Raw genomic sequence first — 115,343 nt, forward strand, 5'->3', positions numbered from 1 at the left:
GCAAATGAATGGCTCAACGAATTTTCAACAGTTACCCAAATTAAATGATTGTAGCTAGAATAGGTTTGCAAATATTTTTTAGCGAATGAAGTTTTACCCATTCCACCATGAGAGAAAACTGATATTAATTTTGTTGTAGTTAGTTGTGAGTTTATCTCTGCTATAAATGGTTCCCAATCATAAATATTTATTGAGATATAATCTGGTATTAGATTTAAAAATTTTGGTATTTCATTATTTTTAGACTTTTTAAATGATTTTTTTAACAAATCAATTTGATTAGTATGATTTTCAATTTTTGATTGAATATCTTTAATATCAGTCCTTAATAAATCTAACTCTATATTTATTAATCTGAAAAATTTTATGTTCAAATATTTTTCAAGCTCGGTATCTGAACGACCTAAAAGATTAATAATTGTCTTTTTTGTTAAACTTCTGTTTTCTGGATCTTTTTCTTGAGAACGTTTATATATTTCAGAAATAAAAACACCAAACAGAAGCGAAACTGGTCTATTTTGAAATTTATTATTTTCTAATAGATTTTCAATTTCAATTTTCAATTTTACGATAGCAACATCAGGTGAAAGACTTTCAAATTTCCATTTAATTTTTCTAGTAAAAATTTCAACTTCATTATTGACAATTTCAATTAGATTAGTAGCTGATAACTTAATTAAATTTTGTTTTTCCTCAGATCTTTTTTGATTTAACTTTTTATTTTTTCTGTTTTTTATTTCCTTAATTAAGATTTCTTTTATTTTGTCAATACATAATTTTCTTAAATTTTCATCACTCAAATTTTCATCATTTATCCATTTTGATAATAATTTCTCTCTGGAAGAAATACTTGTATTTGTAGAAAAACAGAAAGTAGAATCACCACTAAAATCTTTGTTTTTTTGATATAATATAAAAAAATTGAATATTGTATTTTTTACTTCTTCAGAATTTAAACTAAAGTTTGAAGTATAGCATTTTACTTGTGTAAAAATTAAAGTTTCGCCTACTTCTTTGATATCTTGGTCAACCTCGGAATAAGCGTCAAAGTCATTATCTTCAATAAAATTAACTATCCATTTTTTTAGAATAGTTAAGTATTGGTAGTAAAATCCCCTGTTTGTAGCTATTGCATCTGTATTAACTTCAAATACATCAATTATTTGTTCAAGCATTCAATGAAAAATTTAAGCTTTAAAAGTAATGAATTTAACACAGTTTTTTTGCTTTCAAGAAATGCTTTTCTATTTTGTACAGTCAATTTGGTTTTCATTATCTCCTTCCAATTGTCCAATCTCAATAAATGCAATATCATTAGCAAATGCTTTTTCTCCCACTAGACGTTCAATGTGAACTTAAACTGCTTCCCGAAGTCTTGGGTTTTCTTTGTGGACAATATAGTTTTTGAGTAACACTTTTATTCCTAAATCGGTTGATTTTTTTGGGTTTTCTAATGGGATGAAATACATTTCGCTTATTCTTAGATTGATGCAATAATATTCTAGTGGTTTGTCAGTGCCGTTTTCGTATTTGATTAGGTTGGTTTCGGGATGTAGGAATGCGGTTATTTTCCAACGTTCTACAACTAGAGCATGATGAACTAGTAGTTATACTTCTTTGAACAGATATGGGTTTGCGGTGATGATTAATTCTGCACCGTTTGTTTTGTTTTTGATAATGAGGTCTAGGTATTTCATTAATTCGCTTAAACAAAGGCATTATCAAATTAATATGGCAGTCCTTATTTTATTTATTCAATAATTTCTCTAAGTAAATCACTTTGTCTTTCTCCGCTTGAACCAAACGTTCATAAAGCTCTACAACCTTATCTAAAGGATTGAAAGTACAATCACGATTATGACTAAAAGCTCCTTGACTGTTACTGAAATCAGTGCCGGTAAACGTATTAAAGTAATTTATAACAGCTTCCTCTGAAAAATTCTTAATAGCCTCAACACTAACTCCAAGTGCCTTCGCCACCTCAGCCAGTTTTTCCTCCTCAATGGTTTCACTGTTCTCCATAATGGAAACCGCCTGCTGGCTAGTGCCCATGGCCTGGGCCAAAGCTTCCTGTTTCATATCCTTCAATTCGCGGATGCGGCTGATCTTGCGTCCGATGTGGTTTTTGGTTGGTGTTGTCATAATTCAAAGGTAGTATTTGATTGTGTAATAAAGCAAATGTAAAAAACATAACGGAAAATGTACCATACAATGAAAAAGGATTCGGTACATCGGCTGCCTGTGCTTACTTGCAGTCCATAACAAAAATACAATTTTTCTGTCACGTTTCACCTTAAAATCAAAAATTATGTACCACAACATCGTATTGCAACACGACCACCCACAGCACGCACCACTTACAAGGGCCATTGAGCTGTTGCTATCCTTTTCAATGGCGAACACCATCTACTTCTCGCCCCATCTGGAGGAAGGAGTAAACGAGGGCATCATCATCGTGATGATCAGCGAGGACAGCCCTTACTGCTGGTATGAACTCACGGAGCAGTATTGGAAAGTATTTCAAGGTTTTCCAGAATTCACCTTCCGTATCTTTGATGGAAGCTGGATGGAGGAATCCCTGAAAGAAGGCAATCCCTTCTTTGCCATCCACTGCAATCACAATACCTTGGCTTACAGTACGGCGGATAGTACGGAAATAGGTCTGGTTTCCCAATTGAAACCGAAACGCTTCCTGAAAAAAGCCAAGGCGGCCTATAAGATGGAAGACCATGCCGCTTTTTCATCGGGCCTCAATGTCAAATATCACCGCAAGAATGGCGACTACCTGCACGCGATGTTTCAGGTACATCAGAATATAATGTGGCTCTTCAGGGCAGCGGAATGGTTCCTGAGTGGGGAGTGGATTGCAAATGACGACCTGGGCGTGCATCAATCACGGATTGCCCTTTTTTCAAATGTATTAGGCAGGGCCTTTGATATGGATAAGGAAGAGGAAAAAGTCTTGCTTGATGCCCTGAATGACTCGTGTGCTGCAGTGCGTAACGGGACTGGTACAACTACTTTTAGCCAAGAGCAGGTAGATGCCGCCGTAGCCAAAAAGGAATGGATCAGGATGGAGGTGGCAAGGCTTTTCAGCCAGTGCAGGAAACGATGCCACTATGAACTGGGCAGGGCAAAAGCACCACTGATTGCGATGGCTGATAACGACCCACTAGAAGCCATCACGAGGATCATTACCCAAGCCGTTGCCGTTTCAGCCCTCTACTGTTTTGGAAAAAAGCATTCCAGCAGATCCGCCACAGGCTGTGTCCTTGATGCCCATGAAGTCGAATTCCAAACGACCCACTACTACCTGTTCCTGATCGTAAAGGAATATCAGGCGGATATTCCCGGTAACCTGTCCTATAGAATTAAGGAACAGACCAATGGACGGTGCACGGCCACTGTGGTGATGCATTCCAAGAAGTCTTTACGCCAAAAGGAAGGCGACCAGCAGTATTTCTTCCACCAGATCATGGAACGTGCCCAATTGCTTTTCAAGGAAAGCGTAAATCCGCCCTATCTGCCGTTCGACAAGGTGCCCGCCCGGCATTATCCTTCGGCCAAGATCTATCTGCACCAACGGATAAGGACTGCCTCGTTCCTGCAGGAGGCCGAGGGCATGGATGGAGGCGGAGCCACAAAGATACACGTGTATCTGATGCGCCTTGTGGTGGAGCAAACCTGCCTTGGATTGATAAGGCTTTTCCTTGGCTATACGCCACATCAATATTCCCTGCCATTCCTCTTTGAACTGTGCGAGTATTTTACACCGCTTACCTCCGAAATCTTCCCGAGGCAAACGGATAAGGACAAGGAGTTTCTCAAGATACTGTCGGGTGCTACCACATCACTTCGACATGGCTATATCGATGATGTGGCTTCGCACGATTATGAAGTGCTAAGCAACCGCTACAATGAATTTGTAGACAGGTCGGACAAGCTTATCGCGAAGGAAATGGAAAGGATTGAACTATTGGACGAAAATAATAACCAAAATAACTGAGGGATGGAAAAGGATAAGATCGAATCGTTTGAAGAACTGAAGGAATTTGCAAAAGGCAAATTCCAACTGCTGCAACCCAATGAAAACCGGAGGGGAAAATTACAGCTGTCACTGGAGGTAAGCAGCTATATCGAGTTGCAATGGCTGATCATCGACATCGTCAAGGTATCCCTGGCGGCACTGGATGCCAGTAGTGAGGAGGTGACGGAGGTCAGGAACCCGCAAAGTGCCGTCAGGGGTGTCTTGGAACTGCTCTTGCAGCTGCTGCCTTTGGAAGAAATGCAACTGGTGGATGGGATTTATGAAATGCTAAGGGAAAAGCAATTGGAGAAATAGGTAAACCTCGGTTCAGCTGATGCGAAACAGGCATTCCATTAGGGCAAAAAGGTCATTGAGAAGCAACATCCACCACAGTTAATGCATTATAAGACTGATCATGCAAGGGATAAAGCGCACCGTTGACCTCCTGGAGGAACTCGACAAGGAGCATCCAGAAAGAGATACTGGAATCAGAGGGGGTATGATCCAGGCTTATCTTCAGGTCAATCGGACTGAGATCTAAAGGAAGCTGTTGGATACTGCTGCAACGCAGCACCGTGCTGCCCTGCTCGAAATCTACCTCAAGGAGCCCAGTTTGGAACGCAACATGGGTCGCAGCCTTCGGATACTGCAGCATGGTGGCGGGTACCAGCGAGGGCAAGCCAAGGACATAATCGCTTTCAAGGACATACTGGCAAAGCAGCACCGAGCCGAGCGTTGACCTCGAATTGAAATCAAATCCTGTCAGAAGTCGCCTTCCCTCAGCCGTAAGCAGTCCCTTTGCCACACTCCGCTTCCCGCGCTCCGAAGCAAGGTCCTGCGCTTTCACTTGCATCAGCACCTTCACCATCCGCTGGAGCAGCTTCGGGTCTTTGGCAAGCAACAGTAAGGCCCTGCAACCCTGCCGTATCAGCTTCCCTGCCCTGTTCAGGTCCGCAAACTCACGGCTGTTCTCCCGTGTTCGCTCAAATGCGGAATCGCTGGCGACACGCTCTTTGGTAAGCGAACTTTTTCCTCTGACGAAATGTTTTCCATTCCGGTGCCTGTAGAAGGTCAGTTCCCCAATCGTACCCTCAATACTGAAAATGCTGGTGACGCGTGCCATAATGCTATACGTTTAATGAAACAATACCACAAAGGTAGCAACCGACAATGGGCCTTCGACAAAGGCAGCTCCTCTGCTGTCCGGAAGGTCCTCAAAAAGACCTTTCTGTCCCCAAATAATGCCAAAAAAACAGAATACGATACTCAGGCAATTTGAATGTAAAGAGGCTTGGATGTCAATGGAAGCCTGAAAATGCCGATCCATAGCTTAAAGGGGACTTGACCCTGAGCATTTGGAGGGATCGGAAGCACGGTAAATACGTTGTAAAAGCGTTGCAGCTGCGTTACAACAGCGTTGTAAGGGCGACTAAACCGCCACCAGGCGGGCTAATGGGGGTATGCAAACAGTTGGCGGTTTCAAATAGGGACGGTATGATTCCCGCATAAGGATGGAAATCTTCATTTTTTCATGTAATGATTTTAAAATTTTCCAACGGCTAAGTAGCAGCGATAGCTTTCAAAAACTCAGGAAGACACTGCACTTAAGCAGGGAAACAGTATCAGGACGTATTAATTTGATATCACAATCCCCAATTCAACACAGATCTAAAAAAGGAATAGTTTGAATTGTGATGTAAACAAAAACCCTTTAAATAATATAATTTAAAGGGTTTTGAAGTAATTTAAATGAATTTTTGCAGAAGGGATGGGATTCGAACCCACGATGCAGTTACCCACATACAAACTTTCCAGGCTTGCTCCTTCAACCACTCGGACACCCTTCTAAATAGTTGCGGTTGCAAAGAACACAAAAAAATACCACTAAACGAAATTTAAAAGTAATTTTTATGATAATTCGCCTCTCAATGAAGTTTCAAAAATAGTTTTGAAAACATTAGGGGAAACTTTTTGACCAATAAGGTACATCAGCTTGGTTATTGCTGTTTCGGTTGTAATATCTTTCCCAGAGATTACTCCTATTTTTTTCATGGAAGTACTCGTTTCATAATGTCCCATACTGACACTTCCGGCCGAACATTGTGTTACATTCACGATATGCAATCCTGATTTTATTGCTTTTTTCAAGGCATTGATAAACCATTCATCTGTTGGAGCATTTCCGGCTCCATACGTTTCCAGCACAACCCCTTTTAAATTCGGGATATTGAAAATTGCCGTCAAAACATCTTCATTAATTCCTGGAAACATTTTCAAGATGACCACATTTGGATCCAGATCTTTATGAACCACTAGTTTTTTGGAATTGGTTTTAGACAAAAACAATTCCTTATTGAGCTTGATATGGACACCTGATTCCGCCAACGGAGGATAATTGGGAGACATAAAAGCATTGAAATGTTCAGCATTGATTTTGGTTGTTCGGTTACCTCTATATAGTTTGTATTCAAAATAAAGGCAAACTTCCCCAATAACTGGTTTGTTTTTATACTGCAAAGAAGCAATTTGAATAGCGGTAATCAAATTCTCTTTCGCATCTGTTCTCAAATCCCCAATTGGCAACTGAGAACCTGTAAACACTACTGGTTTTGCCAAGTTTTCGAGCATAAAGCTTAAGGCTGAAGCCGAATAGGACATCGTGTCTGATCCATGAAGTACCACAAAACCATCAAACAAAGCATATTTCTGCTCAATAATCGATGCTATTTTTTGCCATTTCTCTGGATTCATATTCGAGGAATCGATTGGATGCTCGAAAGAATGGGTTTCAATTTCACAATCGAGCTGCTTCAACTCGGGAATCCTTTGCAACAATTTACTGAAATTGAAAGCTTTCAAGGCTCCCGTTTCAAAATCCTTCATCATTCCAATGGTTCCTCCTGTATAAATCAGAAGAATATTGGGTCTTGAAAAAGTCCCTGATTTGGAGGCTAAGGGACTTTTAGATTGCATTTTCGTATTTTGATTTGTTCACCACCGGATTAGCATACATGGCTAAAAAACCTTGCATTTCAACCGGATTATCTTCATCGATTCTAATCTCTAACCTTCTTTCGAAAAGTGATTTTTCCTTTTCAGTATATAAATGAGCATACTTGTTGGTTTTGTTCAAAATATCATAAGCGATATAATTCGTAGGCCAAAGCTTGTAACTGTTTAGGATAGAATCATCTATGGCTTGTGCCAATGCCTGAATTTGCTTATTCGAATTATCAAAATTTGCTTTGATTTCGTCTATTTCTTGGTCTAAAACTTCTCCAACATGAATATGTATTCTTTTTTTCTGGCCCATGATACCACTTAATAGCGTCATGAAATCTTCATTTTTTTCCTTGATGTAAATTTCATTATTGGCTTCAGCCATCAATTGTGGCATTTTTAATGCATCCGTAGGATCATATTCATAGGAAATCGAAACCGGAACAATCTTTACCTTCTTGAAATAATCCATCAAATTGGCTTCATCAGATCCCATGGCAAGCATTTTCAAAACACCTTGATGTGTAGCGTCATTGCCATCTTTTGTTCTTCCTTCACGTTGGGCTATCCAAACCGAGCGGTTTTCGCGTAGCAAAAGTTGTCCAATATATTCCGACAACAATTTAGAACTTTGCAACAATTCCCTTGGCGGAAGACCTCTCAAAACCAAAAAGTTACGGTTCAATTTAGATAACGTATAAAGAAACGATTTCTTCACCAAATTGTCACCAATTGCCGAAGCTGTCATGATCAAACCATGATCAAAAAGACAAGCATTGAGCAAGGAAGTATCTAAAATGATATCCCTATGGTTTGAGATATAAAGATAGGAAGTGTTTTTATCTAACTTCTCAAAGCCAGATGTAGTAAGGCCTTCAGACGTTTTTTGGAGCACCTGAGTCAATGCCTGGTAAATAAAATTGCATTGAAAATCCCGAATAGAGTGCGTTTTTTTGAGTTGTTCTTTCCAAACCTCATCCTCCACATCTGGAAAAGCAAAATTCATCAGAGCCTTCATCATCGGGTGGTGCACCACCTTCTGGATTGCTTCATTTATTTCCGAATCATAAAACGGCCGAATTGCGTCAAATTGCTGCATTTTTTTAGTTTAAAATTGGTAGAACAAAAGAACAAAATTTTATTGACATGCTTGTTCTCTTTTGATTAAATCCCGAAAATTGCCTTTGAATTTTCGGTTGTAATTTCCGCAATTTTATTGGGAGTTACTTTATAGATTTCGGCTAATTTAGTTATAACATTCACGATATAGCTGCTTTCATTTCTTTTTCCGCGATAGGGAATTGGAGCCAAATAGGGCGAATCGGTTTCTAAAACAATGTGTTTCAAATCGATTTTATCCAAAAACTGATCTATTTTTCCGTTCTTGAAGGTTACGACTCCGCCAATTCCGAGTTTCATATTGCAGGAAATTGCCTGCAAAGCCTGTTCATAATTACCCGTAAAGCAATGAAAAATGCCCCATAATTCGGACGACTTTTCTTCTTCTAAAATTTCGAAGACTTCGTCAAAAGCATCCCTGCAATGAATATTGATGGGCAATTTATACTGTTTTGCCAATTGAATTTGTCGTCTAAAGGCAAATTGCTGTTCCTTCAAATGGGTCTTGTCCCAAAACAAATCGATCCCGATTTCGCCAACGGCATAAAACTTCTTCTTAGACAATTCCGTTTCGACAAATGCAAGCTCTTCAAGATAATTTTCCTTTACATAGGTAGGATGCAAACCCATCATCAGAAATACATTTTCGGGATAATCGGCTTCCATCTGATACATTTTATCGGTATAAGAAGAATCGATCGAAGGCACAAATATTCGGGTAACACCATTATCAAAAGCACGTTGCATCATGTCCTTTCGGTCGTGGGCAAATTCTTCACTGTAAATATGGCTATGGGTATCGGTAATGGTCATATTTAAATATAAAGTTGCAAAGATACAAAGTTGCCCAAAAAGAAAGGCTTTCCCTCACGAATATAAAGTTTTAGGGTAGTAATTCTAATTTCAACTATTTAAAAATTCAATCTATGCCTCAAACAGACAGTCTTATACCTCAAAGAAACTGTATTGTGCCTCAAACGAACAGAACTATGCCTAGAATGAACAAAACTATGCCTAGAATGAACAGAACTACGCCTCAAACGAACAGAACTATGCCCAAAACGAACAGAACTATGCCTCAAACAGACAAAATGTGTGCTCAAACAGACACTTTTATAAAAACAGTGCTTTCAAGATAGTATGACACTACTATCCTACAAGTTGATGCATAAATGCTACTTGAAAGATTTAGTATTTAATTTTGAAATATTTGAAACCAATTGCGTTATTTTTACTTTCTTTAAAAAAAACAACTGCTTTCATTTACGTTTATGAAGAAAATACAAGAACTCCTCAAGAAGGAAAACTATAAGAAGATAAAATTTAAGGTGACCAAAACGCAGCACCTGTTGATAAAAGCTGAGATTAATGGCATTAAGGGAAATTTCATTCTCGACACGGGAGCTTCAAACAGTTGTGTAGGGTTTGAATGTATCGAACTTTTTACATTAGTTGCCAAAAAGTCAAAAACAAAGGCAGCGGGAGCGGGAGCCGTAGGGATGCTGACACAGGTTTCGGAGAAAAACAGGTTGAAGCTGGGAATGTGGAAATGGCCGAGTTTCGACCTCATCATCTTTGATTTATCACATGTCAATCAGGCATTGGAGCAACATAAAACAAAGCCGGTACAAGGGATTATTGGAGCCGATGTTTTGTTAGAAGGGAAGGCAATTATTGACTACTCGAATAAATATTTGTATTTGAGAAAGCTCTAATTACAACACCATCAGGTTACAACCCCGAATATCAGAATGATCAAAACGTCCCAATACTTCGAAAGAATTGTTGGGATATTTTTTGCCCAAATCCTGTGTGGCGATAAAGGAACAGGAGTTTATATTGGCCAAATCGATAACGTTGATACCTCCTGTTTTTCCGTTTTCTACATACGTCAAGGCGTCTTCGGTATCGCGAATGAGAATGTTCATCCAGGACGGGCATTCGAAAATTCCGTTTCCGAGGGAATAGGCTTGCGACAATAGCTCGGTCATTCCATACTCCGAATGTATGGCTGTAACGCCAAATCCTTTGCAAAGTTGGTCGTGCAATTCCTCCCGAATCATTTCCTTTCGCCTGCCTTTCATGCCACCCGTTTCCATAATGATGGTATTATTGAAATTGAACTTTCGCTTTTCTATCAAATCCAACAAGGCATAAGTAACCCCAATCAGTATTACATTTTGTTCTTGACTTTCGAGTTCGATTAACTTCTCGATCAATTCATCATGGTTATGCAAATAAAAACCGCTGTTTTCGTTATTTGATAGCTTGATAAGATCCTCCACCATATAAATCAGTGATGAACCTTGACGCTCCAGATAGGACGGAAGCAACGCCAAAACGGCATAATCCTCGATGTTGCCATAGAATTCAGAAAAAGCTTTCCGATAGCTTTCTTCGTAAAGCGTAACATCAGTAACCAGATGACGGCTTGTAACCATTCCTGTAGTTCCACTGCTTGTGAATATCTCCTGAACTGGATTTTCATCCGAAAGTACCTCGTGACTCTTGAAAAACTGGATGGGCAGGAACGGTATTTCCTGTAATGCTTTCACACTTCCCTTCTCTACTTTCAATAATTCACAAAACTGACGGTAAACGGCATTGTTGTCATATTGAAAACGAAACACCTTGAGGGCGATCTTTTCAAATTGCTTTTGGCTGGAAATGTTGAAGATGTCAGGAGTTGGGATCAAGTTTTTTTTTTTGCAAAAGTAAGAAAATAAAAAAAGCTCCAACGGTGTTGGAGCTTTTAGAGATTTTAAATTTAATTTTAGCTTTTGATTAGCTTTTCTGAATGAATCTTTCCATCAGTAGTTTCAACTGATAAATATACATTCCTTTTGAAAAATTACTGTTATAAAATCTATAGATTTGACTGTTTTCAGCTTTTATAGTAGTAATCATTTTACCTTCGATTGAAAAAACTTTTAATTGATGCTTCAGAATCTAGCATATAGGTTTGTAAATATTTCTAGTTTCATCTTCAATACCCTTTTTTCTAAATTAATAATTACTTTTGATTAAAATAGAATTATAATTATTTGCATGAAAGTATACAAAGTCCTTAAATTAAATCATTTAATAAAAAGTCATCGCATAAAATTCTTGGGATTATGGTTTCTAAACATGGCTAATAAAAGAACCATAGCTGTTTTTTTAGACCCTGTTTTAGCATGTAATTTTCGTTGTAAAATGTGCAATTTTAGTAATGACAGCTATGTTAAAGAAAAGATGAAAGGGATTTTGAAAGAAGAAGATCTTGAACAAATTGCAATGGCAAGTTTTAAAAATGCTTTAAAACTTCAAATAGGCTGTGCCGCCGAACCAACACTTTTTAACCATAACAAAAAGTTGATTGAAATAGCCAAACGGTATAAAGTCCCACATATTAGCATGGTTACCAATGGTAATCTATTGACAAATGAAAGTATAGTTGATTATGTAAATGCTGGGCTAAATGAATTTATTATCTCCGTTCATGGGGTGACGAAAAAAACGTATGAAAATTTTATGGAAAGAGGAAGTTTCGATTTATTTCATCAAACATTAGCCTTAATATCGGAACAAAAAAAGTCAAATCCCAAGTTGTTATTGCGTATAAACTATACTTTTAATGAAGATAATTTTTATGAATTGACAGATTTATTTACCTCATATAAGGACTATGCTATTGATGTTATACAGCTTAGGCCAATAGATAAGGTGGGCGAAGGTACAGTTTACAATAATTATAGTCTAAAAAAAATAGAAATTGATTATAAAACCATTTCTAATAAATTAAAAATAGAAGCAGAAAAAAGTGCGATTACTTTAATATATCCTAGTTCTATTAGCCGAAACGAACAGCAAACATCAATTGTAGCAACAGCAAACAATAGTAATTATTTAATGCCTTTTGTGTTTTGTTATATATCCCCAAGATTTTATTGGAAAGAAGGCTTTGATTATAAAAATGAAACTTTTTTAGAATGGAAAAAACGGACAGGCTGGAACAAAGTATTGTTTAAAAACATCTTTACTTCTAAAAATAAATTAGGATCAATGAATAGAAATATACTTAATTACTCTATTGATGTAAATTAGTATAATCCTAATATAGCCAAACACCATGAATTGGAGAATAAAAGCATCTTTACAAAAAATTTTAGCAGTAACCATGATAGGTGATAAGCTTAATCATCTGCCGGCTACTTTTAATAAAAACTACCATCGCAATGTGTTTTTATATCAAAGTCATGAATGCTTGCGAAAATTTAGTTATTGTAATTCTGTTATTAAAGAAAGAACGACTGCTTTAGAAATAGGGACAGGATATTCTATCCTATCTGCCGTTATATTGTCATTATTGGGGTTTAAAAAAGTCATCACGGTAGATATCACCCAAGACATTAGATTTTCAACATTTAAAAAACAGATAGGCTACATCGAAACGATGGAATTTCTAAATGAAATTTATTTAAAAAGCAGCTATACTAAAAGTGAAATAAATGACCTGATTGCCATAATAAAGAAAGAGAAATCATTTGCATCGCTTTTCGAGTCCTTAAACATCATTTATATCGCTCCCTATAGGTTTGACGATATTGAAAACCATTCGGATAGTTTTGACTATATTTCTTCGCAAGTGGTTTTAGAACACATACCGCCTGATGTCTTGGACACCCTATTTGAAAAAACTAAAAAGTGGTTAACGCAGGATGGCTTTGGCGTACATACAATAAATTTTATAGACCATTTCGCCAATCCTGGTTTTTTTCAAGACAAGTCCATTTCAGAGTTTAATTTTTTGAAATATTCTGATAAATATTGGTCCTTTTGGGCAGGTAATTCAATTGCATACACTAATAGGCTTTCTTATTTATATTATTTAGAACTTTGCAGCAAACACAACCTAACAGTAATTAATTTCATAGGAGAAAATTATAGGGATAGGGTTGAACTAAATATAAATTTAGTTCACAATGATGTCATTAAAAAATATAGAAACATAGCCAATCCTGATGAATTGACAAGATTTCAAAGAGGCACATTAATAATAAAGGAGTAATTCATTACTTTATTATTAATGTGCCTCAATAAAACAAAAAAGCCTCAACGTTACTTGAGGCTTTTGAAATATAGTTAAATTGGAATTATTTGATCACCAATTTTCTTGTAGCTGTTTTTCCTTCTTCAGTAATTTTAACGATATAAACACCTCCGTTTAAGTTAGAAACGTTTACTGTATTGTTAGTTGTAGCTTTCAATACTTGTTTTCCTAGTACATCGTAGATCACAACTTCTTTAGAAGAGTTTGCATCTGTGTTGATGTACAATTTTCCATCAACAACTGGGTTTGGATATACTTTTAAACCCTGGATTGAGTTAAATTTTCCAGTTGATAATACTGCAGCAAATGTTGTTGCAATTTCCAGATTGTCAACTTCTACAGATGGTGTTTCAGTTGGACTATCCTGTCTTAAAAAGAAACTAACAATAGAGGTCAAGTCAGAACCTGTATGAGTATCAGTCAATAGAGGAGATGCTTCATCATTAGTTGAAGGGTTTATCCACAATTTAGTTGTATCATCACTTGTTCCTTCTCCAAATGTATAAGCAACAACTACATCATAACTTGTTCCTGTGGTGTATGTATCAGTAGTGTAAGTAGTATTTGCTGCAGTACCAGTTCTAGTTTCAATACCTAAATTAAAAGTATTATCATCAACTCTCTTAGACCATAATGTTCCCCCAAAAGTTGTATTATTCTGTGCAAAACCAGCAAGATAACCTCCATTTGCTTCAGTTACACCAGCCATCGACAAAACAGTTAACGTAAACTTAAAGTAGATAGTTCCGCTTGATTGAGGAGTTATAAAAACTTGACAATCTGTACCTCCTCCATCAAATGCAACTTTAGTTCCATCTAATATTATATGATCAGTTGCGTTTGCAGTTCCAACAACAGACCAAGGTGCTGTTTCGTGTAAATTTCCCGCCGGATAGCTGAAAGTATCAGAAAATGGTAAAGAAACCTGTGCAAATCCAGTTGCCGTTATTGCAACAGCTAATAAAGTGTAAAGTTTTTTCATTTGTGTTTTTTTTAAAATTTTATAGTGCAAAGATAGGGAGTATTTTGCAAGTTTTTCAACATCCAATGTGAAAAAATTATTAAATTATAACATTTTAAGAAATCAAATTACTTCACTATCAGCTTTCTAGTGGCTGTAGCCTCTCCTTCTTTGATTTTAATGATGTAAACGCCAGGCGAAAGTGAAGCCACGTTCAACTCTTTTGCATTTACATTCAAAGAAGCTTGAAGTACTTTTTTTCCCAGAACATCATATATCGCAATTTCCTTGCTTTGTGAAGTCTTGGAAGTAATGTAGATTTTACCGTTGCTAACCGGGTTTGGGTAGAAACTCAATTCTTCTATAGCAGCAGTAGGTTGCTGTTTGTTTTCCTGAGCCACGAGCGGCGAAGCGAAACAGCATAGAAGCAAGAGGATGCTATAAAAGTAATTTTTAGTCATGGGTAACATTTGGTTAGGTCAAAGGTATAAAATAATTGCGAATTAAAAATTATGATTTAACTATAAAAGTTATACTAAAACACATTTTTTCTTTTAGTGGAAAGTCAAATACTGTACCAAAAAAAAAAAACATCCGCCGGATTGGCGGATGCTTCTATTTAACTTAAACCTAAATTTTTAATTATGGTAGGGTTTGAATTGGATTACAAACCTACTGTCCAACCAGCTGTCCAAGTAGGGATTCCTGAACCATTTCCAGCTCCTGTTGCGGTGTTATCTTCTGTAAAAATAGCAGCTACATCAACAACTGAAGCATCTGTTTTTGTCCCTTTAGATTTAGTTGTAACATCTTCAAATTTCACTTTTGTAGCTTTCAAGCTAGCTCCAACATATCCAACTCCTTCATCGTGTTGCACATCAAAACCAGTTTTCCAACCTTTCAATACTACGTTATCAAACATACCTTTAGTACCAACTCTCAATTTCATACCTTGAGATTCTGAACTTGTATCATTTGAACCAGCACCAATCAATGTGATGTTTTTAAGATTTGGGCTAGAGATTGGAGCTGCTAAGTGATTATTTGAGTTGTTATCAGCTTCGATTCCTCTGTTACCAGCATTAGTTCTGATACCATACCAGTTTTCACCAGTTCCAATCCATCCTTCTGTCCAGTCAAACAAATCATCACCAACGTTTGCACCTTTGCTAGTTACTACTAAATATTTAGCATTAACTGTACCACCAAACCATTCGAAACCATCATCAGAACCTTCATAAACCTGAACGTATTCGATAACTGTTTGACTTCCTACAGCAAAAAGAGAAAGACCGTTAAATTCTTTATCAGAAGAGTAAGAATATCCAGAATATTCAATTCTCAAATATTTGATAGATCCAGAAGTATCATTATTTACAGATCCACCATAAGTTAATTCTGAAACTTCTGCAGAAGCAGTAGTCCCTTTATTGATAGCAGCTTTTCCACAAAGTACTAGACCTCCCCATGCACCTGGAGCTTGTACAGCAGCAGTCATCACAACTGGGCTAGAAGCTGTTCCTTGAACATCGATCAAACCACCTTGAGCAACTGCGATATATCTAACTGATTCAAATTGGTTTGGATCTAATTGAGTAGCCTCAATTTTTACACCCGCTTTGATAGTAAGCTTTGCCCCATTATTAACTATAAGTTTTCCTGTAAGCTTATAAGTTCCTGACTCAAGGATTACCTCTCCGTCATTAATGTCTCCTTTAAGATCTTCTCTATTCAATACGAAAGAACTTGATGGACCATCATCATTATTACTTCCTGAATCATCGCTAGAACAAGATGTTGTAATTAGTGTTAGCGATAAAACTGCTAAACCGAAAATTTTTGAAATTGATTTTTTCATTTTTAAAAATATAAATTAGTTATGTTTTCTGATGCAAAAGTGCGAACCACAAGTTTCTTGAATGTTATCAACTTGTAATCTATTCGTTATATATACTTTACTTTAATGTTAAGAGCTTCAAGGCTTTTTAGAATTGGTAGTTGATACCCAATCCAAAAACAACACCTCTTTTATAACTTACAGCTGGAAGCGTTTCAGTAGCGTTTTCTTGAACTCTCTTAAACTCTGGATTTAGGATATTTCTAGCAGCCAAATCAATTCCGAGGTTTTTAGTGATTTTAGTTTTGAAAATAAAATCTAAAGTTCCCATTCCTTTGTCTACCAAGTTTCCTTTTTGTTCAACTCCAAGAGCATACAAACGATCAGAATAATGAGAGTAAGCTACAGTTGCAATAAATCCAGCATCTGTTGACCAGTTTCTAGCATACGATAAATCTGCATTTAAAATTAAATCTGAAGCCCCAGTAAAGCTTGATTCTGTATCTGTAATGTTTACATTTAATGTTCCCTCAGTATCAAGACGAACTTTTTCACTATCAATATCTTGATGTGTTTTCATATAAGAAGCATTCAATCCTGCTGATAACTTGTTGGTTAACTCGCTATCGATTTTGAAAATATTTTTTCTAATTTCAAATTCAGCACCCAATACATATCCTTGATCTCCAATGTTTACCCAAGAAATATCATTTGTTGATGAAGCAAGTGTAATTTCATTGATTGGATCTACGATATATTTTCCGAAAACCGTAACCGAGATAAGTTCTTCGGCCTTAGGGAACATTTCCCATTTTAAATCCAAGTTATAATCTTGTGATGGATATAAGTATGGATTACCAAATTTTACTTCTGTAATATCTTCATAAAGAAAAGGAGCTCTTTCTTTGAACTGTGGCAAGGTATAGGTTTTACTAGCTGCAAAACGTAGATTTTGCTTTTCGTTTAATTCATATTTTAAGATAAGGCTAGGCAAAAATTCATTTCTGTCAAAAGTATTTGTACCTCCATCACCATCTAACTGTGTTCTCCATTCAACACTCTGTTCCACTTTTTCATATCGCACTCCAAATACTCCACTTAGTTTTTGAGAAAGTTTGTATTCCAAATTAGCAAAACCAGCATGAATGTTTTGTTCTCCACTATAAGTTTGAGGTGTCATTCCTGCAAATGAACTAGTAGTAAACAAATCACCATAATTTTGCTGATTAAAAATTACATCTAACCCATTTGGGTCAACCGCAATTTGTTGAGCCTCTTGCGTCAATCCAAAATTGAATTGAATCGCTTCAAAATCACGTTTTTTAAATCTACCGTTATATCCTGCAGTTATTTTCCCTTTGGAATCTCCATTTTCATTGTCACCCAATTTGTAGGTCAAAGATAAATTTGCTGCCAGTTCATCTTCTGTCAAGTTTTGAAAATACCTGTGGTTATCAGTAACTGTTCTTTGAACTAAAGTATAGGCCTGAGTATCTCTAGTATAAAACATCTTGTTTTGAGTTCTGTCTGGCATATCACCTTTTACAGTATTGAAAGATGCACCCCAATCAAGTCCCAGCTTATCTGTCAATTTATGATTTCCTAATAACTGATTGATCATAATTGTATTCTGGATGAAAGTTGCTCTTTGAACCAAAAGATCAGCCTCTGAGTTATCAAAATCCCTGTCTTCTCCAAAATAAGTATCCCTAGACTGATCAGAAGAATTTACAAACAAGAAGTTATAACCAATTTTATGATCACTGTTAATGCGGTAATTAGCATTGAACATTCCTGTTGTATTTGTTTTGTAACTAAATCTTTCTTGTTGGAATGATTTCAAAGTTGCACCTTGAGCATTCAAACTTTGATTCAATCCTTCTCTTTGTTCAAAACCGCTATCGAAACTTGCTGTAGCAAAAAGGTTCAATTTTCCTTCTTCCCCAATTTCGAAAGATTCTCCAGCCTTCAACGAAATATTTCCTCCAAATGGAGCTTCTTTGGTTGGTGTCAAGCTGTTTTCAAAACTAAAACTTGTCAAAGGATCCTTAGGAACTCCATACGATACAAATCCTGTAGTTCTTGGGCCTCTTTGCAAAAGAAAGTCATTTTGTTTGTCAATTGCATTGCTATTGATTTTTGACCCCAAAGAGATCTCGAACATTCCTTTTCCTTTATAATCTTTAGAAGTAATATCTACATTTCCACCTGCAAAATCTCCAAAATTTCTAACGTTATAAACCTTATCAATAGAAATGTACTCTACAATATCAGTAGAAAATAAATCCAAGGCGATATTTTTTTTCTCAGGATCATTCGAAGGAATTGGAAGCCCGTTGATAGAAGTTGAATTGTATCGATCCCCAAGACCTCTAACAAAAACATTATTACTTCCTTCTTGTTTAGAGATACCTGAAGTTTTTGCTACAGCTGATGCAACATCACCAACACCTTTTCTAGACAATTCTTGTGCTCCAATATTTTGCTTAATCTCTACAGCATTCTTTTGCTCAATTAACAAAGAGGCTTCTTTTTGTCTGTTTACATTATTTGTAATCACAATATCCTCCAGCTTCACACTTCCTGAACCAATTGATTGATTTACAGTTGTAGTCTCGTTTGCCTTAACCGTAAAAGGAACCTCAACACTTTCATAACCTACAAAGCTGATTTGCAAAATATGATTTCCAGCTGCAACGTTAAGAGAATATTTCCCGTCCATATCAGTAGACATACCGATAGTTGTTCCTTTTATCATAACGTTAGCAAAAGGTAAAACTTCGTCATTCAGATCCTTATCTGTAATTGTTCCAGAAACCGTACCTTTGTTTTGCGAAAATGATGCAACACAGATAAATAATGTGATCAATAGAAATTTAAATTTCATTTTATTTGATTGTTAAAATTTTATGCAAAGGAAAGGCTGAGTTGTAAAGTTGATGTTACCGACTTATTACTATTAAGTATCCTAAAGATTACGCAATTGTTAAGAGATTAAATTATAGTTAACAGGTTTAAATCGCTTTTTTTTATATTTACATTTACATCCGCAAATCATAACATTTTGCTATCATGAAGAAAAAAGACATCAAGATTTTACTAGTAGATGACGAACAGGATATCCTTGAAATTGTAGGGTATAACTTGGCACAGGAAGGCTACCAAATCGTAACAGCTAGTAACGGTAAAGAAGCTATTCTAAAAGCGAAAAAAGAATTACCACAACTGATTATCATGGATGTAATGATGCCCGAAATGGACGGAATGGAAGCCTGTGAAAACATCCGAAAGATTCCTGAATTAGGCAACGTGATCATTACATTCCTTACGGCAAGAAGCGAAGACTATTCTCAAGTTGCAGGATTTGATGCTGGAGCGGATGATTATATCAACAAACCAATCAAGCCAAAATTGTTGGTTAGCAAAGTGAAAGCTTTATTGAGAAGATTAAAAGACGATGAACAAAATTCTGAAACTTTAAACGTTGGTGGAATCGAAATCAACCGTGAGGAATATAAAATCGTGAAAGACGATATTGAAATCGTTTTGCCAAGGAAAGAATTCGAATTGTTCTATCTTTTAGCTTCAAAACCTGGAAAAGTATTCAAAAGAGAAGAAATTTTGGATAAGGTTTGGGGAAATGAAGTAATCGTTGGCGGAAGAACTATAGATGTCCACATCCGTAAATTAAGAGAAAAAATTGGAGAAGACTTATTCAAAACCATCAAAGGTGTTGGATATAAATTCGAAGTTTAATCTAGTATTCAGTTTACAGTAACAGTTCGCAGTCATGGAACTGCAAATTTTAAATATCAGACTTTGAGCAACTAAGCACCCCTTTACTGATTTTTATTGTTGCTTTTAACTTAGCAACTCAGTAACTTAGCCTCTTAGTAACAATAACAAAATGGCCATAAATTTTAAAAGAACCTACAAGTTTGCTGTAAAATCAGCACTATACATTACCGTTTTTGCAACAGGATTTGTGGGGATTCTCAGCCATTTGATCTTCCAGCCCAATCAGGAAAAGCTAACCTTATTCCTGCTCATTTTTGCCATTTCGTTATATATCTTTTCCTTTTTAGTCATCCAATACCGTGTAGAATTCTTTATCTACCGAAGGGTAAAAAAAATCTACGACGACGTTTCGTTCCTTGAAGCTAGTTCGTTTCCCAAGAAGCATATCACTACCGACATGGCAACACTTACACGAGAAGTGAAAAAATTTGCCACCGATAAAAAGCTCGAAATCGAAACCCTGAAAGTCCGTGAGGAATATAGAAGGGAATTTCTAGGCAATGTTTCGCACGAACTCAAAACCCCTTTGTTTACGGTTCAAGGTTATATTCTCACGTTGCTCGATGGAGCGATGAACGACAAGACACTTCGAAAAAAATACCTCCAACGTGCCGAAAAAGGTGTCGAACGATTGACCTATATCGTGAACGATTTGGATATGATTTCAAAGTTTGAAATGGGCGATTTGAATCTGGTAATGGAAGAATTCAATATTGTCGAACTTGTGCAAAATGTTTTCGATTTGCTCGAAATGGAATCCGAGAAAAAAAACATCATCCTTTCATTCGACAACAAATATTCAAAACCAATCATGGTTTTTGGCGACAGGGGAAAAATCCAGCAAGTGGTAACAAACCTAGTTGTAAATTCTATAAAATACGGAAAACAAGACGGTTATACCGAGGTTGGAATTGAAGATTTGGTCAACAACAAAGTCATAATCCGAGTGAAAGACAATGGCGAAGGCATCCAAAAACAATATATCCCGCGACTTTTCGAACGCTTTTTCCGTGTCGATAAAAGTGGTGCAAGAGCCGAAGGTGGTTCCGGTTTAGGCCTCTCGATTGTGAAACATATTATCGAAGCTCACGATGAGAAAATTTATGTAGAAAGTCAGTTTGGTATCGGATCGGAGTTCTCCTTTACCCTCGAAAAGAGTAAATAGCGAACTCCAGGTTATCTTGGTTTCAAAAGATTGCAACCCTTTATAAAGTGGCACTTCCAGCAAATGTGCAATCTTGAATTTGTCTTGTTTTCTATAAGGAACCAATCCTTCTTTCTTTAATTTTTTAGCCAAATATTCCTGTTCATATTGTCCCGGAGTTGGAATAAAAAATGCTTTCTTACCTAATTGAGCCAAATCCATCACGGTTGTATAACCTGAACGGCAAAGCACGATTTCACTTTCATTAAACGCTTGTTCAAGTTCTTCAGTTGTCATAAAATTATAGAATGTAATATTTGAAACCTGCTCTACAACCTGTTCCTTTTCGACCTTTCCTTTTATGAAAACAACTTCGCCTCTATATTCCAATAGATCTTTGGCCAATTTCTCTTCGAGCATTCCTCTTTGAGGTTCAGGTCCCGAAAGAATCACCATCAAATCATATTTTTTAGGAAGCACTTTTTTATGCAAACGGCTCAATGGTCCAATGTATTTTATCTTGAAATGCGGATTTTCAAGATGCCCTAATTTTCCCGTCAAATTGGGCGTTTCGGCAATATCAGGAACCCAGCACTCGTCATACTTCTTGATGATAAACTGGTGCAACTTGCTTGTAATCCAAGTGGTATTTCCCGTCAAAACATTCAGCTGATGCGTGATAAAAACCGACGTGATTTTCTTGCTATAAACTCCCAATCGATTATCGGATATGATCCCAGAAATATTATATTCCTTAATCCAACCTTTCACCATTTTTCGTTCCTTGAGGATGGCCTCAATCATTCTTGGTGTGTTCTTGATCATCTTCCATTTAAAATGATTGCCATTTTTGGCATATTCAATTTCGTAAGAAGGCAATTCTAAAATTTGCAGGTGCGAAAATTCTTTTTTTAGCATCTCGAGTGCAATTCCATCTGAGGCAATAATAGGATTATAGCCTTGGTTTTCCAAAGCTTTAATGATAGGAATACAACGTGTAGCGTGACCCAATCCCCAGTTTAATGGTGCAACAAGAATATTTTTTTTAGACATTTCTGGCTTCTATTAAAATCAATTCATTTTTATTTAGAGCAAAATTTTAGGCACTTTTTAATCCATGTTCCCGCTGCAGCAACTCGCTTTAAAACTGTTGGTCACAGTTTTAAGAGCTCAAATCCCGAAGCTTCGGGACAGCATCGGGGCTAAACTAAAATCTTTAGGCTTCTCCCGAAACTTCGGGATAAACTTTCCCTTCAACTCCGATTCCAACTAAACAATAGAGTTTCCATTTAGCCCCGGCTGGAGGGAAAATCCTTTTTTAAATTGCCTTGGGTTTTAACCCGAGGCAATTTAAAAAAGATTTGGAAGGAATGACGGGAACATGGTCTTGTGAAAATGCCCGAGCCATTCGCTCCAAAAAAATTTAACACACTGCAAGATAAAACTATTTGAGTTCGTTTATATTTCCTTAATTTTACCAAAATATTAAATAGCGTTGTGGGAAGTAAAAATAAATTAAAAAGATTCAAGGAAAACGAAACATTCGAAAATGTTTTTCAACCAACTAGAGAAGAAGTTGTGGGGAATTTATTTCCGCTCAAAGGCAAATGGAACACGGATTTTTTCCAGAACGATAACCCGTTGATTCTAGAATTGGGTTGCGGAAAAGGCGAATATTCTGTTGGTTTGGCCGAACGTTATCCTGATAAAAATTTTGTTGGAATTGACATCAAAGGAGCGCGTTTTTGGCGTGGTGCAAAGACAGCGGTTGACGACGGAATGCGAAATGTGGCCTTTGTGAGAACCCAAATCGAACTGATTGACCATATTTTTGCCGAAAATGAAGTCGACGAGATTTGGATTACTTTTCCGGATCCACAAATCAAATACAAGCGTACAAAGCACAGGATGACGAATTCGGAATTCTTGAAATTGTATAAAAAAATCTTGAAACCGGATGGCGTGATGAACCTGAAAACCGATAGCGAATTTATGCACGGTTACACACTCGGATTGCTTCATGGCGAAGGTCACGAGGTTTTGTATGCCAATCATAATGTCTATAAAAACGAGGGAAGTCCGAATGAAGTTACTAGTATTCAGACGTTTTATGAAAAACAATATTTGGAAATTAACAAAGCAATTACTTATATTAGATTCAAAATAAAATAAAAATGACAATAGCTTTACCGCTTGCTTTAGGATTTATCACTTCTGTAATTGGCATCACGCCTCCAGGACTGATAAACATGACGGCGGCCAAAGTGAGTGTTGAAGAAGGTAGAACTCGGGCTTTTGTTTTTGCTGGAGGAGCTACCTTTATTATTTTGATTCAGACCTTTCTGGCGGTTATTTTTGCAAAATTCATCAACCGAAATCCCGATGTGGTGATTGTGCTTCGCGAAATCGGACTTGCTATTTTTCTAGCCTTGACGTTTTATTTCTTTTGGACTTCTAAAAAGATGAAACCGAAGGAAAAGAAAGTAAAATTGCGGACCAAAAGAAGTCGGTTTTTTCTAGGAATGTTGCTTTCGGCTTTGAATCTTTTTCCGATTCCGTTTTATGTTTTAATAAGTGTTACGCTTTATTCGTATAATATTTTCTCGTTCGAAAAGCCTTTTGTTTATTTGTTCGTACTTGGTTCTGGAATTGGAGCTTATTTTGCGTTTTATTGCTACATCGCCTTCTTTAAAAAAATGGAAAGTAAGACGGCTTTTATCCTGAACAATATGAATTATATTATCGGTTCGATAACGGGATTGGTTTCGATTATCACGCTTATCAATGTGATTAAATATTATTGTGATTAATTTTTTTGAACCATTAAGATATTAAGAAAATTAAGGCTTAATGAAACTTAATATCTTAATGGTTTAAAATTCAAGTTGCTTTCTTTTAAAATAGTAATGTGTGGCTACAAAAAATCCAGATAACGACAATTTTTTCGAAAGAGTTTATACTATCGCGAGGCAAATTCCTTATGGAAGAGTGACATCTTATGGAGCCATTGCCAAATGTTTAGGAACCGCCCGTTCAGCCAGAATGGTAGGTTGGGCCATGAATGCTTCGCATAATCTTGATGATGTTCCTGCTCATCGAGTGGTAAATAGAAAAGGATTATTAACTGGAAAACATCATTTTGATGGAACAAATTTAATGCAACAGCTTCTGGAAAGTGAAGGTGTGAAAATTGTAGACAATCAGATTGTGAATTTGGAGAAATACTTTTGGGAACCCGAAATGCCTCAATAACTACCCCATCAAACAAATCATAAATTTAGTTCGCTCCTCCTCTATCTGATAATTTAGATAACCTCCGTGGGCTTCGATAATATTTTTTGATAAAGTCAAACCGATTCCTGCTCCATCTTTTCTGGTAGTAAAAAAGGGTAAGAAAATCTTGTCTTCTATTTCCTTTTCGATGCCGTTTCCTGAATCTGAAATGATGATAAAAATACGGTTACTTTTTATTTCAGTAGAAATTTCGATGTGTTTTTCCGCTTTTCCTTCCAAAGCATACATACTGTTGGTTAGCAGATTGATCAGAACTTGTTCCATTTGCAGTTTATCGACAGAAAGCCAGCGATTGAAATTTATCGTGTTATGAATCGCTATATTTTCCTTTTTCAAAAGCGGATTCATAATCTGCAGAACACCTTCAATCAATTGATTGAGTTCTGTTTTCTCCTTGTTTGGTGTTGGTAGCATTGCCAATTTTCTATAACTCTCCACGAAATTCTGCAAATGATCGCTTCGGTAAATCATCGTCGAAACACTTTGCTTGATGTCGTCTAAATCTTCTTTTGAGAGCGATTCCTGTTGCATCAAATCGTTCAGATTTTGCGTCAAGGAACGGATTGGCGTGATGGAATTCATCAACTCATGGGAGATGACTTTCATCAGATTAATCCAAGCTTCTTTTTCTTTTTTCTCAATTACTTTTTGGATAGAATCCAATAAGATGATATAATATTCTTGGTTGAATGTAGTGGTTGACGAAGCCTGAAGAATAAAAGTTTCACTTTCTTTCTTGTCAATCTTGATTTGTAAAGAGGTTTTTATTTCTTCGAAATTTCGTTCTTCTAAAATATTGCAAAGCGATGGAAGATGACTTTTCAGATACTGCCATTTCGAAACTTTTGGCACGAGAAAATGTTTGGAGAAATAATCGTTTATCAGGAAAATGTTCCAGTCGTTTTCGTCTTTTTGTAGAATCAGAACACCAGTTTCGATGTTGTTTAAAATCGAGCGATAGACCAAATCTTTTGAAACTTGATCGTTCTGATTGCTTTTTAAATGATCGTAAAGCTTGAAGAGGTTTTTGTAATTCTCAAAGGATTTATGTTTAGAAAAATCAGCTGAAAAATCATTGTTCAGAATCGCACTGATGGTTTTATCATAAAATAAAAAGGTGTTTTTTACGAATGAATACAATTCCATCAGCAACAAAAAAGAAATAAAGGCACAGAAAAATCCTGAGAAAACCAATCCCTTTTGGAATAAGAAAACGCCAAATGCGATCCCGATTAAAATCAGAATCATACGGATGAAAATGGCATTGTAGTGTTTCATAAACATTATTTTTTTAAACACAGTTAGTTTTTTCAACACAAATTTCACAGATTTATACAGATTGAATTTGTGTTAATTTGTGGAATTTGTGTTTGATTTTTAGCTCTTCAACTCAAACTTCTCCATTCGTCTGTACAAAGAAGCCCTGGAAAGCCCCAGTTCATCGGCGGATTTGCTGATGTTATAATTGTGTTTTTGCAAGACTTTCTCGATCGTTGCCTTTTCGATATCCATCAACTGCTTATCTTCATTAGTTTCTTCTACTATTGAAATGGTTTCCAAATCCAAATCAGAAATAGTAATCATATTGTTTTCGCACAAAATCACGGCACGCTCAATCCTGTTTTCCATTTCTCGGATGTTGCCGTTCCAAGAATGCTTTTGCATTTGCTCCAATGCTTTCTCATCGAAAACTATCTCGCTTCGTTCATATTTCTCTAGGATGTTTTCCAATAAAAACAAAGCCAACGAAACGATATCCGACTTCCGTTCTCGAAGTGGTGGCAAAAGAATCTCCATCGTATTGATGCGGTAAAACAAATCTTCCCTAAAATTTTTATGACTTACTTCATTTTTTAAATCAATGTTAGTTGCCGTAATAATCCTCACGTTCAGTTGACGGGATTTTGCTTCTCCCAATCGCGTTACCGATTTATTTTGAATGACTTGTAATAGTTTTGACTGCAAGTGCAAAGGTACATTCCCTATTTCATCCAAGAAAATCGTTCCGTTTTGAGCCAATTCGAATCTTCCCGGTGTGTCTGTTTTGGCATCCGTAAAAGCACCTTTGGCATAACCAAAAAGTTCACTTTCGAAAATGTTATCATTCAAGGAACCTAGATCGACGTGGATAAAAGGCTGCTCTTTTCTGTTGGAATTTTGATGAATATAATGTGCCAGAACAAATTTTCCGGTTCCGTTTTCGCCTAATATTAAAACATTTGCATCGGTTTTGGCTACTTTTTCGGCTAATGAATAGGCTTTTTGAATGCTTGGAGAATTACCAATGAAAACGGTGTTCTTTTTTTCTTCGGTTGATGCTTTTTTCTTGACTTTTCGGGATTCATCAACAGCAGATTTTACGATGGAAACCAATTTATCATTGTCCCACGGTTTTAAGATATAATCAAACGCTCCAAGTTTCAAACCTTCGACAGCTGTTTCTACCTTTCCGAAAGCGGTCATTAAAATCACTACAGTTTTGGGCGAAAAGGTTTTTATTTCTTTTAACAGATAAATGCCTTCTCGTCCTTCTTCGAAGCCAATACGGTAATTCATGTCCAAAAGCACAACGTCGATTTCGTTTTCTGAGAGAAGACGGATTACTTTTTTAGGGTCAGTCAACGTGAAAATCGTCTCGAAATGTTTCTTCAAGACCATTTTGGAAGCAAAAAGAATATCTTCCTGATCGTCGATGACTAAAATTTGAGCATTGGTCTTTTTCATGGTATGTTCGTTTTCGGACAAAAGTGTTCATTATCGGACACTTGAGGATTTTTATTAATTCTATAAATCGCTATTAATTAAGCTTTTATAAACTTTAAACTTTTGGCATAAAATTGCTATATCATCTTACAAATAATTGAAAATGGATACCATCGTTCCTCGTAAAAATAAAAAAAATAAATACCTTTTGATTGGTTTGCCGATTTTTTTATTGGCAAGTTATTTTGTCTATTCGGCTTTGACAAAAAAAAGAAGCCTTGATGTAAACCGAAATGAAATTACAATCAAAACGGTTGAGAATGCCTACTTCGAAGACTTTATTGTATTTCAGGCTAAGGTTGAACCTTTGAATTCTATGTTGCTGAATGTGATTGAAGGCGGTTCGATTCAAGAGATTTTTATTGAAAATGGTGATTTCGTTCAGAAAGGGCAACCGTTGGCAAGATTGTATAATCCGAATACGGAATTGGGTTATATGACACAGGAAACTTCGATGATTGAACAGATCAATAATTTGAACAAGGCGAAGCTGGATTTGAGAACTCAAGAGTTGAACTTGGCGAAAGACTTGGTGGCGATTGAGCACGACTATCTTGATGCCAAAAATTTATATGTTTTGAATGAGAAATTGTTCAAGGAAGAGATTTTATCCAAAAATGAATGGGAAACTACGAAGGAAGCTTATCGGTTTCAGACTGAAAGAAAAAATATTATTCAGCAGAGTGTTCAAAAAGAAAAACAGGCGAATGCCATCCTGATTTCGCAGATTAATCAATCGCAGGGGATTATGCAGAAAAGCTTGGAGATTTTGAGAAATAACAAAAAGAATTTCTTGGTAACGGCTCCACTTGCGGGAAGGATTTCTTCGTTTGAACCGGTTTTGGGTAAAAACTATGTAGCAGGCGAAAGCATCGGGAAAATTGATGTGATGAAAGGCTATAAATTGATGGCTGATGTGGATGAATTTTATCTGGAGAAAATTTCGGAAGGACAAAAAGGAACGGTCGATTATAAGGGAGAAACGATTCCTGTGGTGATTTCGAAAGTGATTCCGGAGGTAAAAAACGGTCGGTTTTTAGTAGAATTGCAATTTGAATCTGCAAAAGAATTAGACCTTCGTCAAGGATTGAGTTTTGGCGTGAGACTGATGCTTTCGGAAAAAACCAAAACAACTGTTCTTTCAAAAGGAAGTTTTTCTCAGGACACGGCAGGAAAATGGATCTTTGTAGTGAATGGTGACAAAGCCGAACGTAGGGAAATTAAATTAGGTCGTGAAAATCCGTTGTATTATGAGGTTCTTGGCGGATTAAAGGCTGGAGAAAAAGTCGTTACTTCGGGGTATAAGGATTATATGGAAATTCAGGTTTTAAATCTTAAATAAAAAATATAGTAAACTAATAAATGATCAGTCCTAATCAAGCTGGAGTATCAATCATCAAGTCAAAAAGCAAACAGTTCTAATCAAGCTGGCAAACAATTTAAAAAGGAAACATTATGATTAAAATTCAGAATCTATCGAAAATCTTCAGAACTGAGGAAGTGGAAACAAAGGCCTTGAATGAGATTGCCTTGGAAGTGAAACAAGGTGAATTTATCACAATTATGGGTGCGTCAGGTTGCGGAAAATCGACCTTGCTGAATATAGTAGGACTTTTAGACAGTGCTTCGAGCGGAAGTTATAAGTTACTCGACCAAGAAATGCTGGGCTTGAGCGAATCGGAAAAATCTAAAATCAGGAAACAAAACATTGGTTTTATCTTCCAGAACTTTAACCTCATCGATGAGCTTTCGGTGTATGACAATATTGAGTTGCCACTCATTTACAACAACGTTTCATCATCTGAAAGAAAGAAAAAAGTAGAGGCTATTGCAGAACGTTTGGCAATTTCGCACCGTTTGAAACATTTTCCGCAACAACTTTCGGGTGGACAACAGCAGAGGGTTGCCGTTGCGAGAGCATTAATCAACGATCCTAAAATTATCCTCGCGGATGAGCCAACTGGCAACTTGGACAGCAAGAATGGTAACGACGTGATGGAATTATTGACGGATTTGCATGCCAATGGAGCCACAATCCTGATGGTAACACACTCGGATTATGATGCTTCGTTTTCGCAAAAAACCATTTTCATGAAAGACGGAATGGTGCTTTCGGAAAAAACCAATGGCAGGAATGTGGATGTGTTTGTTCAGTAAACACAGATTTCACAGATTTACACAGATCTAATTTGCCAAAAATCAACACAAATTTCACTGATTCACACAAATTTGGTACGTCTATAAATGTTTTAAACCTAATTTTCATCAATCAAAATAAAAATGCTTAAAAACTGGTTCAACATATTCATCTATCAGATAAAAAACAACAAGCTCTTCACGGCTCTCAACGTTTTGGGGTTGAGTTTGGGAATGGCGGGGGTGGGTTTTGCGATTCTGTATTGGAATGACGAGCATTCGTATGACGCTTGGAATCCAGAGAAAGACAAGGTGTTTTTATCGATAACTTCTGTTGGCAATAACATCAAGTGGGCTTCGAATGTGGCAGGTTTTGAGCCTTACTTTAAAAAAGATTTTCCAGAACTTGAAGAATATTGCTATTTTGAAAACTGGTATGAAAAAGAAGTCCTCAAAACGTTGAACCGCAAAACCATTGCTAATGTGAGTGCGGTTCAAGACAACTTCTTTTCCTTTTTTCCATTTGATTTCATAGAAGGAAATGCAAAGAATGCTGTTGCAGATGAAAGCAGTATTGCCATTTCTGAAAGTACTGCAAAAGCTTTGTTTGGAGAGGGCGAGGCACTGAACCAAGAAGTCAGCTACAAGAAGAAAAAATATGTGGTTCGTGGTGTGTATCGCATTCCGGGAAAATCTTCAATGGCTCCCGATGTTGTGATGAACGATATGCAAAAACGATTGAAGACTGACCTGACCGAATGGGGAAATTTTAATTATGGCTTGCTTTTAAAGGTTAAAAAACCCTCTGATACGGCTTCGGTAATTAAAAAAATGGAACACATCCTTTTTGAAAACCGCGATTTGAAATGGGCAAAGGCCGAGGGGATCACATTAGCGGAATGGCATAAAAAAGGTGGAAGACCAACTAAAATTGAATTACAACCCTTAACTGATGCCCGATTAAATTCAGATGTTGAAGGATATCCAGGAGGCAAGGGAAACTTGCAGTTCCTAAGGATTATGATGGGAATTTCGATTCTGATATTGATTTTATCAACGGTTAATTATATCAATCTTGCGACTGCAAATGCCATCAAGAGGGCAAAAGAAGTAGGACTTCGAAAAATTCTTGGCGCTTCAAAAGCAAATATCGTTTGTCAGTTTTTATTAGAAACCGCTCTGACTGCGATAATCGCCTTGTTAATTGGACTTGTAATCGTTGAACTTTCATTGCCTTATTACAATGACTTTTTAGGGAAAACCTTAAAAATCCATACCCAGGAGTTCTATTTGCAATTGCTTATGATCTTGGCGGTTATCGTTGTCTTTGCAGGCATCTTTCCAGCACTTTATGTGGCTAATTTTGAAACCGTAAAAGTACTGAAAGGCAATTTTTCCAGAAGCAAAAACGGCATCTGGCTCAGAAACGGAATGCTTGTTTTTCAATTTGCCATTGCCTCGTTCTTTATGGTAGGCTCCTATATTGTTTATCAGCAGATTGACTATTTCAGCTCGAAAGACCTCGGCTTCAATGGCGACCAGATTGTGCAGGTGGAATACCGAAACACCTATGACTATGAGGAAAAAGACTTTATCCAGAAAACGACCAATCGCTACAGCTTTATCAAACAAGCCCTTTCAAAGATTGAAGGCGTGAAGAGTGTTTCGGCGGGCTCTTTCTCGTTTGGAAAGACCGTTTCGGCTTCCTCCAGCTTTGACTACAACAACAAAGTTACCGTTCAAAGCAAAAATATGCTCATTGATTTTGGCATGCTTGACATGATAAACATAAAAATCAAGGAAGGAAGAGACATTTCGGCTGCATTTTCTGCAGACACCGCTACTTCTATTTTGCTAAATGAAACAGCCATACGGATGATGAACGAGAAAAACCCAATTGGAAAAAAAGTCACTTGGAATAACAAGGAGCTTGAAATTATTGGTGTCGTAAAAGATTTTCACATCAATGGCCCACAAGAAGATATTCCGCCAATGACTTTTTTCCATTATAAAACCAGCGACTGGATGATCCTAAATGCAGAATCAATCTATTTGAAGATTGAACCCGAAAAAATGGAATCGGCCTTGGCAGAAATTGAAGCCTTTTGGGTTAAAAATGTAGAGGGAGATTTTCCGTTCACCTATGATTTTGTGGACAAGAATTTTTCCCGATCCTATCAGAATTATGTCTATCAACGTAATTTGTTTTCACTGTTGAATTTGGTTGTCATCATTATTTCCCTTTTCGGATTATTCGCACTTGCCTCCTATTCCATCCAACGAAGAATGAAGGAAATTGCCATCAGAAAAACATTGGGAGCCGAAACGAAAACATTATTAAAAGAATTGTCAAAACAATATATCATCTTCTGTATCATCGGATTTGTAATGGCTCTTTTTCCTGTGTATTTCCTGCTGGACAAATGGCTCGAAAATTTTGCTTACAGAATTGACATATCAGCAATTCCGTTCGTGATTGGGTTTGCAGCCTTGGTAATTCTGACCTTGATTGTGGTGCTTTCACGGGCTTATCAGGCGACAAGGATGGATGTTTTGAAGTATTTAAAATATGAATAGCCCCCTAACCCGCCACGGCGGGGAATTGTTGGAACGGAATCACTTTATAAATAGAAATAAAAAATAATTAATAAAAAAATAAAATTATGATACGAGTTATCTTCTTTACAACAGCAGTATTATTCAGTTTATTAACCAATGCACAGGTTTCAGAAAATCGAACGGTTGGCGAATTCTCGAAAATTAAAGTTTCAAACGGAATCGAGTTGATTTACACCCAATCATCCACTCAAGAAGTAAAAGTTGAAACTGATGATAATGAGAAATTACAATACATCAAAACCGAAATCGAAGGTTCGACTTTACGAGTTTATCTGAATACCGAAAATGCTCCAAAACCTGAAACCAAAAAGAAACGCAAAAGAAAAAATTACAGCAACAGCTACAACAACATCAATTTTGACGTCTTGAAAGTATATGTTAGTAATGCATTAGTTGAAGATTTTAGAGCGAGTTCTTCGGGTTCGATTTTCATCAAAAACAGCCTGAATGCAAAGAATATAGCCATTGATTGTTCGTCAAGCGGAAGTTTTGCCGGAACGATTAAATGTTCGAATGCTATGATAGAATCTTCGTCCAGTGGCGATGTAGATGCCAATATCACAGCCGATGCAATTGATGTGAAAGTCAGCAGTTCGGCAGATGTGGAATTGTCTGGAACAACCGAAAAAATAACCATAAAATCAAGCAGCTCGGCCGATTGCAAAGCGAAGAACTTAATCGCTAAAAATGCAGTTGTAGAATCCAGTAGTTCATCTGATGTTGATATCCATGCAACCGAAAAACTAGTGGCAAGTGCTTCTTCGAGTGCTTCGATTACTTTTTTTGGAAATCCAACTAGTGTTGAAAAAAGCGAAAGTTCCTCGGGTTCTGTATCTAAAAGATAATTGTATTTTACTTGAAACCCTATCATTATGAAGAAAATATTTTTATTTCTTTTTTTAATTACATTTTTGACTCCATCAAGTGCTCAAAAAATCTGCTCGTCTGATATTAGTAATTTTTGGATAGCCTTTGATAGCCTCCAAAAGACCGACAAAAACAAAAGGGAAATTCTTAATGCTCTTTTTTTAAATAAAAAATCAGACGGATTAAAATCATTTATGGAGATCAAAAATTTTGGAGAAGATGATTATTTATATGTTATGGAAAAGTATCCTCTGTTTTGGAACTCTATAAGAGCCAATACCATAGTAAACGATACTAAAATTGAGAAAATCAACAAAGCATTGAAAAAACTAAAAAAGCTATATCCTCATAATTTACAGGGAACAATTTACTTTACATTAGGTACCTTAAAATCAGGAGGAACTGCTACAAATGAAGATTTACTTTTGGGCCTAGAAAAAATAGTGGGAGATAAAAATACCATTGTTTCGGAATTTGAAAATAATGAACTTCAAAAAATCTTTTCATATTCTAGTTCATCACAGTTAGAACAGGTTACTGTTCACGAAACGGTTCATCTTTTTCAGAAAGAAGGAGAAATCAATGTGTTAGCAAAAGCAATCAAAGAAGGTTCATGCGATTTTATTGCAGAATTAACTTTAAACAAAAAATTCACAGCACATTACATTAATTATGGAATAACGAATAATGAAGCTATAATGTCTGCTTTTAAACAGGAAATGTTTAGTCAAAACTTTAGCAACTGGTTTTACAATTACCAAAACAGCAAACATCCAGATTTAGGATATTATGTTGGCTATATCATTTCCAAAAAATACTATAAAAACGCAAGCCATAAAAAACAAGCCATAAAAGATATTATAGATTTAGATTTCAATGATGAAAAAGCCGTCCTACATTTTTTAGAAAAGTCAAAATATTTTAAAGAAAGCATAGATGTGGAACAAATAAAATCTACTTACAAAAGCAATCAACCTCAGATAATCCGCATCCAAGAATTTGAAAACGGTAGCGAAAATGTAAGTCCGGATATCAACAAAATTCAAATTGTATTTTCCAAACCAATGCAAGAGAATATTTCTATAAATTTTTCAAAATTTGGGAAAGAACATTTTCCATTACAAAAAATTTTAGGTTTAAACGATACAAAAACAATCTTAACAATTGAAACTATAGCCCTAAAACCCGACACCGAATATGACTTTTATATCACTGATAGATCAACAAAATCAATAGATGGCTATCCATTTGGAGCTCAAGAATATAAAATTGCATTTAAAACAAAATAAATAGAAGGTTTAGTTTACATCAAAAAAGTGCTATAAATCTAAAGTTAATTCATCATCAAAAAACGAACACATCATGCTGAAAAATTGGTTTAAAATATTTCTGTATCAGATAAAAAACAATAAATTATTTACCACTCTCAATATTTTAGGATTGAGTATGGGAATCGCCGGACTTGTTTTTGCCATCTTGTATTGGAACGACGAGCATTCCTACAATGTTTGGAATCCGGAGAAAGAAAAAGTTTTTCAGGTACTAAATAATGTTAGCGAAGACACTTATTGGAACACCAATGTAGCTCCACTTGAGAATCATTTAAAAAACTTTCCAGAACTCGAAAGTCATTGTTTTTTAAACAATTGGTATTTTAATGAAATCCTAGAATATAACGGAAAAAAAACATTACTCAACGGTATCTTGGATGCACAATCTACGTTTTTTTCCTATTTCCCATTCGAGTTTATTCAAGGTGATCCAATATCAGCGATAAAAGACAACACGAGCATTGCACTCTCCGAAGCTACAGCCCAAAATCTCTTTGGAACAACTAAAGTTTTAGGCAAACAGCTTCACTATTCTGGACGAACAATGGTGGTTCGGGGAGTTTATAAAATTCCTGGCAAATCATCATTTGCACCTTTGGCCGTTACCAGCATCATTGATGGAAGAATTGCAGAAGAAAGTAAAAACGAAAACTGGGGAAATTTTAGTTTCGGATTGTTAGTAAAATTAAAAGACCCGACAAAAACCCAAGCTGTTATTGATAGAATTGAGGCTTTGTTTTATGAAAACAGCATTAAAAGATGGGCAAAAGAAGAAGGAATTTCGCCAGAAGAATACATCAAAAAAAATGGCAGAAATAAAGTAGTCCTTGAACCGCTTTCAACAGCACGATTGCATTCTGTTACAAACAGTTACCCAGAAGGCCGAGGCAATTATCAATTCTTGATGATCATGATGGGATTATCAATTTTAATCCTCTTTCTCTCTATTGTCAACTACATCAATCTTGCTACGGCAAATGCCATAAAAAGAGCCAAGGAAGTAGGAGTTCGAAAAATAATTGGTGCAACAAAAAAAAATATTGTTTGTCAATTTATTTTTGAAACCGCACTCATCACTTGTTTTGCAATACTATTAGCTTTAGTAATTGTAGAGCTTTCTTTACCTTTTTACAATGATTTTCTAGGAAAACAATTAGTCATCGAGGGTAGTTTGTTTTTTATACAACTCCTGGCTATTTTTTGTTTGGTGATTCTAGTCGCCGGAATTTTACCTGCCATTTATGTCGCAAATTTTGAAACGCTAAACGTTTTGAAAGGCAATTTCGGACGAAGCAAAAGTGGCGTCTGGCTCCGAAACGGAATGTTGGTGCTGCAATTTGCAATCGCTTCGTTCTTTATCATTGGTTCCTACATCGTGCATCAACAAGTAAAATTCATGAGTACAAAGGAAATTGGTTTTCAAGGCGATCAGGTATTAGACATCTATTATAGAAGACCCGATCATGATGATCCAAAAAAAATCTTCAACCGCTATCACACACTAAAACAAGAGCTATTAAAAATTAAGGGGGTCGAAGACGTTTCTACAGGTGCTTTTTCTTTTGGCAACAGTTCCAATTCTTCATCAAGTTTCACTTATAACGGTCTCAGCATTCAAGGTCAAAACATGGCGGTCGATTTTGAACTTCTTGACATGATGAAAATAAAAATGCTTGAAGGTCGAAATTTCAATCCTCAAATTGCATCCGATACGATTAACTCTATGATGATAAACGAAACGGCTTTAAAGCAAATGAACGAAAAAAATCCAATTGGAAAGGTAGTAGATTGGAACGACGAAAAACTAAAAATTATCGGTGTCGTAAAAGATTTTCATCTTTATGGACCACAGGCCGAAATTCCTCCAATGGCATTTTTCCATTTCAAAACCATCGATTGGATGTCCTATAATCTCAACCGAATCTACATTAAAGTCCAAGCCGAAAATATGCAAGAAACGGTAACTGCTATCGAAAAATTTTGGACCACAAAAGTTAATACCGATTATCCGTTTGAATATGATTTTGTAGATAAAAATTATGCCCGAACCTATCAAGCCTACGTCAAACAACGAAACCTGTTTAGTTTATTGAATATAGTCGTAATTCTAATCGCCGTTTTCGGATTGTTCGCCCTCGCCTCCTACTCGATCGAAAGACGAATGAAGGAAATCGCCATCAGAAAAACCCTTGGTGCCGAAACCAAAACATTACTCAAGGAACTTTCAAGACAGTACATCGTGTTTTGTGTAATTGGCTTCTTGATTGCTCTATTTCCAGTTTATTATTTACTTGGAAAATGGCTGGAGAATTTTGCTTTCCGAATCGAAATCTCCATCCTCCCATTCCTTATTGGATTTGTAGTTTTACTGATTCTCACCTTGCTTATCGTATTGTCAAAAGCCTATCAAGCCACCAGAATCGACGTATTGAACTATTTAAAATATGAATAATTTAAGGAGCATCACATAAGGCTTTTTCATCCCGAAGCTTCGGGACATGTTCCTGCTGGATGCACTATCTTTTGTTCTGTCCCGACGCTTCGGGGCCAGAACAAAAGGATAGTTGCAACCATCAGGGCTAGATAAAATCTTTAGGCTTCTATTAAACCTTAATCCCAGATGATTCAAAAAAATATAATTCCAATGAAAAAATTAATTTTGAGTTTGCTCTTAATTACTTCGAGCATTTTTGTGAATGGCCAGGAAAATTCTTGGTCATTGCAAAAGTGTGTTGATGTAGCCATGCAAAACAGTATTGATATAAAAGTAAAGCAACTCGAAGTCACAAAGGCTCAAAAACGCTACACACATCCTCTTTTGGAACTTTTCCCAAGCGTGAGTTTAAACGGAAATCACAGTTATAATTTTGGCTCGACCATCGACCCAACAACCAACAACAGGGTAAGCTCTGACATTCAGTGGGACAATTTTTTCCTGAATGCCAATATGAATATTCTCGACTTTAATAATTTGGCTACAGCCAAAAAAAATAAAATTGAAATCGAAATGGCAAAAGCCGATAAATCAGTCATTGAATACGACTACAAATTGCAACTATTGGAAAAATACTTCGATGCTTTGTTCTCACAGGAGTTGGTTAAAATCCAAAAAGAGCAATTAAAAAATAGCACCTTCAACCTTAACAGAATTGAAAAAGAAGTCGAAATTGGCAACAAGCCCCAAAGCGATTTATACGACATTCAATTGAGTTTCTCTCAAGACGAAAAACGCCTTATGGAAGCCGAACAATTGTTTGAAACCCAAAAATTGCAACTTTTTCAATTGATGAATTTTAAAGTGGAAAACCTAGAGGATATCGTTCTGGAAACTTATTTAGGAAATGAAACCGAGATTGTTTCCTCCGAAATCAATAATCCAAAAATTCAATTTGCCGAATTGGCTTATAAAAGTTCCAAGACGGATATTTCGATTCAACGTTCTGTTAACCGTCCTACACTTTCAGCCTTTTATCAATTATCAACTTTTTATTCTTCTCCAATCAATCAGCCAAATGCTAATGTTGTCGGTTTTCGAACACAATTGGACGATAATAAAAACCATCAGGTAGGCTTGCAAATGAGCATCCCGATTTTTACAGGATTCAGAAACAACAAACAAATCAAGGCATCGAAGATAGAATCTGAAAGGACAAAACTGCTTTCGGAACAAGAAAAAATTAAAATCGAACAACAAATCGAACTCGAAAACATGCGTAAAAAGCAATATCTGAAGCTGTCCGACAACTTAAAAAACACCTTGAAATATGCCCAAGAATCGTTCAAAACCACACAGTCAAAATTCACTAGCGGAAAAATTGATGCCGTTGGGTATAATTCGGTCAAAAACCAATTGCTTTCTTCCGAGTATGATTTTCTGAAAAATAATTTATTACTGCAATATGCTTCTTTGAAAATAAATTTAATTCAAAAAAACGAATTATAAACTGACAATACCACCATAAACAAAACCAATCCTTTATCTTTATTTTAAGAACATTTCGTATTATCTTTGCAATCTAAATTCAATCTTAATAAAAAAGCAATTGAAAAGAATTGCACCTCATATATCCAATGAAATTAGATAGAAAAGAAATACTTAAAGCTTTAGAAACGTTATCAATAGCAGGAGAAGGAAAAAATATGGTCGAAAGCGGAGCCGTTACAAATGTCGTGACATTTGGCGAAGAAGCAATCGTAGATTTAACGATTTCGACACCTGCAATGCACATCAAAAAACGCGCTGAAGAAGACATCCGAAAATTAATTCAGGAAAAGTTCAATCCAGACGCGAAAGTAAAAGTCAACATCAAAGTTGAAACTCCAGAAAAACCTACCGAAATAAAAGGAAAAGCAATTCCTGGAATCAAGAATATAATTGCCGTAGCTTCAGGAAAAGGTGGCGTAGGAAAATCTACCACTACCGCAAATCTTGCTGTTACATTGGCAAAAATGGGGTTCAATGTTGGTGTTTTGGATGCTGATATTTATGGACCTTCCATGCCAATTATGTTTGATGTAGAATCTGAAAAACCAATTTCAGTTAATGTTGACGGAAAGTCAAAAATGAAGCCAATTGAAAGTTATGAAGTAAAAATACTTTCAATCGGGTTTTTCACAGCACCAAGCCAAGCCGTAATCTGGAGAGGACCAATGGCCTCCAAAGCCCTGAACCAAATGATTTTTGATGCAGATTGGGGTGAACTTGACTTTATGCTAATCGATTTGCCTCCAGGAACTGGGGATATTCATCTTTCCATCGTTCAATCTTTGCCAATTACAGGAGCTGTTATCGTAAGTACGCCACAAGCCGTTGCCTTAGCCGATGCTAAAAAAGGAGTTGCGATGTTCCAATCGGACAGTATCAACGTTCCAGTTTTAGGAATCATCGAAAATATGGCTTATTTCACTCCAGAAGAATTACCAGAAAATAAATATTATATCTTCGGAAAAGAAGGTGCAAAAAATCTTGCAGCAGATTTAAATGTTCCCTTTTTAGGAGAAGTCCCAATCGTTCAATCCATCCGTGAAGCAGGAGATTATGGTCGTCCGGCTGCTTTGCAAACCGCATCACCTTTGGAAAAAGTTTACGAAGAAATCGCTAGAAATGTAGTGCAGGAAACCGTAAACAGAAACGAAAATTTACCACCTTCCGAAGCAGTGAAGATTACTACAATGGCAGGTTGTTCGGCAGTAAAGAAATAATTTAGATAATAGAGCGAAATCTTTAAATCCTTTAAATTTTTCAATCTTTAAATCAAGAAATATGAACACAGAAGAATTAACATTGAACATCGAGAAAGCGTTGGAAGAAATTCGTCCGTTTTTGAATTCAGATGGTGGCGACATCAAGCTCATCTCAATCGAAGATGACAAACACGTAAAAGTGCGTCTTGAAGGAGCTTGCATTTCTTGCAGTGTCAATCAAATGACGCTAAAAGCGGGTGTAGAAACTACCATTAAAAAATATGCACCACAAATTGAAACTGTGGTAAATGTTGCCTAGGAAATTGAAGTAACCAATTATTAAAACTATCATTTCTATCAGATTAGACTAGAATTGATAGTTTTAACTATGAAAAAAAGCTGCCAAAATCATTTGAGAACAAGCAATTGTTAAACAAAATTTCCATTTCCCAAACTGACAAATGTCATAAAATAAACTTCTAAGTTTTGAGAACTTTGTAACTCAGAAACTTTGAATCTCAGAAACTTAAAAAAATGATTAAAACAGATATACTTATTATTGGAGCAGGTCCGACTGGACTTTTTGCTGTTTTTGAAGCAGGATTACTAAAATTAAAATGTCATATCATCGATGCCCTACCTCAGCCTGGAGGACAATTATCTGAATTATATCCTAAAAAACCAATCTTCGACATTCCCGGATTTCCAGAAGTTTTAGCTGGTGATTTAGTAGATAATTTGATGGAACAAATCAAGCAATTCCAACCAGGATTTACACTTGGAGAACGTGCTGAAACCATTGAAAAACTCGAAGACGGAACCTTTATCGTAACCACTCACAAAGGAACGAAACACCACGCCAATTCTGTAGCAATTGCTGGAGGTTTGGGAAGTTTTGAACCTCGAAAACCTTTGATAGAAGACATTGAATTCTATGAAGACAAAGGCGTAAAATATTTTATCAAAAACCCAGAAAAATTTAGGGATAAGAGAGTTGTAATCGCTGGTGGTGGAGATTCGGCTTTAGACTGGAGTATCTTCCTTTCGAATGTTGCTTCAGAAGTTACCTTGATACACCGAAGAAATGAGTTCCGTGGTGCTTTGGATTCTGTCGATAAAGTGCAGGAATTAAAAAACGAAGGAAAGATAAAACTGATTACTCCTGCAGAAGTTGTAGGATTAAACGGTGCCGAACGTCTTGAATCTATTGATATTGAAGAAAATGGAGCTCATAGAATTATCGAAACTGATTATTTTATTCCGCTTTTTGGGCTTTCGCCAAAATTAGGTCCAATCGCAAATTGGGGATTAGAAATTGAGAAGAATGCCATCAAGGTTGATAATTCATTAGACTACCAAACCAACATTCCAGGAATCTATGCCATTGGTGATGTAAACACGTATCCAGGCAAATTAAAATTGATTCTTTGCGGTTTTCATGAAGCCACTTTAATGTGCCAAAGTGTGTATCAACGAATGAATCCTGGTAAAAAATATGTAATGAAATACACAACAGTTTCTGGTGTCGACGGTTTTGATGGAACTAGAAAAGAGGCTGAAAAAGCAGTTGTTAAATCGATAGATTAATTATGGCACAAGACGTTACCATAAAAATTACCGACCGAGAAGGTATCCAGCACGAAGTTCAAGCACCAACCGATATGAACATGAATATTATGGAACTTGTTCGTGCTTACGAATTGGCTCCAGAAGGAACAATCGGAATTTGTGGCGGAATGGCCATGTGTGCTTCTTGCCAATGCTATGTGCTGAATGAAGTTGAATTGCCGGAAATGAGTGATGATGAAGAGGCGATGTTATCAGAAGCTTTTCATGTAAAATCAAACAGCCGTTTGGGTTGTCAACTCCATATTACGGAAGAACTGGAAGGTTTGGAATTGGAATTAGCTCCGGAATAATCATTTTTGATAAAACAAAAACAGCCAAAAAGAAATTCTTTTTGGCTGTTTTTGTTTACTCCAAACTCAAAATTGCTTTAGGCAAAATCCGTTCTACAAATTGAGCATAAGCCAAAGCTGAAGGATGCAAGCCATCTGATGCAACTAAAGCTGGATTCGCTAAACCCTGCCTTGTGATGTCAGTAATATTCACGAATACAACTCCATTTTGTGTCGCATAATTTTCCGCGAAAGCGTTATAAGCATCAATCTGAGTTGAAATAATCGAAGAACCATTTCCATAAGGCGTGAAAGCATAATCTGGAATGGAGACCACAATCACATTATTCTTATCGCCTTTGGCTAAAGCAATAGCTGTTGTTAATAGTTCGGGGAATTCCTGTTCATATAACGAAAATGGCTTATTCTGATATTGATTGTTCACTCCAATTAAAAGCGTCACCAAATCATAATCAGTACTTGGATTTTGGCTCGAAATAGCATTCTTTAAGTTTGTCGTCGTCCAACCTGTTTGTGCAATAATCTTAAGTTCAATGTCAGCATTCAGATTACTTTCTAAACCTTCTTTCAATTGATAAGGAAATCGACAAGTTTCACAAACATTTTGCCCAATCGTATAACTATCACCCAAAGCCAAATACTTAAATTCGTAGGTTACGGGATTTTCTTCTCCTGAATCTTCTGGGATTGAATCTTCCTCCACAGGGTTCTGCATTGGATTATTGTTGTTTGACACATGATCATCATTGCTCGAACAAGAGGCAAAAAGCAATCCAATGAAAAATAAAAAGCTACTAAAAAATACTTTCATAACGATCAATTTATATTTATTTACGTCATTTTCAAAAGAGTAGTTTAAATTTTATGCAAAAAAGCTACCCAAAGGATAGCTTTTAATATAATTCTAATAGTGTTTTTATTTAATCTACAAGGATAATAATTTTATTATCTTTCATTTCCAAAGTACCAGACTTGATCGGTAGATGGTGTTTTTTATCGCTTCCAATGAAGAACTTCGCTTCGCCTTCTTTAGTAGCTTTAAAGTTGTCGGCTACAATTTTGATGTCACCTTCAACAAGGATTGATATGATAGCAGCGTGATGGTTTAACATCTGAAATTCACCGTCAATTCCTGGAACAGTAACAGAAGTTACTTGTCCTGAAAATAATTTTGCCTCTGGCGATACAATTTCTAAAGTCATAATATTTAGTGTTCAGTAGTCAGTGTTCAGTTGAATACTGAACACTGCTAACTATTTTTTAAGCTTCTGCTAACATTTTTTGTCCTGCTTCGATAGCATCTTCGATAGTTCCTTTTAAGTTGAAAGCAGCTTCTGGAAGGTGATCTAGTTCTCCATCAATAATCATATTAAATCCTTTGATAGTGTCTTTAATGTCAACCAGAACTCCAGGAATACCTGTAAATTGTTCTGCTACGTGGAAAGGTTGAGACAAGAAACGTTGAACACGACGAGCTCTTGAAACAGATAATTTATCTTCTTCAGAAAGTTCTTCCATACCAAGAATCGCGATAATATCTTGCAATTGCTTGTATTTTTGAAGAATTTCCTTCACTCTTTGCGCACAATCATAATGCTCATCTCCTAAGATTTGTGGTGTCAAGATTCTTGAAGTAGAATCCAAAGGATCTACTGCAGGATAGATACCAAGCTCAGCAATTTTACGAGACAATACAGTTGTCGCATCTAAGTGGGCAAAAGTTGTTGCTGGTGCTGGATCCGTTAAGTCATCCGCAGGAACGTAAACCGCCTGTACAGATGTAATAGATCCTTTATTTGTTGAGGTGATACGTTCTTGCATCGCACCCATTTCTGTTGCTAATGTTGGTTGATAACCTACCGCTGATGGCATACGTCCTAATAGTGCTGACACCTCAGAACCAGCTTGTGTAAAACGGAAGATGTTATCAACGAAGAAAAGAACGTCTTTTCCTTGGTCAGTTCCAGCTCCATCACGGAAATATTCAGCGATAGAAAGACCTGACAAAGCAACACGTGCTCTAGCTCCAGGTGGTTCGTTCATTTGTCCGAAAACGAAAGTTGCTTTAGAATCTCTCATTCCCATTTTATCAACTTTAGAAAGATCCCATCCTCCATTTTCCATAGAGTGCATGAATTCTTCGCCATATTTGATAATTCCTGACTCTAACATCTCACGAAGTAAGTCATTTCCTTCACGTGTTCTTTCTCCTACTCCAGCGAATACAGAAAGACCACCGTGACCTTTTGCGATATTGTTGATCAACTCCTGAATCAATACTGTTTTACCAACTCCAGCACCACCAAACAATCCAATTTTACCTCCTTTTGCATAAGGCTCGATCAAATCGATTACTTTGATACCTGTGAATAAAACTTCAGTAGAAGTAGATAAATCTTCAAATTTTGGTGCAGAACGGTGAATAGAAATTCCATTGTCACCCTCTTTTGGCAAATCACCTAAACCGTCAATCGCATCTCCGATTACGTTAAATAAACGACCGTAAACATCAGCTCCGATTGGCATTTTAATTGGATTACCAGTAGCAACTACTTCATAACCTCTGCTCAAACCATCTGTTGAGTCCATCGAAATGGTACGAACTGTATTCTCTCCAATGTGAGATTGAACCTCAAGTACTAATAAAGTACCGTCTTTTTTAGTGATTTCTAATGAATCATAGATTTTTGGAAGTTCAACATCCTTACCGTTGAAAACTACGTCAACTACTGGACCAATGATTTGGGCAACTTTTCCTATTACTTTTGACATTACTTATGTATTTATTAAATAGCTATTTAGGTTTATGAAAAACACCTCTTTTTTCAGAGTGCAAAGATAATTTTTTAAAATATAAAATCAATAGTATTCGGCTATTTTTTTATTTAAAAATTATGATTTTGTAGAAGCTGGTATTGAATGATAAAGAATTCTTCATTTTATGAATTAAAAAAAGCCATCAAACTAGTGATGGCTTTTAAGAATTTATACCTCAGTTATTGCAAATTTGCAGGGTAACTGATTGGAAAATTTCCTGGTTTGTAAGGTCTCAATGTTGAACCATAAGTCGCATTAATAGCTTTCATAAATTCATTAGCTACATACGCATTTGCTCTCGCTGTCAAGTGAATTCCGTCCAATCCAAAGGCTCCACCTTGAACAAAAGCAGCTGTCATGTGGTAGTTGTCAAAACGAACTCCACCATTAGCCAATTGACGTAGTATGGCATTAGCGTCAACAAAAGCCAAACCTGCTTGATCTGCTGCTGTTTTTATGATTTGGTTAAATGCATCAGTTGCTACTTTAATTTCTTGTTGTTCGCTTGGTAGCAATACCCATTTGTCTTGCAAAGGATAGGTAACTCCGTTAACCGCTAATTGACCTGCAGTTGCCTGAGGAACTCCCATTGAAACTAATTGGCTAAAATATTGTTGATTTAAAGTTGCTATCACGCTAGATGCTGGCAAAACAAATAAATCATCTTTAGTAGCTTGGCGTGATTGTCCAAATTGGCTTGCTAATAAACCAGCTGTCAAAGGATCTAACCCTCCAGCTTGTAAAACTTGAGCTAGTTGTGGTGCAATATTTGGCAAACTTTCGTCATGAATTACCAACGGACTTGCAGCCGTTGTAGAGAAAACGATTGAACGTTCTGGCACTTGCAGGAATGCAAAAGCTTGATTCAATTGTGCAAATGTAGCATTCAAAACAGGGATTTGTGGGCCAAAAGCTGGATTTGCCGGATTTAGCGGGTTGAAAGGCACCACTTTAAAATGTGGAATAGTGCTTACATCAGGAATATTGGCTACGACTCCTTTTGCTCCACCAGATGTCAAGGTTGTTACAAGAGTATTATAAGCTGTGCTAAACATTCCTTCTGGAGTAATTGGGTTTGTTCCATCTCCTCCTGTTGTGGCATATCCTAAAACATCATTATTTCCAATCCATAAAGAAAAGAAAGTTGGGTTTTGAGCCATTGCATCGGCAACAACAGAAGTTGAAGCACTTGATCTAAAGCGAACAAAATATGGGTTTGCTGTTCCAGTCATTACCCCAGCAACATCTCCATAATTTGGAGCTAGTAAGTGAAAACTTTTTGCACCAGGAACTCCTAGATTGTTGAAAGGGCCTGTTAAAGGTACTGCAATTTCTGTAGAAGGCATTGCTCCAGGAAGCGGAATAGGTGAAGTCCCATTAAAGATTAATCTTGGTCCAGCAATTAGGTTTCCACCTAAGAGTAATCCTCCAAAATTATCATTTGTAAAAGGAGTTTTGAACTCGCCACCGCCAACTAATGCAAATTGATCCGCTAAAAGTTTTGGATAGGCATTTTCTTGTCCAGCTATAAACAGTGCTCCATCACTAAAACCTGCTGTTAATGAATTTCCTAAGGCTACATATTTTGAAAAATCTGCCGAGCCTGCTGTTAATGGTAACTCTTCTACTGAAGAACCATCATCGTCCGAACTACATGCTGCAAAGGTTAGAGAAACCAAAAGCAGCCATTTTATATTTTTTATCATGATCTTTATTTTTTTATACTATTTGACTAAGATTGATTAAGGATTGATCGTTAGAGAAGCGAAAATTTGCTGTCCGATAGATCCTGCTCCGATAACTTGGATGTAATCTTTTCCGAAAAGATTTGCAGCACCTACTTTCAAGACTGATTTAATTACTGGAATCGCATAGTTAATTTGTGCATCAAAAACAGTGTTTTCAGGAACCATACCATCAGCAAAAGAAGCTTGCCATAAATATTCGGTGTTCCATCTTACATTAACATTAAAACCAAAGTTTTTGAATAGTTTTGTGTTTCCTAAAGAAGCTTTGATTCTATGTTTTGGAGTATTGAAACCTGCAATGAATGAAGGATCTTTTGATTGGTCAAATTCAAAATCAGAGAAGTTGTAATTTGCTCCAATTTCGAAATCTTTGTATACTTTTTTAGATAGACCTAAACCAAATCCCATAGAAGTTACGGTTTCTGTCGTGTTTGTATATACTTGGAATACACGTCTATCTCCGTTTGAAATTGCTTGAAGACCTAAAAGAACTTCAGGATTTGTTAAGTCTGAACCTACAACTCCATAATAAGGATTAATTACTCTTGAAGTACTCATGAAGTCATTATAAATATTATAGTAGATATTAGTGTCAACTGACAATCCATTTTCTAATACTGATTTATAACCTACTTCAAATGCTTTAACTTGTTCTGGTTTAACAAGGCTAACGTTTGCAATTTCTAAATCTGCAGGATTTTGTGTTTGTGCAAATCTTGTTACTGATGGAACTGAATATACTGGAGTGTTGTAGGCATCATTTCCTGTTAAAGTTACTGTTGATGGATTGCCTAGAGCCTGTCCAGCAGCACTCACATTCATAGTTTCTACATAACGATCAAGGTTTTCTGCAGCAGAACCAATCAAAGCAAATGGTCCTAAATCTAAACCAATATATTGATCTTGAGTTGTAGGGTTTCTAAAACCTGTTTGGAAGGAAGCTCTAAAATTGTGATTTTTTTGTTTGCCAGCAGTATATACAAAGGAGATTCTTGGAGAATATTGTCCTTCGAAATTTTGAGATTTGTCATAACGAACAGATCCTGTGAATTTTAAACGGTCATCCATGAATTTCTTTTGCATTTGGGTGTAAATACCGAATTCATTATAAGTAATCGGACCATCAAAATCCGTAAAAATAGTTCCTTTCGAATTTAATTCATATTGTCTAACGGAACCTCCAAGTTGAAATTCTGCAAAATCAATTAAATCTTTAAAGTTATAATTTGCATCTGAATGATAAATTTTTGATTCATCTTGAAATTGTGCTCCAGTTGTTAGATCTGGATTGGTGATTACGCTGTTAAGTGCTTGATTGAATTGTGCAGTTCCCGGAAGATACCTGGCATCTCCCGAAGGATTAGGTTGTGGAATGTTTAAAGCATTTAATCCTGGAATTGGAATGTTGTTGTCGGCAAAATTTCTTGCATTTGCAGCTGCTTGGTTAGCATTTGCACCTAAGAATAATTGCGATAATTGGAATGCTGTTCCGTAATCGGTAAACCAACCCACATCCGATTTCCAAGCTCTGTTAACATTCCAACCTGCGAAACGCATATCGTAAGAATTTCCAGCATCCTCAGTTGTCATATACCCTCTAACAAAGAAATTCTTTCCTTTTACTTCTACTTTGGTTTGGTCCATGTAGAAATCTTTCAAAGAATATCTGTTAGCACCTTGATAAATAGTGTTTCCAAAACCTAATTTATGTTGCAAGATAATTTCGAAGTCATTTGCCCAAGGCTTGAAGTGTAAAGAGAAATCTGCTTTAACGCTTTCTACTTTGTTATCGGTCAAATCTTGTTCTCTATAACCTGTTCTACTAACCTGCCCTATGTTTGGAATAAAGGTAGTTACCTCGTCACCATACGTGTTTAGTCCATCATAATTTTGATTGTCGGCATGGCTTGTTCCGCCCGTCATACTTCTTGAATCGTTTGCAATCCATTCTGTACCATTCATGAAATTGAAATTTACTTTTACTGCAAAGTGTGGTGTAAAAGCATGGGCGGCACGAATTCCAAAATCCCTGTAGGTATTGTCTCCTGCAGCATCTTGAGAAGTTATTCCTTGTTTATAATAGGTGCTGATTCCTTGACTTGTAAACGGACTTCTACTGTTCATGAATAATATTCCGTTGAAGGCATTTGCACCATATAATGCAGATGAAGCTCCAGGTAAAAGCTCTACACTGGCTACATCTAGTTCTGAAAGTCCAATCAAGTTACCTAAAACGAAATTTAAGGCTGGAGATGAATTGTCCATTCCGTCCACTAACTGCATAAAACGTGTGTTTGCTACTGTTGCAAAACCTCTCGTATTGATGGATTTGAACGACAAACTACTCGTGTTGAAGTGTACTTCTTTTAGATTTTCTAATCCATCATAAAAGGTTGGAGAAGTTGTATTTCTAATTTCTTGAAGTCCCATTCTTTCTATAGTAACCGGAGATTCAAGTACTCTTTCAGGAGTTCTAGAAGCAGAAACTACAATTTCATTAAGTTTATTTTCTTCTTCCAAAAGTTTCACATTCACTGTTTGGTTATTACTAGTGATGTTGACTCTTTGACTAAGGAATCCAACACTAGAAATCTCAATAACATAAGGAGGTTGTTTGGATGTTTTTAGGCTAAATTTTCCGTCGGAGTCAGCGATTGTTCCAATGCTTTCTCCAACAATGGCAATATTGGTTCCTGGAAGAGGCATACCATTACTGTCTGTAATAGATCCCGAAATTGTATTTTGAGCAAAAGAAATGCCACAAAAAAACAATGACAAAATAATAAAATACACTTTCATTTGATTTTGATTTTGTTGGTTAGTGTAGCCAAAGTACGAATATTTTTGATATTAATAAAAATAGTGTACTATATTTTGAGAATCATTAAAAAAAGCAAACCTTTATTGTGTATTTTATATTATATGATTTTTATGTTTTTGTTAACGTTTTGTAAATTACCTTGATGAAAATATTATGCAAGCATATAATTAAGGTGGAAAAATAAATAATCTCTAAAAAAATCAATCCTTAAAATAAATAAAAAAAAGACGAGATAAACTCGCCTTTTTTCTAATTTAAATGTAAAAAATTATTCTACCGTCACTGATTTTGCCAAATTTCTTGGCTGATCAACATTGCATTCTCTCATCACTGCAATGTGATATGATAATAATTGAAGAGGAATTGTAGTCAACAATGGCGACAATGCATCAACTGTATCTGGAATTTCGATTACATAATCTGCAAGTTCACGAACCTGGGTATCGCCTTTAGTTACAACTGCAATAATTTTACCGCTTCTAGATTTTATTTCTTGGATATTACTTACCACTTTGTCATAATGACCTTGTTTTGGAGCAATTACAATTACTGGCATGTGCTCGTCGATCAAGGCAATAGGACCGTGTTTCATTTCTGCAGCAGGATATCCTTCGGCATGAATGTATGAAATTTCTTTTAATTTCAAAGCTCCTTCTAATGCTACTGGGAAGTTGTATCCTCTACCAAGATAAAGACAATTTGGTGCATCTTTAAAAACAGCAGCAATTTCTTTTGCTTTGTTGTTTGTAAGCAAAGCTTCTTCTACTTTTTCTGGAATGATTTCCAATTCTTGTAAATATCTGTGGAAATCAGAGTTTGAAAGTGTTCCTTTTGCTTTAGCAATTCGTAAAGCAATCATAGTTAAAACTGTGATTTGTGTAGTGAACGCTTTTGTAGAAGCAACTCCAATTTCTGGCCCAGCATGAGTATAAGCTCCAGCATGGGTTTCTCTTGAAATTGATGAACCTACAACATTACAAACTCCAAAAACGAAAGCACCGTTATCTTTTGCTAATTTTATAGCAGCCAAAGTATCAGCAGTTTCTCCTGATTGGGAGATTGCAATCACAACATCTCCTTTATTGATAATTGGATTTCTATATCTAAATTCCGAAGCATATTCAACTTCAACAGGAATTCTTGTAAACTCTTCGATGATATATTCAGCAACTAAGCCAGCATGCCAAGAAGTACCACAGGCTACAATAAGGATTCTGTCAGCATTTAAAAAACGCTCCAGATTATCCTCAATACCAGCCATTTGGATAATACCTTTGTTTGCATGAAGTCTACCTCTATAGGTGTCTTTGATTACATTTGGTTGTTCATAGATTTCTTTAAGCATAAAGTGATCATAACCACCTTTTTCAATTTGCTCAAGGTTCATTTGTAGTTCTTGAACATAAGGATCTACCAATGAATCATCTTTAATTTTACGTATTTTTAATCCTTTATTCAAACGAACAATTGCCATCTCTTCATCTTCCAGATAGATTGCATTTGAAGTATATTCAATAAAAGGTGAAGCATCAGAAGCGATGAAAAACTCACCTTCTCCAACACCAATGGCTAAAGGACTTCCCAAACGCGCTACCACTATTTCATTTGGTTTTTTTGTATCAAACACACAAATAGCATAAGCTCCAACCACTTGATTTAGAGCAACTTGAACTGCCTTCCCTAATTTAAGGTTATCTTTCTTCTGAACTTCTTCGATTAGATTTACTAAAACCTCGGTATCTGTATCGGAATGAAAAACATAACCTCTTTTGATCAATTCGGTTTTCAAGGGCTGATAGTTTTCAATAATACCGTTATGGATTATTGCAAGTTCCCCTGAATTAGAAAGGTGTGGGTGTGAATTCACATCGTTAGGAACTCCATGAGTTGCCCATCGGGTGTGTCCCATTCCTATGTTTCCATTGGTTGTGATTTCCTTTGAAGATTTTTCTTCCAAGTCTGAAACTTTACCTTTTGTTTTGGAAAGTTTTAAATTCTCTCCATCAAAAAGCATAACTCCAGCACTGTCATATCCTCTGTATTCTAGTCTTTTAAGTCCTTTTATAACAATAGGATAAGCTTCTCTATGTCCTATATAACCTACGATTCCACACATATACTTTAATTAATTAGGTTTTGTATAATAAATTTCAAGTTTCACTCTTTTATCAAAAGGAACATTTATTCCGGTGCCATGCAGAACGGTTCCTAAGGGATTCATTACAGAAGCTTGGGGAACTCGGTCAATAATCACTTTTCCGTCATTATTAAGCACTGGTGTTTCAAGCCAAGCATTTTGATTGTTTTCAATTGCCTCTGTAATCACCAATCCCAATCTAACATTGGTTGAGTCACTTTCTTTGACCAGATTTCTAATATGATTTGTAATTCTAACTCTGTATTTTGTTCCTTTTTTAGTAACTTCACCTCTCTGGATAAGACCGTCGTGAATGAATTTATTGAATTTAGGAAGACCCAGTGTAGTGGTTTGATCACTAAAATAATCAAACAGCGGTCGTTTGTTTTTTACATCATATAGATAAACTCTTTGGGGTTCATCATCCTTGTTAATGGAATTCATTTTGTCTGTGTCGATATGAAAAGTCAAGTTAGCTTCGTTAATCAACCAGTTTTTTGTTTTTACATTGTATCTAATAATATCTAGCTCATCAGGAACTTCATTTGGTTGGCCATTAGGTTCACCTGTAACATCGTCAATGCCAAAATTATCAGGTCCAAATAAGTCTATTAGCGTCACTGATCCTTGTCCACCTTTTAGGTATAATTTTTCATCACCAACAATTGTATCGAAGTTTTGAAGTGCTGCGGCATATTCTGCACTTGGGGTGTTGTTAAATAAGTTTACCGTATTTCCTGTTAATCTTAATACGAATGTTTTAGCTAACATGATTGGTTCATTAGGATAAAGGGCATCGGTATCTGGGAACTTCGTTGGAACGCCATCTTTTACTTCCGAATATTCACGGTAATGCAATGTAACATCTGCATCCGAGAAACGAAATTTCATAAGTGTTCCCGAAGCGGCATCTTCTACATGAAAATATAAACCTCTAAAATACTCTTTAAAAATGCTATTATTAATCAATTTTCCATCTGGAGCATTGATGATTTTGTTCTTGAAAAAAGCGGTATCAAGATGCAATCTAATTCTTGGCGTTAGTCTAGCTTCGATATTTGTTGCAGTGTCTTTCGCTCTAAGACCTTTATCTCTTTTATACGTAATGATTTCTTTGAGACTTGTTTCAAATTCAGTATTTTCTTTTGGATTAGAACTGTTGTTTAATACGTTTCCAATTTTGTAGGTATTGAAATTGGTGTCATCAGAATAATATTTCTGAGTATCTTCAAAATCTGGTGGAATTAGATCATTTAATACCACACCTGATTCGAATATTTTTAAATTGATTTTACCAGAACCATAAATAGAATCTAATTCATAAATTCCATTGCCATCTGAATCGGTTTCGGTTTTTCTGCTAAAATAAGGAATAGAAAGTACAACACTGTCAAGTTCAATAAATTTTTCTAAATCGAAAGTAGGGTTTGCTGTAGCCATTTGGATCTGGCTCACAAAATCAGCTTTTGTTTTTCCGAAAACAGGGTTGTTGTAAATTCCCAAAGAATTAATCAACATATTGTTGGATTGGACAGCACCTGTAGCTTGATTGAATGCCACAACTGTTGATAAATCATCTGGAAGTAAGTCAAAATGGTCTTCGCCAATGACATCCGAACCTATTTCGTTAAAATCTTTGTCACAAGAAGCCAATAAAAATAATGTTGTTGCAACAAATACTATTGACTTGAAAATTGAACTCTTATTCATGCTTAATTTTAAAATAATTTATTTATAGAACCTTGGTTTTGTAGAAGTTAGTATACACTTCTGCAAATTTTTCTTTCGGTGTGAAAGGTAAAAAAGGTTTTCCTGATGATTCTATAAATTTTGTTAAACTTGGCGACACGCTTTCTGATGCTATAATGACTGCATCTGAGTGCATTACCGAAGCTCTTATGATATTTTCGTAGTTAGGAATTTCTAAGTCAGCAATTAAATCTGCTGGAACTCCATCAAATTTCACTTTGTCTATCATTTTTTTATCCAAAGTCCCGTCGAAAGACTGGCTGTAGACAGAAGTAACGATTTTAGTATCAGCAAATAAAGCTTCATCTTTATAATAATGCTTCATGTAAATTGGTAGCATTGCAGCAAGCCAACCGTGAACATGAATAATATCTGGAACCCAATTCAATTTCTTTACGGTTTCAACTACTCCTTTTGCAAAGAAAATGGCTCTTTCGTCATTGTCAGGATATAGAACACCTTCCTCATCTGTGAAAGTCGCCTTTCTTTTGAAGTATTCATCATTGTCGATAAAATAAACCTGAATTCTTTCTTTTGGAATCGAAGCTACCTTAATAATTAGCGGCATATCAAGGTCGTTAACAACTAAATTCATACCTGAAAGTCTTATAACTTCATGTAACTGATGTCGTCTTTCATTGATATTGCCATAGCGTGGCATAAAAATTCTAATTTGTCCTCCTTGGTCATTGATCATTTTCGGAACATCATACGATGTTGATGAAACTTCATTTTCTGCCAGGTAAGGCACCACTTCAGATGATACGAATAATATCCTCTTTTCCTCCATATTGTGTTGTACTTTGTATATTGCCAATAAATAACGTGCAAAATTACAAAAATTTATGCAGTTATTAACTAATATCTTAAGTTTGCACCTTATTTAATGTTAAGCTATGCTCATTTTCTCTACTCAAGCTGATTTAAAAGCACATTTAAAATCGGTTTCTTCTTCAAAAATAACAATTGGTTTTGTTCCAACCATGGGAGCTTTGCACAAAGGGCATCTCTCGCTTATGACAGAATCTTTAAAGGAAAATGACTTGACAGTGGTGAGCATTTTTGTAAATCCGACACAATTTAACAACAAAGAGGATTTGGAAAAATATCCCAGAACTCTCGAAAGTGATGTGGAGAAAATGAAAACACTTGACGATGCTATTATCGTTTTTGCTCCATCAGTCGATGATATTTATGAAGGAAAAACCATTTCACAATCATTTGATTTTGATGGCTTGGAAAATCAGATGGAAGGCAAGCATAGACCCGGACATTTTGACGGTGTTGGCACAATTGTAAAACGTCTTTTTGAGATAGTAACTCCTACAAATGCCTATTTTGGAGAAAAAGATTTTCAGCAATTGCAAATTGTAAAAAAGATGGTCGAAAAGGCAAAACTTCCCGTAAATGTTATCGGAAGACCTATCTTTAGAGAAAAAAATGGCTTAGCAATGAGTTCCAGAAACGAACGATTGACTGCCGAAGAAAAAGAAAAAGCTGCCATCATAAACAAAACGTTACTGGAAGCAAAAGAGCAATTTGGCACGAAAAATGCAAATGAAATTATCGAATGGGTTGAAAAAACATTCAAAAAAGAAACTGATTTTAAATTAGAATATTTTGAAATTGCTGATGAATCTACCTTATTACCGATAGAAACAAAAGTGGATGGCAAAAAATACAGAGCTTTCATTGCTGTTTTTGTTAACGAAATCAGATTGATAGATACAATTTCATTAAATTAATTACCTTTGCCCCATGCAAATTGAAGTAGTAAAATCCAAGATTCACCGTGTTACGGTAACTGGAGCAGATTTAAATTATATAGGAAGCATCACTATAGACGAAGCTTTGATGGAAGCTTCAAATATTATTGAAGGTGAGAAAGTTGCTATCGTAAATATTAACAATGGAGAACGTTTAGAAACCTATGCAATTAAAGGAAATCGAAATAGTGGCGACATTACGCTAAATGGTCCAGCTGCTCGAAAAGTACAAAAAGGAGACATTATCATTATCATTTCATACGGGATTTTAGATTTTGAAGAAGCAAAATCATTCAAACCAACTTTGGTATTTCCGAATGAAAAAGACAATTCCCTAACATAAGCCTTGAAACAAAAAATAAGCAATGCATTGTCAATCATCATCCCTCTTTTATTAGGGCTCGGATTGATGGCTTATTCTTATAAATCTTTCACTGATGAACAATTGGCAGTCATGCAAGCCTATTTCACGACAGCTGATTATAATTATGTACTCATATCGTTACTTCTTGCTGTTTCAGGTTATGTTTTAAGAGCCTATAGGTGGAAATATACTCTAACTCAAATTGGTTATGTTCCTGATTTTAAGCTCAATTTTTTAGCCGTTAGCATTGGATATTTTGTCAATCTCACGATTCCTCGATCAGGTGAAGTTTCAAGGGCTTTGATTCTCAAAAAATACCAAGACATTCCTTTTGATAAGGCTTTTGGAACCATTATCGGAGAACGAATCGTAGATTTTTTTATATTGTTGTTTTTTATTTTTCTTTCGTTAGTTGTTGAATTCGATACCCTAAAAAGTTTTCTTTTGAGTTATATTCCTGTTGGAAAATTAATTCTGATTTTAGCCATTGGTTTAGTTGGATTTTTGATTTCGTTATACCTCTATTTTTATTCCAAATGGAAAATAATTCTAAACATAAAATCGAAGGTTGAAGGATTGAAAGAAGGTGCTTTAAGTATCTGGAAAATGCCCTACAAATGGGAGTTTTTAATTTACACCTTGCTGATTTGGTTTTCGTATGTCCTGATGTTTTATGCAGCAACATTTGCCTTAAAAGAAACGAGTAACATTACTTTTGGAACCGCTTTGGTCGCTTTTGTAATTGGAAGTTTAACCATCACTTTCACCAATGGAGGTTTCGGATTTTTTCCAGTTCTAATTGCAAAAATATTATTTCTCTACAATGTTCCAATCGAAGCTGGAAATGCTTTTGGTTGGATTGTGTGGACTTCACAGTTAATTATCACCGTCTTTTTAGGTCTTTTTTCCCTTTTTGCATTGCCGTTTGTAAGGAAAAACAAATAATTTACTATATTGCTCTACTGATTCAAAACAAAATTAAAATCCAGTTGAGTATGAAAAATCTTTACCTTTTTCTCGCCATAACCTTTTGTTTTCCTGTGTTTTCACAAAAAAGCATCGACACTATTCATTCAGAAAAGCTAAATGAAGATCGGGTTTTTTCGTTTTCATTACCGCCTTCCTATCATAAAAACAAGGATCAGAAATACCCACTTTTGCTTTTGCTCGATGGCGATTATCTTTTTGATCCTTTCAGCGGAGCATTGTCTTATGGAAACTATTGGGATGATTTGCCGGAAGTAATTATTGTTGGGATTCATCAAGGCAAAGAGCGTGAATATGACTCGGATGTTGAAGCAGAATCTGGGCTTCCGATTGAAAAGGGAGCGAAGTTTTTTGAATTTATTGGCAGTGAATTACTTCCCGCAATCGAAAAAAAATACCGAGTAGCACCTTTTAGAATTATTGCTGGACATGATGTAACGGCAGGTTATTTGAACCTATTCTTATACAAAGACAACCCGATTTTTGATGCCTATATTTCACTAAGTCCTGAACTTGGAATTGACATGGAAACCAGAATCCCATCCCGATTGGCATTGGCCAAAAAGCCACTTTTCTACTATCAATCTACGGCTGATGGCGATTTGAAAAAGACACAGAAAAGAATAAAAGATCTAGATGCGAATATCAAAACGTTAATGAATCCAAATTTATATTACCAATTGGATGAATTTAAAAATGCCTCACATTATTCATTAGTTACCTTTTCGATTCCAAATGCTTTGTACCATCTTTTTGGTGCCTATCAACCCATTTCTACGGCAGAATTTCAGGAAAAAATAGTGAAACTTCCAAGTGATTATGTGGGTTATTTGACTAAGAAATACGATTTAATCGAAAAATCATTTGGAATCAAAATGCCAATTCGTGTCACCGATTTTAAAGCAATCGAAGCTGCAATTTTAAAAAATAATGCTTACGCAGAATTTGAGCAGCTCGCCACACTTTCCAAAAAAAGTTACCCAAAATCCATGTTGTTTCAATACCACATGGGAATGTTTTATGAAAAAACGGGTGATACAAAAAAAGCTTCAAAAGCCTATATGAATGCCTATATGCTAGATGAAATTGGCGATTTGACAAAAGACTTTATGCTTGAAAAAGCAGATGAAATGAAGACGAAATAAAAAATTAATGAAGCTTTGTTAATTCTAAAATTGCTTTTACACCTTTGTTGTCCTCTCCTTGTTGGAATGAAAAACGCCCCAATATCGAAGACATTCTTTGCTGAATACTGTAAAGCCCTTGGGATTCCTTGGTGATTTCTCCAATAAATCCTACACCATCATCACTAATTTCAATTAAAAGAGTATTGTTAGTTTGACTAAAATGGATTGTGGCTATCTGAGCTTGAGAATGCTTAATTGTATTGTTGATCAATTCTTGAATCATACGAAACAACATCAATTGTTTTTGAATGGATAGAGTTAATTCTTCTTTACTGTCATTGGTCACAATTATTTTCAATATTCCTGTTTCAGAAATCTCCTTTGCAAATTGTTCAGTAGCTTTAATTAACCCTTCTTTTTCGAGGGTTATCGGCAGTAAATTATGGGCAATGTGTCGAATATCTGCATGTGTATTTTCTAAAATTTGTACCACTTTTAGAATTTGATCTTTTTGTTTTTCTTCAGGAAGATGAGGAAGGGTTTCCATATTCATCTTTGCAACACCAATCATGGAGGCAACACCGTCATGCAACTCTTGCGAGATCCTACTTCGTTCGCGTTCTTCACCATTTATAAAAGCCGATAGAACTTCGTTTTCTTTTTCTTGAATGGTTTTTTCTTGCTTTATTTTTTGATTTTTTCGATAAAGAAATAATATACTTAATACTGTCAAAACCGAAATAACACCAACAATAAGAATCAGTCTTTTTTGATTTTGTTCTCTTTCTATAGTCAGTTTTTGCTCAGCAAGAAGTTTTTCTTTCTGTTCGGTTTCATACTTTGTATTGAGTTCGTTAATCGTTTTTATTCTTTGTTTAGACTTCAAGCTGTCGCTTAATTTTTTGGATTCATATAAAAAAGATGCTGCTTTTTCATACATTTTATTTTCCCGGCTTATTATTCCTGCTATAAACAAATTATCTGCAAGTCCAGGTTGGAAGTCTATTTCTCTGTGAATTTCAACTGCTTTTTCGATGGCTTCTTGTGCTTCAGGAAATTTTTTTCTTTCCATCAGTGCTTCTGCATAAGCAACATAAGAATTTCCTAACATAAGCCTTTCGTTTTTTGCCTGTGAAAGGGCAACAGCCTTTTTGGAATAGATAAGTGAACTGTCAGGATATGTTTTCAAATAAATCTTTGAAAGCGTGTTGTAGGCTATAATTTTTCCTCTATAATCTCTTGAATAGTCTTTTATCTTTAAAGCTTTGTGTGACCATTTTGCTGCTTGATCATATTTTTTTATTGAAAAATAACCTTCGGCAATATTTCCAACAGTTGTAGCAATGTATGTTGTGTCTTTAATTTTCTGGAGAATATCAAAACTCTTTATCAAATATTCAAGTGACTTCTGGTCATTTTCCTGTGAGTCAAAAAGATTTCCAATATTCGTATACGTGTAAGCTAATTTCTGCCAATCTTGCTTTTCTTTAAGTTTATCGGCCAGCAAAATAAATATTTCAAGAGCAGCATCTATATCTCCTCTATTATAGAAAATACCAGCTTTTAAATTGAGTAACGAAGCTTCAGATTCAAAATTAGTGCTGCTTTTCAATCCTAAATCGATATAAACTAGTGATGAGTCTTGCTGGTAATTATTAAAATGATATTGAGATAGCTTATAGTACAAAAAATCCATGTACTTCTCCTTAGATTGTCTGCCTAGCAAAATAGCCTTATGATAAAGTAGTTCGCAATTTTTATTTCCTTGTGAAAAACATGCATCTGCTTCAGTAATAACAGTTCTTATTTTGGGAGATGTAATGATTTTTTCTCCTTGTGCGAAAGAAATCAAATTCAAAAACAGGAACAGTAATAAAATGAAATATCTCATATCTAAACTCTATTAAATTTCAACAAGGCCTAACATAATGGCTTTCCGGACTATTCCAGCAATATTTCGGGCTTCTAATTTCAACATGAGATTTCCTCGATGTGTTTCTACTGTTTTTTCAGAAATAAACAAAAGTTCGGCTATTTCCTTGGTGGTTTTTTCTTCTACAATGAGTTGCAGGATATCTTTTTCGCGTTGCGTAAGTTCGATGTTGGGCTTGAAAGTTTGGGTTTCAAAGAATGTTTGCTGGGTTTGCGAACTAAAATATTTCTCACCCGTAATAACTGTTTTCAAGGCTTTTTCGATTTCAATTCGGCTGTCGGTTTTAAGCAAATAACCATCAAATCCAACATTTATAGCTGATTTTATTGTCGCCATATCACTATAGCTTGTCAAGGCAATTACTTTTATAGCTTGATATTTCTTTTTAATTTCCAAGATAATTTCCCTGCCATCAAATTTTCCAAAATGAATGTCAAGCAACAAAACATCAAATTCATCCTGTTCCAGAATTTCTTTCAAAGAAGGATAGTCAGCAGCTCCAGCAGTTTTTTCTACAAAATCAAACGTAGATAGCAACAGCTCTAGTCCATCTAGAACAAGAAAATGATCGTCAGCAAGTACTAATTTCATGTTCCTCAAAATTGATAAGTGAGAAACAAATTTAAGAAAATATTAACTACAAATTTCTAATATGAATAAAAATCTAAAAGTATTTTTTAGGCTAAAAACAAGCATTACAGCTCTTTAAGTTTTTAAATTTGAAACACCTTTTCTTTTCATCATAAAATAGATGCCCAACAATAAGCCTGCAAAAAGCAATACCAACAAATGATCATCAATTGGAGCTGGATCTACTTCTGAATAGGGATCTTCTTCTCCATCTGGCGAATCGGGACCTTGCATTAAGTACTCTAAAGCCTGAACACGGCAAACAAATAGTAAAATAAAAACTAGGCTAAATTTTAAAGCGATACGTGTCATAACTTTTGTTTTTAATTGATTATTTTTCTTGTAGTAATTCGGTTGTTGCTTTCTACACTTATAAGCAGCATTTCAGCATTTATAAGGTTCGATGGGATTTGGAAAATAGTTGTATTTACTTTTTCATTGCTGTAAATCAGTCTGCCTAAAACATCATAGATTTTTATTTTTTGAATTTCTTCATCTGATTTTACGATAATGTTTTCTTGGAATTTGTAAATGAAAAGACGGCTTGTTGTATCGGGGTTTTCAATACCCAACGTGGATTGGTAGACAACTTCAAATCGTTCATTAAATGTTCCGGCATCCGATAAAAAACTATAAGGAGTTTGTAGGTTATGCGTCATATTGGTTTGATTGTCTTTCAAATGGATGATGACATCGCCTTCTAAAAACAAACCATCAAAATTGGCTAAAGAAATTGTAAAAGTCCCCATATTTTCAGCCTTAAACCCTAACGGAACCACATCAGAAACTTCAAATGGCAATCCTTTTCCTTGAATGCTGTATTTTTCGTCTTCAATCAAACTATACAAAGCCGAACCTTCGTAGCCAAACATTTTCCCGTCAATTTGGGTATCAACTCCATCAGTTGCACCGTCCATATAACTCACCAAAATCTGATTGTAGTTTACATCGTTTTCTCCTTTAAGATTTAACCAAAAACGGTGTCTCTCGGCTGTATTTGTTCTAAAGAAATTAGTAGTATTGTTTACTCGCATTGCGTTAGTAAAAGTAACCTGAGTCGTATCATTGTAAGCAATAAATCCTTGACCAACTGCGATATGGTTTGTAGGTTCTACACCTTCTTCATTTACGGCAGTTCCCCCAGCAATGGTATAGGTTGCATAATTGTTTTGGGTATAATCACCATCTTCAGCAGCATAGGTATTGGTCCAGAAATACAAAGCTCCAAGTGACGGATTGGCATCAAAAAGCTCCAAAGCATCGATAGTAGAAGGATATGGATTTCCAATTGATGTAAAACTATCTTCGTAAGTTGAGACAATTAAACTTCCGTTGTTTGGAGTTCCAATAAATTCACCTTCATAAGCTATTGGGGTAACTTCATCCCAAGTGTTTGGAGCTCTGAAAAGATAGCCTTTTGCATTTGCAAAAACAGCATCTGCAGTAAATGGACTGGGGTTGATATAGCCACTTGTCCCTTCATACACATAAATTCTTCCTGTTGCTCCAATATAATTCGTAACTCCGTTTATCGTTTCGGGTGAAAATCCAAATAAATTCTGATTGGAAATTGGCGAAGACCACATCGTATAATCCAAACGCTTGAAAGGTGTGTTTTCTTTGTAAACGATAATTTCGCCTTGATTTTTTCGAGTTGAAGCCGTTGTGGTTTGCACCAAATTACCGTCGTTTTCTACAATAAAATTTGCTGGTTCTAGATTATTGATGATCGAACCATCGATAGAAAGTGAAGCTTCGGGCAAAATGCTGAAAATGCCACTATTTACCGTGAAATTTTTTGCCGAAAGGCTGGTTGTCAATTCCAAGTTTCCTTCGATTATTGCCGAACGGCTTGCATTTGGCTCTCCATCGCTCCAAGCTGTTCCGTTCCAAATTGTGGGACATGAACTTTGAATTTCAGTAACATTATTGCAACCCGATGCGTTGGTGTTGATCGTTCTAGGTTTGGCTGTCGCCAAATAGTCACAGATGTTTTTCAAATCGCAAACTTCCACTTTTGGATTGGTCGAAATGAGAAGATTCAAAATGGTAGTTTGGTTGATATTTCGAACTCCTTGAATACTTTCTAGATTTTGATTGTTAAAAATGGAAAGTAATCTGGTATCAGAGGTCATGTTTAGCAATGTTATCCCCGAAAGACCATTGATGTTTTCTAGCAAAGGATTGTTTTGTATTAGAATTCGCCCAGCTTTTGTCAGGTTTTTCAAACCATCAAGGTTGGTTAATGTCGCATTATTCATGACTTCCAAACTCACGTTATTTATTGCATTTGTCAACGAAATCAATCCATCAATATTATTTAGCAGCTGATTGTCTTTTATCATCAAATAACTCGAAGTGATACTCGTGAGGCCTAATCCGTCAAGGTTTTGAAGGCTGTCATTATTGATTACTCTAAAACCATTAGTCGCTTGAGTAATATTTTGAAGTCCAGAAATATCGGTCAATAAAGAATTGTTGTCAATTAATAATGAAAGGACTGTTGATGCAACTCCAATTTCTAAATCAATCGCTTGAAGAGAATCATTTCCTAAAATTTGAAATTGGCCATTTACTTTTTCAATAAAAAAGCCATCAAGATTGGGCAAGGCATCATTGTTTTCTATGATTATATTATTACTAAAACCAAAAATAGCCGAAGTAATATTGATTGCCGAAACATCCTGCAAAGAAGTGTTGTTTCGCAGCGTAAAACTCCCTTTGAGTGAAGCTAATGAAGCCAATCCGTCCAGATGTTCCAAAGCAGTATTGTTGATAATCAGAATTCCTTCAGCATTTCCTGAAAGTCCTACTGAAGCAAGGTTTTGCAACCCGTTCATCTCTTCCAAAACCGCATTATCCTGAATCGATAAATAGCCATAATTAATTGATGATACAGCATTTAGCCCGTTTAGGTTTTCCAATGCATCATTGTTGTGAATTTCCAGGTTTCGGTTAATAGTTGCTATTTCACTTAAACCCGTAACATCGTTTAACAAAGGATTGTCATTAATAATTAAATCTCCGGTAGTCCCTATTCCAATAGCTGTAATATTTTCTAGAGCATCTAGGTTTGAAATATTGGTTCCAATGATGCTAAGATTGGTCAAAGTCCCCGATAATCCCGATAATCCATCAATAGAAGTCAAAGCGGGATTTACATTTATTCTAATAGCTCTTAAAACAGTAGTCAGGTTTTGGAAACCTAAATCTTGCAACAAATTATTCTCAATAAAATCGATTCCTCCCTTAACAGTATGCAAACTCGAAAAATCTACATTTTCCAGATTAATTCCCTGATAAACCTCAAATTTTCCGCTGTTAATTTGAAAATCGCCTAGCAAGTTTGCACCAACTTCTTCCAATGCTGGAAAATTTGCAGTTTCAAGATTATCGTTAGAATGCAAATGGAATGTTGTCCCAACGGTTTCAAGACCATTAAAATCAACGGTTATTAAGTTGTTATTTTCTCTAAGATCAAATCGGGCAACACTCGTAAGATTTGGCAAAGAAATACTAGTAAAATCCGTATTTCCTAAATATTGAATCAAAAAATTCCCGCCAACAGTGGTAAGGTTAGAAAGTCCTTGAATGGATGTAATATTTTGAAAACTCTGAACCGAAAGCATTCCGTCAACGCTTTCCAAACCTGCCAAACCATCTAGATTCACCAGCGGAAAATTGAAACCATCAAGTTCCAAATTACCCCCAATACTGGTAATATTATGCAATCCTTGAAGCGAGGTCAACGAAGCATTCCCCCAAAGCCTGAGATTTCCAGTAACCGAAGTCAATTGAGCCAGAGGAGTCAAATCCGTAATATCGCTACCACTAATTTGAAGATTTCCTGTAAACAAACTACAACCTGAATAATTGGTGACAAAATCGTCAACCGCTTGCTGGGAATCAAGCGTTACCGTGCCACTTCCGCATTGTGAAAAGCCACTAAAATCAGACAGTATTACACAGAAAAACAACAACTTGAAAGTAAAATTTTTCATAACCTTATGCTTTTATAAATTGATAAGGCAAAATTGAATTTAAAAATGAAGTTTCTTTTAAGGGTAAATCGGGAAATTGCAACTCAGGGTTTTCCCTGATAAAGGTTGAAATCATTTTCTGAAGAAGAAAAAGTGCTACTTTAAATTTGAATAAAAAATAGTACTTTTGATGGAATGTCAATAGATAGAAAAGATAAAGGATAGTTTGAATTAAATCGATTTACAGCCCATCAATGTCAAAAATAAAAATCGCTTTCTTCTGCCAAAATTGTGGCACTCAATATTCAAAATGGCAAGGCCAATGCAATGCTTGTAAGGAGTGGAATACCATAGTAGAAGAAATCATCCAAAAAGAAGAAAAGAAAGATTGGAAAATCGCCACTGCTCCAGATGCAAAACGTGCTACCAAACCTTTAAAAGTACACGAAATAGACAGTGCGGAAGAAATTCGGCTTGACACTCGTGATGGCGAATTAAACCGCGTTCTTGGAGGCGGAATCGTTCCTGGTTCGCTGATTCTTTTGGGTGGAGAACCAGGTATCGGAAAAAGTACCTTGCTGTTGCAAATTTCACTGAAATTACCGTACAGGACTTTATATGTTTCAGGCGAAGAAAGTCAGAAGCAAATCAAGATGAGAGCTGAAAGAATCAATCCTTTAAGCGATAATTGCTATATTCTTACCGAAACCAAGACACAAAACATCTTCAAGCAAATTGAAGCCATCGAACCCGAGATTGTCATCATCGATTCAATTCAAACGCTTCACACCGATTATATAGAATCGTCTCCCGGAAGTATTTCTCAAATCAGGGAAACTACTGCGGAATTGATAAAATTTGCTAAGGAAACCAATATTCCAGTTATTTTAATCGGACATATTACAAAAGACGGAAACATCGCGGGACCAAAAATATTGGAACACATGGTCGATACTGTCCTGCAATTTGAAGGCGACAGAAACCATATTTACAGAATCCTTCGTTCGCTCAAAAACCGTTTTGGCTCTACAGCCGAACTCGGAATTTACGAAATGCAAGGTTCAGGATTGAGAGAAGTTTCAAACCCTTCCGAAATTTTGATTTCGCATAAGGAAGAAGAACTTTCGGGAACGGCAATCGCTACAACCATGGAAGGAATGCGACCGATTATGATTGAAATCCAAGCATTGGTCAGTACGGCAGTTTATGGAACTCCTCAACGAAGCACAACAGGTTACAACGCCAAAAGACTGAACATGATTTTGGCTGTTTTGGAAAAAAGAGCCGGTTTTAGGCTTGGCGCCAAAGACGTTTTCCTCAACATTACGGGAGGAATTTCTGTTGATGATCCCGCAATTGACTTAGCTGTTGTAGCTGCAATTCTATCCTCCAACGAGGATATTCCTGTCGGAAAAGATTTTTGTTTTGCTGGAGAGGTTGGACTTTCTGGCGAAATCCGACCTGTAAATCGAGTGGATCAAAGAATTCAAGAAGCAGAAAAATTAGGCTTTTCAACGATTTTTGTTTCGAAGTACAATAAGATTACCTTGAAAAACACGTTTATCAAGATTAGATTGGTTTCGAAGATTGAAGACGTGGTTGGGGAATTGTTTGGATAATCACAACTTGTTAATTCTGTTTTTTTAACGATTCACTTTCTATTTATAATTTATATTTGCGAGAACAACTCCACCCCAAATGAAAACAAGAAAACAAAAAATAACACGAATTTTAATTGGCATCGGGATTTTTCTCGTGCTTTTAATTATTTTATTTTTTGCTTTTAGAAATACCATTTTAGATAAGGCGATTGATAGAATTGTCAATAAAATGGAACGCGATTACGACAGTAAATTCACTGTTAAAGAAGCCACTTTCCAAGGATTGACAGGTGTGTCGATGAAAGAAATTGCATTGGTTCCAAAAGGTCAGGATACGCTTTTCAGTATCCAAAAGATGGAAACCAGTGTGAGCTTTTGGCATATTATTACTGGAAATGTTCAATTGGGAACGCTTCATGTGGAAAACGGTTTTGTGCAATTGGTCAAGAAAGGCGATGTCAAAAACTTTGGCAAATTCCTTAAAAGAGAAGCTACAGATGATGATTTATCTGCTGAAAAAACCAAAAAAAGAGATTATGCTGAACTTGCCTACAGCCTGATATCTAAAGGACTCAACTTGATTCCGACGGACATGAACGTGAAAAATCTTGCGTTTCGTTTGGATGATAACGGCAAGAAAGCCAACATCAACTTCAATGAATTGCTTTTGGCTGATAAGCAACTCGAAACTTCCATCAGAGTGCAAACCAATACTTTCACGCAACGTTGGAAAATAAAAGGTTTTGCCGATCCAAGAAATAAAAAAGCCGATATTGCCTTTACGAATATGGATACTGGAGCGATTAAAATGCCCTATTTCGATGAGCGTTTCAACTTGAAATCCAGCTTCGATTCCATCCGTGTAAACGTCGAAAATATTGATATGAGTGGTGGCGAATTGCACATTGACGGTTTTTCTTCCATCAAAAATCTGACAGTAAATCACGCCAAGATTGCCAAGAAAGATGTTGTCATCAAGGATGCACGCTTTGATTATCGTTTACTGCTTGGCGAAGATTTTGTTTCGGTTGATAGCAGTTCTACAGTGATGTTGAATAAGATAAAATTCAACCCGTTTTTAGAATTCAATACTGAGGAAGATACGATTTATAAGATGAAAGTCGTGATTCCCGAAATGAAAGCACAGGATTTTATCACGTCGCTTCCCGAGGGTTTGTTTACTAATTTTGAAGGTATGGAAGCCGAAGGAAATTTCGATTTCAACTTGAGTTTTATCTTCAATAAAAACAAACCAAACGATTTGGTTTTTGATAGCAAATTAAGCAAAAACGGTTTCAAGATTCTCAAATATGGCGAGGCAAATTTGAGCAAATTGAACGGAGAGTTTGTTTATCGGGCTATTGAAAACGGTCGGGCTCAACGAGGAGTTTTGGTTGGAAATGCCAATCCAAATTATACTCCGTTAAGCGAAATTTCGCCTTATTTAAGAAAAAGTGTCCTCACAACCGAAGATCCATCCTTCTTTTCGCACAAGGGTTTTATTACCGAAGCCTTCAAGCAATCTATCATTAAAAATATCAAGACCAAGAAGTTCAGTCGTGGCGGAAGTACGATCAGTATGCAATTGGTAAAAAATGTTTTCTTGACAAGAGAAAAAACACTTTCGCGTAAACTCGAAGAAATTTTATTGGTTTATATCCTCGAAAACAATCGAATCGTCAGCAAGGAAAGAATGCTGGAAGTGTATTTCAATGTGATCGAATGGGGACCAAACGTTTACGGAATTGGCGAAGCTTCAAACTTCTATTTCCAGAAACATCCTTCGCAATTGAACTTGAACGAATGCCTGTTTTTGGCTAGCATTGTTCCGCGACCTAAGGGATTTATGTGGAAATTTAATGATGAAGGAAACTTGAGAGACGGTGCGGTAAAAATGCAAAACTACCTCACAAATTTAATGCTTCGAAGAGGAGTTTTGACGGCTGATGACACGATTTACAAGTCGTTCCCGGTTGTCGTTTCCGGTCCAGCAAGATCCTTTATCCGAATCAAAGAAGTAGATTCTACTGCAATTGATTCGGTTGATGTGTTGGATGAGTTTGATTTTTAGTTTATTTGAAATTTCGCAGAAATTCTTCCTTGTAAGTAGGTGAAACTTCAATTTCTGAGCTATCATGCAACGTGATATAACCTCCTTTGTTGTATGATTTCACAAAACTCATATTGATGATATGCGATTTATGAACCCGTAAAAAAGGCAGTGGTAAAATTTCTGAGAAATGCTTTAAAAATCGACAAACCATTTTTTTATTTCCGTTATTGAGGTAGAGATCCGTGAAATTTCCGTTACCACGAAGACGTACAATTTCTTCCATTTTTACCACTTCAAAACCTTCCAATGTTGGAAGAATAACTTGTTGCTTTTCAGGTTTTGTTTCACGAAAATTCTCGACAATAATCTTGTTTCTGTTGAAGATTTCGTGATTCAGGATTTGCTGATGCACTTTATTTACTGCCACAATCAACTCTTCTATACTGATTGGTTTCAATAAATAATAAGCAGCACTTTGATTCAATGCTTTGAGTGAATATTCGGAAAAGGCAGTTACAAAAATGGTTTCAAAACGTAAATCCTTACAAGCTTCCAGTACATCAAAGGCATTTCCGAAAGGCATTTCTACATCTAAAAAAACCAATTGAGGTTGCAATTCGTGCAATAGCGGAACGGCTTCCTTGATGTTTTGGGCTTCACCAATAACTTCAATTTGGGGACAATATTTGCTCAAGTAGTTTTTCAAAACTTCTCTTGCAGCAACTTCGTCCTCAACGATTACACTTTTTATTTTTTGCAGGGTCATCATAATTTATCGATAAAAGTACAGCCAATTCTAACAACGGTTCCTGTTTCGGGAGTTTCCTTTTCGGTAATTTGAAAAGTAATTTCCTTTTTATACAACTCGTTCAATAAAGCGATTCTTTCTTTTGTATTGGTCATTCCGCGGGATTGATGCACTTTTTGATTTTGGGTTTTCAATTCCTGGCTTTTTGACATTCCTATGCCGTTATCATCGATTGTCACCACTACTTTTCCGTCTATTAATTGAAACTTCAAGAGTAACATTCCTTTATGTTCCAGATATCTTAATCCATGCCAAATAGCATTTTCTAAATGGGGTTGTATGATCATATTTGGAAAAAAAGTAGTCTCGACATCCAGTTTTTCATCAACTGAAATTGAGAAATCAAACTTGTCCTGAAAACGCAGATGTTCCAAATCCAAATACTTTTGCAATTGCTCGATTTCGTTCCCCAAGGTTACAAAATCTTTATTGGAATTCTCCATCATATTTCGCATCAGATTGGAATAGGAAGTCAGGTATTTATTGGCTTCCAATTCCTTATTTTGAGAAATAAATTGATTGACACTGTTCAAACTATTGAAAATAAAATGCGGATTCATTTCTCTTCTCAAGGATTGCAAAGCGATTTCCTTGTTCTTGATTTTAATCGAATACAACGCTTTTACGATCAAAGCAAAAAACAATAGCAACAATGAAATAGAACCTAAAAGAACATAATTAAAGGTGTTTTTCTTGGAAATCAATTCATCTTTAAGTCCTTTTTCTTTTTCCAATTGACGAATTTTCTCTTCCGTAAGTTGGAATTTTTTTTCGTTTGTAAGAGCTGTATCGGATTGAATTAAATGGTCAAGGTTATTGAAAAACTGTTCATATAAGGCAATACTTTCGGCATCATTCTTATTGGTTTTATAATACTGGAGCATTTGCGATAAGCTCTTTTTTGCTTCCGCAGAATTGCCTTTTTCAGAAGCAATTTGGTAAGCACTTTTTAATTTTGAAATCGCTTTTTCAGATTCATTTTGCTGAAAGTGAATGGATGCCAAGGCTTGCAACTGCTTTATTTGTGTGGAATAATCCTGATTGTTCTTGGCTTCTTCTAGCAGTTTTGTATTGATTGCAATGGCTTTGTCAAATTGATTGTCAGAAGCATAGACCTTGGCAATTTCATTTTTAATCTTGATTATTTCTTTTGGTTTGTCTTTAACAAAAGTCAAGGCCTGGTTATAACTTTGAATGGCTTCAACATTATTTTTTTCTTTAAGGCTCACTTCGGCTTTTTGGACATAGGCATCGGCTACTTCTTCTACCTTATCTTCTTTTTCCAATAACCTTATATTGGAATTGGAATATTCTTTTTGGGCAACGGAATTGGATACACTTTTAAGCCTGTTAGCATCATTAGAATTTATTTTTTCTTCTTTTTTATCTGATGCTAATTCTCCTGCAACTTCATAGTTTTTTATGGCTTCGGAAATTTTATTTTGTGATTCCTGAATTTTAGCCAAGGCTCTTGTGATACGAGTTTTGTCGGCGTTTAATTTCAATTTCGTGTAGCTTGTCAGTGCTTTTTTCAGGTATTCTTCGGCTTTTGCATTGTCGCCTTTTTCTATAAAAGTATTGGCCAATGCTTCGTAGTTTTTTGCAATTTGAACTTCATCATTAACATCCAATGATTTTTTTAATTCATTGGCAACCTTGTCTATTTTTGATGTCTTTTTTTTAATGGTATCCTGTGCTACTGTTTCGTTTGGAAACAATAACAGTATAAAAATAAAACCGAAAGACCCTACTAGATTACGCATTTTCAGTGCTTTGTTTAGAATGGTAAAGATAAATTAATTTCAAATGGTTTTGCTATAGGTTTCACCAAGTCGGGAATGGTTTTTACCCTTTCTTCAAATTAGGTTTTGTTTGTATGGGTAAGTTTGTAAGGCAATCTAGGAAATGATTCCAAAGTGCTATTAGTTTCCTTTTAGTCCCGATTGAAGAGGAAATCCTTTTAGCTTGTTCCTTTAACAAGCCAAAAGATTGGAACGGAAAGCGGGAAAATGGTCTCCTAAAATGCCTATCGATTTGCTTCTAAATAAAAAAACAAAAAACTTAAAAATTAGAAATTATGAAAACAACAAATCAGAAATTCAAAAAGAGCTACAACTTGCTAATGGCAACATTTTTAGTAACCTCAATTACTTTTGCAGGTTGCAAAAACGCTACTGAGGAACCAATTGCCGTTAATGATACGGTAAAAACTGTTGATGAAAGCACCAAAATTCAAGTTGCACTTTTGCTGGATACTTCGGGTAGCATGAGTGGCTTGATTGATCAGGCAAAATCCAGATTGTGGAATATTGTAAATACCTTGACAACCTTGAAATATTCTGGAATGACACCTAATATTGAAATTTCGTTGTATGAATATGGAAATAGTGGTTTGTCTGCACAATCAAATTATATCCGACAGATTACACCATTGACGACAGATTTGGATTTGATTTCTGAGAAATTATTTTCATTAACCACAAATGGAGGTGAGGAATATTGTGGTGCTGTAATCCAAGATGCTGTGAGAAAATTGGAATGGGGAAACAAATCTGAAAACATGAAATTGATTTATATTTCGGGAAATGAACCTTTCAATCAAGGAAATGTGAATTATAAAGAAGCAATTAGCGATGCTTTGAAAAATAATATTTATGTGAATACCATTTTTTGTGGCGGAAGCATGGAAGGAATCAACACCTTTTGGAAAGATGGTGCAGATTATGGCAAGGGAAAATACTTTAATATTGATTCGAATGAGCAAATTAGATACATCCAGACGCCATATGATGATAAGATAAGTGAATGTAATGTAAAAATAAACAGCACTTATATTGGTTATGGGACCAAAGGAATCGAGAAAAAAATGAATCAGGAGGTGCAGGATAAAAATGCCGAAAGTGTTTCAAAATCCAATTATGCAGAACGTGCTGTTAGCAAATCCAAGGAAGTGTATAAAAATGAATCTTGGGATTTGGTGGATAAGGTAAAAGAAGACAAAGAGGCGGTTTCTAAACTTAAAAAGGAAGAGTTGCCAAAAGAATTACAGAATAAGAGTACGGAAGAAATCAAAGTGATTATAGAAAAAAAGGCAAAGGAGCGAGAAGTAATTCAGAAGGAAATTGCGGATTTGGCCAAAAAACGTCAGGAATATATTGATACCGAAGCTAAAAAAACCAAAACGCAGGACGATTTAGGGAATGCCATCAGCAACTCTATCGTGACACTTGCGAAAACAAAGGGATATACGGTAGAAAAATAAATAAAAAAGTATCCCAACCTTTTGCTTGTTTTTATACTCTATGTAATAAAGACATCATTCAACTCAAAAAAAAGCTATGAAAAAATTATTTTTACTCCTGTTATTTCCGGCATTCCTCTATGCTCAAAAACCCATTTTCACGACTGCAAAGGTAAAAGCTGCAACAGTTTATTTTAATTCGGCTGAGATTTCGCAAAGCACTTCGGCGGTTTTGCCAAAAGGGACAAGCGAAATCGTGATTAAAAATGTGGCCGATTATTTGAATGAAAATACGGTTCAGATTGGAGCTCCAGCAAACGTAACGGTACTTTCGGTTCAGTTTACGAACAATTATATTTCGGAATATGAGATTGATGAAAATTCTCCCGTCATAAAAAAAGTGCGGGACAGTATCAATTTGGTAGAAAAGGAAATCCAAAGGGTTACAAATGCAAAAGTAGCCGAATCGAAAACCATTGAATTATTGGACAAAAATCAGCAAGTTTCGGGTGTAAACTCAGGTTTAAGTGTGGCTGAACTCACCAAAATGGTCGACTATTATAAAGCAAAACGATTAGAACTAAACAATTCTTTTGATGCTTTAGATGAAAAAATAAAAAAACTAAACACGGTTTTATCACGTTTGAAAAACAAACTCGAAATCAATACCCAAAAAGAAGACAAGACTTCAAAAGGAAAATTAGTACTTCAAATCATGAATGAAGTGGCTGGAAATGTTGATTTCAGTATTAATTATTTGACAAATAATGCCAACTGGAAACCGTTCTATGATTTGAGGGCCAATAGTATTTCGGCACCAATCGAGATGATGTATAAAGCACAGGTTGTTCAAAACACCGGAATCGATTGGAAACAGGTGAAACTTACGTTGTCAAGCGGAAATCCGAACCAAAATAATCAGGCTCCAATTTTGAGTTCTTGGTTTTTGAGGTATGGATATGATCAAGATTATGGATATTTGAATGAAGTTGAAGTTGTAGCAAACAGACTTCAAGGGCAAGTGGCAGGAGTTTCAGTTGGATATGGTTCTGTTCAAGCAGATAAATCCATATCTAATTACACCACCATCCAAGAAAACCAACTCAATATTTCATTCGATATCGACATTCCGTATGATATTTTATCCAACGGGAAAGCCCATAGTGTAGCCTTGAAAGAAATTAATCTTCCTGCAACCTACAAATATTATGCAGCTCCAAGAGTGGAAAAAGAAGCATTTCTTTTGGCAGAAATCAGCGATTATTCAAAATACAATTTGTTGCAAGGCGAAGCCAATATCATATTTGAAGGCATGTATGTTGGGAAGACGTTCATCAACCCGAATCAAACTTCCGACACTTTGAATTTGAGTATGGGAAGGGATAAAAAGATTTCTATCAAGCGTGAAAAAGTGGTAGACAAATCGGGAACCAAATTCTTGTCTTCAAAAAAAGAACAAACTTTCACTTATGACATCACGATTCGAAACAATAAAAAAGAAGCTGTTCAATTGTTGCTAAAAGATCAATATCCGTTGAGTTCCGACAAGGAAATCGAAATTGAACTTAAAGAAAGTGACGGAGCCAAAATCAATGCTGAAACCGGAATCCTAACTTGGGATTTGAATTTGAAACCAAATGAAACCAAGAAAATCCGCATCAGTTATAAAGTGAAATATCCAAAAGATAAGATTATTGATAACTTATAAACTAAAAAAGGGTGTCGTTTCAAGTGGCACCCTTTTTTTATCTCCTAAAACTTTAACAAATCTCCAAAGCCTAAAAAAATAAATTTCTATCTTTAGGACATCAAAACCCAAAGATGGCCTTTTTTAAAATCATTCTTTATATTTTATCGATACTTGCATTGCTAACAGTCCTGATTCCTTTTGTCAAAAAGGATTTTTGGATGTTTCGTGTTTTCGATTACCCGAGGTTTCAAAAGTTTAGCATCATCGGAATGCTAACCATTATTTGGATTGTTATTTTTCCTAAAACCGAAGTCTTGTTCGACATCATTTTGATGGTTGCACTCGCGATTTCGTTTTTGTATTTGGGATACCTGATTCTTCCGTTCACGCCTTTCGGCAAAAAAATGATCGATGAGGTAAAAAAAAGTAACGGGAAAGAATGCCTGAATTTGCTCGTTGCCAACATTTACCAACACAACACCAATTATCAAAAGCTTTTAGATCTGGTTGAAAAACGAAACCCCGATATTATTTTCCTCTTGGAAACCGATCAAAAATGGCTGGAAGGTGTGAAATCGCTCCGCAAAAATTATCCGTATCATATCGAAATTCCACAAGAAAACACCTATGGATTGTTGTTCTACAGCAAGCTTCCGATTAAGCATCAGGAAATTAATTATCTAATTGATAAAGAAATTCCATCCATCATTGCCGATGTGGAATTTGATAACGAAGTGGTTCGCGTCTATGGATTGCATCCAACACCTCCAGTTCCTCAAGAGAATTCTCACAGTACAGACCGCGATGCCGAAATCCTGATGATTGGAAAAATGGCCAAAGAATATGACAAACCTTGCTTGGTAATTGGCGATTTGAATGACGTGGCTTGGAGCTATACCACAAAATTATTCCTGAAATCGAGCGAACTATTGGATCCAAGACGTGGACGAGGGATGTACAGTACATTTAACGCCAAATACAAACTGCTTCGTTGGCCCTTGGACCATTATTTTGTGAGTAGTCATTTTCGATTGGTGGATATGAAAGTCGAAAACCATATCGATTCAGATCATTTTCCAATTAGCATTTGCTTGTTGCTTTCGCATGAAGACGAAGAAAATAAAATGGAAGCCGATCAAGAAGACAAAGCATTGGTGGAAGAAAAAATACAAGCAGGAATAAATGATGAGCCGCTTTAGAAATTAATGTAACTATAAGATTTTTAGTAAAGTATATTAGTTAACTTTACTCAACACCCAAATTTTTACATATATGAAAACAACTTTACTTACACTTTTATTTTTCAACTTGACATTTGCCCAAACTATAGGGTTGACGTCCTTTGCTACTGGATTTACTGATCCCGTGGAAATTGTAAATGCTGGTGATGCTCGACTTTTTGTTGTAGAACAAGCCGGAACCATCAAAGTAGTTACGGCTTCAGGAACAGTCAACTCGACACCATTTTTAAATATTTCAAGTTTGATCAGTGCTGGAGGAGAACGCGGACTTCTAGGCTTGGCTTTTCATCCAAATTATGCCACAAACGGGTATTTCTATGTGAACTATACCAATACTAGCGGAAATACAGTAATTGCCCGATATTCGGTAAACACTACAAATCCAAATATTGCTCAAACCACGGGAACCGTTTTGATGACCATTACTCAACCTTATTCCAATCATAATGGAGGAACTATAAAATTTGGTCCCGATGGTTATCTGTATATCGGGATGGGAGATGGCGGAAGTGGAGGTGATCCTCAAGGTTATGGACAAAACATCAACAGTCTTCTCGGAAAAATGCTTCGCATCGATGTAGATTCGGGTACCCTTTATGGAAGTCCAGCTACCAATCCTTATGTTGGAATTCCAGGTGCTGATGAAATTTGGGCAATCGGACTTCGAAATCCGTGGAAATTTTCTTTCGATAGCGAAACAGGCGATTTATGGATTGCCGATGTAGGTCAACAAAACGTAGAAGAAATAAATAAGGAACCTTCAACATCAGTTGGATTAAATTACGGTTGGAAATGCTATGAAGGAAGTGATGCTTATGCAACATCAGGCTGTGCTCCAATTGCAACGATGACCTTTCCATTTGCCGAATATTCTTCTGCATCAGGAAGTCCATATTGCTCGATTACTGGAGGTTATGTGTACAGAGGAACAGATTATCCAAACTTTGAAGGTACTTATTTCTTTGCCGATTATTGTTCTAATAAAATTGCAACTGTAGATAGTGAAGGAACTGTAACCTTTTCACCTTCAATGCCAGGTGGTTTATATACTTCGTTTGGTGTAGATCAAGATGGCGAAATTTATGTCGCTTCCGCAGATAATGGAATTGTCTATAAAGTGGTGGATACGGATCAACTTTCAATTGAAGAAGCTCAAGCAGCCAAGTTCAGGATGTATCCAAATCCAGCCAAAGACGTTGTGTATTTTGCCGATGCAAATTTTCCAGCAACCATAACTATTTATGATATTTCAGGAAAAAAATTGATTGATGCGACAATCGAAAGCAATGAAACAGCACTAAACACAAGCGGTTTAGAAACTGGAATTTATATGGTAAATGTTACGGATAATTCAGGAGTTACTTCAACTTCTAAATTAGTAGTGAAGTAAAAACCAAATTTTTAAAATTAAGGTGCAGGATCTGGAATCAGGTTTTGCACCTTTTCTATTTCCTTTAAAATTTCTTCCGAAAGAAAAACTGAAGTTGTCTTGATGTTTTCTTCCAATTGTTCCAATGTTGTCGCACCGATAATCGTACTGCTAACAAATTCCTGTTGTCGGATAAAAGCAAGTGACAATTCTGTCAACGTCAGGCCATTTTGCTTTGCAATTTCGTTGTATAAAGCCGAAGCTTTCCTGCTGTTTTCAGAATTATAGCGGGAAAAATTCGGAAACAAATTGATTCGTGCATTCGGATGATTTTCACCAGTTAAAAATTTACCAGACAAAACACCAAATGCCAAAGGCGAATAGGCCAAAAGTCCAACATTTTCACGGTAGCACACTTCTGCATTTCCTACTTCAAAAGTCCTGTTTAAAAGCGAATACGGGTTTTGAACCGTTACAATTTTTGGCAAATTATGTTTTTTACTTTCTTCCAAAAAACGCATCAATCCCCAAGGCGTTTCATTCGAAAGTCCGAAATGCTTGATCTTTCCTTCTTTAATCAAAGCCTGAACGGTTTCTAAAACCTGCTGGATGTTATCTTCCCAGGTTTCTTCTTTAACTTTAAAACCTCTTTGTCCAAAGAAATTCACATTTCGTTCCGGCCAATGCAGTTGGTATAAATCAATATAATCCGTTTGAAGACGTTGTAAACTTTTTTCAACTGAAAGGCGAATCGTAGCATCATTGTATCGTAAATCTTCACGGATATATTCCAGACCACGATTGGCTCCGGCAATTTTTGTAGCCAAGATTACGTCTTGTCGTCTGCCTGTTTTTTTGAACCAGCTTCCAATGATTTTTTCGGTACTACCAGAAGTTTTTTCTCGTGCAGGAACCGAATACATTTCGGCGGTATCGATAAAATTTATGCCTTTATCAAGTGCAAAATCAATTTGAGAATGTCCGTCAGCTTCTGAGTTTTGCTGACCAAAAGTCATAGTTCCTAAGCAAATTTCACTAATTTTTACATCAGTGTCTGGCAATACATTGTATTTCATTTTTTTTATTTGGAAGACTACAAAAGTAGCATTTATGCTGCTCTTTCGAAAGCAATAAAGTGAGAGAGTTCACCTTTTTTATTAAAAACGGGAAAACCTTTGATATGGCAATCATACATCTCTCCCGATTTTTTATAATTCACAACTGTTTTTTCAAAAGGCAAACGGGCATCAATCGCTTTTTTAATTTCGGCACTCGTTTTTTTAGAAGTCGCTTTTCCTTGAAATAATTTTGGGCTTCCGCCAATGAGTTCCTGACTTTCATAACCCGTCATGGTGACAATATTATGACTCGCAAAAACAATTTTCAGATTCGAATCCGTAACAACAATGATATTTTCCTGCTGAAGCTCCTTTTTGAAATCAAAAGACGATGTCCAATTGTGGCTTTCAGTTAAATTCTCAAGCATTTTCAAATCTGATAGATTATAATTGAGGCCCTGAAGAAATTGACCATAAAAATCCCATGAAGTTAAAGGCAATCTATTATAATTTAAGGTGTTATAATAGTGATATTTTGCAGTATCATATTCTCTCAAATCCATTTTTGGAGTATTAAATTCAAGCAAATTTAGTTTTTAATTTAAAAGAAAAATCAATTAGGGTTAAGTTTAACGCTTGTTTAGCCTTGCTTTAAAAGTCAAATTTCAGCTGAACGGCAACTGCCTTTTTTTGTTCGGTGTTCAAATTATTGAGCGAAATTCCAAGTAGCCTTACGGAATCTTTCATTCGTTCTTGATACAATAATTCCTTTGCCGTTTCGAGTAAAAGTGCTTTATCGGAAATAAAATACGGCAAGGTTTTGCTTCTGGTTTGCTGAGTGAAATCGCTATATTTTATTTTTAGGGTTACGGTTTTTCCAGCAACATTATACCTTTTTAATCGTTTTTCGAGTTGTTGGGCAATTATTTCCAGCTTTTCGATCATAAAAATTTCCGATGAAATATTTTCATCAAAAGTATGTTCTGTAGCAACTGATTTTGCAATTCGATGTGCTTTTACTTCACTGTTATGAATTCCCCGAACGACATTAAAATAAAAACTTCCAGATTTTCCAAAATGTTTTACAAGGAATTCTAATGATTTGGCTTTCAAATCCGAACCTTTAAAAATACCAAGCTGGTACATTTTTTCAGTCGTAACTTTCCCAACCCCATAAAACTTTCGGATGGGAAGTTCTTCTAGAAATTCCAAGATTTCATCAGGATTCACCGTTTTTTGTCCGTTTGGTTTGTTGATGTCCGAAGCAATTTTGGCAACAAATTTATTGACTGATATTCCTGCCGAAGCCGTGAGCCCAACTTCATAGAAAATCCTCTTCCGGATTTCTTGTGCAATTAGAGTCGCACTCGGATTTCCTTTTTTGTTTTGGGTAACATCGAGATAGGCTTCATCAAGCGAAAGTGGTTCAACCAAATCGGTATAATCATAAAAAATCTTGTGAATTTGCTTCGAAATTTCCTTATAACGGTCAAATCGAGGACGAACAAAAATAATGTGGGGACAATATTTTTTAGCCAAAACACCGCTAATGGCACTTCTCACTCCAAATTTTCTCGCCTCATAACTCGCCGCCGAAACTACTCCCCGAATTTCACTTCCACCAACAGCTACAGGCTTTCCGCGAAGTTCAGGATGATCCATTTGTTCCACCGATGCATAAAAAGCATCCATATCTACATGGATAATTTTTCTGTCAGTATTAAATGGATACATTTTTTATAAGGCTAAATTAATTATTCAACTGGACCTTCGATGATTACTTTTTTCTTTCTTTCGGTAGGTAAGAAAAAGCTCATAGGTTTTCTTTTAAAATGCTGCCAGATAGAACTGGTTACAAAGCGAAGTTCAAAGATTGAAATATCTCTGGAACGGAAAGCAAGTCCCAACGAAAGGCCAAAACTAACTAGGAAATTGACCAAACCGATAATACCAATGCCAAAAACTCCCCAAAAAAGCATGGTGTTATCCATGACATAATTGGATCCATACATCGAAAGTGCGAGATTTCCGCTTGCAAAAGTGATGTGTCGAATATCGAGATTTAGACCTAAAAACAATCCGATTATTGCCGTACTTCCCATGAAAACACCAAACCAAAAATTAGAAATAATACCAGCCCATCTTTTTTCATAGAGCTTTGCAAATTTCATTGTTCGTTTTTTGCCAATGGTTCTTTTCAAGAACGGATGTTCCTGAATCCTAAAATAAACCTGACCATGTTTGTCTCGATTGGCAACACTTCCTGAAATAATTCCCGACAAGAAAAGAAAAACACCCGCTATTGCTGCATGAAAAATGGCTGCAGAATGTATCGGGCTTATATCGGTTATTAATTTCAGCCATTTTTCGCTGGCCATATTATAGTCAAAAGCATAATCAATCAGCCAAATTCCCAATAATGAAACAGGAAAGGCCATAATCACATTTCCTACAAAAGCAATAAACTGTGATCTAAAAACCCTTGCAAAAAGAATTGCAAAAGCACCATATTTTTCGGTCTTGTCACCTTGTTTTTTCTTTCCTTCTTCCAAAGCTCTAACCAAAGCCGAAGCCGTCATGGCCGGTTGCTTTGTTGCAAGTGTAAAGCCTAAAATATAAATGGCAATAAAACCAAAGGAATAGTTCATGCTGTATAAAAAGGCATGACCAAAATAGCTGGTTTCAACCCTTCCTAACCATAATTTTATAATGCAAAGTATGCCAACAATCAAGCCTCCTCCAAGGGCTGTGGTAAACATCCGGAAATATTCCCTCCGGCCTTCGGTTATATAATGTTCGCCTGTTTTGGCAGTATGTTGCGTGATTTCGTAGGAAATTAATTGGGTACTTTCTGCAATGAATTTCCTGACATTGTTTTTGTAGCAATTGAATTTTATAAGCTCAATTGCCAAAAAGATTCCATTCTTTTTTTCATCCGATTTATTTTCTGTAACCAATAGAGGTAACAAGACCTTTAGTCGTTCCAGCTGTTGGCGAATCCTCAGAAGATTTTGATTCACCCGAAGCGAAATTCCATATTTGGAACTATTGCCGAAGGCTTTTTCAACAAATTCTTCACATTGCTTGTGCAAAACTTGCAATTGTTTATAGGACAAATCATCTGGAAAAATGGAGTACATTGGACCTACTTTGATTCGTTCTTCAATTTCTAGAAGCTCCTTTTCAAAAGCAGTGAACGGACTTTCATATCCGTCAAATTCAGGCACCATCTTGATCACATCGGTTTCCATGGCACGACCACTGATTCGTTGTGTAATCAAGGTCATGGAAATCATCAATTCCGAAAGCGGAGAAATTGGTTCAGGAGTTGTATACAAAGAAGTAAATCCTAAAAGATCATACACACTTTCCAGTTGCTCCATCGGAATTTTCTTTACCCAAATGATATCCGTGTCCAGATAAAAAACCTGATTTAACACATATTCCAGCGTGTCTTTTTGAGGCTGATTGGGCAAAAATTTAGCAAAAATTCTTTTCTTGACTTCAAATAAAAAGTCAACATCTTGCAATATGGCAGCATCCGACAGGATTTTATTGAATTTTTTTTCTTCCAAAATCCCTTTGATATAAACCGAAAGATTATGGCTGTAAAGAGGATGTTGTTTTAGAAAAGCGATTAACTCCGAGATATTAACTAATAGGTTTTTCTTTGGTTTTGAGGGTCTTATAAAACCAATCAGTTGCACGATCAATTCTAAATCATCTTCGTTATCGCGCCATTCTTCGTTATCACTGAAATATCTAGCGATAAATTCTTGCACTGTTGGCTTTGATTTTGATTTAAAGAATTTCATTCGAATAGCTATTTGTGTAAAAATACAAATACGAACTAATAAATGTATTAACTTGCTCATAAAAATTATATCTCGTAGCAATGATTGAAATAGAACGTAAATTTTTAGTGAATTCTACCGCTTTCAAGCGTCAGGCTTTCGCCGAAAAGCGAATTGCCCAAGGTTATCTAAATTCTGATCCCGAAAGAACCGTTCGCATTAGGATTGCAAATGACAAAGGATTTCTAACCATCAAAGGAAAGGGAAATGAAAGTGGCATGTCGCGTTTTGAATGGGAAAAAGAAATTCCAGTGGAAGAGGCTAGAGCATTATTGGCGTTAAGCGAAAAAGGTGCTATCGACAAAACCCGATTTGAAATTAAAGCTGGAAATCATGTTTTTGAAGTCGATGAATTTCATGGCGAAAACGAAGGATTGATTATGGCCGAAATCGAACTTTTATCTGAAGCTGAATCCTTCGAAAAACCCGAATGGTTGGGGCAAGAAGTTACCAATGACGAACGTTTTTATAATGCTTATTTGAGTAAAAATCCATTCAAGTATTGGCTTGACCCTAAAAAATAATCTTCTTAGATTTTCCTTTTTTTATCCGAAAAAGTTGTTCACAATACTTTAAAATTAACTTTTATATTTCTTCTCAAGAAAGCTTATTCTGTAATTTTACAGTATGTATGCTTTAGTCGATTGCAATAATTTTTATGCTTCGTGCGAACGGGTTTTTCAGCCTGAATTCGTGGGGAAGCCTGTGGTTATTTTGTCGAATAATGATGGTTGTATTATTTCCAGAAGCGATGAAGCAAAGGCTTTGGGGGTGAAGATGGGAGCTCCAGAATTTAAGGTTCGGGAAATGCTTAAGGAAAATAATATTAAAGTTTTTTCGTCGAATTATGCGTTGTATGGAGATTTAAGTGAAAGAGTGATGGAAACATTAAAGCTTTTTACACCAAATGTTGAAGTATATAGTATTGATGAAGCTTTCTTGAATTTTGAAGGCGTGAAAGAAGGTGGTTTTGATGAATGTGGTCAAGAAATGAAAAACCGCATCATGAAATGGCTGAGTATTCCGGTTTGTGTTGGTTTCGGAACAAGCAAGACACTTTCGAAAGTAGCTAATAAAATTGCGAGAAAATATCCAGAACAAACCAAAGGCGTTTATGTGATTGATACTGAGGAGAAGCGAATAAAAGCTTTAAAATGGACGAAAATTGGAGATGTTTGGGGTATTGGTTACCGAATGAAAAAGAAATTAGAGGCTCGAAAAATTCTTACTGCTTATGATTTTATACAACCCTATCACCAAGATTTTATAAAAAACCAGATGGGTGTCGTGGGTTTAAGACTTATTAGTGAGCTTAAAGGAGATTCGGTTTTGGGGATTGAAGAACCAGAGAATAAAAAAAGTATTGCCATAACCAGGAGCTTTCCAAAGCAATTGACAGAGTATGATGCACTTCGGGAGCGTGTTTCGACTTTTGCAATGGTGTGTGGCGAGAAGTTACGCAAGCAAAATTCTTGTTGCAACACGGTCATTGTAATGTTAGGAACGATGGATCATAATTCGGAAAACAAGAGAGTTTATTACCATCAATCGGCTACGATTCCGTTTGCAACAAATTCGAGTATAACCATTTCGAATATGGCTGTCAAAATGTTAGAAAAAGTATACGAACAAAATAAGGGACTTCGTTTTAATAAGGCGGGTGTTATCGTAACACAACTTACGAAGGAAGGCGAGAAGCAGTTTCAGCTATTCGAAGAAGAAAATCCGAAGCATCTGGCACTGATGAAGACCATTGATTTCATCAATAAAAAAGCAGGTGATCGAAAAGTAAAACTCGGAACTCAAGGAAAAGTAACCTGGAATATGAGGCAGAATTTATTGTCTCCAAAATACACTACAAGAATAAGCGATATACTGAAAGTGAAATGTCAATAGAGAAAAAAAAGCTTACGTTTTTGAAGCCCGATTTGGAGAGCGAAATCAAAATTCCGTACATCAGTCATGGTGTTTCGGCTGGATTTCCATCTCCGGCTTTGGATTTTATGGAAACCAGTATCGACTTGAACAAGACGCTTATTGAAAATCCTTTGGCAACTTTTTATGTTCAGGTGGATGGAAATTCTATGATTGATGCTGGAATTCAGGACAAGGATATTCTGGTCGTAGACAGAAGCATCGAACCTGGAAATAAAAAAATAGCTATTTGCCTGATTGATGGCGAGTTTACCGTCAAGCGGATAAAAGTAGATACGGATTGCTTGTGGCTGATGCCCGAAAATTCGAGTTATACTCCTATAAAAGTTACAGAAGAAAACCAGTTGATTATCTGGGGAATTGTGACGTATGTGATCAAGAAGATTTAATCTTTTTTATAATGAACATCAGGCAATCCTCTTAAAATCTCCGCACTTTTTTCTGGTGAAATATCACGTTGGGCTTCCCCCATCATTTCATAACCTACCATAAATTTTTTTACGGTTGCACTACGAAGCAAAGGCGGATAGAAGTGCATGTGAAAATGCCATTCAGGATGCTCTTCGTTATCTGTCGGAGTTTGATGGATTCCCGACGAATAGGGAAAAGAAGTCTTGAAAAGATTATCGTATTTTACAGTTATCGTCTTTATTATTTCGGCGAAAGCCAACATTTCTTCCTCTGTCATTTGGGTTAGATTTCCGAAATGTCTTTTGCTTACAATAAGCGTTTCATAAGGCCAAGTTGCCCAAAACGGCACTAAAATCACAAAGTGCTGATTCTCCGAAACGATGCGTTCCTTTTTTTGAAGTTCTTGCTCTACATAATCTTTTAGTAAGCTCCTTTTGTGTTTTTCGTAATATTTCTTGAGGCTTTTCTGGGTTTTTTCTACTTGTGTTGGAAGGGAAGATTGTGCCCAAATTTGTCCGTGTGGATGCGGATTACTGCAACCCATGACACTTCCTTTATTCTCAAATATTTGAACGTAATTGATAAAATCCTTGCTTCCTAATTCGATATATTCTGTTTTCCAAGTATCGATTATTTTCTTGATTGCCTCAACTTCCATTTCTGGAAGGGTAAGATTGTGTTTTGGCGAAAAGCAGATTACCTTATTAATCCCTCTTTCGGGTTTAAATTGAAACAAATCCGATTGTGGCATTTCATCTCGAACTTCCTCCTGAAGCAAGGCGGCGAAATCATTCTCAAAAACATAAGTATCCGAATAGTTCTCATTCTGAATTCCGTTTGAACGTTTGTTTTCTGCACACAAGTAACATTCAGGATCGTATTCTGGAAGTGTGTTTTCGGAAACAGACTCATTTTGTCCCTGCCAAGGTCGTTTAGAGCGATGTGGCGAAACTAAAATCCATTCATCTGTCAACGGATTGTAACGTCTATGTGGATGTTCGTTATTGTTGAAAGCTTCCATACATTATTTTTTGTAGAGTGATGTGCCTTTTGAAATTTTTACTTTATAAGATTTTAAATCGATGCCAAAAGCAACTTTATATTTTTCAGAAATGTTTTTGATGATTTCCTTTTCCTGTCCTTTTTCCACTAAATTAATCGAGCAACCGCCAAAACCGCCACCCATCATTCTGGATCCCAAAACTGATTTTTCGTTTTTTACAGCATCTACTAAAAAGTCAATTTCCGCACAACTAACTTCATATTCATTTGATAAACCTTCGTGGGTTTCATGCATCAATTCGCCTAACTTTTTGAAGTTGCTATTTTCTAAAGCATTAACAGCATCCAAAACCCTTTGGATTTCCTTTACTACAAAAAAACATCTCTTGAAATGGACTTCGCCCAAAAGTTCACGTGTTTCCAAAACCATAGCTTCGGTACAATCCCTAAATGATTCTATGTGAGGAAATTGTTGTTCTAAAATTGAAAAACCTTGTTCCACTTCTTGTCTTCGGGTATTGTAGCCTGATGTAAGATGCGTGTGTTTTACCTTGCTGTCCAATAAAATCAGTGAATAGTTTTTGAAATCGGCTTTGTGGTATTCGTATTCCAAAGTTGTGCAATCCAATTTGATTACTTTATTCTTCTTGCCGAAAACACTCGCAAACTGATCCATAATACCGCAATTCACCCCCACAAAACTATGTTCTGATTTCTGGCCAATTAAGGCGATATCTTCCTTCGACAGGTCAAGATGAAACAATTTTCGCATCGCATAACCAAAACCACATTCCAATGCGGCAGAAGAAGAAAGACCAGCTCCCATGGGAATCGTACTACTGAAAACGATATTGAAACCTTCCAGATTGTTTGTCCTTTCTTTAAGCTGGTGCAAAACGCCAAGGATATAATTGGCCCACATCTTATCAATCGGTTGCAGATTGTCGTTCAGATCAAACTCATGTGTTTCATCAAGGTCTTTCGCAATGATGGTGCATTTGCTGCTTCCAGATTTTGAAACCGCAAAACAAATGTATTTATTGATAGCGGCCGGAAGCACAAAACCATCGTTGTAATCTAAGTGTTCGCCAATAATATTGATTCTTCCTGGTGATAGAAAAACATATTGGGCATCGTTTTGGAATAATTGTGTGAAATGGGATTTTGTATCCTGAATTAGTTTTTTCTTCATTAGTGAAAAAGGGCTTTTCAAATAAGACTGCAAATTACAAGTTTTATAAGAAAAACTTTTGTTTTAAATTATCAATTTACAATAATATAATGACTCTCTTGATGAAATATCAATAGTGGATAATAAAATAAACCATTAAGATATTAAGCTTCATTAAGTCCTCCTTAACTTATCTTAAACCTTAATGGTTTAAATTTTTATAGAATTGAGCTTATTTTAGACCACTCTCAAAATAAAATAATTTTTCTTTCCGCTTTGTAATAATACAAACTGATTATTAACTAGATCATTCGCGGTTAATACAAAATCTTCTTTAATTTTTTCTCTATTTACAGAAATTGAATTTGCAGTTAAAGCACGTCTTGCTTCTCCGTTTGATTTGAAAAAACCTGATTTTTCGTTCAAAACATCAACGATATTGATTCCGTTTTCAATATCAGCTCGTGCAATTTCCGCTTGCGGAACACCATCAAAAACCTCTAAAAAAGTCGTTTCGTCCAGTTGCTTCAAATCTTCCGAAGACGAATTGCCAAACAAGATGTTCGAAGCCTGAATCGCTTTTTCCAACTCTTCTTTCGAGTGAACAAATGTCGTTATTTCTTCCGCCAATCGTTTTTGCAACACTCTTAAATGTGGGGCGACTTTATGCTCTTCAATCAAACCGTCAATCACTTCCTTATCCAAGAATGTAAAGATTTTAATATATTTCTCAGCATCAACATCCGTACTGTTCAACCAAAATTGGTAGAATTTATATACCGAAGTCTTATCGGCATCCAGCCAAATATTTCCACCTTCGGATTTTCCGAATTTAGAACCATCCGCTTTTGTGATCAATGGCGTTGTCAAAGCAAATGCTTTAGCATTTTCGCCACCCATTCTGCGAACCAATTCCGTTCCAGTCGTGATATTTCCCCATTGGTCAGAGCCACCCATCTGTAACATACAGTTGTTGTTTTTGTACAAGTGGTAGAAATCATATCCTTGAATCAACTGGTAGGTAAATTCCGTGAAAGACATTCCTTCACCAATTTCTCCGTTCAAACGTTTCTTTACAGAATCCTTCGCCATCATATAATTTACCGTGATGCGTTTTCCCACCTCACGTGCAAAATCAATAAACGAGAATTCTTTCATCCAATCATAGTTGTTCACCATAATTGGAGCATTTTTATCTGTCGAATTAAAGTCTAAGAATCGAGACAAAACGCTTTTTATTCCCGCCACATTTTTTGCCAACGTTTCCTCGTTCAGCAAATTTCTTTCGTCTGATTTTCCAGATGGATCACCAATCATTCCTGTTGCACCACCCACCAAAGCAATCGGCTGATGTCCGAAATTCTTCAAGTGTACCAACAGGATAATCTGAACCATGCTTCCAATATGAAGCGAATCCGCAGTCGGGTCAAAGCCAATATAGGCCGTCGTGGCTTCCTTTAGCAATTGCTCTTCCGTTCCCGGCATACTATCGGCATATAGCCCACGCCACTTCAATTCTTCAACTAGATTCTTCATTTTTTGTAAATAATTTGCGCAAAGATAACAATTCAAACCCCAAATCTCAACAGTAATTGCGATTTCGATAAGCAAAATTAGGAGCGAATCGCTTGGGTATTTTTGTCCCGAAGCTTCGGGGCATTTTCCCGCCTTCTTTCCAAATCTTTTTATTTTTTTCCTTTAAAAAAATAAAAAGAATTTTCCCTTAAGTCGGGGCTAGAGGGAAATCCATTTTCACTTTGGAAACTTCTGAAAAATCGTTTACAAGATCCTAACAGTCCCGAAGGTTCGGGATACAACCTGTTAGGGATTATTAATCTACCATCAAATTCATAAAAAAGGAGGGTAGAAAATTTATCCCCTGCGAAACACATCCCTAAACTGATACAGCAATCGTTCAATCAATCGCAAATCTTCGGTCACAATATCGGCAGTTCCTGACATTTCCTGCTGGAAGGCGATTTGCTTTTTATAGGAAGTTTTTAATCCTTCTGGCAAGGAAATATCAATCAATAGATTGCCTTCCTTATTGGGAGTTAAAGAAATAGTTTTGATAGTTCCTCTAAGCATCCCAAATTCCCTATCAGGAAAATTAGCCAATCGGATATTGACATCCTGCCCTGTTTTGATCTTTCCGGAATTTTGGGCAGGTGCTTTTACTTTCCCGATATAATTTTTACTCTCTGATGGAATTATCGCAAAGACATCATCTCCTGCTGCTACATTCTGGCTTGGTGTCCAAATCTGCAAGAAGGTCACTTTCCCCTCAATTGAGGAACGGAGTACATAGTTGAGTTCCCAGTTCTTGATGGCTTTTTTCAACTCATAGAAAGCTTGGATCACGTTTCGTTCCAAAATCACATTCTCCTTGGTTTCATTGATTTTGGTAGTCTTGGTATTCCGGCTCAGATCATTCAACGAGGATTTCATCTGGGAAACCGAACTTAGTAGGCTCTTATAGTTTTTTTCAGCCTGAAGATAGATCAATCGTTGCTTTTCTATTTCCTGGGTGGCAATTATTCCCTTGCTGTAGAGCTTTTCATGGCGGTCAAGGTCACTTTTTTGCAAAACTAGCTCGTTCTGAGTAATGCTCTTTTGTGATTCCAGCAAGGTCAGCCTTTCCTTGAGTTGCAAATATTCATAGCTTTGTGCAGTGCCTTCTATCTTGTAGGGTTGGAGTTTGGTGTTCAACTGGTCGGCAATATATTCCTTTTGAAAAATGGCAAAGGTGCTTTCCACTTCTCCCAATTGTGCATTCTGCAATGCTTCAAACGGGAAAGGACTTTTGTTTAAATTTAAAGTATCAATAATACTCTTTAATAAAAATATATCTTCAAAGTTGGCACTGTTTTCTATAACAGCAAGGGGTGTATTCTTGGCTATATCTTGTCGGTCTGTAACCAATATGGTTTCAATCCTGCCCGAAGTTCGGGCTACCAATTTCTCGGGTGGGGTTTGGGTGGTAATGATAATCTGGGTGGTGATGAGGTCTGGGTATTTTATGAACCAGGAAATTAAAAATAAGATGATTACAAAACATAATAATATTGTGTTCCCCCATTTAAACATAGATTTTGGTGGTGCCGAAAGTACATCTCTTACTTCTTCACTATAAATTTTTAAATCTTCTTGTAGCTCATCCATAATTAATTTCCTAATTCCAATTGATTTTTTACAAGCTCATAGTATTTCCCTTTTTGCATTGTCAATTGAATATGATTCCCCTGCTCCACAACTTCGCCATTTTCCAAGACGATGATGTTGTCGGCATTTTTGACCGTACTCAATCGATGTGCCACAATAACTGACGTTCTTCCTTGCAGAAAAGTATTTAATTTTTCCATTATTATTTTTTCATTATTGGCATCCAATGAACTTGTCGCTTCATCAAAAAAAACATATTCAGGGTCTTTATATACGGCTCTAGCAATCATCAAGCGTTGTTCCTGTCCACCGCTTAATCGGATGCCAGAAGTACCTAATTCTGTATTGAGTCTGTTTGGCAATTTTTCAATAAAATCTTCAATATTTGCAATATGAGAAGCCATCTTCAATTTATCTCGATTAATAATAGTATTTTGTTCTGATTCGGATATATTTCCTGCAATTGTATCATTGAAAATAAAAGTTTCTTGCAATACGGCACCACAGTTCATTCGCCAATAATCATTATGGATTGAATTTAAATCAATAGTACCAATACTGATTGAGCCACTCGTAGGTTCATAAAATTTCAGTAGCAGTTTTATTAAAGTTGTTTTTCCGCTACCGCTTGCACCTACAATGGCAGTTGTCTTTCCTTGCGGTATTTCTAAGTTTAAGTTTTTCAGGACTAATGCAGAAGATTTACTGCCATATCTATAATTTAAATCCTTGATAATTATTGTTTTTTTTGTTGGTAATTCTTTTACTTTATCTTCCTTAACATCATCTTCCTCTTCCTTAGAATGTACCTGCCAAAGACGCTCCAGACTTATTTTTGCATCTTGCCACAGCTGAATAAAACCAATAAAATTACTCAATGGTAAATTTAATTGACCTACAATGTATTGGATGGAAAGCATCATCCCTAAAGTGATTTCACCATTAACTACTGCCGTAGCCGACAAAAAAGTGATAATAATATTTTTAAGTTCATTGATAAAATTAGAGCCGATGTTTTGATATTGTGCGAGTTTGAGACTACTCATTGAGGTTTTAAACAAGCTAATTTGAACTTGTTCCCATTTCCAACGGTTTTTTCTTTGGGAATTGTTTGTTTTTATTTCTCTAACTCCATTGATCATCTGTATTAAAGAAGTTTGACTAGTGGATTGCTCATCAAAACGTTTAAAATCCAGCTCTGCTCTTTTTTTGAGAAAAAAAAATGTATAACCTACATATAAAATGGCTCCTATAAGGAATACAATAAAAATTTTAATATTGTAAAACGCCAAGACTCCATTAAAAACGCCAAAGAGAATAATAGAATAAATCATATTGAAAGAGGACGAAGAAACAAAGTTCTGAACTCTTGCATGGTCCTGAATTCTTTGGAGGTGCTCTCCTGTATTACGAGTATCAAAGAAATTTACCGGTAATTTAAGCATCTTGAACAAAAAATCTGATACCATTTTTATGTTAAACCTTCCTGAAATATGCAAAAACAGCCATTCCCTAAAAACAGAAACTAATGTCTGAGAAAGAAACAAGACAATCTGTGCTATTAGAATCAAATATATAAAAGACACATCACCATTATTAACACCCACATCTACTACCGATTGCATAAGGAAAGGCATGATAAATTGGATGCTTGTACCTACCAACAAACCGATTAATAACTGGTTGATTAGCTTTTTGTAAGGCCTTAGATAAGGCCATAAAAAGCTAAACCCTTTAGTTTTGGTCTTATCTTCTTCTAAATTATAAAAATTGGCATTAGGCTCAAGTAATAACACAAATCCCGTTTTATCACTCGTATTCGTCCACGCTTCTAAAAACTCCTGATGTGAATATTCAAGCAAACCTTGGGCAGGATCGGCAACAAAGATTTTATCTTTTGCCGTTTTATATACCACAACAAAATGCTTCTGTCTCCAAGGAGCTATAAAAGGTGTGGGGGCTTCACTGACAAGGCTTTCCATGGCAATTCTCATTCCAAGGGTTCTCATTTCTATAGCTTCTGCGGCATCAGCAATGCCTGCCATGGTAACTCCCATACGAGTAATGCCTGCTTTATCTCGCAGGAACTCCCTAGAGAACGTTTTACCGTGAAATTTGGCTATCATTCTCAAGCATGTAGGGCCACAATCTCGATAGTCTAACTGTTTATAGAAAGGAAATTTGTTTTTTTTAAGCATTCTATTTTTGAACTGTTTTTAAAATGTCATTTCGCATTGTATTTAATGCATTTTTATCTAGAAAATGTTGGTTATAGTATACGCCTTGCAAATTTTCTAATGTTTTTAAATCTTCCAAAGGATTGCCGTCTAACAATATGAAATCAGCATTTTTTCCTACTTCAATAGTTCCAAAATTCTCCTTGAAGAAAGTAGCAAAATTAACAGTTGCCATTTTTAGAATTTCATAATTGGATAATTCGGTATTTTTCAAAAGATTCATTTCGCCCAAAACACTGAAACCTGCAATCATATATTTTGACGACGCATCTGGGCTTAGTAGCATCGGAACCCCAGCTTCATTTAATTGCTTGATGATTTTATATTTTTGGTCAAGTGCCTTTAGTTCATTGACAACTTCTTCTTTATAAGCCGTAACCCCCATTTTTTCACGGTATTTCTCCGTTCCTTCTATCCATTCTTCCATCTTAGCTTTCGAAACGAACTCCATTCCAGGCATCTTGCGTGATTCTTCTGTAGTATAGCGTCCCGAACCTACACTGTACCAAGACAGAGTTGGACATATGGTAATGCTTTTCTTTTTTAATAAACTTATTCTTCTTTGAATTGTTTCTGTATTTTCTCCTGCCAGTCCTCCCAAATGTTCAAAAGAAGTGTAGCTGGAATTAAAAATGACATCTTCATTTACTTCATTTCCTGATGCTAAACGTGGATAATGTCCTGCAAGAGACATTTTATATATTTTACAAATACTATCCAATTGTTTAAACATGGATTGATTTTTGATGCTCAATATTTTAATTAAATCAAGATTTCGTTCTTTAGATGCTTTAACAAAACTCTCCATTTCTACAAGTGTCAAATCCTGTCCTCTACTTATGGGTGGGGGAGATAGATACAACTTTGGATAATAGCTGTCAATTGAATTGTATTTTTGTCTCCAACTATAATGATTCCAATCACCACGCATGGAACGTAGCTTTGTTACACCGTTAATCAGGTTCAGTTTCAATATTATTTCCATTTCTTTTTCTGTGGAGGGAAAATGCACATGGGCATCGGATAAAGATGGCATTATGAATTTACCCTTAGCATCTATCGTTTGTTTTGCTCTTCCTCTTGTTTTGTCAGCAATCTCTATAATCTGTCCGTCTTTAATAGCAACCATTTGATTTTTTAAAACTGTATTGTCCTTCATTGAAATGATTGAAACGTTTTTAATAAGAAAATCTGGTTCTTGTGCATGACTAATAAAGTAATTTGATAAAATCAGTGTTATTAAAATAACTATTTTTTGCATGCTTAGTGTGTTTATATTTCCTTTTTGATCAGGATAGGTTATGTTGAGGCAATAATTTTTCTAAAGGGTAATTGTACTATATACAATTGTAAAATGATCTATTCCATTAACTTTCCAATTGTACTGCTAAAAAAATCATAATGATTGTTTTCGTCTTTTTTTAAAAAATTCTGATACGAGTTTAACTCACAAAATTCATCATATCGGAAGTCTAAATCCCGATGACTTAAATCAAATTCATCAATTAGTTTCTGATATTTATTTAGAATTGTTTGACATTTATTGTAAAGCTCATAATAGTATGCTTTTCCCTTTTCTGTGTACACATAGTCTAAATCTAATAATTCTAAACCTGTTTTAAATCGAGGAATCATATCGGTCATTCTGCCTAACAATTCATGTTTCTCTCGACCTCTGAAAATCTTTTTAGACAGCAAAATATCAAAACAAACAATGCGTTGTGTTACAGTAAAGAGTCCATGAAAAGCACCATAAACCGTTCTATAATCCCATTGCTGATCTGTTAAATCTCGCATAACGATGTTGTCTACGTCAATCTTAAAGTACTCTTTTCTATCATGCACCACGTAATATAAAAAATTATGTGAGCCTTGATGAATTAACTCTTCAATAAAATAAATTATATTTTGAGTACCCAGTACATAAAAGTAAAGCATTCCCAAGGTTTCAATTGAAGCAAAATTTAATATTTTAGGATTGTCATGCAAGTAAATTCTTCTATTTGAAAAAACAAGCTCTTTATAAAAAAAAGGTAAATGTTCTTTTATAACTAAAATAGCCTTCTCTAAAGTTTGATGATTTTCTATCCAAACTGTATTATGCAAAGGTTTAGGGTTTACTATATGACCTTTATAGGATTCTACAAAATAGCTTTCTAAAAGCGGATGACAGGATTTTAAAATTTCAAACTCGTCTATTTTTAATAAATTCTCCATTTTATTTGCGTTTCTATCAAAATAGCCGAGGTTAGGCAAAAATGCAATCCCATTGTTATTTAACGACGCTTTCAGGTGTATGTTTTCTTTTTTAAGAAAATAGCCTTGCATTATTTCAATTAGCATTTCTGGAGCTGACTGATTATTATTTTTGCCATTGAAATACGCAAAGAGTAATGGTTCTAAAAAGATGTTATCATCCTCAAAGTTAACTTTTTCTAGCAAAGATGGATTTTCTTTGTAAATAAGGAGCTTGATGGTGTCAATTATTTCATTCTGATTTTTTTCCATTACTTTAAGATTTTATAAATACATTAAGCTTTAATTTTAACTCTATTTTCTTATCTTCCCGTTTTATTCTCAGATGCAAACTGTCATTGGCTTTGAGATCTTCGACAAACTTGTCGAGGTCTATTTTTTCTACAGGTACATTGTTTACTTCAATGATTTGGTCGTTCATCCGGATTCCTTTTCTATACGCCTCAGAGTTTTCCACAATCCCTGCTATAATCCACTTTTCCCCTGTATCGAAAAAAGAAATACTACGAAACAATTTATTTTTATTTCTGTTAAAATTTTTATTAGGCTTTAACCATATTTTTTCTTTCTGATGATCAAAAATTATATTAAAATCATCTAATAAATCGTTCCCTATGATTCCCATGTAGTTGGGATTTGCCAACGCACCCAAAGTATCAGTTGAAACGGTCATAATCAGTTTTTTTAATTTAAATTTTCCTAGATCAGCTGCCACGACAGGTAAAAAATATCCGTTTGAATCCCCTCCTACACCACCTTTTGCAAAAAATTTCTTTTTATCCGTTGCGTTATGGATACCATCTGACATAAAAAAATTGCTGTTCAAAATAGTCTGATCAGACCCAGTATCAAGCATAAACTTCCCTTGTATCTTTTTCCCATTCTTCAATATTATTGACAAGGGGAGATAAATTTTGTAATCTTCAAATTGTGCATTTACTGATTCATATCCTTTAACCGAATTTATGAATATAATTTTTTGGGAAACATAATCTATCATATACGGTTTTTGTGCAAAAGTTTGAATCCCAGCGATACCATCTATCGTTTTTCCAACCATACTTTTCAGATCAAGCATAGCAGTTGATGTCGAAAAACGATCTTCTTTCTCGCTAAACTTAAAATGGATAGTATCTGTAATTAATTTAGCAGTTCTAGTTGAGTTTCCTATACCACTTATTTTAATGTCCTTAGTTTTGTAATCAAGTCCATTTTTATTGCAAAACAGTGAATCTAAACTTACTCCATTCCATCCTGTGTCAAATATAAAGTTACCATGAATTTTGTCTTTCACATTTACATTAAGGTACAGGTGGTTATTGTATCGGATAGATATCGAATCTATTGGTGTAATTTTTTTTGAACAGGAACCAAAAGACAATGAAGACATAATGAGGAGAAAAAGTTTTTTTTTCATGGCTTAATTATTAAAAGATAAGCGGAGATTTCTCCGCTTATCTTAAATGTAAACTTCCCAAAAAATTAAATGCTTTTAGGGGAAATTAAAATTTAATTTTAATTGTTCCAGTAAAAGTCGGTTGACCTCCAACTGGAACACTAACTCCAGCTCCAATTTCCCAAGATGTTGAAGGTGTAGAAGGTGCTACTGTAGTTGGTGCAGCTGTCGTTGGAGCATCATGACAAGCATTGTCTGTACCTCCACTAATACTAGCCAATAAATCATTTGAAGCTACAGCTTCTGCTCTTTCTTTTAGAGCGTCTAAACTTAATTTCATCTTGTTGTTTTTTAGATGATTAATAAATAATTGTAAAACTCTGATAGCATCCCAATATTCATTACTCACCCTGTACACAAACTTTCACAAATTTATAGAATTCTATCAAGGCTAAAATAAATGTGTTGCTTAGAAGATGACGCTACTTTTTATCCTAAAAATGTTAAAATCGATGATTTATAAAAAACCGCTCAGAATAGCTTCCTCTACTAGACTGGAATCTTCTTTGACATCGAAAGCAGCTTTCATCTGTGCTATACGTCGTTGGATAGCACTAAGAGAAAGCAAAAGGGTAATCTCAATTTTTTTTAACTTGTATCCTTTTGAAAGATAGAGTAAAATTTGACGATTGGTATCATCTACCATTAAATCCTTTTTCCAGATTTCCTTGATGATGTTCTTGGCTGTAGGGCTCTGATGATTGTTTCCTTCAATTATTTGTAAAATAGTCCAGGGTAGATTTTCAGGAGTAATATCATTTTTTACAATCAGCCCATCCGGTTGCAGTTTTTTAAAAATGTCATAAATAATCAATACTTCTGTATGGGCGGTAATCATGATAATTTTACAATCTGGGTGTTGCTGTTGAATCAACCTAGCCAAATCAATTCCTGAATAAATATTTTCAGCCTCATGGGAAGGCAATCCATAATCAATTATAGCTAAATCAAACAAAACAGGATAGGCTAACCTTAAAAAAGCTTCTTTGCAGCTATAGGCTTTGTAAAAGGAAGGTGATTGAAGAAACAAGCCTTTCAAAGATAAGCTCTCTATGTATCCCGATACAGTCATTGGATGGTCATCTACAACAAGTACATTCATAAAAAAAAAATTAACAAAGTAGATACTTTTTATAGCTTCAGAAAAAAAAGCCTTTGCGTAGTTTGCACCGTTTATTTAAATGCGTTATGCAATTCTCCTTTATATTAGTTGACAATGATGATTCCTACATGAAGGAAACGCTAGAACTTTTAGAAAATTTTCCTGATTATTTTTGCGTTGGACATTTCAAAGATAATGAAATGGCAATAAAACAAATAATAAAACTAAAACCGCAACTGGTTTTGATGCGAATTGGGAACAAATTTAATAATAATGTGTTATCGTTTCAGACAATCGCAGAATTATTTCAATATGTGCATCCAATCCCTTATTTTATTGCATTGGCTTCATCTCCAGAATTTGCATTAGATGCTATACAGTCGGGTTTTTCAGATTACTTGATGGGACCGCTATCAGTGCACCAATTAGGAAAATCATTTTTCAAGTTTGAGAAGCGGGCACCTGAAAAAAAAAGCACTGTCATTTGTATCAAATCCTACAGCGACTACCAGTTTGTAAATCTTGAAGAGATAGTATATCTAAAGGCAGATAATAATACTACAGATATACAACTTATAAATGGCAAGGTAGTGAATGCCTATAAAACCCTGAAGCATTTTGAAAATGCATTGCCTTTTTATTTTCTAAGAATTCACAAAAGCTATATTGTGAATGTGAACCACGTTTCCAGGATACACTTTAGCAAATCCAAATGCTATATGAACTATAAGGAAGTACTACCGTTTTCAATCACTTACAGGGAAAATATAGAGGTAATAATTAGAAAGATTGACATCTGATGGGTAACCGATAAAAATCATAATTTATGATAGAGGATTTCGCCCTTTAGAAATAGGACAAACCTCTCAGATCCTACTACTTCACTATTAACTCTCTCAAAATAAAATTTTTACAAATTTTACCTACTTAATTTGCAACTGATTTGAAACACTAAATCACTAGAAGCTTCTACTTCGCTATCAAGTTTGGGGAAACATTTAATACATAAAAAATGTCATAACTGATAGTTCAGAATAGCTAATTCCCAGCTTTTCTAAAAAACGTAACCCGCATTTTGCGGAAGTTGCTGAATATACTCATAGTTACAAAATTTATTTTTATGAAAAAGCTATTTATTTTTACGAGTTGTTGCTTTATAGCAATTCTTTTTACAACATCTTGCACCTCCGAAAGCATCGAAGACGACAAAACAATAATACAGAATAACAATACCCCTCAAGTGCCTACTCCACCACCTCCCATTGAGCACGGAGACGATGACAAGGATAAGGATAAAGACCGTGATTAGAAACAATAACCCAAATAGATTTATTTTATTTGGGTTATTTTATTTATTTTTGGTTAGATTACTTACCAATCATTAAAATGTGTAAATTAAAGATCTGCCTGTACTTCGTTTTTTTAGTAGGGATTACGGCTTGTGTCCATAAAAGTGAAAAATCTGATACGATAAACATTGATAAATATTTTGATAGTATTAATTCTGAATCGATAGAAAATGCAATAAAATTGAAATATGTTGATACTGCATACCATTTGCTGGCAGCTGAAAATAATGATGCTACAAACAGGAAATTGATCTCGATATTGGCAAGGGAATATTTCATATTAGATCAAAATGATGCTTACTTAAAAGCTTCCAAAGAATTATACAGCCAATCAATTTTAGCACACGACACTTCATATACAGCAAAGGCATTATATTATATTGGAGATTATTATGAAAATGAACGAATCACCGATAGTGCCTTTAAATACTATTCCAAAGCAGAAAAATTATATGGGATTATTAAAGACACATTAAATACTGGTCGTACAAAGCTTTATAAGGCTGGAGTCTTATACGATGCTGGTATTTTTACTGAAAGTGAGATTCAAACAGCGAAGGCATTGGAGTTTTTAAATACCACAGAAAATGAGAGGTTGGTGTATGAAGGTTACAACTTGATGGCATTGAATCTTAAGGAGCTTAATGACTATACGAATTCCATGAAATATTTTAACTTGGCCTTGGAAAAGTTGGACATACTGGAACAAAAAAAATATAATCCAGATAAACTTATAAAGTCTAGGGCATCTATTTACAATAACTTGGGAGGGCTTTATGAAAAAACAGAAAAATATTCCGAAGCTATCAAACTCTATCAGAAGGGAATCGAAACACAAGGAATTAGGAAAAATCATCCTAGGCTGTATGCTATGTTATTGAACAATCTAGCAGAATCTTTATCAAAAACAGGAAGCACTCATACTAAAATTGAAGAACTATTGTTGGAATCTTTAAAAATAAGAGAGGAAAATAAAATTGAAGAGGGTATAGTAAGCAGTAAAATTAGCATTGGAGAATTCTATCTGCTTAAAAAAGAAACAAAAAAGGGTATTGAATACATTAGAGAAGGATATGAATTGGCAAAAAAAATCAGCAGCAGTTATGACAGTAAGAAGAGTTTGAAGTTGTTATCCACAATTGATAGTCTAAATAGTACCTATTACAATAATCTTTATATTAGACTTAATGACAGTCTCCAGCAAGTCGATAGAATAGCTAAGAACAAGTTTGCTAGGATTGCTTATGAGACAAATCAGATTGAAAAGAAAAATGCATTTCTTTCAAAGAAGAATAGGATTATTACAATAGCCGGATTGGTTATTATTCTCATATTGGGATCGGTCATGACAATTTACAGGCTTAAATCAAAAAATAGAGAACTCTTGCTGATAAAGGACCAAAATGAGGCCAACGAAAAAATTTATCAGCTGATGCTGATGCAAAAAAGTAAAACTGATGAGGTTAGAGTAGAGGAGAGAAACAGGATTGCTATGGAATTGCATGACGGTATAGTAAATAGGGTTTTTACCACCCGTTACAACTTGATGCAACTTCAATCGGAACAAAAGGCTAGAAAGGAAGAATTGGTTCAAGAGTTGATTGCGGCTGAAAATGAAATTAGGAAGGTTTCACATGAACTACAGGAGAATCTATTATTCGAGGATAAAATTTTTCAAAATGCTTTACAGGATTTAATTCAGATGCAAAAAAATGAGTTCGACACTGTATTCGACCTCTATGTTGATAAATTTATAGAATGGTCACAAATCACAAGTGAAAGTAAGGTGCAGATGTATAGGATAATACAAGAAGCCGTACAGAACATAAATAAATATTCCCACGCTAAAAATGCTGATATAATGTTTCTAAGGACAGGTGAGAAAATTACAATATACATTGAGGACAATGGTGTCGGTTTTGATTCAGGAAAAGTTAAGGGAATGGGTTTGAAGAATATAAAACAGCGTGTATTGGCTTTGAAAGGCGAACTTAGCATAGTTTCAAATAACGAGGGTACTATTCTAAAAATTGTATTTTAAAAGTATATTAATTGATTATATTTCAAATTGGCTTGTTTTCAACTATATTACTCTATCAATAGCTGGCAAACTATTTCTTCTTTTTACTATCATAACATAAATTTTCAGCATCCTTTATTAAACTTTAAGTATCTTCATAATTGATGAACAAGATTTCTGATAAGATGATATTAATATCCCAACCCTCTTTTTCCAATTCACAAATCCCACAATTTTCCAATTATCTCATTACCTTTGCCGCTATGGTTTTAGTTACAGGAGCAACAGGTTTGGTAGGTTCGCATTTGATACTGCATTTACTCGAAAATGGAGAGGATGTTTCGGCTATTTACAGAAGTGAAAAATCCATTGCAAAAACAAAATCGCTGTTTGAACTTTACAAAAAAGAGCAGTTGTTCACTAAAATCAATTGGATTCAGGGCGATATCAACGATATCCCTTCTTTGGAACTTGCATTCGAAAACATTCAATATGTGTATCATTGTGCAGCTTTCATCTCTTTTAATCCCTTTGACGAAGAAAAAATTCGGAAAATCAATATCGAAGGAACTTCCAATATCGTCAATTTTTGTTTGGATAGAAAGGTTAAGAAATTAGCCTATGTCAGTTCGATTGCTGCTTTGGGAGATTTACCCGATTATGAACAAATTATCACCGAAAAAACCGATTGGAATCCGGAGAAACCCCACAGTGATTATGCGATTTCAAAATATGGTGCCGAAATGGAAATTTGGCGTGGACAACAGGAAGGTCTGGATGTTGTTGTAGTAAATCCAGGTGTTATTTTAGGGCCAGTCCCAAGTGTTCCAGGTTGGAACGAAGGAAGCGGAAAAATTTTCTACAAAGTTGCAAAAGGCTCAAAATATTATACCAAAGGTTCATCTGGGTTCATTGCCGTTACCGATGTAGTGCAAATTATATACAAAATGATGAAAGGCAATTTTTCGGGAGAACAATATATTCTAGTTGCCGAAAATATCATCTTTCAAGACCTGATGAATGAAATTGCCGAAAGTTTGAAGGTAGAGAAACCTACGGCTTACGCCAAAAAATGGATGACCGAAATAGCCTGGCGATTGGATTGGATTTGTGCCAATTTGTTTTTTGCCAAAAGAAAACTTCCCAGATCAGTTGCAAGATCCCTTCACACTACCGATTTATATTCGAATGAAAAAATAAAACAGGACATAGGTTTTGAATTTACTCCGATAAAGAACTATATCAAGGAAATTGCAGGCTACTATAAAAACTAGTCTTTTTGCTGTAGCTTTTCCTTCAGTTTAATACCACGCTTTATAGAATCCACATTTTGCAGCGGTTTTGGCTTTTTGGGTTTCAGTTTTTTTGTATTATTTGCTACAAGAGTGTCGAATTTATTTTTTTCAGCCGTTAAGCGTTCTTCTACACGTTGATACATTTTCATGTATTCGTGAACATCAGAAGCATAGTAGTGATTACTGCTTACAAATTGCAAACTGTCGATATCATATTTCTGGTAGATATAAGTAGAAGGCGTGATGTTCTTTTTCTCTAATGAACTAGGGTTGTTGGATTTTATAGATTCCAAAACCGCCAGATCATAGAGAATGTTTTCCATCACCTCTTCATCAATAAGATTATCGGGTTTCTCAACAGCTGTTTGCTGACAACTGGAGAGTAGGAGTAAAGCGGTAAAAAAACATAAAACCTTTTTCATCTTCTATATTTTAACTGTCAAAAAGCAAGCGTTCGCCACATTGTATGTCTTTCACTTTGAAATTGTTGTAAACCAATTGCCCGTTTACAAAAGTATGCGTTATTCTCGATTTAAAGTTATAGCCTTCAAAAGGCGACCAACCACATTTGTATAGAATATTGTCTTTCTTTACATTCCAAGGCATTCCGGGATTTACAATTGCCAAATCAGCATAATAACCTTCCTTGATAAATCCTCTTTTTTCAATCTTGAAGATTTTTGCAGGATTGTGGGCCATTTTCTCAACGATTTTCTCAACCGAAATTTTTCCTTGATGATGGGCCTCAAACATCGCCACTACTGCATGTTGCACCAATGGTCCGCCAGATGGAGCTTGCAAATAAGGCAAACTTTTTTCTTCTAAAGTATGTGGAGCATGGTCTGTGGCAATAACGTCAATTCTGTCATCAAGCAAAGCTTCCCAAAGCGCATCCCTGTCTTTTTCAGTTTTTACGGCTGGATTCCATTTGATGAAATTACCTTTTTTTGCATAATCTTCATTCGTAAACCATAAATGATGAATGCAAACTTCGGCAGTGATTTTCTTTTCTTCCAGAGGAATTTTGTTTGTAAATAAATCCATTTCCTTTGCTGTAGAAAGGTGAAAGATGTGTAAACGTGCACCTGTTTTCTTCGCTAGTGCAATTGCTTTTGAAGATGAAAGATAACAAGCTTCCTCACTTCTAATTAGATGATGAACTGTTGCAGGAACATCATCACCATATTCAGCTTTGTATTTTTCAAGATTGGCTTTAATTGTGGCTTCGTCTTCACAGTGAACTGCAATTAGCATTTGTGTACTGGAAAATATTTTTTCTAGAACTTCTTCATTGTCTACCAACATGTTTCCTGTGGAAGAGCCTAGAAACAGTTTTATTCCAGCAACATTTTTCGGATTGGTTTTCAGTACTTCTTCTAAGTTGTCGTTTGTTCCTCCCATCATAAAAGAATAGTTGGCAAACGATGTTTCGGAAGCAATCTGATATTTTTGTTCTAATAATTCCTGAGTAACGGCATTTGGAACCGTATTAGGTTGTTCGATGAAAGAGGTAATTCCTCCGGCAACAGCGGCTCTGGATTCAGAGGCGATGTTTCCTTTGTGGGTCAATCCTGGTTCTCTAAAATGCACTTGATCGTCGATGGCACCTGGAATTAAATAATTTCCTTCGGCATCGATGATTTTTGTGGTAGATGATTTGGCACTTATACTTTCGGCTATCTCGACGATAAATTTGTCTTCGATCAACAAATCTCCTTCAAAAATAGTTCCCTCGTTTACGATTTTGGCATTCTTAATTAAAACCCTGTTCATTTTTCTTTTTCTATAATCGATTAAATAACTGTCGTATTCTTAGAGAAATTACTCCCAAAACGGCTTCTTTTATAATGGAGCCGCTCATCTTGGATTGTCCTTTTGCCCTGTCTGTAAAAATAATCGGGACTTCGATGATTTCAATTTTTTTGGCGTAAGCCCTATATTTCATTTCAATCTGGAAAGCATAACCGATGAATTTTATTTTATCAAGGTTGATGGTTTCCAAGACCTGGCGTTTGTAGCACATAAATCCCGCTGTTGCATCCTGAATTTTCATTCCGGTAATCAATCGCACATAGACGGATGCAAAATAGGAAAGCAAAACTCGGCTCAGTGGCCAGTTGACTACATTTACTCCTGTGATGTATCGTGAACCAATGGCAACATCGGCTCTTCCGAAATGGCAGGCGTCATAAAGTCGCTCTAAGTCGTGTGGATTGTGCGAAAAATCGGCATCCATCTCGAATATATAATTGTATTTGTTTGCCAAGGCCCATTTGAATCCGTGAACATAAGCGGTTCCTAGTCCTGATTTTTTTTCTCTTTGTTCGAGAAACAATCGATCAGGGAATTCGTCTTGGAGTTCAATTACTTTCTTGGCGGTTTTGTCTGGCGAATTATCGTCAATTATGAGTATATGAAAGGGTTTGTGTAGTGAAAACACTGCTCTAATAATGCTCTCGATGTTTTCAATCTCGTTATAGGTAGGGATTATAACAATACCGTCGTTCATAAACTCTTAAATTTCCACGCAAAAATAAACTTTTTATGGACGTCAGGTCTTAATTAAATTATAATAATTTTGATTTTGATGTGATTTCGCAATGTGGGAATGATTCTGAAGGGAAAATGATTGTTTTCTAGCCCCGATTGAAGTGGAAATCCTTTTTGTTCTGGTCCAGAAGCTTCGGGACAGAACAAAAGATTGTAACGGAAAGCGGGAACAACCCCCGAAGCTTCGGGGCGAAAATGCTCAAACGATTCGCTCCAAATTATTGCGATTGAAATTTTTTATTGCAGTTGAATTTGGTTGCTGAATTGTTATCTTTGCGGGACTATGATGGATGTTGTTTTACAGGAACGGGTTGTGGAAAGTAGGGATTGGGCTACGGTTTTGTTCGTGCTTTGTTTTGTGCTGATTGCAGTGACGCGATCTACTTTTGAGAGTAGATTTAGCGATTTTTCGAGGTTGCTTTTTTCGGACAAATACAATAAAATCTACAAAGACAGTTCGCATTTGATGAGCTGGTTTAATATTGCACTTTTTGTGGTGCAGTTGATTTCGTTGGCTTTTTTCGCACAATTGTTATTGGCTTATTTTGGCTATGTTTCAAAAGCTGATTGGCTGATTTATATTCAAATTATCACGTTGATTGGGGTTTTTATCTTATCAAAATTTTTGATTGAGAAGATTATCTCGACCTCTTTTGGGATGGAGGAGTTTGTTGAACAATATAATTTACAAAAAGTTAACTATAGAACTTATATCTCTTTACTGTTGCTACCTGTTAATGTCTTTTTGTTTTATAATAATAATGTATCAATAATGGTAATTTATGTAATTATCGCTATTGTTTTGGTAGGAAATCTGCTAACTTATTTGAATTCCTTAAAAATCTATCAAAATCTAATTATCGGTAAGTTGTTTTATTTTATTTTATATCTTTGCGGTCTTGAAATAGCACCTTACTATTTCTTGTATTATTGGTTTACTAGAAGTTAGAGCATTAGAAAATATCAAATATGAAAGTGAAAACAATTTTGGTGTCGCAACCGGAGCCTAAAGTAGAAAATTCACCTTACTTTGAGTTACAACAAAAGCATAAAGTAAAAATTGATTTCAGGCCTTTTATACACGTTGAAGGCGTTAGTGCAAAGGATGTTCGACTTCAAAAAATCGACCTTAATCACTATAGTGCAATCATCTTAACGAGCAAGAATTCAGTCGATCACTTTTTTAGAGTGGCGGATGAAATGCGATATAAAGTTCCTGAAGATTTAAAATATTTTTGCCAGTCGGAAGCTGTTGCTTTTTACCTTCAAAAATATGTGGTGTATAGAAAACGTAAAATATATGTAGGTCAGAAAGACTTTGCAGATATGGCACCTTTGATTAAAAAATATAAAGACGAGAAGTTTTTATTACCTGCTTCGGATCAATTAAATGCAGATGCTCCTCAAACTTTGAATAATTTAAAAGTGGATTGGACCGTTGCCACTTTGTATAAAACGGTAATGAGCGATTTGTCTGACTTGGCAGATGTTTATTATGATGTTTTGGCGTTTTTTAGTCCTACAGGAATAAAATCATTGTTTATGAATTTCCCTGATTTTCAGCAAAATAATACAAGAATTGCTGTTTTTGGAAGTACGACTCAAAAAGAAGCTCTTGATCACGGTTTGAGAGTGGATATTATGGCGCCTTCTCCAGAAGCACCTTCGATGACAATGGCATTGGAAAAATATATTGCGAAAGTAAATAAGGAGACAAAATAAAAACTTCCTTTTGAGTATAACAAGAGTCTTGCAATTTGTAAGGCTCTTTTTTTTGTACCTTACTATTTTCATTTCTCCCTTCATTTTTAATCCTACGGAATAAATAATGGACAAAACCCAAAGAACCACCTTGAAACCCTTGTAAACAAAGAAAAGTCACTTTATTTCTGTTTTTATGTCACATTAATTAGGGGGGTATATTTGATCATACGTGTTAATTTAATGCAACTTTGGTAAAGAATTTTTGTAAACTCTGAAATTTATTCGGCAAAAATTTTTATTAACCACCTTTTAACCAAAAAATTAATATTGATGAAAAAAATTACTTTTAGTTTGCTACTGCTATTTGCATCAGTTTTCTTAGGATTTTCTCAGGTACCCATTGGTAACGGCACTACTATGTATGCTGGGCTACCTTTTGAACCTGTTACCCTATACACCTATTCTCAAACGATTTATCGGGCTTCGGACATGAATGCTTCAGGAACGATTACTTCTTTGAAATGGCATTTTACGGGTGTTGACAATTTAGAAAACAGTCAGGATGTGACTGTTTATTTGGCCCATACTACAAAAAATGCTTTTGAAGGTGGTGACTGGGTGTCGTTGAATGATTTGACATTGGTATATACAGGCGGACTTGAAATTCCTGAATCAGGATGGATAGAAATTCCGTTTAATGAAGGTTTTGTCTATAACGGAACGGACAACTTGGTGGTTGCTGTAAAGGAAAATCATCCGGGTAATGATAGCAACTATGACGAGTTTTACAATAGTGTTGGCTTGCCTGGCACTTCGTTGCTGACGACTTCACATTTTGAGGATATGAATCCTAATCCGGCTAATCCTCCATCGGGCTATGCTGTGCCACATTATCCTAATATTATTTTTGAAGGAATTACACAGACTTGCCCTACTCCATTTAATGTTCAAGCCCTTACCATTGGAACTGAAACGGCCACAATAACCTGGAATGCTCCTGTGAATGCACCAACTGGTGGTAGCCAGTATTTTATTTCTACAAATTCTTCGCAACCTAGTGATATCATAGAGCCATCGGGAAGCATCACAACTGGAAACAGCATCGATTTGACTAACCTAGAAGCAGGTTCAACTCATTATATATGGGTCCGAAGCATTTGTGAGAATGGAATCTTTAGTCCGTGGTCATCCATGTATTCTTTTGTAACGGTTTGTCTTCCCGCAACTGAAGTTTTTGAAGACTTTTCTGGACTGGCTCCAGCACTTCCTTACTGCTGGAAAAAAATAGTAAAGGGACCAGAAATTAATGAATTTGCGAATGTCGAAATTACCGATTATGAACCTTACATTGCAAGATTAAGCAATGGTAACGACGCTCATGAGTCTGACGAGATACTTTTGATTTCCCCAGAAATATCAAATCTAAATGCAGCAACTCATCGATTGAAATTTTCCGCTAGAGATACTGGCGGAGGTGGATCACCAATAAAATTGCAAATTGTTACTTTGAGTGAAAATACTCCTGAAGCAACCTACACTGATTTCTTTGAAATTGACACTGAAAGCTCTTTTGACAATACGGACTATGTAGTTGACTTTACTTCATATGAAGGAACAGACAAATACATTGGATTTAAGCTTGATGCCACAGATTGGGGATCTATCGTATGGATTGATGATGTAAAATGGGAACCCATCCCTCCTTGCCCAGATATTGATCTAGCAACCATTGAAATCGACCCACTTTCTATTACTGAAAATACGGCTACTGTATCCTGGAGTAACGATGTTGGTGAAAGCTATGAGGTTTCGTATGGTGTATTGACTGTTACTGATCCAAATACAGGAACTATCGTTGCAACAGATGAAGGAACTAAAGAATTAACAGGATTAGCTCCTGATACTGAATATAAAGTTTGGGTTCGCTCCATTTGCACAGAAGGAAATGGGCACTGGATTGGTCCAAAAACCTTCAAAAGCGAATGTGTTGGAGTTGATACTCTAAACGAAAACTTTGATGCTTCTACAGAACTTCCACAATGTTGGTCGAGTATCATCAGCGGACCAACTTTAGGAAATCCTACTGTTTATATTGCTGGAATTGATTGGGTTTCATTCTCCGATCCAAATGCAGCCAGTCTCGGAAGTGGTTATTCTGACACGGATGGACAAGATGATATCATTTTGGTAACACCTAAACTTTCTAACTTGGGAGCTGGAACACATCGTTTTAAATTCCGTTCCTATTCTGGAGGTTCTTCGGAAGATGATATACAAGTTGTGGTTTTGGGAAACAATAAAACATCTGATGAAATGACAGTAGTAGCAACATTTACATCCTCTACTGACATGTCTGAACATATCGTTGAATTTGACACATACGAAGGAATATTAGAAACTTTTATAGGTATCCGAATGAATGCTTCTAGCCCAAGCTCTACTATTTACATAGACGATATCGTTTGGGAACCAATTCCTGCCTGTCCTGATACAGGTGTAGTTAGTATTTCTGATATCGAAATTACTACTGCAACCGTAAGCTGGACAGCAAATGACGGAGAAAGCCTTTGGCAAATTGCATATGGACCCGTCACTGCAACCGATCCTGAAACGCAAACCCTTTTCACCACTACTACATTAGACGAGGATGCAATGATTGCAAGTGGAAACTTGACCGAACTTCTCGAAAACACCGAATATAAAGTATGGGTGAGAACCATGTGTGGAGAGGCAGGAAACGGACAATGGTCCCTTCCTGTAACATTCAAAACAGATTGTACAGCATTTACTGAATTAAGTGAAAACTTTGATGGCACTATAACGCCTGCCTTGCCAAGTTGCTGGTCTAAAATTCTAAGAGGTCCAACATTGGTAGACTATGCTGTTGTAGAAACCACACCCGTTCCTGCTGAATTAGCCGTGAGTGGCACCCAAGTGGGAAGCATCTACAAAGGAACTTCTGGTGCCTATGATGATATGATCATGATAACGCCACAACTCTCGAACCTAAGTGCAGGAACACATCGATTGACTTTCCATGCAAACTATAGAAATTTTATTGGTGAGTTGCAAATCGGAACCTTGGACAGCAACAATCCTGATGCTGTATTCACACCTTGGCAAGACGTGGCGCTAACTACAACAATGGCCTTTTATGAAGTCGATTTTTCTACTTATGAAGGAACAGATACTTATATCGGATTAAGAATCAATACCGAATCAGTTCATACCGCCATATTGATCGACAATTTGGCTTGGGAGCCAATTCCCGAATGTGCTCATCTTTTGAGTGTAGATGTAGTTGATATTACCGATATTGGTGCCGAAGTAATCTGGGAAACTCCTGGAGATGAAAGCACTTGGCAAATTGCACATGCATTAGCTTCCGTTACAAGTCCTGATGGATTGACTCCAGTTCCAGCCAATCTCAACCCGATGGCATCGCTTACTGATTTGGAAGACGGAACGCTTTATAATGTTTGGGTACGTTCAGTTTGTGGCGATGCTTTTGGAGCTTGGTTTGGACCTATAACCTTCAAAACAGATTGTACTGCCGTTACTGCATTTAGCCAAAACTTTGACACAACTACAACACCGACAATTCCTAACTGCTGGAATGCCATCAAACGTGGCAATACATTAGATCCGCAAGCCGTTATCGAAACTAGCAGTGTTGGAGCACAATCAGCTCCAAATGTAATGGTGATTTACAAAGCAACTTCGAATGTAAATGATGATTTGATTGTTATTGCTCCAAAAATTTCGAATGCTGCTGCTGGAACACATAAACTTACTTTTAGTGCTATGATGCAAAATGGTGCAGGTGCTACATTGCAGGTTGGAACTATGGACACCTACAGCAATGAAGGTACTTTTACTTCGTTAGAAAGTGTTGCCCCAACCTCAGCTTATCAAGATTTTGCAATTGATTTTAGTTCTTATAGTGGTAGCGATCAATATATCGCAATTCGCATGAATTCAACAGCTTTCCATACAGTTGCCTATATTGACAATGTAGTTTGGGAACCGATTGCTGAAGAAACCTGTGGAGCCGTAGTAGCTATCAACGAAAATTTTGATACAACAGCTGTGGATACGCTTCCGGCATGTTGGACAGAAATCATCAGAGGACCTTCGTCCGAAACTTCTATTGATGCCATTATGGTCAAACCAATAGATGGTGCTTCACTTCCTAATGCTGCAAATATTTTCAAAGGCCTCTCTGGCCCAACAGACGAGCAAATTTTGGTTTTGCCGCAAGTACTCAACCTAAGTGCAGGAACACATAAACTGAGTGTTCATTTAGCCGGACCTCCTTGTCAGATAGAAGTTGGAACATTGAACAACAATACTGAAGCTGCCGTTTTTACCCTAAAAGAAACCATAACCGTAACCAATTCTTGGACACAAACCATTGTAGATTTCACGAACTACACAGGAACTGATTCCTATATCGGATTGCGTTTGAATCCTGGTGACTCACCTTTCGTTTCGATGTATATTGACAACGTGGTATGGTCGGCAAATCTAGCAACCTCAACATTTGACAACGATGCTTTTCGTTATTATCCAAACCCTGTAAAAGATATCTTGAATCTTTCCTACGATAAAAACATAAGCAAAGTGGCGGTTTACAACATATTAGGTCAGGAAATATTGATCAAGAATAATGTTTCAAATCAATCTCAAATTGATATGTCTCCTTTAGCCAGTGGAACATATTTAGTTAAAGTAACAGCTGATAGCACCGAAAAAACATTCAAGGTTATCAAGCAATAATTAGTTTTTTAGATTGACAAAAGCCTCTGGAAGTTATCTTTCTGAGGCTTTTTATTTGGCATGATTTAATCTTCTTTTTCTTTTCCAAAATCAATCAATTGCTTATTACTTGTAAAAACACCTTGAATAAATTTTTCATAATCAACATCTTGTGATTCTGTTTCTAGATTTGGTTTTTGCATAACCATTGTAATTTCTATAAAATGATCAGCTTCTTCCTCCAAATAATATTCTATATCCTGATTTTGATAATACCTATTCCGATCCCAATAAAAATCTATTGTAAATTTTTTGATTCCTTTTGGAGCTATTTCAATTATCTTGTCTGAAATTAATTTTTCCTTGTTTTGATCTGTGTCCAATTTCTTTTGATACCTCACCTTTAAAGAATCAATATTTAGCTCTTCAAAGTTAATTCGTTTACTATCCCACCCCGAAAAAACACTGCCAATTTCAAGGAAAGTATTATTTTCATATATTTTGTAAAAAGGAAAATACGTACCAGAGCCACCCGTACTTGGAACTATTCCACTAGTATCATGCAAAAAAAGCAGCGGCTGATCGGTTAAATTTTCAAGATGATAATACACCTTAAAAATTCGCTCGACAGGATCTTGGTCATCAACTGAAATTGAATCAATCTTTAAGGACAACGGCTGTGAATAAGCCGAAAGGCTAACAATAAAAACGAAAAAGTACCACTTCACACCTATATTTTAAAAACCATAAAACGAAAATACTAACTCCATCAATAGTAATAACTTGTAGTATGAAATTTTATGAAAACCATAACTTTAATTCTATATCTTTGATTATCAAAATACCTATTATGAAAAAAAACTACTTAAATCTAGTATTAGTCTTTATCTTCGGATTATGTTGCCATCTCAAAGGTTTTGCCCAGCTTCCCATTGTGGCAAATGACGATGTTGCTAACAATATTAATTCATCCCAAGGAGGATATTTCTGGAATATCTTCATTGGTAACGATACACTCAACGGGAATAGTATTAATGGTGGTGTAATTATCACCCACATATCCTCAACAAATGAGGGTATCTATGTTTCGGGAAATGCCCTTTATGTAAACCCAGGAACTCCAGTAGGAACCTATACGGTTGTTTATCAAATTTGTCAAAATAATTTTCCAAACAATTGCGATACAGCTACTATCACCGTTAATATTTGCAATCAACCAGCACCTACATTTTCTCCTCCGGATTGTTATTCATATACAGATACTATTATTTTAAATGATTTACCTGCAGATGGACCATGGACTTTAACAATGTATTATAATGGCGTTGTTGTTCCAGATGCTATTGGAGGAACCGGCACTTCACACACCCTAAACAATTTGCAACCTGGCGGTTATGCTTTTATAGTAACCAATAGCACTGGTTGTACATCCCCACTTGTCTATCATAATTTGGGTTATTTAGATGGAATGGACACTACTATAGCAGGAACTTATTCCGATTTAAATAACGATGGAATTGTGAACGTTGGCGATATTATTGATTATCAGATTACAATAATCAATCCAACCGATTGTGAATTGACTAACGCTGAAGTTGAATTTGAACAATGGAATAATACGGCAACTATTTTTGGCAGTCCAATAGCAACTATCGCTGCTGGAGCAAGTGCTGAAGTAACCGCATTTTATCACATAACGCAACAAGACATCAATAATGGCGGATTTATCAACAATTGGTTTGCCATTACAGGAGTTATGAATGGTTTTGAAATGTATACCAAAGCATTTGATGAAACTGGAGTGGCACTAAACATTCCCGACGGTTTCAAATTTAATGCCTTTATAGATGAAAATGCGAATAGCATACAGGACAACAACGAAGAAGATTTTAGTTTGGGTTATTTTCAATATACCATCAATGACAGCGAAACAGTTCACTCACTTTATGGAAACGACCCCATAATATATGAAAGTGGTCCTTTTATGACCTACGATGTTACATTTGTAGTCTATCCAGAATATGCAAACTACTATAACTTGGTAACTGCTAGTTATATGGATGTTTCTATTGTGGGAAATCCAGGTGTGACTACTTATAATTTTCCTTTAACAACTTTTCCTTATCAGGATGTTTCCATAGCCATGTATAATGCTACAACGGCTACTCCTGGTTTTCCTTATGTCAATTACATTACTTTCAAAAATAACGGTAACCAAACCATCCCATCTGGAAGTATTTCGTTGTTGAGTACAATTGATTTTCCGATTACTTCTCCAGAAGCTATAACGCTTACTCCAGAAGGTTTTACGTTTAATTTTACAAACCTGTTACCTTTTGAAGCCAGGACTATGATGTTCACGATGCAAATGCCTACTATCCCGACAGTATCTTTGGGAGATATTGTAGGTAACGTTGCCAGTATCTCATCTGTAGAAGGAGATCTTGTGCCAGAAAACAACTTTAGTGTTGTGAATACTACAATCGTTGGATCCTATGACCCGAATGACAAAGCAGAAAACCATAATGGAGAAATAATCCATGATTTCTTTACTCAAAACGATTATTTAAATTATACCATCCGTTTTGAAAATACCGGTACTGCAAATGCCTTTACGGTAAAAGTAACCGATGTTTTGGATAACAAATTGGATGAAGATTCTATGAGAATGATTGGAGCCAGCCATGATTATTTGTTGGAAAGAATAGGTTCTGAACTTGTTTGGACCTTCAATAACATCCAGTTGCCACCATCAGTACCTAACACGCAAACTGGTCATGGTTATATCGCCTTCAAGGTGAAACCAAAAACAGGTTATGCCGTTGGCGATATCATCGAGAATACTGCTTCAATTTATTTTGACTTCAACCCAGCTATTATAACCAATACTACCTATTCGGAGTTTGTGGCATTCTTGAACACCGATGATTTTACTGGTGATGAATTAAAAGTATATCCAAATCCGGTGAAGAATCTGCTGAATATTGTTTCAAATAATTCTACTGTTGAAACTGTTACAGTACATGATATTTTAGGGAAAACAATGCTCAGCAAAACTGGAAATGGCATTAGTACTATACTTGATTTTTCTGGACTTTCAACTGGGATGTATATTGTGAAAGTTGTTTCCGCTCAAGGCGAAAAGGTGTTTAAGATTCTAAAGGAGTAAAAACCGTTTAATCGAAATAAAAATCCCTTCTTGTTACCAACGGAGAAGGGATTTTTTGTTTATAATCCTTTCATATTAAAATCTCCAGTTGTTTTATAATGCAACTACAAATATCCTAAAGTAAATATTTGCTTATCAAGAGTAATTGTCCATTTCGATACTTACATTATCCATTCCGCTACTTACATTGTTCTTTCCGCTATTAAAAATTTAAAAACATCTTACAAAAGTATACATCTCTACAATTTGTATTTTAAAAAATCCCAAAAGGATAAAAAAATCCCGTTTATTGCTAAACGGGATTTTATAGTTAAAAGACTTTCGTCGAAATAGTATAGTACCAATACTTTATGTGTAAACTCATACTGATTAAAAACAAATTACTGTTTTATGATTTTTACGGTTTTTACTGCATCACCAGCATTAACTTTCACTAAGTAAGTTCCAGATGCTAAATTGGACATATTAATTGAAACTTCATTTGAATTAAATGGTTTCGAGAATACTTCCTGACCCAATAAATTGTAAACTACTACAGCAGAAATCCCATGTTCAAACGAAATGTTCAAGATGTCATTCACTGGGTTCGGATAAAAGTTCATTTCAGCTTTTATAAAATCTTCGACAGATAAGTTACTTGTTGGGCAATTGATAAATATAAAGTTACTGCTATTGCTGGTTGAATTATTACCCAATTGACCTGAATCGTTTACACCACAAGCAGAAAGAAAACCATCTACATTAATAGAAAAAGTATGGTATCCTCCCGTAGAAACCATTTGATTGTCGGTTGAATTTGAATACATAAACGAATTAGTATTATTTGTGTTTCCTCCGCCTAATTGACCAAATGAATTTTCTCCACAACTAATAATATTTCCAAATTCTGTAATTCCGATTGTATTATTCTTTCCTGCATCAATACTTTGAACCTGATCATTAACTGGATTTGGTGAGGTTTTGTCGATATTAGTTGAATCTCCTAATTGTCCATAAGTATTATTTCCCCACGTAAAAAGGATTCCGTTTGTCATTCTAGCAACTGAATGGTTGTATCCTGCCGCAACATTACCCCATTCTGTATTGCTCCAATTATCTCCAAGCATTATTTGAATTGGTACAATTTTTCCAATTGTTGTGCCATCTCCCAACTGACCAAATCCATTAGCACCCCAAGACCAAAGTGTGCCATTTGCTTTTATAGCAAGAGAAAAATCAAAACCAACAGCAACACTTTGCCAATTTGTAGCTGTTCCAATTTGTGTTGGTACTACTTTAGTAATGGTAGTTCCATCACCTAATTGTCCGGATGTATTTTTACCCCAGCCCCAAAGTGTTCCGTTTGTTTTTATTGCCAGTGTATGGAAACCTCCTGCTCTAACACTTTGCCAATTTGAAGCTGTACCTATTTGAACCGGAGTATTTTTATTAACGGTTGTTCCGTCGCCCAATTGTCCATAGATATTATTTCCCCATGCCCAAAGTGTTCCATTTGTTTTTATAGCTAGAGAGTAATATTCCCCGGCTGCAATTTCTTGCCAATCAGAACTTGTTCCGATCTGGGTTGGCAATTGCTTACTTATAAGTGTACCATCCCCAATTTGACCATAACCATTATTTCCCCATGCCCAAAGCGTTCCATCAGCTTTAACACCAAGTGTATGAGTTGTTCCAGCACTAATTGTTTGCCAACAACCCGTTGCTTCAGAAAGCGTTGTAAAAGAACCACCAAAAGCCCAATCGCTTTGACTCGTCACACAATTTGAGGCAACCCACCAATAATAAGTAGTACCAGGAGCTAAATCCGTTAGATCTGCAGTTGTAGAGAAAGTACTTCCATCCATACCTCCTATCGTTGGACTAGTATTATACACATATAAATAGCCTCCATTTGGTGCTGAAGTGGAAGGTATCCAACCAATTACAGCAGATGTTGAAGAGAGAACTTCACTTCCAAAATTAGTTGGAGGGTTACAAGAAGATGCATTCTGGCATTTTACAGAACGTACTCTGTCCGAGTTCTGAGTGCCACAATTTGCATTTGTATGAATGTGATATCTTATTATTCCCGATGTAGTATTTGAATTCCAAACTAATGGTGTAACTCCACTTGCCAAGAGTGTTGTTCCAGTTGCATTAGTAATGGTAATGTAATCTGTTGCGATTGAACTTGTAAAGGTATATTGCTTATTTGCCAATATATTTACATTAGAATATTCTCCCGCATAAGCAGCTGTAGTAATTTGTTCAGCACTTCCCGTACATGTTGGTATAAAGGTTGAATTTGGATACAAGCCATAAGTTGCACCATTACAATTTAAGTAAGAAATGGTAGTAAAACTTCCGCCTGAAACCCAAGCACTTTTAGTGCCATTACAATTTGAACGTACCCAATAGTAATAAGTAGTTGAAGCAGTTAAGCCACTTAAAGATTGTACAAGATTGGGAACGCTAGTTTGAGTAGCATTTGTTGTGGTTTGAGGAGTAGAATTGCTCGTGCTTAAGTAGATATCATAAGAATTCGCAGCGGGTGTTGGAGCATTCCAAAATAATCGACAAGAATTAGAAGTGATATTTGAAACGGATAAATTAGTTGGCAATCCACAACTTGATAATGACGTACATTGAATATATTTTGTTCTAACGCTATTTTGAACGCCACAATTTGCATTGCTGTTGAGGTGGTATCTAATAACACCAGATGTTGCATTAGAGTTCCAAACCAATGGTGCTGTGCCACTAGCATAAACGGCTGTTCCAGAAGCGTTTGTGATGGTTATATAATCAGTAACAACAGAGCTAGTAAAGGTATATTGATTGTTTGCTAGAATATTTACGTTTGAATATTCACCTGCCCAAGCATCTGTAGTAATTTGTTCTGTTTGTCCTGAACAATTTGGCGTATAGGTTGCTTCTGGAAATAAACCATATATTGCACCATTGCAATTTAAAGTGGCAATAGTTGTGAAACTACCTCCTGGTACCCAAGCACTTTTCGTTCCATTACAATTAGAACGAACCCAATAATAATATGTTGTAGCAGATAATAATCCACTTGCCGCTCCAACAATATTGCTATTACTAGTTAGGGAAGCTGCAGTTGAAGTTACAGGAGCAGTATTGTTTGAACTCACATAGATATCATAAGAACTGGCAGCTGGTGTTGGTGCATTCCAAGTAAATCTGCAAGAATTAGAAGTGATGTTTGAAACCGCTAAATTGGTTGGCAAACCGCAACTTTGTGTAGCAACACATTGAATATATCGTATTCTATTTGTGTTTTGAGAACCACAATTAGAGTTTGTGTGAAAATAATAACGAATAACTCCAGAGGTTCCTCCAGATGACCAAATTAGAGGCGAAACTCCGCTAGCAAGAGTAACACCACCTTGTTCATTTGTTATTGTAATATAATCTGTAGCTGTAGAACTAGAAAAAGTATATTGCGTATTTGCTTGAATATTTACGTTTGAATATTCGCCTGCATAAGCATTTGTTACAATTTGTTCAGTTATTCCAGAACAAGCTGGTGTGAAAGTTGCTTCTGGATATTGACCATAAGTTGCCACAGTACAACCAGGTATACTATTTGTGGTAAAACTTCCTCCAGAAACCCAGCTACTCTTTTCTGAACTACAATTGGATCGTATCCAATAATAATAAGTTACCCCAGCTGATAATCCATTTATTACATTTAAACT

General features: G+C 35.8%; 90 protein-coding genes and 1 tRNA gene (1 of these 91 only partly in view). 42 read left to right on the forward strand and 49 right to left on the reverse strand.

Features of this window, described 5'->3' with window-relative positions; genetic code table 11:
• Together G508_RS0106700 and G508_RS0106720 are read right to left on the reverse strand one after the other, a co-directional pair.
• Positions 1–1,175, reverse strand: the start of a protein-coding gene (locus G508_RS0106700; RefSeq protein ID WP_026704595.1) for a tetratricopeptide repeat protein. 1,690 nt of this gene lie to the left of the window's left edge; the window shows 1,175 of its 2,865 coding nt (coding positions 1–1,175); its start codon is at positions 1,173–1,175; the stop codon falls past the left edge of the window.
• Between the two features lie 571 nt (positions 1,176–1,746).
• Entirely contained in the window at positions 1,747–2,142 is a 396-nt protein-coding gene (locus tag G508_RS0106720) for a helix-turn-helix domain-containing protein (protein WP_026704596.1), read from the reverse strand.
• A 166-nt stretch (positions 2,143–2,308) separates the two neighbouring features.
• Here G508_RS0106720 and G508_RS0106725 point away from each other — a divergent pair, with 166 nt between their 5' ends.
• Both G508_RS0106725 and G508_RS0106730 read left to right on the forward strand, forming a co-directional pair.
• Positions 2,309–4,006 (forward strand): hypothetical protein, encoded by a 1,698-nt coding sequence (locus G508_RS0106725; protein ID WP_157485893.1) that lies wholly within the window; start codon positions 2,309–2,311, stop codon positions 4,004–4,006.
• A gap of 3 nt (positions 4,007–4,009) precedes the next feature.
• Positions 4,010–4,342 carry a hypothetical protein gene (locus tag G508_RS0106730; RefSeq protein WP_026704598.1) on the forward strand — a complete coding sequence of 111 codons (333 nt, stop codon included), beginning with the start codon at positions 4,010–4,012 and terminating at the stop codon, positions 4,340–4,342.
• A 52-nt stretch (positions 4,343–4,394) separates the two neighbouring features.
• On the opposite strand, the gene G508_RS0106735 is transcribed toward G508_RS0106730, so the two are convergent.
• From G508_RS0106735 to G508_RS0106760, 5 genes are all read right to left on the reverse strand, one after another.
• Positions 4,395–5,150, reverse strand: coding sequence for a hypothetical protein (locus G508_RS0106735; protein WP_026704599.1), 756 nt, complete (start codon positions 5,148–5,150; stop codon positions 4,395–4,397).
• A 637-nt stretch (positions 5,151–5,787) separates the two neighbouring features.
• Positions 5,788–5,874 (reverse strand) — tRNA-Ser (locus G508_RS0106745).
• Positions 5,875–5,935: 61 nt separating this feature from the next.
• Positions 5,936–7,000 carry an asparaginase gene (locus tag G508_RS0106750; protein ID WP_051197487.1) on the reverse strand — a complete coding sequence of 355 codons (1,065 nt, stop codon included), beginning with the start codon at positions 6,998–7,000 and terminating at the stop codon, positions 5,936–5,938.
• Entirely contained in the window at positions 6,990–8,126 is a 1,137-nt protein-coding gene (locus G508_RS0106755) for a 1-acyl-sn-glycerol-3-phosphate acyltransferase (RefSeq protein ID WP_026704602.1), read from the reverse strand. Before G508_RS0106755 ends, G508_RS0106750 begins: the two co-directional genes overlap by 11 nt.
• 65 nt (positions 8,127–8,191) lie before the next feature.
• A complete protein-coding gene (locus tag G508_RS0106760) occupies positions 8,192–8,959 on the reverse strand; it encodes a TatD family hydrolase (RefSeq protein WP_026704603.1) in 768 nt (255 codons plus the stop codon).
• 458 nt (positions 8,960–9,417) lie between these two features.
• On the opposite strand from G508_RS0106760, the gene G508_RS0106765 reads away from it, so the two are divergent.
• Positions 9,418–9,861 carry a retropepsin-like aspartic protease gene (locus G508_RS0106765; RefSeq protein WP_026704604.1) on the forward strand — a complete coding sequence of 148 codons (444 nt, stop codon included), beginning with the start codon at positions 9,418–9,420 and terminating at the stop codon, positions 9,859–9,861.
• On the opposite strand, the gene G508_RS0106770 is transcribed toward G508_RS0106765, so the two are convergent.
• Both G508_RS0106770 and G508_RS20585 read right to left on the reverse strand, forming a co-directional pair.
• Entirely contained in the window at positions 9,862–10,842 is a 981-nt protein-coding gene (locus G508_RS0106770; protein ID WP_026704605.1) for a LuxE/PaaK family acyltransferase, read from the reverse strand. It abuts the gene before it with no gap.
• Positions 10,843–10,930: 88 nt separating this feature from the next.
• Positions 10,931–11,095 (reverse strand): T9SS type A sorting domain-containing protein, encoded by a 165-nt coding sequence (locus tag G508_RS20585; protein WP_407918633.1) that lies wholly within the window; start codon positions 11,093–11,095, stop codon positions 10,931–10,933.
• Positions 11,096–11,275: 180 nt separating this feature from the next.
• Between G508_RS20585 and G508_RS0106775 the strand changes: the two genes are divergently transcribed.
• Together G508_RS0106775 and G508_RS0106780 are read left to right on the forward strand one after the other, a co-directional pair.
• The gene (locus G508_RS0106775) at positions 11,276–12,232 is read left to right on the forward strand and encodes a radical SAM protein (protein ID WP_169628016.1); all 957 of its coding nucleotides are present in this window, start codon (positions 11,276–11,278) and stop codon (positions 12,230–12,232) included.
• Between the two features lie 25 nt (positions 12,233–12,257).
• Complete coding sequence (locus G508_RS0106780; protein WP_026704607.1) at positions 12,258–13,196, forward strand: hypothetical protein; 939 nt, start codon at positions 12,258–12,260, stop codon at positions 13,194–13,196.
• Positions 13,197–13,281: 85 nt separating this feature from the next.
• Here G508_RS0106780 and G508_RS19495 read toward each other — a convergent pair whose 3' ends face one another.
• The 4 genes from G508_RS19495 to G508_RS0106800 form a co-directional block, all read right to left on the reverse strand.
• Positions 13,282–14,220 carry a T9SS type A sorting domain-containing protein gene (locus G508_RS19495; protein WP_157485895.1) on the reverse strand — a complete coding sequence of 313 codons (939 nt, stop codon included), beginning with the start codon at positions 14,218–14,220 and terminating at the stop codon, positions 13,282–13,284.
• A gap of 107 nt (positions 14,221–14,327) precedes the next feature.
• The gene (locus G508_RS0106790; protein ID WP_026704609.1) at positions 14,328–14,660 is read right to left on the reverse strand and encodes a T9SS type A sorting domain-containing protein; all 333 of its coding nucleotides are present in this window, start codon (positions 14,658–14,660) and stop codon (positions 14,328–14,330) included.
• A gap of 203 nt (positions 14,661–14,863) precedes the next feature.
• A complete protein-coding gene (locus G508_RS0106795; RefSeq protein WP_026704610.1) occupies positions 14,864–16,057 on the reverse strand; it encodes a hypothetical protein in 1,194 nt (397 codons plus the stop codon).
• Between the two features lie 127 nt (positions 16,058–16,184).
• Entirely contained in the window at positions 16,185–18,923 is a 2,739-nt protein-coding gene (locus tag G508_RS0106800; protein ID WP_026704611.1) for a TonB-dependent receptor, read from the reverse strand.
• Positions 18,924–19,108: 185 nt separating this feature from the next.
• Between G508_RS0106800 and G508_RS0106805 the strand changes: the two genes are divergently transcribed.
• The gene (locus G508_RS0106805) at positions 19,109–19,792 is read left to right on the forward strand and encodes a response regulator transcription factor (protein WP_026704612.1); all 684 of its coding nucleotides are present in this window, start codon (positions 19,109–19,111) and stop codon (positions 19,790–19,792) included.
• A gap of 151 nt (positions 19,793–19,943) precedes the next feature.
• Positions 19,944–20,999 (forward strand): sensor histidine kinase, encoded by a 1,056-nt coding sequence (locus G508_RS0106810; protein WP_026704613.1) that lies wholly within the window; start codon positions 19,944–19,946, stop codon positions 20,997–20,999.
• Here the strand turns inward: G508_RS0106810 and G508_RS18685 are convergent.
• Positions 20,886–22,031 (reverse strand): glycosyltransferase, encoded by a 1,146-nt coding sequence (locus G508_RS18685; RefSeq protein ID WP_084625925.1) that lies wholly within the window; start codon positions 22,029–22,031, stop codon positions 20,886–20,888. The genes G508_RS0106810 and G508_RS18685 overlap by 114 nt on opposite strands.
• Before the next feature lie 444 nt (positions 22,032–22,475).
• Here G508_RS18685 and trmB point away from each other — a divergent pair, with 444 nt between their 5' ends.
• The 3 genes from trmB (at position 22,476) to G508_RS0106830 (ending at position 24,230) form a co-directional block, all read left to right on the forward strand.
• Positions 22,476–23,150, forward strand: coding sequence for a tRNA (guanosine(46)-N7)-methyltransferase TrmB (trmB, locus tag G508_RS0106820; RefSeq protein ID WP_026704614.1), 675 nt, complete (start codon positions 22,476–22,478; stop codon positions 23,148–23,150).
• A gap of 2 nt (positions 23,151–23,152) precedes the next feature.
• Positions 23,153–23,788 (forward strand): LysE family transporter, encoded by a 636-nt coding sequence (locus tag G508_RS0106825; RefSeq protein WP_026704615.1) that lies wholly within the window; start codon positions 23,153–23,155, stop codon positions 23,786–23,788.
• A 100-nt stretch (positions 23,789–23,888) separates the two neighbouring features.
• The gene (locus G508_RS0106830) at positions 23,889–24,230 is read left to right on the forward strand and encodes an MGMT family protein (RefSeq protein WP_026704616.1); all 342 of its coding nucleotides are present in this window, start codon (positions 23,889–23,891) and stop codon (positions 24,228–24,230) included.
• On the opposite strand, the gene G508_RS0106835 is transcribed toward G508_RS0106830, so the two are convergent.
• Both G508_RS0106835 and G508_RS0106840 read right to left on the reverse strand, forming a co-directional pair.
• Positions 24,231–25,550, reverse strand: a complete 1,320-nt coding sequence (locus tag G508_RS0106835) for a sensor histidine kinase (protein ID WP_342662952.1) — start codon at positions 25,548–25,550, stop codon at positions 24,231–24,233.
• A gap of 99 nt (positions 25,551–25,649) precedes the next feature.
• Positions 25,650–26,996: a sigma-54-dependent transcriptional regulator gene (locus tag G508_RS0106840; protein WP_026704618.1), complete on the reverse strand. Its 1,347-nt coding sequence runs from the start codon at positions 26,994–26,996 to the stop codon at positions 25,650–25,652.
• 142 nt (positions 26,997–27,138) lie between these two features.
• Here G508_RS0106840 and G508_RS0106845 point away from each other — a divergent pair, with 142 nt between their 5' ends.
• The 11 genes from G508_RS0106845 to G508_RS0106895 all read left to right on the forward strand — a co-directional run bounded on the left by G508_RS0106845 (position 27,139) and on the right by G508_RS0106895 (position 41,091).
• Positions 27,139–28,377, forward strand: a complete 1,239-nt coding sequence (locus tag G508_RS0106845; protein ID WP_026704619.1) for an efflux RND transporter periplasmic adaptor subunit — start codon at positions 27,139–27,141, stop codon at positions 28,375–28,377.
• 113 nt (positions 28,378–28,490) lie between these two features.
• Entirely contained in the window at positions 28,491–29,192 is a 702-nt protein-coding gene (locus G508_RS0106850) for an ABC transporter ATP-binding protein (RefSeq protein ID WP_026704620.1), read from the forward strand.
• 123 nt (positions 29,193–29,315) lie between these two features.
• Positions 29,316–31,748 carry an ABC transporter permease gene (locus tag G508_RS0106855; RefSeq protein WP_026704621.1) on the forward strand — a complete coding sequence of 811 codons (2,433 nt, stop codon included), beginning with the start codon at positions 29,316–29,318 and terminating at the stop codon, positions 31,746–31,748.
• Between the two features lie 86 nt (positions 31,749–31,834).
• Positions 31,835–32,635 (forward strand): head GIN domain-containing protein, encoded by an 801-nt coding sequence (locus tag G508_RS0106860; protein WP_026704622.1) that lies wholly within the window; start codon positions 31,835–31,837, stop codon positions 32,633–32,635.
• Between the two features lie 27 nt (positions 32,636–32,662).
• Positions 32,663–33,946 carry a hypothetical protein gene (locus tag G508_RS0106865; RefSeq protein ID WP_035694323.1) on the forward strand — a complete coding sequence of 428 codons (1,284 nt, stop codon included), beginning with the start codon at positions 32,663–32,665 and terminating at the stop codon, positions 33,944–33,946.
• Between the two features lie 73 nt (positions 33,947–34,019).
• A complete protein-coding gene (locus G508_RS0106870) occupies positions 34,020–36,440 on the forward strand; it encodes an ABC transporter permease (protein ID WP_026704624.1) in 2,421 nt (806 codons plus the stop codon).
• Positions 36,441–36,632: 192 nt separating this feature from the next.
• Complete coding sequence (locus G508_RS0106875) at positions 36,633–37,931, forward strand: TolC family protein (protein WP_169628017.1); 1,299 nt, start codon at positions 36,633–36,635, stop codon at positions 37,929–37,931.
• 128 nt (positions 37,932–38,059) lie between these two features.
• A complete protein-coding gene (locus tag G508_RS0106880) occupies positions 38,060–39,190 on the forward strand; it encodes an Mrp/NBP35 family ATP-binding protein (RefSeq protein ID WP_026704626.1) in 1,131 nt (376 codons plus the stop codon).
• A gap of 61 nt (positions 39,191–39,251) precedes the next feature.
• Positions 39,252–39,491 carry a NifU family protein gene (locus G508_RS0106885; protein WP_026704627.1) on the forward strand — a complete coding sequence of 80 codons (240 nt, stop codon included), beginning with the start codon at positions 39,252–39,254 and terminating at the stop codon, positions 39,489–39,491.
• A 215-nt stretch (positions 39,492–39,706) separates the two neighbouring features.
• Entirely contained in the window at positions 39,707–40,759 is a 1,053-nt protein-coding gene (locus G508_RS0106890) for an NAD(P)/FAD-dependent oxidoreductase (protein ID WP_026704628.1), read from the forward strand.
• 2 nt (positions 40,760–40,761) lie between these two features.
• Positions 40,762–41,091, forward strand: coding sequence for a 2Fe-2S iron-sulfur cluster-binding family protein (locus G508_RS0106895; RefSeq protein ID WP_026704629.1), 330 nt, complete (start codon positions 40,762–40,764; stop codon positions 41,089–41,091).
• Positions 41,092–41,146: 55 nt separating this feature from the next.
• On the opposite strand, the gene G508_RS0106900 is transcribed toward G508_RS0106895, so the two are convergent.
• The 8 genes from G508_RS0106900 to G508_RS0106935 form a co-directional block, all read right to left on the reverse strand.
• Positions 41,147–41,902: an SGNH/GDSL hydrolase family protein gene (locus G508_RS0106900; RefSeq protein ID WP_084625926.1), complete on the reverse strand. Its 756-nt coding sequence runs from the start codon at positions 41,900–41,902 to the stop codon at positions 41,147–41,149.
• 109 nt (positions 41,903–42,011) lie between these two features.
• A complete protein-coding gene (locus G508_RS0106905) occupies positions 42,012–42,293 on the reverse strand; it encodes a F0F1 ATP synthase subunit epsilon (RefSeq protein WP_026704631.1) in 282 nt (93 codons plus the stop codon).
• A gap of 58 nt (positions 42,294–42,351) precedes the next feature.
• Positions 42,352–43,863 (reverse strand): F0F1 ATP synthase subunit beta, encoded by a 1,512-nt coding sequence (gene atpD / locus G508_RS0106910; RefSeq protein ID WP_026704632.1) that lies wholly within the window; start codon positions 43,861–43,863, stop codon positions 42,352–42,354.
• 224 nt (positions 43,864–44,087) lie between these two features.
• Positions 44,088–45,614 carry an SGNH/GDSL hydrolase family protein gene (locus tag G508_RS0106915; RefSeq protein ID WP_026704633.1) on the reverse strand — a complete coding sequence of 509 codons (1,527 nt, stop codon included), beginning with the start codon at positions 45,612–45,614 and terminating at the stop codon, positions 44,088–44,090.
• A gap of 36 nt (positions 45,615–45,650) precedes the next feature.
• Positions 45,651–48,455 carry a carboxypeptidase-like regulatory domain-containing protein gene (locus G508_RS0106920; protein ID WP_026704634.1) on the reverse strand — a complete coding sequence of 935 codons (2,805 nt, stop codon included), beginning with the start codon at positions 48,453–48,455 and terminating at the stop codon, positions 45,651–45,653.
• 290 nt (positions 48,456–48,745) lie between these two features.
• Complete coding sequence (glmS, locus tag G508_RS0106925) at positions 48,746–50,593, reverse strand: glutamine--fructose-6-phosphate transaminase (isomerizing) (RefSeq protein ID WP_026704635.1); 1,848 nt, start codon at positions 50,591–50,593, stop codon at positions 48,746–48,748.
• Between the two features lie 9 nt (positions 50,594–50,602).
• Entirely contained in the window at positions 50,603–52,324 is a 1,722-nt protein-coding gene (locus G508_RS0106930) for a DUF4270 domain-containing protein (RefSeq protein ID WP_026704636.1), read from the reverse strand.
• 22 nt (positions 52,325–52,346) lie between these two features.
• Complete coding sequence (locus G508_RS0106935) at positions 52,347–53,153, reverse strand: glycogen/starch synthase (protein WP_026704637.1); 807 nt, start codon at positions 53,151–53,153, stop codon at positions 52,347–52,349.
• A 106-nt stretch (positions 53,154–53,259) separates the two neighbouring features.
• On the opposite strand from G508_RS0106935, the gene panC reads away from it, so the two are divergent.
• From panC to G508_RS0106955, 4 genes are read left to right on the forward strand one after another with little or no spacing between them, the layout of a single operon-like run.
• Positions 53,260–54,108: a pantoate--beta-alanine ligase gene (gene panC, locus G508_RS0106940; protein ID WP_026704638.1), complete on the forward strand. Its 849-nt coding sequence runs from the start codon at positions 53,260–53,262 to the stop codon at positions 54,106–54,108.
• Positions 54,109–54,121: 13 nt separating this feature from the next.
• Positions 54,122–54,472 carry an aspartate 1-decarboxylase gene (gene panD / locus G508_RS0106945; RefSeq protein WP_026704639.1) on the forward strand — a complete coding sequence of 117 codons (351 nt, stop codon included), beginning with the start codon at positions 54,122–54,124 and terminating at the stop codon, positions 54,470–54,472.
• 3 nt (positions 54,473–54,475) lie between these two features.
• On the forward strand, positions 54,476–55,438 hold the full coding sequence (locus G508_RS0106950) for a lysylphosphatidylglycerol synthase transmembrane domain-containing protein (RefSeq protein WP_026704640.1): 963 nt from the start codon (positions 54,476–54,478) through the stop codon (positions 55,436–55,438).
• 50 nt (positions 55,439–55,488) lie between these two features.
• Complete coding sequence (locus tag G508_RS0106955) at positions 55,489–56,625, forward strand: alpha/beta hydrolase (protein WP_026704641.1); 1,137 nt, start codon at positions 55,489–55,491, stop codon at positions 56,623–56,625.
• Between the two features lie 4 nt (positions 56,626–56,629).
• Here G508_RS0106955 and G508_RS0106960 read toward each other — a convergent pair whose 3' ends face one another.
• From G508_RS0106960 to G508_RS0106975, 4 genes are all read right to left on the reverse strand, one after another.
• The gene (locus G508_RS0106960) at positions 56,630–58,465 is read right to left on the reverse strand and encodes a tetratricopeptide repeat-containing sensor histidine kinase (RefSeq protein WP_169628018.1); all 1,836 of its coding nucleotides are present in this window, start codon (positions 58,463–58,465) and stop codon (positions 56,630–56,632) included.
• Between the two features lie 45 nt (positions 58,466–58,510).
• The gene (locus G508_RS20480; RefSeq protein WP_026704643.1) at positions 58,511–59,131 is read right to left on the reverse strand and encodes a LuxR C-terminal-related transcriptional regulator; all 621 of its coding nucleotides are present in this window, start codon (positions 59,129–59,131) and stop codon (positions 58,511–58,513) included.
• A 114-nt stretch (positions 59,132–59,245) separates the two neighbouring features.
• On the reverse strand, positions 59,246–59,482 hold the full coding sequence (locus G508_RS20005; RefSeq protein ID WP_157485896.1) for a hypothetical protein: 237 nt from the start codon (positions 59,480–59,482) through the stop codon (positions 59,246–59,248).
• A gap of 11 nt (positions 59,483–59,493) precedes the next feature.
• Positions 59,494–63,171 (reverse strand): T9SS type A sorting domain-containing protein, encoded by a 3,678-nt coding sequence (locus G508_RS0106975; protein ID WP_026704644.1) that lies wholly within the window; start codon positions 63,169–63,171, stop codon positions 59,494–59,496.
• Positions 63,172–63,404: 233 nt separating this feature from the next.
• Here G508_RS0106975 and radA point away from each other — a divergent pair, with 233 nt between their 5' ends.
• A complete protein-coding gene (radA, locus tag G508_RS0106985; protein WP_026704645.1) occupies positions 63,405–64,769 on the forward strand; it encodes a DNA repair protein RadA in 1,365 nt (454 codons plus the stop codon).
• A gap of 79 nt (positions 64,770–64,848) precedes the next feature.
• Positions 64,849–66,822, forward strand: coding sequence for a transglycosylase domain-containing protein (locus tag G508_RS0106990; protein WP_026704646.1), 1,974 nt, complete (start codon positions 64,849–64,851; stop codon positions 66,820–66,822).
• A gap of 1 nt (position 66,823) precedes the next feature.
• Here the strand turns inward: G508_RS0106990 and G508_RS0106995 are convergent, their stop codons facing one another.
• Both G508_RS0106995 and G508_RS0107000 read right to left on the reverse strand, forming a co-directional pair.
• Entirely contained in the window at positions 66,824–67,573 is a 750-nt protein-coding gene (locus G508_RS0106995; protein ID WP_026704647.1) for a LytR/AlgR family response regulator transcription factor, read from the reverse strand.
• Positions 67,570–69,375 (reverse strand): tetratricopeptide repeat-containing sensor histidine kinase, encoded by a 1,806-nt coding sequence (locus G508_RS0107000; protein ID WP_035694325.1) that lies wholly within the window; start codon positions 69,373–69,375, stop codon positions 67,570–67,572. The genes G508_RS0106995 and G508_RS0107000 overlap by 4 nt, the downstream gene beginning before the upstream one ends.
• Positions 69,376–69,689: 314 nt before the next feature.
• Here G508_RS0107000 and G508_RS0107005 point away from each other — a divergent pair, with 314 nt between their 5' ends.
• From G508_RS0107005 to G508_RS0107020, 4 genes are all read left to right on the forward strand, one after another.
• Positions 69,690–70,874, forward strand: a complete 1,185-nt coding sequence (locus G508_RS0107005; protein ID WP_051197492.1) for a vWA domain-containing protein — start codon at positions 69,690–69,692, stop codon at positions 70,872–70,874.
• Positions 70,875–70,950: 76 nt separating this feature from the next.
• Positions 70,951–72,561: a DUF4139 domain-containing protein gene (locus tag G508_RS0107010; protein WP_026704650.1), complete on the forward strand. Its 1,611-nt coding sequence runs from the start codon at positions 70,951–70,953 to the stop codon at positions 72,559–72,561.
• A 113-nt stretch (positions 72,562–72,674) separates the two neighbouring features.
• A complete protein-coding gene (locus G508_RS0107015; RefSeq protein WP_026704651.1) occupies positions 72,675–73,742 on the forward strand; it encodes an endonuclease/exonuclease/phosphatase family protein in 1,068 nt (355 codons plus the stop codon).
• Positions 73,743–73,815: 73 nt separating this feature from the next.
• On the forward strand, positions 73,816–75,174 hold the full coding sequence (locus G508_RS0107020) for a PQQ-dependent sugar dehydrogenase (protein WP_026704652.1): 1,359 nt from the start codon (positions 73,816–73,818) through the stop codon (positions 75,172–75,174).
• A gap of 17 nt (positions 75,175–75,191) precedes the next feature.
• Here the strand turns inward: G508_RS0107020 and G508_RS0107025 are convergent, their stop codons facing one another.
• The 4 genes from G508_RS0107025 to G508_RS0107040 form a co-directional block, all read right to left on the reverse strand.
• The gene (locus G508_RS0107025; protein ID WP_026704653.1) at positions 75,192–76,229 is read right to left on the reverse strand and encodes an NADP(H)-dependent aldo-keto reductase; all 1,038 of its coding nucleotides are present in this window, start codon (positions 76,227–76,229) and stop codon (positions 75,192–75,194) included.
• A 32-nt stretch (positions 76,230–76,261) separates the two neighbouring features.
• Positions 76,262–76,774: a PAS domain-containing protein gene (locus G508_RS0107030; RefSeq protein ID WP_026704654.1), complete on the reverse strand. Its 513-nt coding sequence runs from the start codon at positions 76,772–76,774 to the stop codon at positions 76,262–76,264.
• Positions 76,775–76,862: 88 nt separating this feature from the next.
• A complete protein-coding gene (gene dinB / locus G508_RS0107035; RefSeq protein ID WP_026704655.1) occupies positions 76,863–77,945 on the reverse strand; it encodes a DNA polymerase IV in 1,083 nt (360 codons plus the stop codon).
• Positions 77,946–77,965: 20 nt separating this feature from the next.
• On the reverse strand, positions 77,966–80,026 hold the full coding sequence (locus G508_RS0107040; RefSeq protein WP_026704656.1) for a recombinase: 2,061 nt from the start codon (positions 80,024–80,026) through the stop codon (positions 77,966–77,968).
• An 80-nt stretch (positions 80,027–80,106) separates the two neighbouring features.
• Here G508_RS0107040 and G508_RS0107045 point away from each other — a divergent pair, with 80 nt between their 5' ends.
• From G508_RS0107045 to G508_RS0107055, 3 genes are all read left to right on the forward strand, one after another.
• Complete coding sequence (locus G508_RS0107045) at positions 80,107–80,589, forward strand: CYTH domain-containing protein (RefSeq protein WP_026704657.1); 483 nt, start codon at positions 80,107–80,109, stop codon at positions 80,587–80,589.
• A 103-nt stretch (positions 80,590–80,692) separates the two neighbouring features.
• Complete coding sequence (locus G508_RS0107050) at positions 80,693–81,961, forward strand: Y-family DNA polymerase (RefSeq protein ID WP_026704658.1); 1,269 nt, start codon at positions 80,693–80,695, stop codon at positions 81,959–81,961.
• The gene (locus G508_RS0107055; protein WP_026704659.1) at positions 81,952–82,389 is read left to right on the forward strand and encodes a LexA family protein; all 438 of its coding nucleotides are present in this window, start codon (positions 81,952–81,954) and stop codon (positions 82,387–82,389) included. Before G508_RS0107050 ends, G508_RS0107055 begins: the two co-directional genes overlap by 10 nt.
• On the opposite strand, the gene G508_RS0107060 is transcribed toward G508_RS0107055, so the two are convergent.
• The 10 genes from G508_RS0107060 to G508_RS0107110 all read right to left on the reverse strand — a co-directional run bounded on the left by G508_RS0107060 (position 82,386) and on the right by G508_RS0107110 (position 94,797).
• Positions 82,386–83,432, reverse strand: a complete 1,047-nt coding sequence (locus G508_RS0107060) for a UDP-glucose--hexose-1-phosphate uridylyltransferase (protein ID WP_026704660.1) — start codon at positions 83,430–83,432, stop codon at positions 82,386–82,388. The two genes, G508_RS0107055 and G508_RS0107060, sit on opposite strands and share 4 nt — an antisense overlap.
• A 3-nt stretch (positions 83,433–83,435) precedes the next feature.
• A complete protein-coding gene (galK, locus tag G508_RS0107065; protein WP_026704661.1) occupies positions 83,436–84,605 on the reverse strand; it encodes a galactokinase in 1,170 nt (389 codons plus the stop codon).
• 216 nt (positions 84,606–84,821) lie between these two features.
• Complete coding sequence (tyrS, locus tag G508_RS0107070) at positions 84,822–86,120, reverse strand: tyrosine--tRNA ligase (RefSeq protein ID WP_026704662.1); 1,299 nt, start codon at positions 86,118–86,120, stop codon at positions 84,822–84,824.
• 336 nt (positions 86,121–86,456) lie between these two features.
• Positions 86,457–87,746 (reverse strand): HlyD family secretion protein, encoded by a 1,290-nt coding sequence (locus G508_RS0107080; protein ID WP_026704664.1) that lies wholly within the window; start codon positions 87,744–87,746, stop codon positions 86,457–86,459.
• A gap of 2 nt (positions 87,747–87,748) precedes the next feature.
• The gene (locus G508_RS0107085; RefSeq protein ID WP_026704665.1) at positions 87,749–89,944 is read right to left on the reverse strand and encodes a peptidase domain-containing ABC transporter; all 2,196 of its coding nucleotides are present in this window, start codon (positions 89,942–89,944) and stop codon (positions 87,749–87,751) included.
• Between the two features lies 1 nt (position 89,945).
• Entirely contained in the window at positions 89,946–91,244 is a 1,299-nt protein-coding gene (locus tag G508_RS0107090) for an amidohydrolase family protein (protein WP_084625927.1), read from the reverse strand.
• A 98-nt stretch (positions 91,245–91,342) separates the two neighbouring features.
• Positions 91,343–92,491 (reverse strand): hypothetical protein, encoded by a 1,149-nt coding sequence (locus G508_RS0107095; protein ID WP_026704667.1) that lies wholly within the window; start codon positions 92,489–92,491, stop codon positions 91,343–91,345.
• 4 nt (positions 92,492–92,495) lie between these two features.
• Positions 92,496–93,656 carry a PDZ domain-containing protein gene (locus G508_RS0107100; RefSeq protein WP_026704668.1) on the reverse strand — a complete coding sequence of 387 codons (1,161 nt, stop codon included), beginning with the start codon at positions 93,654–93,656 and terminating at the stop codon, positions 92,496–92,498.
• An 85-nt stretch (positions 93,657–93,741) separates the two neighbouring features.
• Positions 93,742–93,975 (reverse strand): hypothetical protein, encoded by a 234-nt coding sequence (locus tag G508_RS18690; protein WP_157485897.1) that lies wholly within the window; start codon positions 93,973–93,975, stop codon positions 93,742–93,744.
• A gap of 177 nt (positions 93,976–94,152) precedes the next feature.
• Positions 94,153–94,797, reverse strand: coding sequence for a response regulator (locus tag G508_RS0107110; protein WP_035694329.1), 645 nt, complete (start codon positions 94,795–94,797; stop codon positions 94,153–94,155).
• Between the two features lie 86 nt (positions 94,798–94,883).
• Here G508_RS0107110 and G508_RS0107115 point away from each other — a divergent pair, with 86 nt between their 5' ends.
• The 4 genes from G508_RS0107115 to G508_RS0107130 all read left to right on the forward strand — a co-directional run bounded on the left by G508_RS0107115 (position 94,884) and on the right by G508_RS0107130 (position 99,440).
• Complete coding sequence (locus G508_RS0107115) at positions 94,884–95,597, forward strand: LytR/AlgR family response regulator transcription factor (protein WP_026704670.1); 714 nt, start codon at positions 94,884–94,886, stop codon at positions 95,595–95,597.
• A gap of 320 nt (positions 95,598–95,917) precedes the next feature.
• Positions 95,918–96,106 carry a hypothetical protein gene (locus G508_RS0107120; protein ID WP_157485898.1) on the forward strand — a complete coding sequence of 63 codons (189 nt, stop codon included), beginning with the start codon at positions 95,918–95,920 and terminating at the stop codon, positions 96,104–96,106.
• A gap of 77 nt (positions 96,107–96,183) precedes the next feature.
• Positions 96,184–98,187, forward strand: coding sequence for an ATP-binding protein (locus G508_RS0107125; protein WP_026704672.1), 2,004 nt, complete (start codon positions 96,184–96,186; stop codon positions 98,185–98,187).
• A 164-nt stretch (positions 98,188–98,351) separates the two neighbouring features.
• On the forward strand, positions 98,352–99,440 hold the full coding sequence (locus tag G508_RS0107130; RefSeq protein ID WP_342662953.1) for an NAD-dependent epimerase/dehydratase family protein: 1,089 nt from the start codon (positions 98,352–98,354) through the stop codon (positions 99,438–99,440).
• On the opposite strand, the gene G508_RS18695 is transcribed toward G508_RS0107130, so the two are convergent.
• From G508_RS18695 to G508_RS0107145, 3 genes are read right to left on the reverse strand one after another with little or no spacing between them, the layout of a single operon-like run.
• Positions 99,437–99,883 (reverse strand): DUF4296 domain-containing protein, encoded by a 447-nt coding sequence (locus G508_RS18695; protein WP_051197494.1) that lies wholly within the window; start codon positions 99,881–99,883, stop codon positions 99,437–99,439. The two genes, G508_RS0107130 and G508_RS18695, sit on opposite strands and share 4 nt — an antisense overlap.
• Before the next feature lie 10 nt (positions 99,884–99,893).
• Positions 99,894–101,234, reverse strand: coding sequence for a dihydroorotase (locus G508_RS0107140; RefSeq protein WP_026704674.1), 1,341 nt, complete (start codon positions 101,232–101,234; stop codon positions 99,894–99,896).
• Positions 101,235–101,244: 10 nt separating this feature from the next.
• Entirely contained in the window at positions 101,245–101,970 is a 726-nt protein-coding gene (locus G508_RS0107145; protein ID WP_026704675.1) for a polyprenol monophosphomannose synthase, read from the reverse strand.
• A gap of 324 nt (positions 101,971–102,294) precedes the next feature.
• Here G508_RS0107145 and G508_RS0107150 point away from each other — a divergent pair, with 324 nt between their 5' ends.
• From G508_RS0107150 to G508_RS0107160, 3 genes are all read left to right on the forward strand, one after another.
• The gene (locus G508_RS0107150) at positions 102,295–102,960 is read left to right on the forward strand and encodes a DUF4271 domain-containing protein (RefSeq protein WP_026704676.1); all 666 of its coding nucleotides are present in this window, start codon (positions 102,295–102,297) and stop codon (positions 102,958–102,960) included.
• A 20-nt stretch (positions 102,961–102,980) separates the two neighbouring features.
• Positions 102,981–103,733 carry a uroporphyrinogen-III synthase gene (locus G508_RS0107155; protein WP_026704677.1) on the forward strand — a complete coding sequence of 251 codons (753 nt, stop codon included), beginning with the start codon at positions 102,981–102,983 and terminating at the stop codon, positions 103,731–103,733.
• Positions 103,734–104,045: 312 nt separating this feature from the next.
• On the forward strand, positions 104,046–108,494 hold the full coding sequence (locus G508_RS0107160; RefSeq protein WP_026704678.1) for a T9SS-dependent choice-of-anchor J family protein: 4,449 nt from the start codon (positions 104,046–104,048) through the stop codon (positions 108,492–108,494).
• Between the two features lie 65 nt (positions 108,495–108,559).
• On the opposite strand, the gene G508_RS0107165 is transcribed toward G508_RS0107160, so the two are convergent.
• Positions 108,560–109,201, reverse strand: coding sequence for a hypothetical protein (locus G508_RS0107165; protein ID WP_026704679.1), 642 nt, complete (start codon positions 109,199–109,201; stop codon positions 108,560–108,562).
• Positions 109,202–109,323: 122 nt separating this feature from the next.
• Between G508_RS0107165 and G508_RS0107170 the strand changes: the two genes are divergently transcribed.
• Positions 109,324–111,642, forward strand: a complete 2,319-nt coding sequence (locus G508_RS0107170) for a T9SS type A sorting domain-containing protein (RefSeq protein WP_026704680.1) — start codon at positions 109,324–109,326, stop codon at positions 111,640–111,642.
• Between the two features lie 380 nt (positions 111,643–112,022).
• Here the strand turns inward: G508_RS0107170 and G508_RS19500 are convergent, their stop codons facing one another.
• Positions 112,023–115,211 carry a fibronectin type III domain-containing protein gene (locus G508_RS19500; RefSeq protein WP_051197496.1) on the reverse strand — a complete coding sequence of 1,063 codons (3,189 nt, stop codon included), beginning with the start codon at positions 115,209–115,211 and terminating at the stop codon, positions 112,023–112,025.
• Positions 115,212–115,343 lie beyond the last annotated feature (132 nt).

The sequence above is a fragment of the Flavobacterium soli DSM 19725 genome, from assembly GCF_000422705.1.
GTDB lineage: Bacteria > Bacteroidota > Bacteroidia > Flavobacteriales > Flavobacteriaceae > Flavobacterium > Flavobacterium soli.

Bases quoted from the DNA above. Each gene is read 5' to 3' on its own strand.
- G508_RS0106720 (WP_026704596.1), bottom strand. From the start codon at position 2,142: ATGACAACACCAACCAAAAACCACATCGGACGCAAGATCAGCCGCATC.
- G508_RS0106725 (WP_157485893.1), top strand. From the start codon at position 2,309: ATGTACCACAACATCGTATTGCAACACGACCACCCACAGCACGCACCA.
- G508_RS0106730 (WP_026704598.1), top strand. From the start codon at position 4,010: ATGGAAAAGGATAAGATCGAATCGTTTGAAGAACTGAAGGAATTTGCA.
- G508_RS0106735 (WP_026704599.1), bottom strand. From the start codon at position 5,150: ATGGCACGCGTCACCAGCATTTTCAGTATTGAGGGTACGATTGGGGAA.
- G508_RS0106750 (WP_051197487.1), bottom strand. From the start codon at position 7,000: ATGCAATCTAAAAGTCCCTTAGCCTCCAAATCAGGGACTTTTTCAAGA.
- G508_RS0106755 (WP_026704602.1), bottom strand. From the start codon at position 8,126: ATGCAGCAATTTGACGCAATTCGGCCGTTTTATGATTCGGAAATAAAT.
- G508_RS0106760 (WP_026704603.1), bottom strand. From the start codon at position 8,959: ATGACCATTACCGATACCCATAGCCATATTTACAGTGAAGAATTTGCC.
- G508_RS0106765 (WP_026704604.1), top strand. From the start codon at position 9,418: ATGAAGAAAATACAAGAACTCCTCAAGAAGGAAAACTATAAGAAGATA.
- G508_RS0106775 (WP_169628016.1), top strand. From the start codon at position 11,276: ATGGCTAATAAAAGAACCATAGCTGTTTTTTTAGACCCTGTTTTAGCA.
- G508_RS0106780 (WP_026704607.1), top strand. From the start codon at position 12,258: ATGAATTGGAGAATAAAAGCATCTTTACAAAAAATTTTAGCAGTAACC.
- G508_RS19495 (WP_157485895.1), bottom strand. From the start codon at position 14,220: ATGAAAAAACTTTACACTTTATTAGCTGTTGCAATAACGGCAACTGGA.
- G508_RS0106790 (WP_026704609.1), bottom strand. From the start codon at position 14,660: ATGACTAAAAATTACTTTTATAGCATCCTCTTGCTTCTATGCTGTTTC.
- G508_RS0106795 (WP_026704610.1), bottom strand. From the start codon at position 16,057: ATGAAAAAATCAATTTCAAAAATTTTCGGTTTAGCAGTTTTATCGCTA.
- G508_RS0106800 (WP_026704611.1), bottom strand. From the start codon at position 18,923: ATGAAATTTAAATTTCTATTGATCACATTATTTATCTGTGTTGCATCA.
- G508_RS0106805 (WP_026704612.1), top strand. From the start codon at position 19,109: ATGAAGAAAAAAGACATCAAGATTTTACTAGTAGATGACGAACAGGAT.
- G508_RS0106810 (WP_026704613.1), top strand. From the start codon at position 19,944: ATGGCCATAAATTTTAAAAGAACCTACAAGTTTGCTGTAAAATCAGCA.
- G508_RS18685 (WP_084625925.1), bottom strand. From the start codon at position 22,031: ATGTCTAAAAAAAATATTCTTGTTGCACCATTAAACTGGGGATTGGGT.
- G508_RS0106825 (WP_026704615.1), top strand. From the start codon at position 23,153: ATGACAATAGCTTTACCGCTTGCTTTAGGATTTATCACTTCTGTAATT.
- G508_RS0106835 (WP_342662952.1), bottom strand. From the start codon at position 25,550: ATGAAACACTACAATGCCATTTTCATCCGTATGATTCTGATTTTAATC.
- G508_RS0106840 (WP_026704618.1), bottom strand. From the start codon at position 26,996: ATGAAAAAGACCAATGCTCAAATTTTAGTCATCGACGATCAGGAAGAT.
- G508_RS0106845 (WP_026704619.1), top strand. From the start codon at position 27,139: ATGGATACCATCGTTCCTCGTAAAAATAAAAAAAATAAATACCTTTTG.
- G508_RS0106850 (WP_026704620.1), top strand. From the start codon at position 28,491: ATGATTAAAATTCAGAATCTATCGAAAATCTTCAGAACTGAGGAAGTG.
- G508_RS0106855 (WP_026704621.1), top strand. From the start codon at position 29,316: ATGCTTAAAAACTGGTTCAACATATTCATCTATCAGATAAAAAACAAC.
- G508_RS0106860 (WP_026704622.1), top strand. From the start codon at position 31,835: ATGATACGAGTTATCTTCTTTACAACAGCAGTATTATTCAGTTTATTA.
- G508_RS0106865 (WP_035694323.1), top strand. From the start codon at position 32,663: ATGAAGAAAATATTTTTATTTCTTTTTTTAATTACATTTTTGACTCCA.
- G508_RS0106870 (WP_026704624.1), top strand. From the start codon at position 34,020: ATGCTGAAAAATTGGTTTAAAATATTTCTGTATCAGATAAAAAACAAT.
- G508_RS0106875 (WP_169628017.1), top strand. From the start codon at position 36,633: ATGAAAAAATTAATTTTGAGTTTGCTCTTAATTACTTCGAGCATTTTT.
- G508_RS0106880 (WP_026704626.1), top strand. From the start codon at position 38,060: ATGAAATTAGATAGAAAAGAAATACTTAAAGCTTTAGAAACGTTATCA.
- G508_RS0106885 (WP_026704627.1), top strand. From the start codon at position 39,252: ATGAACACAGAAGAATTAACATTGAACATCGAGAAAGCGTTGGAAGAA.
- G508_RS0106890 (WP_026704628.1), top strand. From the start codon at position 39,707: ATGATTAAAACAGATATACTTATTATTGGAGCAGGTCCGACTGGACTT.
- G508_RS0106895 (WP_026704629.1), top strand. From the start codon at position 40,762: ATGGCACAAGACGTTACCATAAAAATTACCGACCGAGAAGGTATCCAG.
- G508_RS0106900 (WP_084625926.1), bottom strand. From the start codon at position 41,902: ATGAAAGTATTTTTTAGTAGCTTTTTATTTTTCATTGGATTGCTTTTT.
- G508_RS0106905 (WP_026704631.1), bottom strand. From the start codon at position 42,293: ATGACTTTAGAAATTGTATCGCCAGAGGCAAAATTATTTTCAGGACAA.
- atpD (WP_026704632.1), bottom strand. From the start codon at position 43,863: ATGTCAAAAGTAATAGGAAAAGTTGCCCAAATCATTGGTCCAGTAGTT.
- G508_RS0106915 (WP_026704633.1), bottom strand. From the start codon at position 45,614: ATGATAAAAAATATAAAATGGCTGCTTTTGGTTTCTCTAACCTTTGCA.
- G508_RS0106920 (WP_026704634.1), bottom strand. From the start codon at position 48,455: ATGAAAGTGTATTTTATTATTTTGTCATTGTTTTTTTGTGGCATTTCT.
- glmS (WP_026704635.1), bottom strand. From the start codon at position 50,593: ATGTGTGGAATCGTAGGTTATATAGGACATAGAGAAGCTTATCCTATT.
- G508_RS0106930 (WP_026704636.1), bottom strand. From the start codon at position 52,324: ATGAATAAGAGTTCAATTTTCAAGTCAATAGTATTTGTTGCAACAACA.
- G508_RS0106935 (WP_026704637.1), bottom strand. From the start codon at position 53,153: ATGGAGGAAAAGAGGATATTATTCGTATCATCTGAAGTGGTGCCTTAC.
- panC (WP_026704638.1), top strand. From the start codon at position 53,260: ATGCTCATTTTCTCTACTCAAGCTGATTTAAAAGCACATTTAAAATCG.
- panD (WP_026704639.1), top strand. From the start codon at position 54,122: ATGCAAATTGAAGTAGTAAAATCCAAGATTCACCGTGTTACGGTAACT.
- G508_RS0106955 (WP_026704641.1), top strand. From the start codon at position 55,489: ATGAAAAATCTTTACCTTTTTCTCGCCATAACCTTTTGTTTTCCTGTG.
- G508_RS20480 (WP_026704643.1), bottom strand. From the start codon at position 59,131: ATGAAATTAGTACTTGCTGACGATCATTTTCTTGTTCTAGATGGACTA.
- G508_RS20005 (WP_157485896.1), bottom strand. From the start codon at position 59,482: ATGACACGTATCGCTTTAAAATTTAGCCTAGTTTTTATTTTACTATTT.
- G508_RS0106975 (WP_026704644.1), bottom strand. From the start codon at position 63,171: ATGAAAAATTTTACTTTCAAGTTGTTGTTTTTCTGTGTAATACTGTCT.
- radA (WP_026704645.1), top strand. From the start codon at position 63,405: ATGTCAAAAATAAAAATCGCTTTCTTCTGCCAAAATTGTGGCACTCAA.
- G508_RS0106990 (WP_026704646.1), top strand. From the start codon at position 64,849: ATGAAAACAAGAAAACAAAAAATAACACGAATTTTAATTGGCATCGGG.
- G508_RS0106995 (WP_026704647.1), bottom strand. From the start codon at position 67,573: ATGATGACCCTGCAAAAAATAAAAAGTGTAATCGTTGAGGACGAAGTT.
- G508_RS0107000 (WP_035694325.1), bottom strand. From the start codon at position 69,375: ATGCGTAATCTAGTAGGGTCTTTCGGTTTTATTTTTATACTGTTATTG.
- G508_RS0107005 (WP_051197492.1), top strand. From the start codon at position 69,690: ATGAAAACAACAAATCAGAAATTCAAAAAGAGCTACAACTTGCTAATG.
- G508_RS0107010 (WP_026704650.1), top strand. From the start codon at position 70,951: ATGAAAAAATTATTTTTACTCCTGTTATTTCCGGCATTCCTCTATGCT.
- G508_RS0107015 (WP_026704651.1), top strand. From the start codon at position 72,675: ATGGCCTTTTTTAAAATCATTCTTTATATTTTATCGATACTTGCATTG.
- G508_RS0107020 (WP_026704652.1), top strand. From the start codon at position 73,816: ATGAAAACAACTTTACTTACACTTTTATTTTTCAACTTGACATTTGCC.
- G508_RS0107025 (WP_026704653.1), bottom strand. From the start codon at position 76,229: ATGAAATACAATGTATTGCCAGACACTGATGTAAAAATTAGTGAAATT.
- G508_RS0107030 (WP_026704654.1), bottom strand. From the start codon at position 76,774: ATGGATTTGAGAGAATATGATACTGCAAAATATCACTATTATAACACC.
- dinB (WP_026704655.1), bottom strand. From the start codon at position 77,945: ATGTATCCATTTAATACTGACAGAAAAATTATCCATGTAGATATGGAT.
- G508_RS0107040 (WP_026704656.1), bottom strand. From the start codon at position 80,026: ATGAAATTCTTTAAATCAAAATCAAAGCCAACAGTGCAAGAATTTATC.
- G508_RS0107045 (WP_026704657.1), top strand. From the start codon at position 80,107: ATGATTGAAATAGAACGTAAATTTTTAGTGAATTCTACCGCTTTCAAG.
- G508_RS0107050 (WP_026704658.1), top strand. From the start codon at position 80,693: ATGTATGCTTTAGTCGATTGCAATAATTTTTATGCTTCGTGCGAACGG.
- G508_RS0107055 (WP_026704659.1), top strand. From the start codon at position 81,952: ATGTCAATAGAGAAAAAAAAGCTTACGTTTTTGAAGCCCGATTTGGAG.
- G508_RS0107060 (WP_026704660.1), bottom strand. From the start codon at position 83,432: ATGGAAGCTTTCAACAATAACGAACATCCACATAGACGTTACAATCCG.
- galK (WP_026704661.1), bottom strand. From the start codon at position 84,605: ATGAAGAAAAAACTAATTCAGGATACAAAATCCCATTTCACACAATTA.
- tyrS (WP_026704662.1), bottom strand. From the start codon at position 86,120: ATGAAGAATCTAGTTGAAGAATTGAAGTGGCGTGGGCTATATGCCGAT.
- G508_RS0107080 (WP_026704664.1), bottom strand. From the start codon at position 87,746: ATGGATGAGCTACAAGAAGATTTAAAAATTTATAGTGAAGAAGTAAGA.
- G508_RS0107085 (WP_026704665.1), bottom strand. From the start codon at position 89,944: ATGCTTAAAAAAAACAAATTTCCTTTCTATAAACAGTTAGACTATCGA.
- G508_RS0107090 (WP_084625927.1), bottom strand. From the start codon at position 91,244: ATGCAAAAAATAGTTATTTTAATAACACTGATTTTATCAAATTACTTT.
- G508_RS0107095 (WP_026704667.1), bottom strand. From the start codon at position 92,491: ATGGAAAAAAATCAGAATGAAATAATTGACACCATCAAGCTCCTTATT.
- G508_RS0107100 (WP_026704668.1), bottom strand. From the start codon at position 93,656: ATGAAAAAAAAACTTTTTCTCCTCATTATGTCTTCATTGTCTTTTGGT.
- G508_RS18690 (WP_157485897.1), bottom strand. From the start codon at position 93,975: ATGAAATTAAGTTTAGACGCTCTAAAAGAAAGAGCAGAAGCTGTAGCT.
- G508_RS0107110 (WP_035694329.1), bottom strand. From the start codon at position 94,797: ATGAATGTACTTGTTGTAGATGACCATCCAATGACTGTATCGGGATAC.
- G508_RS0107115 (WP_026704670.1), top strand. From the start codon at position 94,884: ATGCAATTCTCCTTTATATTAGTTGACAATGATGATTCCTACATGAAG.
- G508_RS0107120 (WP_157485898.1), top strand. From the start codon at position 95,918: ATGAAAAAGCTATTTATTTTTACGAGTTGTTGCTTTATAGCAATTCTT.
- G508_RS0107125 (WP_026704672.1), top strand. From the start codon at position 96,184: ATGTGTAAATTAAAGATCTGCCTGTACTTCGTTTTTTTAGTAGGGATT.
- G508_RS0107130 (WP_342662953.1), top strand. From the start codon at position 98,352: ATGATATTAATATCCCAACCCTCTTTTTCCAATTCACAAATCCCACAA.
- G508_RS18695 (WP_051197494.1), bottom strand. From the start codon at position 99,883: ATGAAAAAGGTTTTATGTTTTTTTACCGCTTTACTCCTACTCTCCAGT.
- G508_RS0107140 (WP_026704674.1), bottom strand. From the start codon at position 101,234: ATGAACAGGGTTTTAATTAAGAATGCCAAAATCGTAAACGAGGGAACT.
- G508_RS0107145 (WP_026704675.1), bottom strand. From the start codon at position 101,970: ATGAACGACGGTATTGTTATAATCCCTACCTATAACGAGATTGAAAAC.
- G508_RS0107150 (WP_026704676.1), top strand. From the start codon at position 102,295: ATGATGGATGTTGTTTTACAGGAACGGGTTGTGGAAAGTAGGGATTGG.
- G508_RS0107155 (WP_026704677.1), top strand. From the start codon at position 102,981: ATGAAAGTGAAAACAATTTTGGTGTCGCAACCGGAGCCTAAAGTAGAA.
- G508_RS0107160 (WP_026704678.1), top strand. From the start codon at position 104,046: ATGAAAAAAATTACTTTTAGTTTGCTACTGCTATTTGCATCAGTTTTC.
- G508_RS0107170 (WP_026704680.1), top strand. From the start codon at position 109,324: ATGAAAAAAAACTACTTAAATCTAGTATTAGTCTTTATCTTCGGATTA.